The 112,915-nt window shown below is 50.6% G+C and carries 116 protein-coding genes and 7 pseudogenes (1 of these 123 cut by a window edge); 17 read left to right on the top strand and 106 right to left on the bottom strand.

Annotation, left to right across the window (positions count from 1 at the left end; translation table 11 throughout):
- From M1E93_RS19590 to M1E93_RS19540, 11 genes are all read right to left on the bottom strand, one after another.
- Positions 1 to 2,875 carry the 5' portion of a conjugal transfer protein TraG N-terminal domain-containing protein gene (locus M1E93_RS19590; protein ID WP_000534551.1) on the bottom strand. The gene continues 740 nt to the left of window position 1, outside the view, so only the first 2,875 of its 3,615 coding nucleotides appear in the window; its start codon is at positions 2,873 to 2,875; its stop codon lies beyond the left edge, outside the window.
- Between the two features lie 12 nt (positions 2,876 to 2,887).
- Complete coding sequence (locus M1E93_RS19585) at positions 2,888 to 4,321, bottom strand: conjugal transfer protein TraH (RefSeq protein WP_000256129.1); 1,434 nt, start codon at positions 4,319 to 4,321, stop codon at positions 2,888 to 2,890.
- Position 4,322: 1 nt separating this feature from the next.
- Positions 4,323 to 5,363 carry a conjugal transfer protein TraF gene (gene traF, locus M1E93_RS19580; RefSeq protein ID WP_128345929.1) on the bottom strand — a complete coding sequence of 347 codons (1,041 nt, stop codon included), beginning with the start codon at positions 5,361 to 5,363 and terminating at the stop codon, positions 4,323 to 4,325.
- A gap of 110 nt (positions 5,364 to 5,473) precedes the next feature.
- Positions 5,474 to 6,985, bottom strand: coding sequence for a UvrD-helicase domain-containing protein (locus tag M1E93_RS19575; RefSeq protein ID WP_000811656.1), 1,512 nt, complete (start codon positions 6,983 to 6,985; stop codon positions 5,474 to 5,476).
- Positions 6,986 to 7,271: 286 nt separating this feature from the next.
- Positions 7,272 to 8,312 (bottom strand): DNA-binding protein, encoded by a 1,041-nt coding sequence (locus tag M1E93_RS19570; RefSeq protein WP_000101568.1) that lies wholly within the window; start codon positions 8,310 to 8,312, stop codon positions 7,272 to 7,274.
- Positions 8,313 to 8,465: 153 nt separating this feature from the next.
- Positions 8,466 to 9,341 (bottom strand): DNA replication terminus site-binding protein, encoded by an 876-nt coding sequence (locus M1E93_RS19565; RefSeq protein WP_001097010.1) that lies wholly within the window; start codon positions 9,339 to 9,341, stop codon positions 8,466 to 8,468.
- Between the two features lie 316 nt (positions 9,342 to 9,657).
- A complete protein-coding gene (locus tag M1E93_RS19560; protein ID WP_000139717.1) occupies positions 9,658 to 10,149 on the bottom strand; it encodes a hypothetical protein in 492 nt (163 codons plus the stop codon).
- Positions 10,146 to 11,015, bottom strand: a complete 870-nt coding sequence (locus tag M1E93_RS19555; RefSeq protein WP_000997323.1) for a 3'-5' exonuclease — start codon at positions 11,013 to 11,015, stop codon at positions 10,146 to 10,148. Before M1E93_RS19555 ends, M1E93_RS19560 begins: the two co-directional genes overlap by 4 nt.
- Before the next feature lie 4 nt (positions 11,016 to 11,019).
- Complete coding sequence (locus M1E93_RS19550) at positions 11,020 to 12,030, bottom strand: tyrosine-type recombinase/integrase (protein ID WP_000543934.1); 1,011 nt, start codon at positions 12,028 to 12,030, stop codon at positions 11,020 to 11,022.
- 2 nt (positions 12,031 to 12,032) lie between these two features.
- Positions 12,033 to 12,569, bottom strand: a complete 537-nt coding sequence (locus tag M1E93_RS19545) for a hypothetical protein (protein WP_000949433.1) — start codon at positions 12,567 to 12,569, stop codon at positions 12,033 to 12,035.
- Between the two features lie 298 nt (positions 12,570 to 12,867).
- The gene (locus M1E93_RS19540; RefSeq protein ID WP_000575657.1) at positions 12,868 to 13,149 is read right to left on the bottom strand and encodes a hypothetical protein; all 282 of its coding nucleotides are present in this window, start codon (positions 13,147 to 13,149) and stop codon (positions 12,868 to 12,870) included.
- A 261-nt stretch (positions 13,150 to 13,410) separates the two neighbouring features.
- Here M1E93_RS19540 and M1E93_RS19535 point away from each other — a divergent pair, with 261 nt between their 5' ends.
- Positions 13,411 to 14,013, top strand: a complete 603-nt coding sequence (locus tag M1E93_RS19535; protein WP_000278322.1) for a hypothetical protein — start codon at positions 13,411 to 13,413, stop codon at positions 14,011 to 14,013.
- Between the two features lie 15 nt (positions 14,014 to 14,028).
- Here M1E93_RS19535 and M1E93_RS19530 read toward each other — a convergent pair whose 3' ends face one another.
- The 10 genes and pseudogenes from M1E93_RS19530 to aadB form a co-directional block, all read right to left on the bottom strand.
- Entirely contained in the window at positions 14,029 to 14,481 is a 453-nt protein-coding gene (locus M1E93_RS19530) for a hypothetical protein (RefSeq protein WP_000791469.1), read from the bottom strand.
- Between the two features lie 170 nt (positions 14,482 to 14,651).
- Positions 14,652 to 15,074, bottom strand: a complete 423-nt coding sequence (locus M1E93_RS19525; protein ID WP_001165345.1) for a hypothetical protein — start codon at positions 15,072 to 15,074, stop codon at positions 14,652 to 14,654.
- Complete coding sequence (locus M1E93_RS19520) at positions 15,064 to 19,098, bottom strand: RHS repeat-associated core domain-containing protein (protein ID WP_426207301.1); 4,035 nt, start codon at positions 19,096 to 19,098, stop codon at positions 15,064 to 15,066. Before M1E93_RS19520 ends, M1E93_RS19525 begins: the two co-directional genes overlap by 11 nt.
- A 240-nt stretch (positions 19,099 to 19,338) precedes the next feature.
- A pseudogene (locus tag M1E93_RS19515) lies at positions 19,339 to 20,879 on the bottom strand (IS91-like element ISCR1 family transposase).
- Between the two features lie 404 nt (positions 20,880 to 21,283).
- Positions 21,284 to 22,123 (bottom strand): sulfonamide-resistant dihydropteroate synthase Sul1, encoded by an 840-nt coding sequence (gene sul1, locus M1E93_RS19510; RefSeq protein ID WP_000259031.1) that lies wholly within the window; start codon positions 22,121 to 22,123, stop codon positions 21,284 to 21,286.
- Complete coding sequence (locus M1E93_RS19505) at positions 22,117 to 22,464, bottom strand: quaternary ammonium compound efflux SMR transporter QacE delta 1 (protein WP_000679427.1); 348 nt, start codon at positions 22,462 to 22,464, stop codon at positions 22,117 to 22,119. The genes sul1 and M1E93_RS19505 overlap by 7 nt, the downstream gene beginning before the upstream one ends.
- A 116-nt stretch (positions 22,465 to 22,580) precedes the next feature.
- Positions 22,581 to 23,419, bottom strand: a pseudogene (gene aadA1 / locus M1E93_RS19500) (ANT(3'')-Ia family aminoglycoside nucleotidyltransferase AadA1).
- Between the two features lie 16 nt (positions 23,420 to 23,435).
- Positions 23,436 to 24,236, bottom strand: coding sequence for an oxacillin-hydrolyzing class D beta-lactamase OXA-10 (locus M1E93_RS19495; protein ID WP_000846390.1), 801 nt, complete (start codon positions 24,234 to 24,236; stop codon positions 23,436 to 23,438).
- Positions 24,237 to 24,304: 68 nt separating this feature from the next.
- Positions 24,305 to 24,937, bottom strand: coding sequence for a type B-3 chloramphenicol O-acetyltransferase CatB8 (locus M1E93_RS19490; RefSeq protein ID WP_048608591.1), 633 nt, complete (start codon positions 24,935 to 24,937; stop codon positions 24,305 to 24,307).
- An 80-nt stretch (positions 24,938 to 25,017) separates the two neighbouring features.
- Positions 25,018 to 25,551, bottom strand: a complete 534-nt coding sequence (gene aadB, locus M1E93_RS19485; protein WP_000381802.1) for an aminoglycoside nucleotidyltransferase ANT(2'')-Ia — start codon at positions 25,549 to 25,551, stop codon at positions 25,018 to 25,020.
- Positions 25,552 to 25,696: 145 nt separating this feature from the next.
- Between aadB and intI1 the strand changes: the two genes are divergently transcribed.
- The 3 genes and pseudogenes from intI1 to M1E93_RS19470 form a co-directional block, all read left to right on the top strand.
- Positions 25,697 to 26,710 (top strand): class 1 integron integrase IntI1, encoded by a 1,014-nt coding sequence (gene intI1, locus M1E93_RS19480; protein WP_000845054.1) that lies wholly within the window; start codon positions 25,697 to 25,699, stop codon positions 26,708 to 26,710.
- A gap of 305 nt (positions 26,711 to 27,015) precedes the next feature.
- Entirely contained in the window at positions 27,016 to 27,573 is a 558-nt protein-coding gene (locus M1E93_RS19475) for a recombinase family protein (protein ID WP_001162012.1), read from the top strand.
- Positions 27,574 to 27,575: 2 nt separating this feature from the next.
- Positions 27,576 to 28,790: pseudogene (locus tag M1E93_RS19470) on the top strand (DUF4158 domain-containing protein); the annotation flags it as partial.
- A 126-nt stretch (positions 28,791 to 28,916) separates the two neighbouring features.
- Here M1E93_RS19470 and lnu(G) read toward each other — a convergent pair.
- From lnu(G) to M1E93_RS19455, 3 genes and pseudogenes are all read right to left on the bottom strand, one after another.
- On the bottom strand, positions 28,917 to 29,720 hold the full coding sequence (lnu(G), locus tag M1E93_RS19465) for a lincosamide nucleotidyltransferase Lnu(G) (RefSeq protein WP_002333496.1): 804 nt from the start codon (positions 29,718 to 29,720) through the stop codon (positions 28,917 to 28,919).
- 318 nt (positions 29,721 to 30,038) lie between these two features.
- Complete coding sequence (locus M1E93_RS19460) at positions 30,039 to 30,416, bottom strand: DUF6262 family protein (RefSeq protein ID WP_002333497.1); 378 nt, start codon at positions 30,414 to 30,416, stop codon at positions 30,039 to 30,041.
- Positions 30,417 to 31,364, bottom strand: a pseudogene (locus tag M1E93_RS19455) (site-specific integrase); the annotation flags it as partial.
- Between the two features lie 62 nt (positions 31,365 to 31,426).
- On the opposite strand from M1E93_RS19455, the gene M1E93_RS19450 reads away from it, so the two are divergent.
- Positions 31,427 to 32,124 (top strand): IS1 family transposase gene (locus M1E93_RS19450; RefSeq protein ID WP_181377631.1). Its coding sequence is split into 2 segments (ribosomal slippage): positions 31,427 to 31,676 and positions 31,676 to 32,124, totalling 699 coding nucleotides; the frame shifts between segments, so codons are not numbered across the junction.
- A gap of 25 nt (positions 32,125 to 32,149) precedes the next feature.
- Here the strand turns inward: M1E93_RS19450 and M1E93_RS19445 are convergent.
- Both M1E93_RS19445 and M1E93_RS19440 read right to left on the bottom strand, forming a co-directional pair.
- Positions 32,150 to 33,106: pseudogene (locus M1E93_RS19445) on the bottom strand (site-specific integrase); the annotation flags it as partial.
- The gene (locus M1E93_RS19440; RefSeq protein WP_031911637.1) at positions 33,103 to 34,188 is read right to left on the bottom strand and encodes a tyrosine-type recombinase/integrase; all 1,086 of its coding nucleotides are present in this window, start codon (positions 34,186 to 34,188) and stop codon (positions 33,103 to 33,105) included. The gene M1E93_RS19440 and the pseudogene M1E93_RS19445, both read right to left, overlap by 4 nt.
- 135 nt (positions 34,189 to 34,323) lie before the next feature.
- Between M1E93_RS19440 and M1E93_RS19435 the strand changes: the two are divergent.
- Together M1E93_RS19435 and M1E93_RS19430 are read left to right on the top strand one after the other, a co-directional pair.
- Positions 34,324 to 36,084 (top strand): annotated as a pseudogene (locus M1E93_RS19435) (Tn3 family transposase); the annotation flags it as partial.
- A 78-nt stretch (positions 36,085 to 36,162) separates the two neighbouring features.
- A complete protein-coding gene (locus M1E93_RS19430) occupies positions 36,163 to 37,167 on the top strand; it encodes an IS110-like element IS4321 family transposase (protein ID WP_426207300.1) in 1,005 nt (334 codons plus the stop codon).
- 181 nt (positions 37,168 to 37,348) lie between these two features.
- On the opposite strand, the gene M1E93_RS19425 is transcribed toward M1E93_RS19430, so the two are convergent.
- The 18 genes from M1E93_RS19425 to M1E93_RS19340 form a co-directional block, all read right to left on the bottom strand.
- On the bottom strand, positions 37,349 to 37,570 hold the full coding sequence (locus M1E93_RS19425) for a hypothetical protein (RefSeq protein ID WP_000714163.1): 222 nt from the start codon (positions 37,568 to 37,570) through the stop codon (positions 37,349 to 37,351).
- Between the two features lie 72 nt (positions 37,571 to 37,642).
- Complete coding sequence (locus tag M1E93_RS19420) at positions 37,643 to 37,921, bottom strand: hypothetical protein (RefSeq protein ID WP_000268337.1); 279 nt, start codon at positions 37,919 to 37,921, stop codon at positions 37,643 to 37,645.
- The gene (locus M1E93_RS19415) at positions 37,908 to 39,635 is read right to left on the bottom strand and encodes a DUF7146 domain-containing protein (protein WP_000122922.1); all 1,728 of its coding nucleotides are present in this window, start codon (positions 39,633 to 39,635) and stop codon (positions 37,908 to 37,910) included. Before M1E93_RS19415 ends, M1E93_RS19420 begins: the two co-directional genes overlap by 14 nt.
- 177 nt (positions 39,636 to 39,812) lie before the next feature.
- Positions 39,813 to 40,199, bottom strand: coding sequence for a hypothetical protein (locus M1E93_RS19410; RefSeq protein WP_001077336.1), 387 nt, complete (start codon positions 40,197 to 40,199; stop codon positions 39,813 to 39,815).
- Between the two features lie 106 nt (positions 40,200 to 40,305).
- The gene (locus M1E93_RS19405; protein ID WP_001032043.1) at positions 40,306 to 40,452 is read right to left on the bottom strand and encodes a hypothetical protein; all 147 of its coding nucleotides are present in this window, start codon (positions 40,450 to 40,452) and stop codon (positions 40,306 to 40,308) included.
- 205 nt (positions 40,453 to 40,657) lie between these two features.
- Entirely contained in the window at positions 40,658 to 41,509 is an 852-nt protein-coding gene (locus tag M1E93_RS19400) for a hypothetical protein (protein WP_000595210.1), read from the bottom strand.
- A 74-nt stretch (positions 41,510 to 41,583) separates the two neighbouring features.
- Entirely contained in the window at positions 41,584 to 42,141 is a 558-nt protein-coding gene (locus tag M1E93_RS19395) for a hypothetical protein (RefSeq protein ID WP_000064432.1), read from the bottom strand.
- Positions 42,142 to 42,214: 73 nt separating this feature from the next.
- Positions 42,215 to 42,433, bottom strand: coding sequence for a hypothetical protein (locus tag M1E93_RS19390; protein ID WP_000260293.1), 219 nt, complete (start codon positions 42,431 to 42,433; stop codon positions 42,215 to 42,217).
- A gap of 13 nt (positions 42,434 to 42,446) precedes the next feature.
- Positions 42,447 to 42,716 carry a hypothetical protein gene (locus tag M1E93_RS19385; RefSeq protein ID WP_000184110.1) on the bottom strand — a complete coding sequence of 90 codons (270 nt, stop codon included), beginning with the start codon at positions 42,714 to 42,716 and terminating at the stop codon, positions 42,447 to 42,449.
- Positions 42,709 to 43,314, bottom strand: a complete 606-nt coding sequence (gene yfbR, locus M1E93_RS19380) for a 5'-deoxynucleotidase (RefSeq protein ID WP_000071870.1) — start codon at positions 43,312 to 43,314, stop codon at positions 42,709 to 42,711. The genes M1E93_RS19385 and yfbR overlap by 8 nt, the downstream gene beginning before the upstream one ends.
- A gap of 71 nt (positions 43,315 to 43,385) precedes the next feature.
- On the bottom strand, positions 43,386 to 43,589 hold the full coding sequence (locus M1E93_RS19375) for a hypothetical protein (RefSeq protein WP_000050847.1): 204 nt from the start codon (positions 43,587 to 43,589) through the stop codon (positions 43,386 to 43,388).
- Between the two features lie 201 nt (positions 43,590 to 43,790).
- Positions 43,791 to 46,244, bottom strand: a complete 2,454-nt coding sequence (locus M1E93_RS19370; RefSeq protein ID WP_001187969.1) for a phosphoadenosine phosphosulfate reductase — start codon at positions 46,242 to 46,244, stop codon at positions 43,791 to 43,793.
- Between the two features lie 87 nt (positions 46,245 to 46,331).
- A complete protein-coding gene (locus M1E93_RS19365) occupies positions 46,332 to 46,718 on the bottom strand; it encodes a hypothetical protein (RefSeq protein ID WP_000042274.1) in 387 nt (128 codons plus the stop codon).
- Between the two features lie 232 nt (positions 46,719 to 46,950).
- Positions 46,951 to 47,505, bottom strand: coding sequence for a hypothetical protein (locus tag M1E93_RS19360; RefSeq protein WP_001093867.1), 555 nt, complete (start codon positions 47,503 to 47,505; stop codon positions 46,951 to 46,953).
- Positions 47,506 to 47,578: 73 nt separating this feature from the next.
- Positions 47,579 to 48,010, bottom strand: coding sequence for a hypothetical protein (locus M1E93_RS19355; protein WP_000687894.1), 432 nt, complete (start codon positions 48,008 to 48,010; stop codon positions 47,579 to 47,581).
- 60 nt (positions 48,011 to 48,070) lie between these two features.
- Complete coding sequence (locus M1E93_RS19350; RefSeq protein WP_000201432.1) at positions 48,071 to 49,696, bottom strand: DNA cytosine methyltransferase; 1,626 nt, start codon at positions 49,694 to 49,696, stop codon at positions 48,071 to 48,073.
- A gap of 77 nt (positions 49,697 to 49,773) precedes the next feature.
- On the bottom strand, positions 49,774 to 50,076 hold the full coding sequence (locus M1E93_RS19345; RefSeq protein ID WP_000410925.1) for a hypothetical protein: 303 nt from the start codon (positions 50,074 to 50,076) through the stop codon (positions 49,774 to 49,776).
- Between the two features lie 77 nt (positions 50,077 to 50,153).
- Positions 50,154 to 50,498, bottom strand: a complete 345-nt coding sequence (locus tag M1E93_RS19340; RefSeq protein ID WP_000209093.1) for a hypothetical protein — start codon at positions 50,496 to 50,498, stop codon at positions 50,154 to 50,156.
- Between the two features lie 12 nt (positions 50,499 to 50,510).
- Between M1E93_RS19340 and M1E93_RS19335 the strand changes: the two genes are divergently transcribed.
- Positions 50,511 to 50,693: a hypothetical protein gene (locus M1E93_RS19335; protein WP_000498033.1), complete on the top strand. Its 183-nt coding sequence runs from the start codon at positions 50,511 to 50,513 to the stop codon at positions 50,691 to 50,693.
- Here the strand turns inward: M1E93_RS19335 and M1E93_RS19330 are convergent.
- The 19 genes from M1E93_RS19330 to M1E93_RS19240 all read right to left on the bottom strand — a co-directional run bounded on the left by M1E93_RS19330 (position 50,690) and on the right by M1E93_RS19240 (position 64,596).
- Positions 50,690 to 51,109 carry a hypothetical protein gene (locus M1E93_RS19330; RefSeq protein ID WP_001909295.1) on the bottom strand — a complete coding sequence of 140 codons (420 nt, stop codon included), beginning with the start codon at positions 51,107 to 51,109 and terminating at the stop codon, positions 50,690 to 50,692. The genes M1E93_RS19335 and M1E93_RS19330 overlap by 4 nt on opposite strands.
- A gap of 2 nt (positions 51,110 to 51,111) precedes the next feature.
- Positions 51,112 to 51,303 carry a hypothetical protein gene (locus tag M1E93_RS19325; protein ID WP_000651508.1) on the bottom strand — a complete coding sequence of 64 codons (192 nt, stop codon included), beginning with the start codon at positions 51,301 to 51,303 and terminating at the stop codon, positions 51,112 to 51,114.
- Between the two features lie 57 nt (positions 51,304 to 51,360).
- Positions 51,361 to 51,636, bottom strand: coding sequence for a hypothetical protein (locus M1E93_RS19320; RefSeq protein ID WP_000340223.1), 276 nt, complete (start codon positions 51,634 to 51,636; stop codon positions 51,361 to 51,363).
- 4 nt (positions 51,637 to 51,640) lie between these two features.
- Entirely contained in the window at positions 51,641 to 52,093 is a 453-nt protein-coding gene (locus tag M1E93_RS19315) for a hypothetical protein (RefSeq protein ID WP_001176699.1), read from the bottom strand.
- Positions 52,083 to 52,472, bottom strand: a complete 390-nt coding sequence (locus tag M1E93_RS19310) for a hypothetical protein (RefSeq protein ID WP_000026577.1) — start codon at positions 52,470 to 52,472, stop codon at positions 52,083 to 52,085. Before M1E93_RS19310 ends, M1E93_RS19315 begins: the two co-directional genes overlap by 11 nt.
- A 61-nt stretch (positions 52,473 to 52,533) precedes the next feature.
- A complete protein-coding gene (gene yfaE / locus M1E93_RS19305) occupies positions 52,534 to 52,758 on the bottom strand; it encodes a class I ribonucleotide reductase maintenance protein YfaE (RefSeq protein WP_001102700.1) in 225 nt (74 codons plus the stop codon).
- Positions 52,759 to 52,823: 65 nt separating this feature from the next.
- On the bottom strand, positions 52,824 to 53,708 hold the full coding sequence (locus tag M1E93_RS19300; RefSeq protein WP_000477209.1) for a hypothetical protein: 885 nt from the start codon (positions 53,706 to 53,708) through the stop codon (positions 52,824 to 52,826).
- 73 nt (positions 53,709 to 53,781) lie between these two features.
- Positions 53,782 to 54,282, bottom strand: coding sequence for a hypothetical protein (locus tag M1E93_RS19295; RefSeq protein ID WP_000793769.1), 501 nt, complete (start codon positions 54,280 to 54,282; stop codon positions 53,782 to 53,784).
- 90 nt (positions 54,283 to 54,372) lie between these two features.
- On the bottom strand, positions 54,373 to 54,912 hold the full coding sequence (locus M1E93_RS19290; RefSeq protein WP_000018872.1) for a hypothetical protein: 540 nt from the start codon (positions 54,910 to 54,912) through the stop codon (positions 54,373 to 54,375).
- A 264-nt stretch (positions 54,913 to 55,176) separates the two neighbouring features.
- A complete protein-coding gene (locus M1E93_RS19285) occupies positions 55,177 to 55,512 on the bottom strand; it encodes a hypothetical protein (RefSeq protein WP_001447572.1) in 336 nt (111 codons plus the stop codon).
- Between the two features lie 61 nt (positions 55,513 to 55,573).
- A complete protein-coding gene (locus M1E93_RS19280) occupies positions 55,574 to 57,370 on the bottom strand; it encodes a VWA domain-containing protein (protein ID WP_000039319.1) in 1,797 nt (598 codons plus the stop codon).
- Between the two features lie 84 nt (positions 57,371 to 57,454).
- Positions 57,455 to 58,732 (bottom strand): DUF3150 domain-containing protein, encoded by a 1,278-nt coding sequence (locus tag M1E93_RS19275; protein ID WP_000170087.1) that lies wholly within the window; start codon positions 58,730 to 58,732, stop codon positions 57,455 to 57,457.
- Positions 58,733 to 58,931: 199 nt separating this feature from the next.
- Positions 58,932 to 59,942, bottom strand: a complete 1,011-nt coding sequence (locus tag M1E93_RS19270; RefSeq protein ID WP_000706865.1) for a YqaJ viral recombinase family protein — start codon at positions 59,940 to 59,942, stop codon at positions 58,932 to 58,934.
- A 62-nt stretch (positions 59,943 to 60,004) separates the two neighbouring features.
- Complete coding sequence (bet, locus tag M1E93_RS19265; RefSeq protein ID WP_001282585.1) at positions 60,005 to 60,994, bottom strand: phage recombination protein Bet; 990 nt, start codon at positions 60,992 to 60,994, stop codon at positions 60,005 to 60,007.
- Between the two features lie 94 nt (positions 60,995 to 61,088).
- Complete coding sequence (ssb, locus tag M1E93_RS19260) at positions 61,089 to 61,619, bottom strand: single-stranded DNA-binding protein (protein WP_000987165.1); 531 nt, start codon at positions 61,617 to 61,619, stop codon at positions 61,089 to 61,091.
- A gap of 60 nt (positions 61,620 to 61,679) precedes the next feature.
- Positions 61,680 to 62,588, bottom strand: a complete 909-nt coding sequence (locus M1E93_RS19255) for a hypothetical protein (RefSeq protein ID WP_000739139.1) — start codon at positions 62,586 to 62,588, stop codon at positions 61,680 to 61,682.
- Positions 62,589 to 62,598: 10 nt separating this feature from the next.
- Positions 62,599 to 63,567 (bottom strand): AAA family ATPase, encoded by a 969-nt coding sequence (locus M1E93_RS19250; RefSeq protein ID WP_000085160.1) that lies wholly within the window; start codon positions 63,565 to 63,567, stop codon positions 62,599 to 62,601.
- Between the two features lie 219 nt (positions 63,568 to 63,786).
- Positions 63,787 to 63,972, bottom strand: a complete 186-nt coding sequence (locus M1E93_RS19245; RefSeq protein WP_001186917.1) for a hypothetical protein — start codon at positions 63,970 to 63,972, stop codon at positions 63,787 to 63,789.
- Positions 63,973 to 64,275: 303 nt separating this feature from the next.
- Complete coding sequence (locus M1E93_RS19240; protein ID WP_000547566.1) at positions 64,276 to 64,596, bottom strand: hypothetical protein; 321 nt, start codon at positions 64,594 to 64,596, stop codon at positions 64,276 to 64,278.
- Positions 64,597 to 64,890: 294 nt separating this feature from the next.
- Here M1E93_RS19240 and M1E93_RS19235 point away from each other — a divergent pair, with 294 nt between their 5' ends.
- Together M1E93_RS19235 and M1E93_RS19230 are read left to right on the top strand one after the other, a co-directional pair.
- Positions 64,891 to 65,532, top strand: coding sequence for a hypothetical protein (locus M1E93_RS19235; RefSeq protein WP_000796664.1), 642 nt, complete (start codon positions 64,891 to 64,893; stop codon positions 65,530 to 65,532).
- Between the two features lie 356 nt (positions 65,533 to 65,888).
- Positions 65,889 to 66,515, top strand: a complete 627-nt coding sequence (locus M1E93_RS19230) for a hypothetical protein (RefSeq protein ID WP_228130981.1) — start codon at positions 65,889 to 65,891, stop codon at positions 66,513 to 66,515.
- Between the two features lie 38 nt (positions 66,516 to 66,553).
- On the opposite strand, the gene traN is transcribed toward M1E93_RS19230, so the two are convergent.
- The 10 genes and pseudogenes from traN to M1E93_RS19180 form a co-directional block, all read right to left on the bottom strand.
- Positions 66,554 to 69,349 (bottom strand): conjugal transfer mating pair stabilization protein TraN, encoded by a 2,796-nt coding sequence (traN, locus tag M1E93_RS19225; RefSeq protein ID WP_001256484.1) that lies wholly within the window; start codon positions 69,347 to 69,349, stop codon positions 66,554 to 66,556.
- A gap of 115 nt (positions 69,350 to 69,464) precedes the next feature.
- On the bottom strand, positions 69,465 to 70,472 hold the full coding sequence (locus tag M1E93_RS19220) for a TraU family protein (protein WP_000983282.1): 1,008 nt from the start codon (positions 70,470 to 70,472) through the stop codon (positions 69,465 to 69,467).
- Positions 70,469 to 71,140, bottom strand: a complete 672-nt coding sequence (locus tag M1E93_RS19215) for an EAL domain-containing protein (RefSeq protein ID WP_000575345.1) — start codon at positions 71,138 to 71,140, stop codon at positions 70,469 to 70,471. Before M1E93_RS19215 ends, M1E93_RS19220 begins: the two co-directional genes overlap by 4 nt.
- A complete protein-coding gene (locus M1E93_RS19210; RefSeq protein ID WP_001447719.1) occupies positions 71,137 to 72,402 on the bottom strand; it encodes a TrbC family F-type conjugative pilus assembly protein in 1,266 nt (421 codons plus the stop codon). The genes M1E93_RS19215 and M1E93_RS19210 overlap by 4 nt, the downstream gene beginning before the upstream one ends.
- Entirely contained in the window at positions 72,365 to 72,895 is a 531-nt protein-coding gene (locus tag M1E93_RS19205) for a S26 family signal peptidase (protein WP_001010740.1), read from the bottom strand. Before M1E93_RS19205 ends, M1E93_RS19210 begins: the two co-directional genes overlap by 38 nt.
- Positions 72,892 to 73,209 carry a hypothetical protein gene (locus tag M1E93_RS19200; protein WP_000351984.1) on the bottom strand — a complete coding sequence of 106 codons (318 nt, stop codon included), beginning with the start codon at positions 73,207 to 73,209 and terminating at the stop codon, positions 72,892 to 72,894. Before M1E93_RS19200 ends, M1E93_RS19205 begins: the two co-directional genes overlap by 4 nt.
- 14 nt (positions 73,210 to 73,223) lie before the next feature.
- On the bottom strand, positions 73,224 to 75,671 hold the full coding sequence (gene traC / locus M1E93_RS19195; RefSeq protein WP_000637384.1) for a type IV secretion system protein TraC: 2,448 nt from the start codon (positions 75,669 to 75,671) through the stop codon (positions 73,224 to 73,226).
- Positions 75,668 to 76,375 (bottom strand): DsbC family protein, encoded by a 708-nt coding sequence (locus M1E93_RS19190; protein WP_001259346.1) that lies wholly within the window; start codon positions 76,373 to 76,375, stop codon positions 75,668 to 75,670. Before M1E93_RS19190 ends, traC begins: the two co-directional genes overlap by 4 nt.
- A 148-nt stretch (positions 76,376 to 76,523) precedes the next feature.
- Entirely contained in the window at positions 76,524 to 82,010 is a 5,487-nt protein-coding gene (locus M1E93_RS19185) for an Ig-like domain-containing protein (protein ID WP_000606835.1), read from the bottom strand.
- Between the two features lie 99 nt (positions 82,011 to 82,109).
- Positions 82,110 to 82,481 (bottom strand): annotated as a pseudogene (locus M1E93_RS19180) (LuxR family transcriptional regulator); the annotation flags it as partial.
- A 256-nt stretch (positions 82,482 to 82,737) separates the two neighbouring features.
- Here M1E93_RS19180 and sugE point away from each other — a divergent pair.
- The gene (sugE, locus tag M1E93_RS19175) at positions 82,738 to 83,055 is read left to right on the top strand and encodes a quaternary ammonium compound efflux SMR transporter SugE (RefSeq protein ID WP_000118520.1); all 318 of its coding nucleotides are present in this window, start codon (positions 82,738 to 82,740) and stop codon (positions 83,053 to 83,055) included.
- Here the strand turns inward: sugE and M1E93_RS19170 are convergent.
- The 18 genes from M1E93_RS19170 to mobH all read right to left on the bottom strand — a co-directional run bounded on the left by M1E93_RS19170 (position 83,052) and on the right by mobH (position 99,150).
- Positions 83,052 to 83,585 carry a lipocalin family protein gene (locus M1E93_RS19170; protein WP_001221666.1) on the bottom strand — a complete coding sequence of 178 codons (534 nt, stop codon included), beginning with the start codon at positions 83,583 to 83,585 and terminating at the stop codon, positions 83,052 to 83,054. The genes sugE and M1E93_RS19170 overlap by 4 nt on opposite strands.
- A 93-nt stretch (positions 83,586 to 83,678) precedes the next feature.
- Positions 83,679 to 84,824: an extended-spectrum class C beta-lactamase CMY-2 gene (locus M1E93_RS19165; protein ID WP_000976514.1), complete on the bottom strand. Its 1,146-nt coding sequence runs from the start codon at positions 84,822 to 84,824 to the stop codon at positions 83,679 to 83,681.
- A gap of 323 nt (positions 84,825 to 85,147) precedes the next feature.
- Entirely contained in the window at positions 85,148 to 86,410 is a 1,263-nt protein-coding gene (locus tag M1E93_RS19160) for an IS1380-like element ISEcp1 family transposase (protein WP_000608644.1), read from the bottom strand.
- Positions 86,411 to 86,694: 284 nt separating this feature from the next.
- Positions 86,695 to 87,012 (bottom strand): TraA family conjugative transfer protein, encoded by a 318-nt coding sequence (gene traA, locus M1E93_RS19155; RefSeq protein WP_064754699.1) that lies wholly within the window; start codon positions 87,010 to 87,012, stop codon positions 86,695 to 86,697.
- Positions 87,013 to 87,090: 78 nt separating this feature from the next.
- Positions 87,091 to 87,669 (bottom strand): type IV conjugative transfer system lipoprotein TraV, encoded by a 579-nt coding sequence (gene traV / locus M1E93_RS19150; RefSeq protein WP_000793435.1) that lies wholly within the window; start codon positions 87,667 to 87,669, stop codon positions 87,091 to 87,093.
- On the bottom strand, positions 87,666 to 88,979 hold the full coding sequence (locus M1E93_RS19145) for a TraB/VirB10 family protein (RefSeq protein WP_024131605.1): 1,314 nt from the start codon (positions 88,977 to 88,979) through the stop codon (positions 87,666 to 87,668). The genes traV and M1E93_RS19145 overlap by 4 nt, the downstream gene beginning before the upstream one ends.
- Positions 88,979 to 89,896, bottom strand: a complete 918-nt coding sequence (locus M1E93_RS19140; RefSeq protein WP_000794249.1) for a TraK domain-containing protein — start codon at positions 89,894 to 89,896, stop codon at positions 88,979 to 88,981. The genes M1E93_RS19145 and M1E93_RS19140 overlap by 1 nt, the downstream gene beginning before the upstream one ends.
- Positions 89,880 to 90,506, bottom strand: coding sequence for a TraE/TraK family type IV conjugative transfer system protein (locus M1E93_RS19135; RefSeq protein WP_001049717.1), 627 nt, complete (start codon positions 90,504 to 90,506; stop codon positions 89,880 to 89,882). Before M1E93_RS19135 ends, M1E93_RS19140 begins: the two co-directional genes overlap by 17 nt.
- On the bottom strand, positions 90,503 to 90,784 hold the full coding sequence (traL, locus tag M1E93_RS19130) for a type IV conjugative transfer system protein TraL (protein WP_000805625.1): 282 nt from the start codon (positions 90,782 to 90,784) through the stop codon (positions 90,503 to 90,505). Before traL ends, M1E93_RS19135 begins: the two co-directional genes overlap by 4 nt.
- Positions 90,785 to 90,928: 144 nt before the next feature.
- Positions 90,929 to 91,294, bottom strand: a complete 366-nt coding sequence (locus M1E93_RS19125; protein WP_001052530.1) for a hypothetical protein — start codon at positions 91,292 to 91,294, stop codon at positions 90,929 to 90,931.
- Positions 91,295 to 91,305: 11 nt separating this feature from the next.
- Positions 91,306 to 91,449 (bottom strand): hypothetical protein, encoded by a 144-nt coding sequence (locus tag M1E93_RS19120; RefSeq protein ID WP_001275801.1) that lies wholly within the window; start codon positions 91,447 to 91,449, stop codon positions 91,306 to 91,308.
- Between the two features lie 180 nt (positions 91,450 to 91,629).
- Positions 91,630 to 92,292, bottom strand: a complete 663-nt coding sequence (locus tag M1E93_RS19115) for a hypothetical protein (protein WP_001231464.1) — start codon at positions 92,290 to 92,292, stop codon at positions 91,630 to 91,632.
- Positions 92,292 to 92,669 carry a hypothetical protein gene (locus M1E93_RS19110; protein ID WP_000869297.1) on the bottom strand — a complete coding sequence of 126 codons (378 nt, stop codon included), beginning with the start codon at positions 92,667 to 92,669 and terminating at the stop codon, positions 92,292 to 92,294. Before M1E93_RS19110 ends, M1E93_RS19115 begins: the two co-directional genes overlap by 1 nt.
- A gap of 241 nt (positions 92,670 to 92,910) precedes the next feature.
- On the bottom strand, positions 92,911 to 93,087 hold the full coding sequence (locus M1E93_RS19105) for a hypothetical protein (protein WP_169342285.1): 177 nt from the start codon (positions 93,085 to 93,087) through the stop codon (positions 92,911 to 92,913).
- 47 nt (positions 93,088 to 93,134) lie between these two features.
- The gene (locus M1E93_RS19100; RefSeq protein ID WP_000743449.1) at positions 93,135 to 93,764 is read right to left on the bottom strand and encodes a DUF4400 domain-containing protein; all 630 of its coding nucleotides are present in this window, start codon (positions 93,762 to 93,764) and stop codon (positions 93,135 to 93,137) included.
- Positions 93,721 to 94,266: a hypothetical protein gene (locus M1E93_RS19095; RefSeq protein ID WP_000228720.1), complete on the bottom strand. Its 546-nt coding sequence runs from the start codon at positions 94,264 to 94,266 to the stop codon at positions 93,721 to 93,723. The genes M1E93_RS19100 and M1E93_RS19095 overlap by 44 nt, the downstream gene beginning before the upstream one ends.
- Before the next feature lie 49 nt (positions 94,267 to 94,315).
- A complete protein-coding gene (traD, locus tag M1E93_RS19090) occupies positions 94,316 to 96,181 on the bottom strand; it encodes a conjugative transfer system coupling protein TraD (protein WP_426207299.1) in 1,866 nt (621 codons plus the stop codon).
- Positions 96,178 to 99,150: a MobH family relaxase gene (mobH, locus tag M1E93_RS19085; RefSeq protein ID WP_064986968.1), complete on the bottom strand. Its 2,973-nt coding sequence runs from the start codon at positions 99,148 to 99,150 to the stop codon at positions 96,178 to 96,180. Before mobH ends, traD begins: the two co-directional genes overlap by 4 nt.
- 167 nt (positions 99,151 to 99,317) lie before the next feature.
- Here mobH and M1E93_RS19080 point away from each other — a divergent pair, with 167 nt between their 5' ends.
- Genes M1E93_RS19080 through M1E93_RS19065 form a run of 4 tightly spaced genes read left to right on the top strand, consistent with a single transcriptional unit; the run spans position 99,318 to position 102,845 of the window.
- On the top strand, positions 99,318 to 99,935 hold the full coding sequence (locus tag M1E93_RS19080) for a hypothetical protein (RefSeq protein ID WP_001249396.1): 618 nt from the start codon (positions 99,318 to 99,320) through the stop codon (positions 99,933 to 99,935).
- Entirely contained in the window at positions 99,917 to 100,150 is a 234-nt protein-coding gene (locus tag M1E93_RS19075; RefSeq protein ID WP_001191892.1) for a hypothetical protein, read from the top strand. The genes M1E93_RS19080 and M1E93_RS19075 overlap by 19 nt, the downstream gene beginning before the upstream one ends.
- Positions 100,150 to 102,342: a DNA topoisomerase III gene (locus M1E93_RS19070; protein WP_000366822.1), complete on the top strand. Its 2,193-nt coding sequence runs from the start codon at positions 100,150 to 100,152 to the stop codon at positions 102,340 to 102,342. Before M1E93_RS19075 ends, M1E93_RS19070 begins: the two co-directional genes overlap by 1 nt.
- Before the next feature lie 14 nt (positions 102,343 to 102,356).
- On the top strand, positions 102,357 to 102,845 hold the full coding sequence (locus M1E93_RS19065) for a hypothetical protein (protein ID WP_000468105.1): 489 nt from the start codon (positions 102,357 to 102,359) through the stop codon (positions 102,843 to 102,845).
- Positions 102,846 to 102,936: 91 nt separating this feature from the next.
- Here M1E93_RS19065 and M1E93_RS19060 read toward each other — a convergent pair whose 3' ends face one another.
- The 12 genes from M1E93_RS19060 to M1E93_RS19005 form a co-directional block, all read right to left on the bottom strand.
- The gene (locus tag M1E93_RS19060; RefSeq protein WP_014386427.1) at positions 102,937 to 103,215 is read right to left on the bottom strand and encodes a hypothetical protein; all 279 of its coding nucleotides are present in this window, start codon (positions 103,213 to 103,215) and stop codon (positions 102,937 to 102,939) included.
- Between the two features lie 25 nt (positions 103,216 to 103,240).
- Complete coding sequence (locus M1E93_RS19055; protein WP_213291358.1) at positions 103,241 to 103,435, bottom strand: hypothetical protein; 195 nt, start codon at positions 103,433 to 103,435, stop codon at positions 103,241 to 103,243.
- Positions 103,436 to 103,447: 12 nt separating this feature from the next.
- Entirely contained in the window at positions 103,448 to 104,065 is a 618-nt protein-coding gene (locus M1E93_RS19050; protein ID WP_000464631.1) for a hypothetical protein, read from the bottom strand.
- Positions 104,066 to 104,158: 93 nt separating this feature from the next.
- The gene (locus tag M1E93_RS19045) at positions 104,159 to 104,377 is read right to left on the bottom strand and encodes a hypothetical protein (protein ID WP_000362482.1); all 219 of its coding nucleotides are present in this window, start codon (positions 104,375 to 104,377) and stop codon (positions 104,159 to 104,161) included.
- Between the two features lie 205 nt (positions 104,378 to 104,582).
- The gene (locus M1E93_RS19040) at positions 104,583 to 105,239 is read right to left on the bottom strand and encodes a hypothetical protein (RefSeq protein WP_000268551.1); all 657 of its coding nucleotides are present in this window, start codon (positions 105,237 to 105,239) and stop codon (positions 104,583 to 104,585) included.
- Positions 105,239 to 106,666, bottom strand: a complete 1,428-nt coding sequence (locus tag M1E93_RS19035) for a DNA cytosine methyltransferase (protein ID WP_000936896.1) — start codon at positions 106,664 to 106,666, stop codon at positions 105,239 to 105,241. Before M1E93_RS19035 ends, M1E93_RS19040 begins: the two co-directional genes overlap by 1 nt.
- A 3-nt stretch (positions 106,667 to 106,669) precedes the next feature.
- Complete coding sequence (locus M1E93_RS19030) at positions 106,670 to 107,170, bottom strand: hypothetical protein (protein WP_000647189.1); 501 nt, start codon at positions 107,168 to 107,170, stop codon at positions 106,670 to 106,672.
- Positions 107,171 to 107,178: 8 nt separating this feature from the next.
- A complete protein-coding gene (locus M1E93_RS19025; protein ID WP_002210541.1) occupies positions 107,179 to 107,490 on the bottom strand; it encodes a hypothetical protein in 312 nt (103 codons plus the stop codon).
- A gap of 5 nt (positions 107,491 to 107,495) precedes the next feature.
- On the bottom strand, positions 107,496 to 108,002 hold the full coding sequence (locus M1E93_RS19020) for a hypothetical protein (protein ID WP_000566600.1): 507 nt from the start codon (positions 108,000 to 108,002) through the stop codon (positions 107,496 to 107,498).
- A complete protein-coding gene (locus M1E93_RS19015) occupies positions 107,995 to 108,669 on the bottom strand; it encodes a thymidylate kinase (protein WP_000344151.1) in 675 nt (224 codons plus the stop codon). The genes M1E93_RS19020 and M1E93_RS19015 overlap by 8 nt, the downstream gene beginning before the upstream one ends.
- Positions 108,644 to 108,925 (bottom strand): hypothetical protein, encoded by a 282-nt coding sequence (locus M1E93_RS19010; protein WP_000044824.1) that lies wholly within the window; start codon positions 108,923 to 108,925, stop codon positions 108,644 to 108,646. The genes M1E93_RS19015 and M1E93_RS19010 overlap by 26 nt, the downstream gene beginning before the upstream one ends.
- The gene (locus M1E93_RS19005; RefSeq protein ID WP_001125905.1) at positions 108,918 to 109,295 is read right to left on the bottom strand and encodes a hypothetical protein; all 378 of its coding nucleotides are present in this window, start codon (positions 109,293 to 109,295) and stop codon (positions 108,918 to 108,920) included. The genes M1E93_RS19010 and M1E93_RS19005 overlap by 8 nt, the downstream gene beginning before the upstream one ends.
- 318 nt (positions 109,296 to 109,613) lie before the next feature.
- Here M1E93_RS19005 and M1E93_RS19000 point away from each other — a divergent pair, with 318 nt between their 5' ends.
- Positions 109,614 to 109,757, top strand: coding sequence for a hypothetical protein (locus M1E93_RS19000; protein WP_000939033.1), 144 nt, complete (start codon positions 109,614 to 109,616; stop codon positions 109,755 to 109,757).
- Between the two features lie 91 nt (positions 109,758 to 109,848).
- Positions 109,849 to 110,484, top strand: a complete 636-nt coding sequence (locus tag M1E93_RS18995; RefSeq protein ID WP_000074431.1) for an N-6 DNA methylase — start codon at positions 109,849 to 109,851, stop codon at positions 110,482 to 110,484.
- A gap of 52 nt (positions 110,485 to 110,536) precedes the next feature.
- On the opposite strand, the gene M1E93_RS18990 is transcribed toward M1E93_RS18995, so the two are convergent.
- Genes M1E93_RS18990 through M1E93_RS18980 form a run of 3 tightly spaced genes read right to left on the bottom strand, consistent with a single transcriptional unit; the run spans position 110,537 to position 112,828 of the window.
- Positions 110,537 to 110,809 (bottom strand): helix-turn-helix domain-containing protein, encoded by a 273-nt coding sequence (locus M1E93_RS18990; protein WP_000703827.1) that lies wholly within the window; start codon positions 110,807 to 110,809, stop codon positions 110,537 to 110,539.
- Positions 110,810 to 110,857: 48 nt separating this feature from the next.
- Positions 110,858 to 112,039, bottom strand: a complete 1,182-nt coding sequence (locus M1E93_RS18985; protein ID WP_001207227.1) for a ParB/RepB/Spo0J family partition protein — start codon at positions 112,037 to 112,039, stop codon at positions 110,858 to 110,860.
- A gap of 3 nt (positions 112,040 to 112,042) precedes the next feature.
- A complete protein-coding gene (locus tag M1E93_RS18980) occupies positions 112,043 to 112,828 on the bottom strand; it encodes a ParA family protein (protein ID WP_001151304.1) in 786 nt (261 codons plus the stop codon).
- Between the last annotated feature and the right edge of the window lie 87 nt (positions 112,829 to 112,915).

Below are 112,915 nucleotides of genomic sequence, written 5' to 3'. Positions count from 1 at the left end.
CCCACGCTCCCCACGCCGAAGCGCTCCAAGACATTTCCGGAAGCGAGTTCATAAGGTTATCTTGGGCTTTTTTCAGTTCAGGAGCAGATACATTTCGCTCTGTTTGCTGTGCTTGGTTATGAAGAGCTGACGTACCGGCTGCATGTTCATTTTGAACAAGGGGGCTATTCGTTGGTAACTGCCCAGCTTCTGATGCCGGATTAGTTCCAGCCATCCCAGCCACATTCTCCCGGAATCCGGTTGGGATGTTAGGTCCACTGCCTACAGCCCCTTGAACCTGACCTGGTAGGCCTTGAACATTCGGGCCTTCAATGCCGTTATTTCCGTAAGCATCACCACTAAATGCTCCGTTGCGACCGGACGCGGTATTGATCGCCTGTAGTGCGGCTTGATACCCGCCAAGCTCCTTACCCTGTTCGTAATTTTTGGAGTTGGTCATTGCTGTCATTCGCGCTGCTGCCTGGGCCACTTGAGGAGACATTCCGTAGGCTTGGTATCTTTGCTGTAGTGAAGCCGCCTCGTCTTTAACCGATTGCGGCGCGGCATTTCGGAAATAGTCATTCAGTTGGTTCATGGCCGCAGGGGTTTGTGCTACTGCACCACCGAGAGTTTTAAAGTCGGTATTAGTCATGGAGCCCATTTGGTTTTGGAGCTGACTCATTGTTGTGAAGGTGTCCGATGCAGACACCAGTTCAGAAGCGGACTTGGATAGGTTCTGGGATAAGCTATCGCCCCAGGTTTGCTTGAATGACTCGCTTCCAGAACGGCTGAAACCCTGCGCTAATTGATTTGTCAACGCCTGGCTATCGGTTTGCGAATAGCTCACACCCTTCATGAACTGGGACACATCACTCGCTGACCAGCTTGAAGAGTCTTGAGTTGATGACTCTGTTGCTCCCTTCGCTTGCGCTTTGATGTCCAGGACATCACTGCCGCCGCCTGATTCGCCATTACCACCAGCAGGAACTAGGGCTGTACTGTTTGATTTCACACCAGCAGCGGCCTTCATTGCTGCCCTGGCCTTGCCAACCATAGGCATAAGCATGGACGCAGCTTCGTCAACATCGAGTGTGCCCATAGCCTGCATGGCAAAAGCACCTTTGACAGCATCAGAGTGGCTATCATCCACCTGGAACTTATCCATGAAGTTCTTGGCTTGCTGGTTGATCAATTGGCTTTGAGCTGTGTTTTGCGACGAAACGTTGCGCCCGACATTGGAGAGTCTTGAATAGGCTTGATCCTGACTTACTCCATCAGAAAAACCTCGACCAAGAGTGCTTTGGAAAGCCTCCGATTTCTGACTTTGTAATGCCTGTGCGGAGCTCACGCCTGATGCCAAGGTGGAGCCAAGCGAGAAGGTACTGATCATGCTTTCTGCGCCGTTTGCAATCGCACCACTGAACTGGTTGTGATTGTACGCTGGCTGACTTTGCATAACCGGACCTTGCTTGAGTAGATCTGGCGTTTGCATCTTTTCGTCAACGTGGTCAGAACCACTTATTCTCGATGCCAAGCTGGTGAAGGCGTAGGTGCTACCTGTGACGATAAACAGGGAAATCACCGGAGTGGCCGCAGCCAACATGCCGCCGGTTGCAATCCAGTGTTGCAGAACATCTCCAGTTGAGGAAAGAGCGTACATGGAGTTGAGACCACCAGCACTGAGGCTAGACATCTCATTTGACGCGGCGGTATGAACAAACAGGTTTATAATTGAGAGGACTGGCATCCATAGCTGAATCCAGAGGATGGTTTGTACATATTTCCCGGCTAACTGGAGGCCGAAGCTGCCCATCACGATAATAAAAGCAATGATCGGGGTTATAGCATAAATAAAGCCTTCAAAGAACGTCAGCATTGGTCGGACGACGGTCATGAACATCGACTGCTCTGCGGCCCACTGTGTGTTCCGTTGCTGAATAGCCTGGTTGACCATCAATGCAGAGCCATAATCCTGGAGGTCCTGATAACGTCCTGCTGCGGCTTCATAATAGAGGGGCTCCAGAACGGCGGCTTTCAGATAGTCGATTGATGACGTAGTTGTGGCACCCATCGCTTGAAGCGAATCGGTCAGCTTCGTTAGAGCGTTGTCTCCAGTTGACGTGTCAATACCCAGTAGGCTGTTAAGAGCATCAACAACAACCGGGCTGCTTAGGTTGGCGGTTGCAGTGCTAATAGCCACCCATCCGTCAGTACATGTGTAGTCAGCGCCGTCAGGGTTTGCTGTAGACAAATACAACCTAGTTCCGTAGAGCTGTGAGTTGAATCGCAAAGCTGAGTCAGTTGAACGGTTCATCAACTCATCAAGGGACATTAGGTTGAGATCGACTTTGGTTAACGTGCATTCCCGAATGTAATTGTTCCAGGAACGCCTCACGTCAACATAGCCGCCTCCATTTGCTGAGTTAAGCGCAGTAAAAACTCCTGTGTCATAGGCTCGCCGTCTGACGTCATTCAACAGTTTCAGTGTTTCGGAAAAGTGGCTTTCCGTGACATTGGGTACGATTACCCCATATCCAGTTTCAAACAAATTGGTGATGGTGTATCCCACGTTGGATATGACACCTCCAGCAAAGCCTACCCCAATAGGGACATTGGCGACGACTCGAACCTGCCCTGTATAAGCGTCCTCGATAGTCACAGTTGTGGTTGGGCCGAAGAAACAGGCATATAGAATCCAACCTACCAGCACTTGCTGGAGGTTGATTTGCTTTGCGCCCTGAAAGACGGACTGAATACAGATCATCAAGACCCCAAGAAGCAGGCCAATACTGACCATCTTCTCGAAATCCCCGGTGCCGGTGATCATTGATACTGCAATCAGGATTTGCTCCAGAAAAGCAGAGTCACCGATAGAGTGGATTGAAAAAGATCCCATTCCAATAGCTCCTTAGTTCGTGCTAGGAGGATTGGACAAAGTTGCCAGCATGTATTTTTGCTTGCGGATGTTGTCCAGTAGGTTGTTGTATTTCTCAATTTGGCTTGCCAGATCGCCGTATTGAGAGGACAGGATTGTGTATTCAGCACGGATTTGCTGTTGCGATTGCGCGAGAAGCTCTAGTGCCTCTTTCTTGTAGGGTGATTTGCTGTTAGCCATCGCAATGCGAGCTGCGCGGAAGAACTCTTCCGAGAAGCTATACATCATGGTCAGGGCTATCGCTCCTGATGACTCTGTTGCGAACAGGTTAGCGCCGTCCTGTGAAAGGACAGACAAGTTACGAACAATGGTGCCAATCCCTCCGGGGAGGTTAGAAACAAAGGCCTTTTCTGGGTCGGTTAAGGTTCCAGAGTTCGTTGCGTATTTGTAGATCACACCAGGTGTAGAGCTTGTTCCTAACAGCATATCGGTGATCTGGTTCTTGATACCTTTGAGCACGACAGTTTTATTGCTGGAGCCAGCACTCAGGCAGTTGGTCGTATCAGAATCACAGGAATAGATCTCAACAGAACCGCCTGAAATCAGGTCTGACAAGGTGATCTTGTTACCTGGTAGGGTCGTCAGAGGGGTTGTTTTCGCACCAGTGCCGGTTGAGTTCGGGTCGTTTACCAGATCACCAATGATGACTGTGCCGGTTAAAGACATGATCGCTTCAAGAAGGGTGTTATCCCCGTACTGGAACCAGGTGTTGGCGTTGTTGCTCTTGAGTTGCTTCCAGACGATGTTGCCAATCATCTTGTTGTATTCGTCAGGTTTGTTGGCTTTCAGTTCTTCCAGAGGACTCTTGCCGCTGGTTTCCTGCTTGGACCCGAAGAAGTCTTCATACAGGCCGGAAGTTGTCGCGGTTATAGAAGCATCAGTTTTGTGTTTAAGGTCCATGCCGCTGGTTAGGTCGTTCACGAAACCTTGAGCGAGCTGGCAGGAGTTGCCCAGATGTTGGTTGAGCGCTTGCACTTTCTTCTGGAAGTTCTCTATCCACTTCGCTCCGTCCGGGAAAACGTTATCGAGCGCAAGCTGGAAGGCATAGCCCTTGGCGTTGGCTGCTACAGCCCGAAGGAGTTGGACAATTTGATCCGCGTTAATGAAGGAAAGCGAACCGCCGAACAGATCTACACCACCGCAACCAGCTTTCCATGATGGAGGGGCAAAGCTCACCAGGTTCTCGTCGAAGATTCGTGTCTTTGCAGTGAACCGGCCACCAGCTAAAACGCCACGTCGTTGGCTTTCATAAACCCCAGGTGGTGTTGTGTTGCTCATTTCATTGAAGAGTTTGTCCATCTGTGATTGGAGGCCGTTAGCGGCTATCGCCCCTGTCGGTGCCATGACGAGACTGGCCGCCACACTCAGGGCAAGCAGGCTCCTTTTTAATGTCTTGTGCGTGACCATCTTAGTTCTCCTGTAATTTGTCCCGGATGTACTTCATGAGTTGTTCCGGTGGCACAAAGTTGTCTTTATCACCGCTCGCTTGAGATAGCTGTTTGAGGTCAGAGCCCAGCTCTGGTGAGGCCAAGCGTTCGGCTATGTTGTTTTCCAGGTTGAGTACCGGACGTGTACGGTTAAACTCTTCGTCTGTGACCCAACCATTGCGTTTTGCTGCGACCAAAATCCTGTGATTCAGCTCAGGAAGAGACATTGGCCCTTGTCCTATAGGAGCGAACTGACCGTCTGGAGATGCGAGGTAAACAGCAGGGAAAGTTACGATACCAAGTTGTTTGGCATGGCCTTCATCGGTTTTGTAATGGGGGAAAAGCCCACTGGGGAGTGGTTTGCCGTCCATAGATACAGGAATGATCGAGAATCCTTCTCCTTGTTCCAACATCTTGATGAGCGGTGCTTGCAAGTCACTGTAGTCATCGTCGGACTTGTAGAAGAAGAATATCCCTACGCGTTCGGCTACGCTTTTGAGTAGCATGTTTTTGGCGTTACCAGCGTCACGATCAACTTGTTGTGAGGCAAACGTGGCAGCAGGACGTCGAGTAATTTCATCCAAGAAAGGATCACCTACGACCGCCAGCTCTGTAGCATCGGAAAATTGTTCAGAGCGATCTATCGCAAATCGTTGCAAGTAGAGAAACGTCCTGACGTTTTCAACGGTAGGATTGTTCCAAGCAAGGTCTTTGTACTTGGGTAAGTTTTCCCGGAACCATTCCGCTGAGAACATTTCTGGGCCGCTCGGAAGCGGAGCAGCAGGCTTAGGCTGTGTAGGCTTCGCTTCTGCCACAGACTTTGGTTTGGGCTTTTCGGGTTTTTTCTCTGGTTCTTTGGGCTCTTCCTTGTACCAGAACCAACCCTCTTCCTTTCGCTCATAAAAACCAGGTCTTGTGCCATCTTGAGCCCAAGCCTGGTGTGATGCCCCCAGCGTGAGCGCTGCAAGGAGCAGTAAATTCAAAGGTGATTTTTTCATAGTCTCACGCACGTATTTTCCCATGCTCGATATGGTAGAGGTGGGAGGCGTGAAATTAGGCAGGTGTAAGCGCCCATTTAGGGCGCTTAGAGCGTTTTATTTGTCAACTTTCACATGTGAAAGAATTGACCAAACTATTTGGTCGTGTCCTCTTCAACTTCTGTCGCTTCTGCGGCCATCTTCATCTGCTTCTCGACCATGCGTTTTTGGGTGATGTAGCGGATAACCATCTCGACAGCGCTGTTCAACGCAAGGATTCGCATCGCTCTGGTGGATGCAACGTAGAGCAGGTTTATTTCATCGTCACGGGCCATTGGGTCGAGCTCTGGGTCCAGGACATCCGGAAAGTCGTCATAGAGCTGAACAAAGTCCCACTCCAACCCTTTGCACCGATGAGCTGTTGAGACCGTAATGTCAGCCCCAAACTCTTCTTTGACTGTATTGCGTCGTAGAGTGGTGAGTCGTTCAGGGATTTCATCGTAGCTGTTGATGATCTTGACAGCCCTCATCATCTCAGGGTCTTTGGTCGCCTTCGCTACTTCTTGATACTCGAAGTAGTCTTCATACTCATCAAGCAGTTTCTTATTCTTTACCCGGTCTGGCTCTGCCATCGAAAACCAGTACAAATCCTGGAGCTCATTGATCTGGTAAGCGTCGATTCCACCGACCCAGAATACCTGCGCTCCGGATTCGGTCGCAGAGAGCGCCGTCTCTATAACCCCCATGACGGTTCGGTGAAGTATTGCGCGGTGGCCCACGTCACCTGGTAAAAACATGAGTACCTGATCTGCTGGTCCCCGGCCAACAACAGGTCGTGTTTCACCTTTGAGTTCAAGAAGGGCGTTTGCCACCAGCGAAACGTTGGGGCCAAAGCGGAAGCTATGAGTGAGATAGAGTTGGTCGGCGTTCATGAGCTCTTTGCTATCAAGGGCGTTGTTTGCGCCTCTGAACCTATAGATCTGCTGGTGGCGATCTCCAACCAGGATTACCTTGCAGTTCTGCTGTAGGACGATGCTACTTGTTACGGGGTTAGCGTCTTGTGCTTCATCAAAAAGAATGGTGGTGTACCGGCGAGACAGATTCGGCATCCCGAGCTGATACTGTTTGAGGTAGCAATCGTGTACGGTCGGGAACGGATCTTGAACGTTTGTCATCCGTTTCCATATGAGCTCAGCACCTTCGACCACCTGGATTTGGTATCTCTCCTGTTTGGACGTAAGCACTTTACCCGTATCGGCGCGAGCAAAATGCGTATAAAGAATCCGCATGTCTGCACTACACATAAAGGCGTTGAGCGTATCGAGAATATCTTTGGCAAACGTCCAGTTCTTGGTATTCACCGCTTGGGCAATATCGGTGAGCCTTAGGTTGCCGGAGAGTTTGTGCTGGTAGCCCCTTCCTATAGTGGCGTAGGCAAGCTGGTGGGACGTTTTGCAGTCTACGTTTGCAGGAAACTTTTCTCTTGCCTCGTCGCGGATAGCCCTGTTGTATGCCAAGTAGAGGATACGTGAATCGAGGTTGTTGTGGGCGTACTTCACCAGTGTCGTGGTTTTACCCGTTCCAGCGTAGGCCTTAACGACAAGGCGAGGCCCTTTGTACTGAGTGATCAGTGATTGTTCTGGTGTGTCAGGAGGAAGTTGTTTCATGAGGCCCCCTACGACAAACACATCTGGAGAGTGATGCGCTTCTTTTGTGTCGAGAGGAACGTACTGATCCGCTTTTCTTCTCGGGGGAGGGATACTTCACAATCCAGATCTGTCCACCAGTCTGGGGCTTTACCTTGAGCCACCTCCGTAACCCAACTATGGAGACGGTGTAACCAGCGATAGTCGCCAATAGATGAGGTGGCTAGTGTCATAGCCTCCTCAATCTTGGTTTGAAGAGCCGCAGCTCTGTGTCGCCACTCTTCTGAATATTTAGCCTTTCGCGCCATCAGTTTTCCTCTTTCTTTTTCCCTCCCTTACCAGCTTTAGCGAGCTCTTGCTCCAACCCAGAAATTTTGGTCAGTGCATCATTGAGTCTTTGTTCGAGGCTCTTGGCCTGCTGGTCTTTTTCCTGCAACTGACCAGCCATCATGCCTTTGTCTTGAACAAGAGCGCGAGCTTCTGCTTCGGCGCTGGATAATTTGGCGTCCAGCTTTTCTACCTCTCCAGATAGGCGCTGGCACTCTCGTTCAGCGGATTCGCCATGAGCTTTGGCTGTGGCAAGGGAGTCCTGTGATTGGGCCAGTTTGGCCTGTACATTTTCGAGCTGCTCTTTCAACGATGTTTTTTGTTCCTGAGCGGCCCGGAGCTTTTCTGTCTGCTCTATACTCTTGCCTTTTTGCTCCTCCAACTCACCCTCTGTAGTTGCCAATTTTTGGCTCAAAGAGCGATTTTCGCTTTTAGCTTGCTCCAGGTGATCCTGTGCTCGGGTCAGATCTGCGGCTTTCGCCTCCAGCTTGCCCTCCAACTCAACGATCCGCTTTTCCAGCTTATCAATGTCAGCCAGTGAGCGTTCTAGCTCCGCAGACTTGAGGGATAGCGAGTTTTCTGCCTTACCAAGGGCCGCATCGAGCTCTGATTTTTTGTTGGTGAGAGCTTCAAGTTGTTCCTCCAGTAGCTCAGCCCGTTCGGTGGCATCATTTGCCATGTCCACGGCTTGCTGCATATCTTCCTGGTACTCAATTTCTTTCTGTCGTAGCAGTTCACGCTCGCGCTCAAGCTGTTCATCGGCGCTTGCTTTGGCTACCGTATAGATCTTCTGTAGGAAGAGCTCAGCATCGCTCATAACCGATTCTGGAAGGACTACCTCTACCAGCTCTTCATCGAGGGAGTGTTCCTCTGACCACTGTTTGAGATACGTTGAAATGGTGGTAAAGCTCCCCTTGCCAATGATGTCTCTGATAGCGATGACCGTTGGGCGTTTACCGGCGTCCTTGAGCTTTTGGGCCGCAGCCGCTACATCGTCAAACTCAACCAATTTTCTTGCCATGAGAACGTTCCTTTTAATTTGTAATGTTTACGATAATTACGATAATTACGATAATTATCATAATTATATATCATGCTGCTGTCGATTGGAATTGTTTGTGTGGGACAAAGCCCTTCCGGCTGCGGAAAAGCCTTGTTACGCGGTCACGCTGATTCATCCAGGGAAGGATTCGATAGTGACTCCACCGAAGGTGCCAAGGATTTCCGATGCCGCTTTATCAGATCGAGTTTTGCGTTGTTCTGAGGCGTCAAAGTTACGAAGCAATTTGAGCTGAACATCCTTATCCTGGAGCACGATCAGGGGCATTGGCGCGGTAACGGTTTTGAGTACCCCTGCGGCCATGACGTTTGCCACCGGTTGAACCTTTACTTCCCTTCGCTCCCGGAGATAAGGCTCCGGGGTGCTGGCGATCTTCTGGATAAGCTGCTCCAGGGGAAGTTGATAGTCTGGCCCAGATCGCTCCAGCTCCTCTCTGATGCGTTGCAAAAGCTCCTCTTTTACGGGCTTCTTCAAGGAGTCCTTCCGTTGCCAGGTGAAGCGGATAGAGTCGATGTCGCCATTGGTATAGCACCGAATTTGTCTGTAAAGGTGGAGAGTCATGACACCAGGGCAGTCCGCTCGAAGTGCTTCAAACCTCTCTTGCCTGGTGGGGTACGTCGAGATAATGAACTCCTCGATACCAGCTTTGGCCGCGTTGATGCGTTCAACCGTCGCCGCAATTTCGTCAGCTACACCAATCCTGGAAGGGGAGAACCAGAGTACCCCCACGGTGCGCCTGGCAGACTTCTGCGAATAGTCTGGGTTGATGTGAAGATCTCTGTAGCTGTGCGCTGCCAGCTCAAGAGCTTCGCGCCCAGTTTGTTCAGTTACGACAATCTTGTTGACGGGCTCGTTCTCCATTCCTTTTCCGGTAGGAGGGATGGCCGCAACTTTTGCGTACCGTGGCGGTAGTCGTTTGATAAGAGAGGACAGGTTCGTTAAGTCGCGGCACATGGCCGAGAATTGTTCTGATATGAAGTTTTTAGCCATGCTGCCGCCTATGTGTGGGTTTGTTCTAACAGTTCATTGGTTACATAGTAGACAGATTTAGACCATCATGCAACAAGGGGGAGGGGCAAGAATACGCCTCCGCTTCGCGTCGGCGGGTGCCCTGTTTGACCTTCGTGTGTGAGATTAGATTGAGAAAGAGAGAGAAAAAGAGAGAAAGAAGAAAAGCGCGGGGCAAGCCAGAAATGTGGCTGAGGGGGACTGCTGGGGTGGGGCTGGCACCCTCTATACCCCACTTTGCATGATGGTCTAACTTTGTGGTTATAGGACGACTTTTAGAGTGCCTAGATTTGCTCGATTAGGACAAATTTCGGTCCATCCACGCTGATTGGCGTAGCAGCGCGATGGCATCAGAAGGGGTAACTTTCCATGCGTTGGAAAGCTGGCGAACTGCGAAGACTGCGAGCTCCATTCGGTCGTCATCATTGATGAAATTCTGGAGCTGGTTTCCTCGCTCACTAAGGATGATCGCAACACCGGCCTTGCCGTTGTTGTAAACCGCAAAGCTCTTATTCTTCGCGTCGCCGTGATAGGAACCCTCAGCCTTGCTACGCAAACCAAAGAGAACGCTGCAAAACGCCGTCAGTTCGCCGCGAGTGAGCTGCACCGTGATCTTGCTTTTCCAGTCTGGGCTGGACCCCGATGCCCTGATCGGCGCAATCTCGATGCTGACCGTAGGATATTCACCTCTGGTTAGCGTGTGTTGCACATTCAGGCCGGTGCGTTTCGCGGGGTCCTTCTGCCAGTCTGAGAAAAATTTGAGACTTTCGCCGTAGGATTGTTCTGTCATTCCAAATTACCTTTGCTTTGAAGCTCCTGGAGCTGGACCACGAGGTCACGTTGGACTTTGGCTATCTCTGTCACCAAGTCGGCGGTGGCAATAGCGTCGGTCGCTGCTGAATGGGCTCGACCTTTCCAGCTCACACCTGCCTCGCAGGTGGCATCCGCAAGTGAGATTGTGCCGTGCCGGTTGGTTGAGCCAAAGGCATCAGCCGCCAGCTTCATCGCGCACAGACAGTTCTGCTCTTGCCACCAAGAGAGTTGGTCTCCAAATGCACTGGCTGTTTGCCTCAACATCCTACTGTCGAAACTGGAGTTAAATATCACCAGATGACGGCCCGACAAAAGCCGGGCGAGAGCTGGCGCAACTTGAGTCCACGTAGGCTCATTCGACAGCTCAGTCTCGGTGATGCCATGAACACCCATTGCCTGAGGGTCTATTTCCACGGTTGGCCGTAATCTGGTGCAGAGGAGAACCGCGCCTCTGATGTCAGTAACAGCCAGCTCGATCACCTGGTCTCTTTCACCAAGTCCGGTCGTCTCGGTATCGAGAACCAGAGGTTCCAGAGCGACCCACCTTTGTGCCATGACAGAGGCCTTTGCCAGGTTGCTACGCATTCTTGCCTTGACCGAAAGGATGGATTGCGCCCTTATTTGCTTTTGTGATGCCGGTGAACAACCCCTTCTCCGCATTGGTTGGCAATCTGCTATCCGGTACACTCCAAATTGGCCACCATACCCGTTTTTGTAGAACGAAACTGGCTCTACTCCTGGCTTAGGCTTCATCCGAAATTCGTCCCTGAGCCGTCCTTTTGAAAAGCACCTATCGGCTTTCATGGCTTCGGCTCTGGCAAGTTCGAGTTCTTCATCATTCATGCTGTTAATCCGCTATATCGAGGCGTTGGCTCGCTCTCTTCAAACGCTCATCGCCGCGTCTGTCATATTTCTGGGTAGTTGCAATGCTTGAGTGGCCCATTGCGTCCTTCACGGTCACAATATCCTCACCGTTATCCAGCATCGAGGAGGCAAAGGTGCGTCGCAGGTCATGGGGCGCAAACATCTCCAGACCGGCTTCAACTCTTCTGGTCTCCAAGATGTGGTAGATGGCCTGATCCGACATCCGCTCTCCAGTCACATCATCAAACCGCCTGATCCTCGGGAATAAAGGCCCTTCATGCGTTCCTCGAACCTCTTCAACCCACTTATCCAGTCTTTTCCATGCGCCACCAGGCACATACGCCATTCTCTCTTTGTTGCCCTTGCCAAGAACCTTGAGAGCGCGGTCCTTGTAGATCATGCTTCCCATGTCCAGCGCAACGATTTCCGAGCGGCGCAAGCCACACCCGAGGAGCACCCCGAGAATGGCCGCATCCCGAAGCCCTTTGGCGCTTGAATCACTTTCACATGTGAAAAAGAGGCTGCGAATCTCATGGCGTTCAAGTGCCCGCCCTTTAGGAAGTCGAGATCCACGTACTGAACGGACTTGCTTAATGTGCTGGAAGCTATCCGTATCAATTTGCTTCATCGTCCAGGCTTCAAGAGCCACCCCTTTGAGCGCTGACAGGTAGGTGTTGATCGTTGCCGGAGCCTTCCCTGCATCCCCCAGCATTTCCAGCACCGCCAATATGTGGTGCCGCCTCATTGAGCTCCATGCACAGTCACGAAGGTTCTGAAACCCGATCATCTTGGCGACAATGTTGAGGAATGAGCTCATGGTCTGCCTGCTTCGCTTTGACCCGAGGCTCACCAGATAGGCGACGGCGGGGTTGTCCTGGATGTTCCGGAGCGAGCTCGATGACGGCAACAGTTCACCGCGAATGCTTTGTTCTGCCGGAACATTTACTTTCGCATGTGAAACTAGCTCTTCCTTGTCATTGTTTGTGTCGTGCAAAGTTACCTCCTAAGCCCGACCGCAACGAGAAGAAAATCCCATATTTTGAGGTGAAGAGGTAGTTCCTCCTCCATATGTTGCGTTTCGTAGCTTTGCATCAGTGGTTCAAACTTGGTTGGATTGCACAGCAATTCGTAAACTGTTCGGTTGGGCTTGGTGATCGGCTTATTCGGAGTGAATCCATGTTTGTTCTGGAGGTACAGCGCTACCGCGCCACTTCTGGATTCTCCGTAATAGCAATGAACGAAGATCTGATCGATACCGCTACCAACCAATCCATCCAGGAAGGTGGACAGCTTTTCAGCCTGGGATGAGTCAATGTAAGAGGCGTAATTCATCCGGAACGCTGCCTTCATCGTGTGGATGGTGTTCTCAGAATAGCCGCCGTCATAGAAGCTATCGCGGTACAACTGCCCCCACTGTCCGAGAGCGGCAGGGGACTTGTCTGGGTCAGTTATGGAGATCATGGCCGCACCGGGAACCGGCTCCAGTCTTTCGGCCTCCGCTTGACTAATGAAAAAGACTTTTTTGCTAAGCATGTCCCATCATCCCCTTACAAGGATGTGTTGCGAGTAGCTCACGCGCCTGACTTTGCCCCTCTTGAGTATCTACAGGAGCGGTCGTATACACACCTCCATGCCGCAAGTCCACAATACTGGTCCGACAGCAAGAACCTACGTTCTGAACTTTATTGTCCGAATCCAAACCAGCAAAAGTATGGCACGGTCCAGGGAATGGTTTCCTGCAAATAGAGCAGCGCTCAAAGTTCTTATCGAGGATTCTCTTTAAAACTTTCTCAAATTTGTTTTTGTTTAACATCGAGTTCTCCACACAAAGTTACTGGCCGAGCATCCCAGCCAAGGTGGTCTGCTGGCCTTCGCTACAAGGTGCAAATCCGGCAAAAGCACCGGCATTAACCTTGAGCTCATCAAAGCGTCCATCGGTGTCCCGGTAGTACACCTTACGTTTTCCAATTCCACCTTCGAGGTTTGCGGCCAACCAGGCGATCACTGCATCAGCATCGTTCGTAACTGATGCTCCCTGATCCAGATCGATAAGTACCAGGTGGGTGTCCGTCTGGAGTGCCACTTCAAAGGTCGCTCTTACATCAAAAATCACTGGTCGCGCTCCTTGTAAAAAGTGGGCATTCAGCACCACCTATCCTATTCCAAAAACTCTACTTTTTCAAAGATACATTTTAATAAGTAGAACAACAGCAAGAAGAACTTAAATTTATTTACCGTAATTATCATAATTACGGTAATACGGTAATTTTACAGATTTAGATGGAATGGTATAAGATGTCTCGCTGGAACATACTTGCTGAAAAAACGCTTAACAACGATAGTGAAAACATCATGTACAGGTGCGAGAGATAATATGTATAAGAGCCTTGAAGATCTGATGGCGGGTATTTACGAGATGGCAGCGCCAGATGGCATCATCTGTAACGAGGTTTCCAAATTCCTTGCGGCCAACCAGGTCAAGCCGGAAGACATAAGCTCTGGGATCTGGTTTTTCCTGTGGCTGAAATCAGCTCCCAAGGATGCGAAGCCAATCCAAAAAGAAATCCCCGGATTTGGAGTTGTTCTCAACATGCCGACTTATGGCGGAACGCTCAACGAAGCAATCACAGGGTTGATCGAGAACGAGTGCCGTCAAATAGAGCTCGCTGAGGGACATCCGAGCCTTGAGGCTTGGGTTGAATCAGTATTAGCCGGTCGAGATGACGGAGAGGAAAATGAAGCTGCGGCCAATATCGTGGATCTGCTTAATGGGTGTCACGACCTACTGGATACAGCAATAATCAATTACCTTTTTAAGGTGGGAAAAATCAACGAGCAAGAGATTTTGTCGCTCATCTATTATGGAGAGCTATGTGACCACTCTCTTGTCGGTACGCCTTTTTCAACGTTACATATCCCGAGTGAAAATAACGTCCACGAACGTAACATCATCCCCATTAAAAAAGGAGCCAGTTAGGCTCCTTTTTGTTACTCAGGGTTTGCTTTGAGAAACAACTTCATTCCAAGTATGCAGCACCTTCGATAGGTGCTGATGCTTTCTGGTGAAGTCCTTATCATCCAAGAGTGCTTTAAATGGCGCGTTCAGGTCACTGCATGTGACGTTCTTGCCGATCACAGACAGGGTATCCTGGAGTGATCCACCAGCAGCATCAAGCCCCATTCTATCGACGGTCTCACTACTCACCATTGCCTGGACAACATTGGTGAATGCCTTTGAGTTGAGCTGCTCAACGCTCAGGGCTGTATTGCATTTCTGCTCAACCGCTTGCTTGTACTGGATGGTGTACTTTGCAGTGATAGGTGACATGGTGTTCATCGCAAGTATGTATGCGTCTACCTCACTGGTCGGTAATGTCGCGGCGTAGACTGACGAGCATGATGCGGCTGCGGCCATTATCAAAGTTATTACCTTCTTATTCTTCATTTCTCTGAAATCCCCCTTTAAAATATGGAGCTACAACTCATTTGTACCAATCATAATACTATTGATTTCCAAAAGTATCTCTCTCTACTGACTCTATGATGGCTCGCCTTCCAAACACTTGGCCGCTGGCGTCGGTTAGCTAGACTAACACCAGCGTATTCAATGAATAACTAGCCAAAAACCTTTATCAATTCTTTAATTGTTCTGGCAGACTCCATTTCCTCCATAATCTTTTCAATTCCGACGCCGGAATCCAAATTACTTCTGTACTTTTTAGCCAAATCACAAAGTTCAGATTTTAACTCCTTGCAATCCAGATTAGAGATAAGAACAGCATTGAAATTAGCCTTAAACAGTCGAGAACCATACATCACAATTTCTACAGGCCAGTACCAGAATGGACTTAGCGGCTTGTAGCTCGCAACCTCGTCTATTTTGTAGTGACGACCTTCCGAATCATAAATGTCCATCAGCTCAAAATAACCGTTCCTCAAAGACTGAATAGTACATTTCCCGAACTCGGATTCTGATGCCACTACGAAGAGCGACCTTTTCTTGCTGCTCACAAGCAGCGCTGGAAATTCAATTTGCACAACCGCATCCCTCATCATTTATTGAATCAGCTAAACCACCACTAACAGGAGAGGCTTGAGCTACTTTTGCCCATTCAGGCGTCCCGTGCCACCAACGACCAAATGCGCTATATGGGGTAGGTCCATTGCCGTGAATGTTTTGGTGAATATCTCTTGGAATGGACTTCAAGTTCCAAGGATGGTTTTTTATTGAGTCAGGAACATATTTGCCAAACTTGCCATTTCTCTGAATAGCCCAATGGTGAAGCTCATTACCTCGTGGAACCCCTTGAACTTTCCTTACTCTGGGTGAGACATTGCTCCATTTTTGGCTTAATTTGAACCACGATTTACCGGAGCTGGCATGTCTGAAAACTCCTGACGCCCAGCCGCCACCTATAGCCCCAATCGCTCCGGCGATTCCAACTTTTGACCAACTAACACATTTCCAACTCCCATTATTTTCGATTAGTTGGCTAAGTAGCTCCAACCCAGCTCCAATACCTGCACCAACAAACGCAAATTCACCCGTCGGGTCGGTATTGGACATAGGGTTTCCATGCACATACCCGTAGGTGTTTACTCCATCGATCAGGCCAAGAGGGTCGCTGGTAATGTACCGCCCGGTCGCTGGGTCGTAGTAACGCCGCCAGTTGTAGTGGAACCCGGTCTCCGCGTCGTAATACTGTCCTGGGAATCGCAGGTTGAAGGTTGGCCCCTGGATGATGATGCTGGCCTTACCGAACGGGCTGTAGCTCGCCTTCCAAACGACTTGGCCGCTGACGTCGGTCAGTGCCTTCGGGGTGCCCAGGTGATCGACGTGGACTTGGTAGGTCTGTCCTGACTGAACAAAGCCCAAGGGTGTCCCATCGAGCCAGATGTACTCCGCCAGCACGTCTCCAGTGGCCGCGTCCAGCTCCTCGATGAGGTTTCCTGCCAGGTCGTAAACCAGCAGCCGGGTATGCCCGTTTAGGGTCTTGGTTACACGCTGATCCAGATGGTTGTATGTGTAGCTTACAGTCACTCCCGCGACCGTTGCGGCCACCAGCCGGTTCTGGCTGTCATAGGTGAAGGTATCCGCCCCCTGCTTCGTCAGGTTGCCATTGGCGTCATAGCCATAGCCCAAAACGCCATAGATCCCCTCAGCAGAGGTGATGCGGCCAACCGCGTCATAACCGAGTGACTGATTGACTGATGAGCTGAGATTGTCGTCTATGGCTGAAATCAACGAGTCTGGCGTGTACCGATAGACCAGCGAATGCACCCTAGCAGCGTCGATGCCGGTGACACGGTAATCGAGATCCAGAGTGCGGCTTTCTGAAATGCCGTTCCCTCTGACCATACTGGTGACGGGGCCAAAGGGCGCTCGCTCAATCTGGCTTGCCAGGTTTGTTGTGGTGCCTGCTTGTGTCGTTGTCACCTCGATGACGTCACCGGCTGAGTCACGGGTGTAGGAGACCTCACGGCCACTGGGATACGTGATCTTCGTGACGAGGCCTGCACCATCGTATTGGTACTGGGTAGTCAGGCTCTGCCCGTGGGTTTCCCAGGTTTCGTAAGCCAGCCATCCTTCGGGGGTGTAGCCAAATCTCCGGACACCGTTGCCATCATCGACTGAGGTCAAGCGGCCTATGCCGTATGGTGAGGTTGCTTCGTCGTACCCGTACAGAATTGGCGATTCGCCAGCGACATCGCTGGAGGTTTCGATGATCCGGTTCAGCGCGTCATAGCTGTAGCTTGTGGTTTGCCCCTTGGCCGTTTTGCGCGTTGCCACGTTACCGGCTTCGTCATAGGTAATGTCGGTGGTGCCGGTGTCCGGGCTCCGGACCTGGGTCACTTCGCCAAAGCCGTTGTAGCTGTAGTAGGTCAGGCGCGAACGAGGGTCGGAGACACGGTAAACATCGCCGGTATCCTTGTAGAGCACCTGCGTGACCTTCCCGAGGGGATCGGTCGTTTGTGTCCGGTGATGGAAGCCGTCGTACTTGTAGGAGTGTGTGTTACCAGAGGGACTGGTCTCCTGTATCAGGTTTGCCACCACATCGTAGGAAAACGATGACTGATTGCTATAGGCGTCGGAGACACTGGAGAGCCAGCCGATTTCGTTGAAGATCCGGCGCTCTATCCAACGGGTCTGGCCCAGCGCATCGAGCAGTCGCTCTTCTACTGGGTTCCCGAGGTCATTGAGCTCAAGCTCGCGCCGGTTGCCCTGTGCATCTGTTTCCGCCACCAGCCGATGTGCAGCGTCGTACTCATAGCTGACGGTTGCACCATTTGGCTTGGTCAGCGAACTCAGGAGGCCCACAGCATCATAGTTGTAGACCGTGGTTCCTTCTGGCCCAGTGGAGCTGACAAGTCTTCCTCTGGCGTCATAGGTGAGGGTTTGGGTTACACCATTGACACCCTGAATGGTCCCGGCGCGACCGTTCGCGTCGTAGTCACCAAACTGCGTCACCTGCCCCAGCGCGTTCGTTGTCCGGATCAGGTTGCCCTGGTCATCGTAGTCAAATGTCGTAACATCGCTGACGTCGGTGCGCGGACCATCAACCGAGGCCAACAGGCTCGGCTTTCCTGTACCAACAGGGGCATAGGTGTAGGTCCATGTCCGGGAAGCGCCCGAGCTGCGATCAGTGACCTTGCGGCTTATCACCCGGAGATGAGTGTCGTAGGTGAGCTCAGTGATCCTGGTTGGTTCTGTGATTTTTGCCGGGAGCGACTTGGAAGGAAGCCAGTCGGTCGTAACCTTACCCCCGTCCTGGTCTATCTGGGTGGTTTCCAATCCCCGGTCGTTATGGGTGAACGTGCGCTTCTGCCCAGCGCGGTCAGTAATGCTGGAGACGAGGCCTTTGCTGTCGTAGACGTAGGTTTCCTTGCCGCCCACAAAGCCGGTACACGGCGCACCCTCAACCACATCAGGCTTGAGCATCCCATTGTGGCGACTGTAGGTGTATCGCTGAACGTGGCCGAGGGCATTGGTGACAGAGACGCTTCCGTCAGCGTTGTAGCTTACCTGAGTTTTCTCTGCGCCCCCGGCGTGTTCGCTTAGAACCGCTCTCCCCTGAGTATCATATCCCCATGTGGCGAAACGGTTGCCGTTCTCGTCCACCAGCCCAGAGAGCAAACCCGGTGCATTCGGGTCATCGTAGAGATAGCTGCGGCTCGTATTGTCCTGGTAGATCACTTCCGCCAGCTTGCCAGCGCTGTTGTACTGGTACTGAATACTGCCACCAGCAGGATCGGTGACACTGACCATGCGGCCATCTTGATACTGGAACTGGATGGTGCGGCCAAAGCCGTCAGTGATCGAGGATAGCTCTCCGTTCAGATAGCTCAGGGTGATGTGATTGCCGTTGGGCTTCTCGATGCCGGTCAGTCGTCCGGTTTCATCATAGGCCTCGACTACCCCGTCAGATTGAGTGTAGCGCCAGCCGGTAGCATCCTTCGTCAAGGTATCATCGGTTTTCCATGTTGGCACCCAGACAGAGGACGAGTTGTAGAACGCGAGTTGTTGCCCTTCTGGCCGGTGCAGGACAACCATGTTCTCACCGTACTTCGAGGCGTTGACCTCGACGCTCCGCGAGTAGGTATGCCGCCAGCCGCCGAGCTCTTCATCAGGAAGGTGGCTATTGTAGTATCTGGTGAATGTGAAAGGGTCGGAGCCTCCGCTTTGATAATCCAGTTCAGCCTGGAACTTGTTGCCGGTGCCAAGATGGATAGGGTTCCCTACACACATGGTCGTTGTTGGTAAGCCGAGATCCCTGTCCAGGAACGGTGTTTTATCCATCTCACCCGGCAGAACATAGGTTGAGCGCCAGTAGACCGTAGCTGGGTCGCCAGTGCAGGTAGTGGGGTCATAATCGCCAGTAGCACCTAGATACTTAAAACAGATCCTGGAGACATAACGGCCATCACCATAACTGGCAACCGGATAAAGCGCATCCCCAACTGGCGTTCCCTTCCCTTGCTCCTCACCAGAGCGATAATTCTTCATGAAGGAATGCGCGTCTATGATGGTGTTGAAGCGCATTTTGTCTACTTCGGTGCTCACGGCTACAAGGGTATAGGAAGTATAAACCACCTTTTTGCTCCTCATCCGAAGTATCTTACCTGAAATTCCCTCACTCGTTTACCGCTCAAGCCCCAATTTTAACTGCCGGTCCAGCCTAAACCGCTCTAATAAGGTTCGATTTGGCGGTAAAATCTCTAGCCTGATAGCTCGAGAGATACAAACTGCCCCACCGCCCCGTTTAAAAGTTGGCAGTGTTGAGCAGTGTTGGATTTGGGGTCGTCAGTCAAAGAGACGACTCTGTGATGGATCGAACAGGCTGGGAGTCAGTGGCGGCGCTCGTTCTGGTGGCAGCTCACGCTGCTTGGCGGCATTCGCCTTGGCTGTTTTCTGTTTCAGATGCTTGAGAATCTGCTCAATGACCTTCGGATCTTCGATGCTGGCAATCACTTTGACGTGACCGCCGCAGTGTTCGCAGACTTCAATATCAATATTGAAGACTCGCTTGAGGCGTTGCATCCAGGTCATGGCGCGGTGGCGCTCTGCAGGACTCTTGTCACGCCAGTTAGTATCGAGACCTTCCGATTTGTCGGGCTTCTTGCCCCGCTTGGCGGGTGTTACTTGAACTCGGTGTTTGCTGTTCGGTGCAAAGACGCCGTGGAAGCGTGTGAGGTTGACTCGCGGCTTAGGTACCAACGCAGCGAGTTTGGCGATGAAGTCCAGCGGCTCGAAGATCACATGGGTGGTGCCATTGCGGTACGGAGTTTTGAGCTCGTAACGCACCTGCCCATTGGCGGTTAATGCCAGACGTTTTTCTGAAACCGCTGGCCGACTAATGTAGCGACACAAGCGCTCAAGCTTATCCCGCTGATGCGCTTCGGCCATCACACCGGCGTGTAGCGAGAAACCAGCATGGTTGGCTACTCGACTGCTTGAGTCGGCTTTATCCTCACGCCCTGGCAAGGTTTGCAGGGTGAAGACTTTGCGCCCTTGCTGGGGGCCGACGGCAATGCGATACGTAACCGAAGCACCATGTAATTGAGTCAGCGTATCGTCTTCGCCCTCTTCCAGTGTCAACCACGTATTCTCGGCATCACGCTCCAAAATCCCACGCTTTTCCATGCAGCGAGCGATGCGATGGCTGAGGGTGTGAGCGAGCGTATTCAGCTCATCGTAAGTGGGTGCCTTGACACGATGGAAGCGTTGCTTGCCATAGTCATCTTCGGCATAGACACCATCGAGAAACAGCATGTGGTAGTGGACATTGAGATTTAGCGCGGACCAAAGCGTTGGATAAGAGTCACTGAGCCAGTTTGTGCAGAGGCTTTGGTGTAACCGGCTTTTTTGATCAGATGAGTTGAGAGTGTACGATAGACGATACTCAAGACCTGGCCCATCAGCTGGGGATGGCGAGCCAGCAAAAAGCGTAGCTGGAAAGGAAAGCTGAGCACCCACTGGCGAATGGGCTCCTTGGGGAAGACTTCGTCTATCAGCAGCGCCGCACTCTCGGCCATCCGGCGGGCACCGCAGCTAGGGCAAAAGCCGCGTCGTTTACAGCTGAAGGCGACCAGACGCTCGTGATGACAATCCTCGCAGCGAACCCGCATGAAACCATACTCCAGACGGCCACATTGGAGGAGGTCGTTGAATTCTTGTTGGATGTAGCGAGGCAGGTGTTGACCTTGGGCTTCGAGTGAGGCTTTGAAGGCTGGGTAGTGCTGCTCAACCAGCTGGTAGAGCAGCGTCTGGTCGGGTTGGTGGCGTTCGTAACCGTTTGTTTGAGTGGGCGATTGACTCGCCGTGGCGTTCCTTGCCAGCGACATGGGTATCCTCCGCTGATACTGTGGTTATGTACAGTATCAGCGGCTTGCGTTCAGACGTCCAGTCTGGCCCTAGACATCGCTAAATGCTTAACCCGCAATAGCCCTCACGAGTTGTTATCAGCCACTACCGGTTGAGCGAGAAGGTTTTGGGTTCAGGGTGCTATTGCTCCACCAATCACAATACTGAAGCCCCAACTGTTATCAGTTGGGGCTTTTTCTTGTCTGTTTGCGGCGGTTGCGTTTTATCGGTAGTCGTCGAGCTCTGCACCATCCCACATAAGAGCTTAACGGTGCGATCTTCAACGCCATCACACAAAACTTTCTTTTTCACGCACAGTCAACTTATTGGATGTTTTATTAACAACCCAAAAGGAGATATTTAGCGGGCGGCCGGAAGGTGAATGCTAGGCATGATCTAACCCTCGGTCTCTGGCGTCGCGACTGCGAAATTTCGCGAGGGTTTCCGAGAAGGTGATTGCGCTTCGCAGATCTCCAGGCGCGTGGGTGCGGACGTAGTCAGCGCCATTGCCGATCGCGTGAAGTTCCGCCGCAAGGCTCGCTGGACCCAGATCCTTTACAGGAAGGCCAACGGTGGCGCCCAAGAAGGATTTCCGCGACACCGAGACCAATAGCGGAAGCCCCAACGCCGACTTCAGCTTTTGAAGGTTCGACAGCACGTGCAGCGATGTTTCCGGTGCGGGGCTCAAGAAAAATCCCATCCCCGGATCGAGGATGAGCCGGTCGGCAGCGACCCCGCTCCGTCGCAAGGCGGAAACCCGCGCCTCGAAGAACCGCACAATCTCGTCGAGCGCGTCTTCGGGTCGAAGGTGACCGGTGCGGGTGGCGATGCCATCCCGCTGCGCTGAGTGCATAACCACCAGCCTGCAGTCCGCCTCAGCAATATCGGGATAGAGCGCAGGGTCAGGAAATCCTTGGATATCGTTCAGGTAGCCCACGCCGCGCTTGAGCGCATAGCGCTGGGTTTCCGGTTGGAAGCTGTCGATTGAAACACGGTGCATCTGATCGGACAGGGCGTCTAAGAGCGGCGCAATACGTCTGATCTCATCGGCCGGCGATACAGGCCTCGCGTCCGGATGGCTGGCGGCCGGTCCGACATCCACGACGTCTGATCCGACTCGCAGCATTTCGATCGCCGCGGTGACAGCGCCGGCGGGGTCTAGCCGCCGGCTCTCATCGAAGAAGGAGTCCTCGGTGAGATTCAGAATGCCGAACACCGTCACCATGGCGTCGGCCTCCGCAGCGACTTCCACGATGGGGATCGGGCGAGCAAAAAGGCAGCAATTATGAGCCCCATACCTACAAAGCCCCACGCATCAAGCTTTTGCCCATGAAGCAACCAGGCAATGGCTGTAATTATGACGACGCCGAGTCCCGACCAGACTGCATAAGCAACACCGACAGGGATGGATTTCAGAACCAGAGAAAGAAAATAAAATGCGATGCCATAACCGATTATGACAACGGCGGAAGGGGCAAGCTTAGTAAAGCCCTCGCTAGATTTTAATGCGGATGTTGCGATTACTTCGCCAACTATTGCGATAACAAGAAAAAGCCAGCCTTTCATGATATATCTCCCAATTTGTGTAGGGCTTATTATGCACGCTTAAAAATAATAAAAGCAGACTTGACCTGATAGTTTGGCTGTGAGCAATTATGTGCTTAGTGCATCTAACGCTTGAGTTAAGCCGCGCCGCGAAGCGGCGTCGGCTTGAACGAATTGTTAGACATTATTTGCCGACTACCTTGGTGATCTCGTCTTTCACGTAGTGAACAAATTCTTCCAACTGATCTGCGCGCGAGGCCAAGCGATCTTCTTCTTGTCCAAGATAAGCCTGTCTAGCTTCAAGTATGACGGGCTGATACTGGGCCGGCAGGCGCTCCATTGCCCAGTCGGCAGCGACATCCTTCGGCGCGATTTTGCCGGTTACTGCGCTGTACCAAATGCGGGACAACGTAAGCACTACATTTCGCTCATCGCCAGCCCAGTCGGGCGGCGAGTTCCATAGCGTTAAGGTTTCATTTAGCGCCTCAAATAGATCCTGTTCAGGAACCGGATCAAAGAGTTCCTCCGCCGCTGGACCTACCAAGGCAACGCTATGTTCTCTTGCTTTTGTCAGCAAGATAGCCAGATCAATGTCGATCGTGGCTGGCTCGAAGATACCTGCAAGAATGTCATTGCGCTGCCATTCTCCAAATTGCAGTTCGCGCTTAGCTGGATAACGCCACGGAATGATGTCGTCGTGCACAACAATGGTGACTTCTACAGCGCGGAGAATCTCGCTCTCTCCAGGGGAAGCCGAAGTTTCCAAAAGGTCGTTGATCAAAGCTCGCCGCGTTGTTTCATCAAGCCTTACGGTCACCGTAACCAGCAAATCAATATCACTGTGTGGCTTCAGGCCGCCATCCACTGCGGAGCCGTACAAATGTACGGCCAGCAACGTCGGTTCGAGATGGCGCTCGATGACGCCAACTACCTCTGATAGTTGAGTCGATACTTCGGCGATCACCGCTTCCCTCATGATGTTTAACTTTGTTTTAGCCACCAATGATGCCCTCACTTTCCATGATTTTGGTGGGAATGGATTTTCTTAGCGGCAACTTACTTTCGTTGTCTATATCCATGTTAAAGGCGAAAAAGTAAACCTCTGTCTCCTTCTCAACCCACCCAACCCACCATGCGACACCAGGATTTGACTCAGTTCCCACACCAGAAAAACCAGTTTTTGAATGCACTAGATATTCAGGTGCCGCCTCCGTTACCAAAGCCTCTTTTACTATTAGCTGGTTTTCTTTAGATGCTGACAATTTATTTAAATATAGAGACTCTAGAAACTCCACTTGATTAACTGCGGAAATTCTAAGCTGGCCTTCCAACCAGAATTTGTCAATGCCACCACTGATATTCTGGTTGCCATAGGAAAATTTTTTAAGGTATTTCTGCATTCTTACTTCGCCAACTTCTCTGGCGATTTGTTGAAATACGGGAACAGCTGAAACTTGTATTGCCCCTCTTAAGGTCAAGTCTCTTTCCCATTGCTTCATGGCTCTTGGCTTTCCGTCCCATTTGAAAACCTGATGCTCATTCTTTATGACACCAGTTTCTAGGCCGATAATTGCGTTGGGGATCTTAAATGTTGATGCTGGAAGATATTCCTTTGATGCACGAGCTAAGTCATTGGTAGCGCAGGATTTACTGCTACTTTTACAAAGCACGAAGACACCATTGACGGCTTCGGCAGAGAACTCTTTGTTCCAAGACGTATTTTCTGTAATTGAACCAGCTAATGCCGTACTCGAAAGACACGCGATAATTACATATGCGGCAAATGTTTTCATGGCACCTTCTTGGTGGCTAACGCCAGAATTAAGCCGTGCCGCGAAGCGGCGTCGGCTTGAATGAATTGTTAGACGACAAACTCGCGCCAATACTTATGCAGACCAAAAATATTTGACGAGCACAGCAGAGGCATTGCTGTCTTAATTTTATCCAGTGGCCAGTTCCACCACTCCATCTCCATGAGCAATGAGATTTCCTCATCGGAGAAGCGCTTCTTAATTTGCTTTGCGGGACTTCCTCCGATGATGGCATAAGGCACTACATCTTTTGTCACCAACGAGCGACTACCTATCACGGCACCGTCTCCAATTTTGATTCCGGGCATAATCATTGCCTCCGAGCCTATCCAGACATCATTGCCAATGGCGGTATCACCTGCTCTTTGGAAGGCATCGAGTGCGCTTGAGAAAGCAGGTTCCTCTTGCATATAGAAGAAGGGGAAGGATGATGCCCAGTCATGCCGATGCCCCTGATTGCCAGCCATGATGAAGGAAGCCCCGCTTCCTATAGAACAAAAGCTGCCAATGATCAATTTATCAACGTCATCACGATCTGGATGCAAGTATCGCGCGCATTCATCAAATGAGTGGCCGTGATAGTAGCCAGAGTAATAGCTATAACGGCCTACTTTGATGTTTGGATTTTTCACTTGCTCAGAAAGAAGCTCCCCTTTGAAAGGGCTGTCAAAGTAGTTTTTCATCAGAGTTCGTGGAACCTTTTCTTGCCGTCTAACACCTGAGTTAAGCCGCGCCGCGAAGCGGCGTCGGCTTGGACGAATTGTTAGGCCGCATATCGCGACCTGAAAGCGGCACGCAAGACCTCAACCTTTTCCGCCCCGAGTGAGGTGCATGCGAGCCTGTAGGACTCTATGTGCTTTGTAGGCCAGTCCACTGGTGGTACTTCATCGGCATAGTAAAAGTAATCCCAGATGATCGCCTCCCAGCTGTTACAACGGACTGGCCGCCCGGCGATGACGCCCTCAGCCGCCTCTGGGCACGAGCCCTGCGGAGCCTCCGCGATTTCATACGCTTCGTCTGCCCACCAAGCAGGTTCGCAGTCAAGTAACTCATCCCCGATCTCCGCTAAGAATCCATAGTCCAACTCCTCCATGACGCGCCCGCCGAGCATTTCAACTATTGCCTCGAGCTCGCCGCGCCTCTCGCCGGGAAACGTCAGATCAATATCATCGTGCTTGCGTGTTACACGCCCTAGCCGTGCATCGATCGCCCAGCCCCCACCGATCCAGAGCGGCAGATTTCGCTCATCTGCCGCAGCTAGAATTTTGTGTATCAATGTGACCTGCGTTGTGTCCATGCGGCCTAACTTTGTTTTAGGGCGACTGCCCTGCTGCGTAACATCGTTGCTGCTCCATAACATCAAACATCGACCCACGGCGTAACGCGCTTGCTGCTTGGATGCCCGAGGCATAGACTGTACAAAAAAACAGTCATAACAAGCCATGAAAACCGCCACTGCGCCGTTACCACCGCTGCGTTCGGTCAAGGTTCTGGACCAGTTGCGTGAGCGCATACGCTACTTGCATTACAGTTTACGAACCGAACAGGCTTATGTCAACTGGGTTCGTGCCTTCATCCGTTTCCACGGTGTGCGTCACCCGGCAACCTTGGGCAGCAGCGAAGTCGAGGCATTTCTGTCCTGGCTGGCGAACGAGCGCAAGGTTTCGGTCTCCACGCATCGTCAGGCATTGGCGGCCTTGCTGTTCTTCTACGGCAAGGTGCTGTGCACGGATCTGCCCTGGCTTCAGGAGATCGGAAGACCTCGGCCGTCGCGGCGCTTGCCGGTGGTGCTGACCCCGGATGAAGTGGTTCGCATCCTCGGTTTTCTGGAAGGCGAGCATCGTTTGTTCGCCCAGCTTCTGTATGGAACGGGCATGCGGATCAGTGAGGGTTTGCAACTGCGGGTCAAGGATCTGGATTTCGATCACGGCACGATCATCGTGCGGGAGGGCAAGGGCTCCAAGGATCGGGCCTTGATGTTACCCGAGAGCTTGGCACCCAGCCTGCGCGAGCAGCTGTCGCGTGCACGGGCATGGTGGCTGAAGGACCAGGCCGAGGGCCGCAGCGGCGTTGCGCTTCCCGACGCCCTTGAGCGGAAGTATCCGCGCGCCGGGCATTCCTGGCCGTGGTTCTGGGTTTTTGCGCAGCACACGCATTCGACCGATCCACGGAGCGGTGTCGTGCGTCGCCATCACATGTATGACCAGACCTTTCAGCGCGCCTTCAAACGTGCCGTAGAACAAGCAGGCATCACGAAGCCCGCCACACCGCACACCCTCCGCCACTCGTTCGCGACGGCCTTGCTCCGCAGCGGTTACGACATTCGAACCGTGCAGGATCTGCTCGGCCATTCCGACGTCTCTACGACGATGATTTACACGCATGTGCTGAAAGTTGGCGGTGCCGGAGTGCGCTCACCGCTTGATGCGCTGCCGCCCCTCACTAGTGAGAGGTAGGGCAGCGCAAGTCAATCCTGGCGGATTCACTACCCCTGCGCGAAGGCCATCGGTGCCGCATCGAACGGCCGGTTGCGGAAAGTCCTCCCTGCGTCCGCTGATGGCCGGCAGCAGCCCGTCGTTGCCTGATGGATCCAACCCCTCCGCTGCTATAGTGCAGTCGGCTTCTGACGTTCAGTGCAGCCGTCTTCTGAAAACGACACCATGTGCAAACGATGTCAGAATAGAGTTAAATTTCCTATTGATTGACATATTCCGTCAAAGGTAATAGATTTCATCCTGACACTTTTGCCTTTGGAGGCATCTTGCAAGGTCAACGCATCGGCTATGTCCGCGTCAGCAGCTTCGACCAGAACCCGGAACGGCAATTGGAGGGTGTTCAGGTGGCGCGGGTGTTCACCGACAAGGCTTCTGGCAAGGACACCCAGCGTCCCGAGCTGGAAAGGCTGCTGGCCTTCGTCCGCGAGGGCGACACCGTGGTGGTGCATAGCATGGACAGGCTGGCACGCAACCTTGATGACCTGCGCCGCATCGTCCAAGGGCTGACACAACGGGGCGTGCGCATGGAGTTCGTCAAAGAAGGGCTGAAGTTCACCGGCGAGGACTCACCGATGGCCAATCTGATGCTGTCGGTCATGGGAGCCTTCGCTGAGTTCGAGCGCGCCCTGATCCGCGAACGTCAGCGCGAGGGAATCGTGCTGGCCAAGCAGCGCGGTGCCTACCGGGGACGAAAGAAATCGCTGAACAGCGAACAAATTGCCGAGTTGAAACGGCGAGTTGCGGCAGGCGACCAAAAAACCTTGGTGGCCCGTGACTTCGGCATCAGCCGCGAAACCTTGTACCAGTACCTGCGGGAAGACTGACCATGCCACGCCGCTCAATCCTGTCCGCCACCGAGCGCGAAAGCCTGCTGGCACTGCCAGATGCCAAAGACGAACTGATACGGCACTACACGTTCAACGAAACCGACCTGTCGGTGATCCGTCAGCGTCGCGGCGCCGCGAATCGATTGGGCTTCGCTGTGCAGCTTTGCTACTTGCGATTCCCTGGCACCTTTTTGGGCGTCGATGAGCCTCCGTTTCCGCCCCTGTTGCGCATGGTGGCCGCGCAACTCAAGATGCCAGTGGAAAGTTGGAGCGAGTACGGCCAGCGCGAACAGACACGGCGGGAGCACTTGGTCGAGCTGCAAACGGTTTTTGGGTTCAAGCCCTTCACCATGAGCCACTATCGGCAAGCCGTGCATACATTGACCGAGCTGGCCTTGCAGACCGACAAAGGCATCGTGCTGGCGAGCGCACTTGTCGAGAATCTGCGGCGGCAGAGCATTATCCTGCCCGCCATGAATGCCATCGAGCGCGCAAGCGCCGAGGCCATCACCCGTGCCAACCGACGCATTTACGCGGCGCTGACCGATTCTTTGTTATCACCCCACCGTCAGCGCCTGGACGAACTTCTCAAGCGCAAGGACGGCAGTAAAGTGACGTGGCTGGCATGGCTGCGCCAGTCGCCTGCCAAACCGAACTCTCGCCACATGCTCGAACATATTGAGCGCCTGAAATCCTGGCAAGCACTTGATCTGCCCGCAGGCATCGAGCGGCAGGTTCACCAGAACCGCCTGCTCAAAATCGCTCGTGAAGGTGGCCAGATGACGCCTGCTGATCTGGCAAAGTTCGAGGTGCAACGACGCTATGCCACGCTGGTAGCGCTGGCCATCGAAGGCATGGCCACCGTCACCGATGAAATCATCGACCTTCACGATCGCATCATCGGCAAGCTGTTCAACGCGGCCAAGAACAAGCATCAGCAGCAGTTCCAGGCTTCCGGCAAGGCGATCAACGACAAGGTGCGGATGTATGGGCGCATCGGTCAAGCGTTGATTGAGGCCAAGCAAAGCGGCAGCGATCCGTTCGCCGCCATCGAGGCCGTTATGCCCTGGGACACCTTCGCCGCCAGCGTCACCGAAGCGCAAACATTGGCGCGGCCTGCCGACTTTGATTTCCTGCACCACATCGGTGAAAGCTATGCCACGCTACGCCGCTACGCGCCGCAGTTCCTGGGCGTGCTCAAATTGCGGGCTGCAAATTTATCAAGAGTAAACTATTAAAAATCCATTAAAATCAATACTTTCACTTTGAGAACATGTATTTAAAGTAAATAACAATTAAAGCCTGTATCTTAGTTATCACTTGAGATACAGGCTTTTTATTTATTCGTTCATATAATTAAACAGTTTGCCTAAAAAATCATCGCTAATGGTTAATTGATACTGTTTTTCAACGAGATTTCGAAGTTCCATAACGAGAAGCAAAGAGTTCTTATAGGCTTCATATAGTTCTAATTCATTTAATCGGGCAGTAGTCTTTTTAAACTTTTCATAGTTTTCAGGACTAATTTCTTTTTCAAGATTCTTTGTCATATTAAACCAATTATCGGCATTTTCTTCCGCAATTCGAATGAGTTGTAGTATATTTTTTTGTAATTGAGATAAAAGTTCCAGTGAACGTGCATTTTCCCCTCTTTTAAGAACATTAATCCCCATTAACCATAGGTTGGAAAAATTATTCAATAAAAAATTTACGTTTTCTTCTGTAAGTCTATTTGGTCCCGGACCTTCCAACTCTGATAAATACAATTCTAGTTGTCCTGTTTCATCATAAATAAACATTGCTTTTGTGTCAGGAATGTAGCCTGATTCTTTGAATGAAGGAATAATATTCATTTCGTTTTCGGAAAGGAAATGAAATTCACCACGTATTAGATTTTCAAAAATTACTACTTCCGTACCGTACTCATTTTGATAGAGTAAAGTGTAGGAAGCGACTTCATTTAGCCATTTTGCTGAATCAAAGGTGGAAATTGTATCATCTTTTAGAAAAACGTAATATTCTATATCAGAGTATTGATCTCCCTCTCCTTTTGTAAAAGAGCCATACATCATACAAGCAGATATTCGTTCATCTGACTGGACAAGTTCCTTAACCCTTGCCATTAGTTCCTTTTGTTTTAACAATTCGATTCCTTCTTTCTTTATTTTGATTCAGGGAGAAATAAAAAATCCTCCCAAATAATGTTGGAAGGATTAGTCATGTCACTTTTTAAGACACTCAAATAAAACTATTTAGCCTTTTTAGCTATTCAGTCTTACATTTATTTAGTATATGGAAAAATGGGCAGACTAATCCTAAGTTTTTAAACTGAAATATACTATTTCATTTGTTAAAAATTAGATTAGTTCTTCATTGTCCACCCATCTCTCCTTTCGATTAATAGTATATTAATTTTAACACTTCAAAGTTCAAAGCACAAGTTGGTGAAACTCATAGATTAACTATTCTCTAATGTACAAATCTCCGTATAATTTTTGGATCTGGTTCCTTAATCTTATATTTTCCTCTTCTAATTCCTTTACTCTTGTTTTTAAGGTTTTAATAAGGACTTCTTCAGAACGGGAGCTTTTCTTGGGTTTTGATATTACATTTTCTGTTTTTTGCTGTTTTCGGAGAGATTCAATCCTTTGCCTAATATCATGTTCCTTATAAAGCCATGATTTAGAAACATTAGCTTCCTTTGCAACTGTGTTAAAATTAATAGTCTTACCTTCAAGCGATAGTTTAGAGATAACCTTGTCTACATTTTCTCTAGTCCGCCTGGACTTTTGCTTTGCCAAACGCACAATTTCCTCTGTATTTCGTACCTGTTTAACCATCTAACTAATCCCCTTCAGGCTGCCAATTATTTGCTCTAGTCGCTCTTTAACACGGTTATTAGTCTCTATTTGCCTTTGCCATTGCTTTTCCTTAGCGACTGCCAATAACTCCTCAGTACGATTTAACTGTTCCTCATGCTGCGATAAAAACTGCTTACTTGTACAAAAATGAGTACAATCTAAACAAGCATTGGCGTGTGGACAAGAACCTGCTATTACTGGTAATCGGCAATAACCATTTGGAAGAACTTGTGCATTAATATTTTTCTTGAACCATTGAAGATCAACATCATCGACTTCATTGTCATTATCTAACTCAATTATATCTCCATTATTAGTTACCAGTTTTTCTTTGAATTTTGTAAATTCAGCTTTAAGGGTTTCATCAAAAATATGAGCATATCTGCTTGTCATTTCAGGACTTTCATGACCCAAAAACTTTTGTACAATATGCTGCGGTACTCCGTTATTAATCATTCTTGTTCCTACTGTATGGCGAAAGGCATGGGCATGGAATCTATAAATCTCGCCTGATTTATCGACTATTTTTTGCTCATAAGCTAATTTGTTTAACTCGTCTCTAAATGTTTCTTGTTTTAATGGCGATCCATCTTTTCTTGGAAAGAGGTATTCACTATCTGGAAACTCCCATGAAACTTTATCTTCCCGAACTTTAATCAATAAAGCTACCTCTTTTGATATTGGAACTATATGCTCCTTTTTCATTTTCCATTGATAATACTTTAAAAAGTAATCTCCATCTTTGTCCTCTAATAGACAACCTTTTTTCAAGGTGCACAATTCGCTTATCCTCATCCCACATTCTTGGACTATCATAGTCATCGTAGCTATATATTCGGGTAATTTATCAAGATGACTGTTCAATTGCTCCAGAACGTATTCATCTATAAAACGAGGTTTTGCTCTCGGTATTTTGGGATAGTCTTCTGGGTTATGTATCCAATCCGGTGATTAACCTGTAATATAGGGTAATTTACCGGAGAATAGTCATGGCTAAAGTCGATGTAAGGTGCCCATTTTGTCAACAAACTCCCTCAGTAAAAAAACATGGATTAGGAAGCACTGGCCATCAACGCTATCGTTGTCAAGATTGCTGTCGAAGCTTTCAACTCGATTATGAATATCGCGCCTGCCAACCTGGGACTAAAGATAAAATTATCGATCTTACGATGAATAATGCCGGTATTCGTGATACCGCTAGAGCCCTTCATATCAGCATTAATGCGGTTGTTCGTACTTTAAAAAACTCTCGCCGAGGCAGGTAACCTCTTTACCTCTTGATAATCTGCATATTGAACTTCTTTGTGAAGTGGATGAACAGTGGTCTTTTGTTGCTAGCAAGAAGCAACAACGCTGGCTCTGGTATGCTTGGGAACCTCGCCTAAAACGAATTATTGCTCATACATTTGGTCGTCGAAATAAGAAAACGCTTCACCAGTTATTGGTATTACTCTCTAGATTTAATGTGGCTTTTTGGTGTACCGATAAGTTTAATGCTTATGAGATATTGCCGAAGGAAAAACACGTAGCCAATAAGTTTTATACACAACGAATTGAACGTGAGAACTTAAACCTAAGAAACCGTTTAAAGCGACTTAACCGTAAAACGTTAAGCTACTCAAAGTCAGCAGAAATGCACGACAAGATCATCGGCACGTTTATTGAACGCGAACACTACCTATTATGATGATCTACATATTGAATACATGGCCGTCTTCTGGATAGATTAACACCTTGGAAGGAATATCATTCCATTCTAGCCTTAGAAGGGTACTAAATAGTCCTTCCAATATAGAGATCCTCCCAGTTATTGTGCTAGGCTTTATCCCCATCATATTTAATTCGCTTAAATATGCTTCAATTTCCATTCTCGTTAATTGGTTTATTCTCTGAACGTGTTTAAAATTCATGTCCAAGAAATTAAAGAACTCTTTAAGTTTTTGGGCGATATCACATACATAGGAAAAGCTATCCGTATTTAATCTCAATTTACAATATCTTTTTACGAGTTGTTTAAAATACGTATTGCGAACCCCTTTAAAGTTAATTACATATTCATATTGTGTCGGATTAACCTTATCATCTGGCAAAGGTAACTTACGTCTATCCCAAATGTCTTTATCCCACTCCTCCCCATCAAAATAAAAGTCCTCATAAAACTCCATAAATTGTTTTAAATTAGTAACATAGTAAGAATTAGCTTCTACAGCTATTTTTTCTTGATTAGCAGTAATCTTATAATTAGTAGTGGTAATTCTAACACCCTGTTCTGTCAAATATGTCCTATATTCCGTCATTGCTTTTTTAATAGGAACTTCAGTAATTGAAGTAATGTTAGGATACTTTAAATCTAAAAAATCTAACATTCTATTAATTACAGTTCCTTTTCTAATCCATACAGTTTTTGCATTCCATATTCCATTATTTAAATGGTAAAAATAAAAATATTTCAATTCTGTTCTTAACCACAGATTTTTAACACGTTCAAAACGAACCCACCGATTTCTTAAAGTAGGGTTCTTACTTAATTCTATGGCAGAAGGATGCGGACATTTCCTTATATCCCAACTATTATTAGCCCAAAATCCCTGCAATTCTTCATTCATTGCAGCTATTTTCTTACTGATCTCACTCTGACTGATAATTTTCCTTTTACTAGAATCATTCATTTCTTATGTTCCTTTCTCTCAAGATATTTATTAAACTCATTTTTCATATCTTGATCTGAAAGATGAACATAGGTATTTAACGTTGTTTGAACATGTGCATGGCCCAACCTCTTTTGAACGTGTGCAACATCCCATCCATCCCTAATTAGCTGCGTTGCATGAGTGTGGCGTAGCATATGCGGCGTAAACTCTATTCTAGTTCTTTTAACTATTCTTCTAACTAGATCAAGAACACTTTGGTACTTTAGTGGTTTTCCAAAATAGCCTTCTTTTAAAGAAATAAAAACATAATCATGCTCCAAGTCCTCACCATACTCATATACCAAATAATCTGTATAAAGTGCCATAAGTTCTTTACTCACATGTATTGTTCTTTCCTTCCTTAATTTAATATAGGCCTCATTAACATTAACGTCTCTGGGTGTTAAATGGATTTGATTGTCCCAAGTGGCAATATCCTCAAGCCTTAGCGATAACACTTCACCGATTCTTAAACCACCCTCATACATAAGCATTAAAATTAATTTATCCCTCTTCGTATGACAAGCATCAATAATTTGCTTAACTTCCTCTGATGTTAGTGTTCTTATCTGCTTCTTTTTAACCCTTAACTTTAAGATATTCTTTTGATATTTACCCTTATTAATATGATGTAAAAACCCCTTAAAATTTCTCCCCTTTGCTTGTTTAAATACATCAATTGACTTAAATTCTCCTAATCTACTTAAATATTCCAGATAACTCATAACAGCATTTAAAATTGTATTCACTGTCGTTTCTTCTCTTATGGCTTCTTTTGACTGGAGATCAATTACATTTGCTGCTGTTGGGTATCTCAACCAACCTACAAAATCTGCTAATTTCTCAAAGTTAATATCATTAAGGGTAATCCCCCTCTGTTCCATAAACTCATATAGCAACTTTAAATGATAGCAGTATGCTTTAATGGTATTTGGTGACTTACCAGTATTATCTAGATATTTTATAAACCTCATTACTGGTTCTATTACCTGATATTCTTCATCTAGCAATAAATACAATGGATATGGCTTATTCTCCACTTTTATCCTTTGAACCTTCACATCCTCCCACCTCTCTTTAACCACTTTAACTACTATAAATTATAGACCTTGTTAATTTTTATTTAAAGTAAAAACCTCCCTAATATCCCCCTCCTAAACTACTTTAACTACTATTATTCATTATACTATGGATAAGCGCCCGCCGCCAAGGGTGTGCTCGATGCCATCGACATGCTGCGCGGCATGAACAGCGACAGCGCGCGCAAGGTGCCCGCCGATGCGCCAACCGCATTCATCAAGCCGCGCTGGGCAAAGCTGGTTCTGACCGACGACGGCATCGACCGGCGTTACTACGAGTTATGCGCCCTGTCGGAGCTGAAGAACGCGCTGCGCTCCGGTGATGTCTGGGTGCAGGGTTCTCGCCAGTTCAAGGACTTCGACGAATACCTGGTGCCGGTCGAGAAGTTCGCCACTTTGAAGCTGGCCAGCGAATTGCCGCTGGCAGTGGCCACCGACTGCGACCAATACCTGCATGACCGGTTGGAATTGTTGGAGGCGCAACTCGCCACAATCAACCGCATGGCTGCGGCCAACGACTTACCGGATGCCATCATCACCACCGCGTCAGGCCTGAAGATCACGCCGCTGGACGCGGCAGTACCAGACGCCGCGCAAGCCATGATCGACCAGACAGCTATGCTGCTGCCGCACCTCAAAATCACCGAGTTGCTGATGGAGGTCGATGAATGGACGGGCTTCACCCGCCACTTCACACACCTGAAGACCAGCGACACGGCCAAGGACAAAACCTTGCTGTTGACGACGATCCTGGCCGACGCGATCAACCTGGGTCTGACCAAAATGGCCGAGTCCTGCCCTGGCACCACCTACGCCAAGCTGTCTTGGCTGCAAGCCTGGCACATCCGCGATGAAACCTATTCGACGGCGCTGGCCGAGCTGGTGAATGCGCAGTTTCGGCAACCCTTCGCCGGCAACTGGGGTGACGGCACCACGTCATCGTCGGACGGCCAGAACTTCAGAACCGGCAGCAAAGCAGAAAGCACTGGTCATATCAACCCGAAGTATGGAAGCAGTCCAGGACGGACTTTCTACACCCATATCTCCGACCAGTACGCGCCCTTCAGTGCCAAGGTGGTCAACGTGGGCATTCGTGATTCAACTTACGTGCTTGATGGCCTGCTGTACCACGAGTCGGACTTGCGCATCGAGGAACACTACACCGACACGGCAGGCTTCACCGATCACGTGTTTGGCTTGATGCATTTGCTGGGATTTCGCTTCGCGCCGCGTATCCGTGACTTGGGCGAAACCAAGCTATTCATCCCCAAGGGCGATGCCGCCTATGACGCGCTCAAGCCGATGATTAGCAGCGACAGGCTGAACATCAAGCAAATACGCGCCCATTGGGATGAAATTCTGCGGCTGGCCACCTCCATCAAGCAAGGCACGGTAACGGCTTCGCTGATGCTGCGCAAACTCGGCAGCTACCCGCGCCAGAACGGCTTGGCCGTGGCGTTGCGCGAGCTGGGGCGCATCGAGCGCACGCTGTTCATTTTGGATTGGCTGCAAAGCGTGGAGCTGCGCCGCCGCGTCCATGCGGGGCTGAATAAGGGCGAGGCGCGCAACGCGCTGGCCAGGGCGGTCTTCTTCTACCGATTGGGTGAAATCCGCGACCGCAGTTTTGAGCAGCAGCGCTACCGGGCCAGCGGCCTCAATCTGGTGACGGCGGCCATCGTGTTGTGGAACACGGTATATCTGGAGCGTGCCACCAGTGCTTTGCGTGGCAACGGCACGGCGCTGGACGACACATTGTTGCAATATCTGTCGCCGCTGGGGTGGGAGCACATCAACCTGACCGGCGATTACCTATGGCGCAGCAGCGCCAAGGTCGGTGCGGGGAAGTTTAGGCCATTGCGACCGCTGCCACCGGCTTAGCGTGCTTTATTTAATGAGATGGTCACTCCCTCCTTCCCGGTACTATGCTGAGGACAGGCTTTCATTCGGAGAACTATCATGGAAAACATTGCGCTCATTGGTATCGATCTGGGTAAAAACTCTTTCCATATTCATTGCCAGGATCGTCGCGGGAAGGCTGTTTACCGTAAAAAATTTACCCGGCCAAAGTTGATCGAATTTTTGGCGACATGCCCCGCTACAACCATCGCAATGGAAGCCTGTGGCGGTTCTCACTTTATGGCACGCAAGTTGGAAGAGTTGGGGCATTCCCCAAAGCTGATATCACCACAATTTGTCCGCCCGTTCGTTAAAAGCAATAAAAACGACTTTGTCGACGCCGAAGCTATTTGTGAAGCTGCATCGCGTCCGTCTATGCGTTTTGTGCAGCCCAGAACGGAATCTCAGCAGGCAATGCGGGCTCTGCATCGTGTCCGTGAATCCCTGGTTCAGGATAAGGTAAAAACAACCAATCAAATGCATGCTTTTCTGCTGGAATTTGGCATTAGCGTTCCCCGAGGAGCTGCCGTTATTAGCCGACTGAGTACCATTCTTGAGGATAATAGTTTGCCTCTTTACCTCAGCCAGTTATTGCTGAAATTACAACAGCATTATCACTATCTTGTTGAGCAGATTAAAGATTTGGAATCCCAGTTGAAACGAAAGTTGGACGAAGATGAGGTTGGACAGCACTTGCTGAGCATTCCCTGCGTCGGAACACTGACAGCGAGTACTATTTCAACTGAGATTGGCGACGGGAAGCAGTACGCCAGCAGCCGTGACTTTGCGGCGGCAACAGGGCTTGTACCTCGACAGTACAGCACGGGAGGTAGGACGACATTGCTGGGAATTAGTAAGCGAGGTAATAAAAAGATCCGAACTTTGTTGGTTCAATGTGCCAGGGTATTCATACAAAAACTGGAACACCAGTCTGGCAAATTGGCCGATTGGGTCAGGGATTTACTGTGCCGGAAAAGCAACTTTGTCGTCACTTGTGCTCTGGCAAACAAGCTGGCCAGAATAGCCTGGGCCCTAACGGCACGACAGCAAACTTATGTAGCATAACGGCAGAAATACACCGGTTTAAAGAATTACTGATCTGGTTTTGCGAATACTGATATTGATGATACTAACGGCCCACCGGCCTGTTGAGGAACCTGTAAAACGGAAAGGCTCATTGAAGCCGTATATTTTCTGGAGGTTCATCAGGCGCGGAACTCATCAAGGCGCGGGAATAAAATCCCATTCAGACGCCGGATAGATTCAAGCAAGCCAACTTGTCGTCAAAATCGGTGTTGCAAAAACGGGAGTGACCATAGATTCCGTTTTCTGAGACGACCCCTACAATACCGACACCGATGGCTGTTACGGCGACCTTACGCAGGTCTTCACCGATAGCTCCCAGAGTCTTCTTGTCAGGAGAGAAAAGACGCACAAACCACGTCTTAATACGCAAAAACTTTTTCATGATTACCTCCATAGTTGAAGAGGAGGCGAATCATGCCTGAGAGGGCATGAACACCCCCTCAGGGTTAAAGTTTTAGGCAGACAAAGCTGTTGGCTTCGCCTTGTTCATCTTCATTGAGTTAATGATCTTCGTCGCTTCATCAGCAAACGGGCCAGTAACTTGGATAGGCTCCCTTCTTGCGAAGGAGGCTGTCACCATCATTCTCTGGCCGTGCATCAGATGACGATACCGAGACCGCATAAGCTCAACGTAGGCCGCAGAGTCCCCCTCCCACCCCTCAGGGGGAGAGAAGGGGCACACCGCGTCGTTACCAGGCGTTGTATCAACCTTCGAGACATCAATGACGGCCATACTCAGCTCTCCTTCTCGCAATGAAATCGCGCAGGTAGCGAGCATTCGGGAAACCGAGGCTTCCCTGACTCATCAGGACATCGTTCCAGTCAATCCCTTTCGCTCTGGGCGGGATCGGGAGCTTAGGCAGCAGGACGTACACACGAATGCCGCGCTTCTCCAGCTTGGCTTTCAGCACGTTCGCTGACTTCTCCCCAGTCACAGACTTATCTTTGTCAGCCCAGATCAGTACGGTGTGAACACCTTCTGGAACCTCGAAGGACTCCATTAGGGTGGCATTGACCGTTGACCAAACCGGGATTTGAGTGACTCGATAAGCTGACAGAGCTGTTTCCAGCCCTTCTGCAACACCCAGGATACCCTCAGTCGGTTCACCGAGGCGGATGGCCGCGCCATTGACATCCAAACCGTCAGGAATGGGCATCATCTTTTTGGCGTTGCCGACCTTGGCTTTTTTACCGTTTTGGGTGAGATAGGTGCGGTGGAGCGTTACCAGGTTGCCTTCCACATCTCGGATAGCGCAGACGATAGCCGGGAATTTCCCAACTTCATTGCCATCTTCGTCGTAGTAGGCCATAGCCGGATTGAACCGCAGACAGTCTGTTTTTTCTACTTCATCAACTTTGAACAGCAGCTCGCGGTTTTTGAAGTACAGACGCATTGGCTCAGTCACATGACTGGAGAACGGCAAACACTCGTTCCATACCTTCTCGATTTTCTCACGGAGACGAGCACTGTAAGCGCGTTCGCGCTCCATTCTCTTCTCCATTTCTTCTTGGAGCTCAAGCAACCAAGGCTTAGGTTGTTCACGAAACATCGGAACAACTTTCGGCTTATTTTCGCTGCTTTGCTCTTCCGGTTGTGTGGCCGCAGGTTGTACTTGCGGTGCCGGAGTTTCTACCTTGCGGTTGACCACAGGGGCCGACTCAACATGGTGACTCACCGGCTCAACACCACCGTTCGAGCGAGCGCGGAACTGCGTTACCGTAGCGCCGCGACGTTCCACCAGCCAGGTGTTGCGATGCGTTTGCATAGGTTGTTCTCTCACAACATTCCCCTGCTCGTCCTTAACTTCAACGACGACAGTTACAGGCTCGCGCCCGAGGTTTGTCATGACGATCTCATCCCCATACTTGGCTTCACTTTCACCAATGGCTCTTTCAAGATCCACGCCCCAGATGGTGCGTTCCAAACCGCTCTTGTCACGGATGAAGGCAAAGTAGCTGAGCTCGTTGTCTTCGTTATGCTCATAAGGAGCTTTACCGTGGGCAATCAGAGTACCGGCAATGGATTTTTTACGATTCTTGGAATCGAGAACCTTGTTATTCACCTTCATAGGCTCTTGCTGAACAGGCGCTTTGGCCTGGACAGGAGCTCGTGTCGGTGCAGCGGCTTGTTGATACTGGGGTTGCTCTTTCTCAACGCCCAGATAATCACCAACCTCGCTCAGGCACTGTTTAAAGTCCCAGTTATTGAGCCACATCAGCAGCTCAAAACCATCATGATTGGCACCGCATGTATTGCATACGCCGCCACCAGTCAGGTGGGCATCCTTGAACAGTCGGAAGCCATCTTTCCCGCCGTGGATAGGACAAGAAACATGACGACCAGGTTTACGGAGAGCTGGTTCAAGATGGGGCGCTAGGGCCGCCAGGATGAATAGCCAGTTTCCGTTTGCAGCTTCACGAACGGTGTCAGCTTTGTAGTAAGACATAGGTTTTCTCCTTAGCGTGAACCCCAGCATCGAGGCTTCCTTAAACCCCCGTCGCCAGGGTTTTAAGGAAACCCCGACACCGGGAGAATGTGCCAAGGAGGCTCCCCAGCCGGGGAGTTCTCCCCGGCGAGGGGTTTAAAAAGGTCGCCCCCGAAACGGAGGCGAATTTTGTGAATATCACAAGCACAAATGAGCGCCCTCTTCCGAGGCCATCATGATTGTGACATCTGCGGTTACAGGATCTGACTTAATCACAACCTCAGTGGGTTTGAAAAAGCCATCTACAGTGGGCATGGGGTAATAAAGACGAATCTTTCCCCAATTCTTGTTGTCGGTAAAAGCGACCTTTGTTTGAGCAACACAAAGCTGCAAAAACATGAAAAGGAAGTCTTCTACCGAGTGCTTACCATCTGCACCAAATACTCCATCGACAATTGCCGGGGTCACTGCCACATTGGTCAGGAAACCAGCTTGTTTACCGATGGAAGATTGGTCCACCAGCAGACCATCATTGATGGCTTGTTGACGGATTTGGGCGAGGTCCAATTTAGCTACTTGGTTCATAAGGTGTACTCCAAAGTTAATGGGTACACCTACCCCGTGCGGGGAAGTGTACCCGCATGGGTTATTGAAAGGTCACGGCCAAAGCCGAGCTTTAAGGTTCCGAGTTTTACGCTGGCTGAATGCGCCAAAGAACGGTCGGAGGAAACGAGTCAGCGACACGCTTCACATTCGCGTAAAGAGTGTCCGTAAAGACACGCTCTAAGCGACGACCACCTTGACGATAAACCAACTTAAAGTCTTGGAATTTGTTCATGGATACCTCCAGAAATAACGGGAGGTATCTCCAGCAGGAGATAGACTCCCGCAGGGATTAATAAATTAACGTTAATTTGCTGTTTGTTTTTGGCGACCAGCTATCGCACTTTTCGCTCTCCGAAGAGAACAAAATCTGCTTACTGATGGTATTCACCATGAGTAAGAAGACTTGGGAAGTAAAGCAGGGGTTTCCCCCTGCCTTGTTATGCCGCTTTGAGGTGGCGAGAGAAAAAGTCCCTGGTTTGCTGGATAGCTCCCCGGAGAAGTTCTCGTCTGTAGCCAGCGTAGCTCTTGTCATCACTGGCAACGGTCAAGCCGTGCAGACTCTCTTCACCCAGGACAATCTCGTTTTCACGAGAGAGTACCTCAACACGTAGGCCAAGCACTCGCTCTTTCCCTTCCAGGATAGAACAAATTGTTTGGTCTCTTACTTCGTCATCCCAGTGGCCCATATCGAAATCCCGCTCAGGGAGTTCAGTAACACGCACCAGGTAGTTTTCAGTGGCCCGTTCCCAAACCACTTCATCTTCGCATGGAGAGGCCTCGATCAGCGAGTACCCGTCCGCTTCGAGCTTCTTGGAAAGACTTTTTACATCATCCGCCAGCTCCAGCACAAAGCGTTCCCAGAGGTCTTGCCAGCGCTCGACCATATCCTGGTTAATCCCTTCAATGCCGGTGCCAATCATGGAATCATCATCAGGGAAGATCCCTGTGAAGTCCACGTTGTCGTCGATGTTCATGCAGTTCCAATGGCTGTAGTGATGCCCGTGACTATTCCGAGTAATGGACAGGTCACAGGAACCATATTCGCGGAGGACAGAAAGCATATTCTCAATGTCTTTCTGTGCCATCAGGTTCTTCACGCGGCTGACAGCATCCACTTGGCCGGGCTCAGTGCTGAATAGGCGATTCATGAGAGCTTTGACGTCATCAACGCTCAAATCCCCGTAGAAGGCTACGCCATCCCCCTGGCAGTATCCGAGACTGTACTCAATCGTCAGATCATCCGGGTATCCACACTTAACCAGTTCGTTTTGAAAATGCTGTTTAATCATTGGTATCTCCTTAATTTCAGAGGGAGACACCATCCCCTCAGGGACCGATGTCCCCCGTGGGGTTAATGTTTGGGTTAAGAAGCCTTGCGGCTTAATTCAGTATCAAATCGAGGACCTTTGAGAACCGCAGTTTTCATAACCTCGAAGTTTCTTGGGTAACGCAGCTTTGAAACTGCGCCAGCTCGGATGTCGGCAGCCTCACTTGGAGAGACTAGCCTTAACCCTTCGCTGGTTTCAGCGTAGAACCAACCGGCATAACGCTCATAGGCATTCTGCTGGTACTGTTCAGTCGCCATATTCTTCCGGATCGCCTCTGTTAAGGCCTCAACAACACCGTCATCTTTCGTGATGATGTTGAAAACATGAGAGACAGTCAGGAAGTTCCCAAAGAAGCAGGCTGCCCCAAGCCAAGGCTGGAACATTTCGCCATTTCGCCCCGTCCTCACCATTGGTTCAAACGGGTATGGGCGATAACAGTGATACTGCTCAAACATCGGGTCAAGAACGTTGTCACCCAGGACATCCAGTAAAGTCTGAATACTGTCCGGGTCTTGGCCTGCCCACTTACTCCCATTGCTGAGAATCAGTGTTTTACCGTCAGTACGCTCCAGAGCTTGTTCAAAGTTAGACATAGTGCATTCCTTTTGGTTAGGACGCACCACACCCTCTCGGGATGATGCGCCCGAGTGGGTTAGTTGAGAAGGCTTAGCCGTCAAGTCCGTAAATTACGGCGGAGCCGGGCTCCATCTCGACAACTTGTGCGCTTCCTTCTTCTATCAGCTCCTGCATGTAACCAGACTCAGCATCCGGATTACGTTCGCAGTGTTCGTCCCAGCGTTTCAAAAGCCCTTCTGTGGCTTGTCCGTGGGTCTCACCAAGGCCGATAAACTCATAGTGTCCTGTGTTTACGATGATCACCACCATAGCTAGTGCTCTCCTACAGGTCACTTGGTACATACAGGTCATCTTTGATGGCAGAAAAATCGACAGGAGACTGGTCCCCATAGGTTCGATTCACGCCACCAGCATCATCGACACTGACAAAAACCGTGCGGAGTAAACCGCTGGGCTTTGCAGGGTAAACGATGCTGACATGCTGACCTTTGTACTGTTCTGACAAAGTGCTTTGAAGCTCATCAACCGAACGGAATTTCCGGTCGCGGCCAAAGTCCTTAATCTTGATGTCGCCAGGGATTGGATTAGTCATCGTTACCCCCTGCCAGCAGTTTATCTACTGAATGGCCGAGTCCGTTACCAAACCATTTGTCCAGAGCGTCGATTTCCGGGAAGTCCGATTTCACCTGAGCAACAACACGTTCCATTTTGCTGAGAGCATCCTGGAACTCAAGGCCATTACCTGCGGCCACCTCAAGTTTGCACTTGATGTAAGCGGAGTAGGTATCACAGGCCTTAACCAGTGATTGTTCATAGCCACCGGGAGCGAAGGCTATGGCGACTGCATCCTGGAGTTCTTCGGGAAGAGTCTGGATGAGTTTGTCCTCTGCGGCCTTTTCCAGTCGTTCAAACTCACGCTGCAAAACAGCGTTTGCTTTCTTGACCGGTGTTACAACATCCGAACAGAGAACCTCGGCTGCATCATGCAACGAAGCATGAGCAAGCATGACTGCCAGATCCACCGACTTCCCTTGCTGAATGGCAATATTGCCAGCCAGGTAGGAAAGCAGGGTAACAACAGCGCTGTGTTCCAACACAGACTCCGGTTGAACAGAGTGCATCAGTGACCAGCGTTTGATCAGGCGTTGGCGCAAGGCCAGAGCTAGAAAGCCGAAATTTGAATTAGACATAGTGCCTCCAAAATTGGTTGGAGGTACACCAAAGCCGACCGGGCCTTGGTGTACCCGGTTGGGTTACTTAGTTATCTCGGGTCAAGCTGCTTAGCTATAGCGAGTAAAAACGGATGGAATGGATGATCTTGCGGGACACCCCCAACAAGCTCACGGGCTAAACCGACTGAGTTTGTAGCCAACACCTCTTTGACGGCCAGAATGATTTCATTGTCGATTTCATCCTGGATCTTTCGTTGTTGGTCCACCAGCCGACTTAACTTGTCTAGGCTCATGCTTCTCTCCTTTGTTTGTGGGAGAGAACCCAGGAGGGGTTTCCTCCCGAGGGGTTAGGTTATTGCTGTTTTGGGCCAGCTACCGTTATAGCCAGCAAGCGCTGACAATGAACAAAGAGTATGACAGCCACCTAAAAGGGTAAAACGCTGTAATTGCCCTTTTGGGGTGCAAAAGAAAAAGCCCTCCCGAAGGAGGGCTTTTTATGCGGCCAAGGACAAGCCTTGCTGTCCTCTTTGCAACTCTGTGTCGTCGCGGCGATGTAAGCGTTGAACCGCCTTGATCATCGTTCTGACATGTCGCTCCAAAGAGGCTGGATGGCGTTTTGACAGTAGGTTGATCCAGTCGAGATAGATAGCAAGCGCGGAACCTTCGGTTAGGGCTGCCTGTATCGCCTCATACTGCCCTACGGCACTCTGGACCACATCATTCATCCACTGGGCGTCAGTATTGTCCAAGAGCTCGCAGAGGGCCGTATAAGCCTTCCTTCTGGTCGCGGCCATGTAACGACGAATGTTGGCGTTTCCGCTCCCCTCTCGCCCTTCCATGACGCTCATACAGAATGCGCTGGAGTAACAAAGCATCGCGTCAGTCACGTAGTTAAACCATCGCTCCTGATGCCGTTTCTGTTCTTCCATTGCTTCCTGGTCAAGTTGCTTCTCGATGAACAACCCCGTCGGAGTACGGTGGTGCAGATGGTACTTGAACGTTAAGTGCAAGTTGACCCACCAGCGTACCGTTGCCAGTCTTCCCTTGATTTTTCGCTTCACCAGATCTTTGTACTTAGCATCGCTAAGCACTTTGACATCCTTGCGCTGTTGGATTCCTTCCATCGTCTGTAGCCCTGTAAGGCCCATCTGGTGGTAGGTTTGACCTCTTTGCATCATACGGTGATACAAAGCGCCTTTTCCTTTCGCAAGCTGGATTGCTCCGAACCGAAGGTAGAACTGCGCTGCACTACCGGGCGTATAATGTCCCTTTAGTACAGACTCCCTTAGTCGCGGGTATTCGTTCCAGATGATGAACGCAGCGGAGTCGGGATCGACTTTCACTTCATCATCTTCTGCGAAGCAAACCACCCTTCTCTTTCCGTCTGCGGTATTGATCACTTGCGCTGCCAACGGGTCATCCCCGCCGTCAAAGTAAGCCATTTCCGCTAACGGATCGGCCAAGCCATCAGAAAGCGAACCATCGCCCCAGCGACCAACCTTCAACCACAATGGCTTCGGAATTGGTGACTGAGGAACGGTTTCACACTGCGGCTCGTCTTCCAGCAAGTCCAGATCACCCATCGACCAAACCCTGTGGTAAATCTCCAGGGCATGGAAAGGCTTATCATTGAAATGATGGAAGGCCCACATGAAGTCGATATGGACTAAAGCCTCTTCCGATATGATCCGGAATTGTGGCTCTGCCATTCGACGGTTCCAGTCGTTATCCTCTGCTTGACCAGTAGCCAGCTTGTATGCCAGCTCATCAGCTCTCTTTTGCTCCATGTAGTCCATGCTGCAACAGACATGAAGCAATCGTTCTAGGAAAACAGGACTGTAAACGTCCGGCTGTATTTTGATGTATCCGCCCTCGTAAATCGTTCGACCTACGGGATGGCGGTCTTCCCATGCGTACCGGCGTTTTGCCAAGTAGCGCTGGATGCGGTTCAGCCCCGACATATAGCCATGCCTTTCAGGGTCCGTGGCAAGCAACGTCTCCATTGACTTATCCAACCCAACAGCCTGGCAAGCCCAGCAACCGAAGCGAGCGCCACAGGCGTCACTGGCCTTCTTCTCTGTTGCCGACCACACGCACTCCCCTGTTGCCGCCTTGTAAAGCTCTGCCGTAGTGACATTGCTCTCCAAGTAACTTGGCAGAGGATATGCTGAGCCCATGCCAGCGGATAGTAAGAACTCCCAGACATCACTCGCCAACCAGTTTTTCACCACATACAGCTCACCCCCATCTTTCGTCTTAATGACGCGATCTGAGCTTCCTCGCTGTTTTGCAATGTTGGCCGCACGAATAGTGCTTTCAGCATCACGACTGCCCAGCAAAAGGCAGACTTTCTGTCGAACCTCTTTGGGAAGCTCTCGCATATAAGCTGCCTTCGCTCTTTTGGCAGAGGTGATTTTTAAATCCTGGCTACACTGGCGGGCCGTGGAGTTGGAAAACGTAGGCAACCCCCTCCCAGTAAGGATTCGGCCCGTCCAACTCTGCGAGATCCCAGGCTTTGCTAGAACGATGGTCAGAGGAAGGTTTTCCTTCGCAATGAAACGCTCCAGCTCGGCCAGTTTCTGATCCGCCAGCCACCTTACCTCTGGGCTTTCGATCAGTGTGTCAGTGTGCAAGATGAAGTGGTGCTGGCTGATGGTCGCCCCACTCCTTACAGCCCGGATCAGGGCCATCAGGAACAGGTGCAAGACCGTTTCAGAATCTTTACCACTGGAATAGCCGATCATCATGGTCCACCCATCAATTAAGGCCGTGTGAATGGACTCAACCGATGACGTGATCAACGATGACAGACTGGTTCCTCTACTGGCATCAACGAAGTTCAAATCCTCGTTATCAGTCAGTTCTGACCAAACAGAATCCCACTTATCCCCACGCAAAAGCACTGGGATGGGTTGTTCTGATAGATCAAAGTTTAATGTTTGTTGCATAGGGCCTCCTGGATTAGCAGGGTGCCCATCCCTTCCGGGAAAGCACCCCGGTAGGGTTAAAATTGAATCCTGGCTATCAGACCTGAACTAGCTGCTACTCGACATCTGGTTGTCTTCGTATTGCTGCTTGGCCTGTTTCACCAGATCAATGTCACCGTCTTGCAGCTTTTGAATATCAAGCTGTAGACGAGCCTTGTGTTTCAACAGTTCAGCGACCGCATTATCAATGTGATCAATGAGCGATTGGTTTTTTTGGATGGTGTAACTGTTGAGTTCATCGAGCAGGGGCCATGCAACACTCGAATGAGTGTTGAGCAATGGGTACTCTGCTTCGATCTCACAAACCACACCGTTTGCTCCTTCTCTGTAATGAGGGAACCCGACACGCAGACCGATACGACGATCCAGCGCTGCATTCACAGTACATTCCAAAGAAGTTCGGTTTGAAAAAACATCGTTGACGTTTTTAGACATGCTATATCTCCGTTCAGTTTATGACGGAGCCCCCCTAACAGGAGGTGCTCCCGTCAGGGTTGATAATTTGCTGTTTGTTTTTGGCAGCCAGCTACCGCACTTGAGCGCCTAAGGCACTTTCCGAAGCACCCTGGGAAACCGAGATGCTTGGGAAAGCGCGGGGTTTCCCCCTGCGCTGATTACCCTTTTTAAGGGGCCGGTACGCCGATTTCTCGGCGCACTCAGGTTGAAGCTACACAGTCAAGAACCAACGTTTCATAGGGACGGTGATGTCTATCATCCCGTTTCCACATGGATTCTGGCCCCAGAATCTGTAGGTCGTCTCATAGAAGTCAAACTCAGACAAGGACTGAATCTGCGCTTCTGAGATCGGCTCAAATGGTCCACCGCAACCGATGTGCATATTGAGCCCATAATCTCGAAGCTCTAGCTCTCCGAGATTTATCGTCTTCCCGCCCACACAAGCAACCAAGTTCTGGTTTCTGACGTCGCCTTCTTTGAACAGCAAAGCTGACTCATCGTAGCTCCCATATTGGTTGGTAAACTTCACAATATGCCCGTGCTTAGGTGAGGTTTGTTCCGACAACTCTTTCAGTAATCGCTTTACGCTTTGAAATCTCGCGTACAGAGCTGGCGTAAACTGCCCAGAGTAGTTCAAGTTTGGGCAGATCATTTCAAGCATCTCATCAGGTACAGATTCAAGCCCCATTTGCGCGGCCAATGGCTTCGCCTTTTTCAGACCTTCCTCAAGCACTCTCTGATTTACAAGTTGTTCTAATGTGTTCATTTGACTCTCCACTTTCGAGAGAGCAATGCAAGCCGTCTCCGGACTTACATTGCCCGTTAACGGCTTTATTGGTTTATCCCAAGAGGTACGGAGCTACGCCAGTCAGGAAGCCCATGACTCCCAACACAGCGCCAACCACGCCCAATTTGATTGACAGTTGGACACTTTGATCCGGATGGTTCCAGAACCACTGCCAGACTTCCCAGCGCCTGGCTCTGCGAACCTCAAGATTTACAGTGTCTTTAAAACGAACACCCAGAGCATCTACCGCATCGTAATCCAGCGCGACCGCCAGCTTTGTGATGGATAAATTCCCAGGGTTGCCCATCGCATACCGGAGAACCTTTGCTTTGGTCTCTGGGTTTACGATCATAACCGGCTCCCTCCTGAAAAAACGGGTCTTGTCTTTTCGCTTGGAATCCATGTTGCGGTTATGGAACCTGGCAATGCAGTGTTGAAGGCCTGAATCCTCGGGAGGTAAAGGCACAACAGTTTCGATTTTCATGATTACTCTCCTTTCGGATAGGCCGGAGCAAAGGCCTTTCGGCATTGCCCCGGTGAGTTACTAATGAACCAAAGATGAAGTGACCATGATTGCGTCTCCGGACATCATTACCGGGAGATATTCGCAAGGCTCATGGCCGCAGCTCTTTTTAGTTCCGTTAGGTGAATAGACAGCCAATTGACCATCCATAATGTTGAAGGGCATCCCCTGTTTTTTCGCTGCCGGTGACAGCTTGAGAGTGCCCTTTGCGTCAACCAATGCCGTTGCCCAATGGAAGTCTTCACCACCGATCACCGGCTGTGATTCATCCACGACTTCGACCATGATTGGCATCATTCCAACCCAGCTCCACAGGCTGTTCCCTAATGCGAGGGCTAAAGCCTCGAACGCGGGAAAGACTACCGATTGCCCGAGAATCTGGTGGGCAATAGTGTCCGACAGACCTTGGATGAGTTCCTCTGGTATCCCTTTCACTCGACAATGTTCTGTCGGTGTAAAGATGCGAGACAACTCCGGCTGTTCTGGATGAACAATGAAAGGTTCGGTACTTCTGCATTTTGCATAGTCCTTACCTATGGTGCCGCAAAACTCATCGTCGCCAGTCAGAAGCTGGCGAGAGAACCCCTTGCCAGCAGCTTTGTCTCTCAACTCCTTCTCAGCCAGATAGTCAAATGACTTCCAACGTTCAGAATCGAGCGGAACTGGCTCCAGGATGTCCTGTATGCGACTTTCCTTGGTGCGAACAGGCTGAACCTTCTCAAGTTCAAACCCGTCGATCCCGTGGGAAAGCGCAACAACACAAAGACGCTTGCGGCGCTCAATAACCCCAAACTCATTGCCGTCGAGAATGCGCTCTTGTAGGGAGTAACCCAACGAAGAGAGCACCGAACGAATCACTTCCATCGAAGCGGTGTTCTGGTACTCAGGCACGTTCTCAATCAGCACAACGGCTGGGTTTAGCGCTTCTACGAATTGCAGGAAGTTGAAGAACATGGCACCTGCCGCCTCATGCGATTCGGCAAACTCCAACTTGTTCTTACTGCGACCTGACTTTGACGCGCCGGTACACGGTATGCCCCCCATCAAAACATCCACCTGTGGTGGGCGTTTGCTGAGATTCACAGCCTGGATTGGCGATTCGATAACAATAGAATCTTCGTTCCAAAGCTCCGGGTTATTTGCCAAAGACGAATCGAGATATTTCCCTTCCATCTCCACGGCCACAGATATGGCACTGGCAATTCCCGCCTTGTGAAAACCGGCGTGAATCGCTTTATCAAGCACACCACCCCCATGAAAGAGGCTGCATACCGAAAGCGATTCTCCATTCTCCAGCTTACTGATAAGCCGGTTGACGCGCTCGATCACTCGCTCTTGTTGATGGTGAGCAGAGATCACAATTGCGCCGTTACGGATGAACACGCGGAGCATCTCTACACCGTCAAAAACGGTAGCAAGCTCCTGCACGGTCAGATCGATGATTGGAGACACCCGGCCATTGCGCTCACGCTTACTGATGGTGAACTTACCCTCCTCTTTGACGCGAAGCACAACCTGGGAATCTTTCAGCTCCAGATCATACTTCATGCCAGGATAGTAACCTTCACGCAGTAGCTTTTGGCCTTCCAGCCAGACGCGCTTCTTGCCTCGATGTTCTCCTAACTTGGTGTTTACGATAGTAGCCATGAGCTCTCTCCTTTCGGTTGAGAGGCCACTACCGTCCCAATCGGGAAGTAATGGCCCCGATGGGTTTAAAGTGGTTCTCAGTTCACAGCGATGCCGTGAGACTGAATGGCATTAGCAAAGCCAGCCATTTGTTCAGGGAAGGTGTAGCGGTTGATGTCCTGGCTGCGAGCCAGATTGACATGCACCTTCTTCACCTTCGTTTCGTCAGAGTCGTACTTTTCAAGCGCCAGCTTCTCAGCTTCTTCCGGATCTCGGCCCAGCGAGTAGGCGTAAATCACAGAGGTGAAGCCAAGTCCTGAGCCGAATGCGTAGACTTGTTTCTCGAAATGGACGTCAGCGAAATAGATGCTGAATCCGGATTTGAGGTTATGTTTTTCCATGATGCACTCCAAATAGTTTGGGGGCGCACCACGTCCCGAACCGGGCGGATGCACCCGGTTTAGGGTTAGTAGATTGCTCAAGCTGTTACGCCAGCCTGAGCCTTTATTGCTTCAAGCACGATCTCTGCTTCCTTGATAGAACCAGTGCTGTACAGCTTATGCAGCACCCGGCCAAGGTTCACAGAGATCTTTTCTTTCACTTGGAGATACTTGACATAGAAGTCATACAGTTTCTCCGCCTGCTCAAGGTGGGACATGCTCTCAACGGGAATGGTATTCCCTGGATTGCAGTACCACTTTCCGAGCACCTTTTGTACAAATCCCTCTTTGTCTCCTACGAACTGATTTGTGCCAAACACCCCACTGGTTGGTGAGCGTTGAATAACAGAAATCGGATTCGCAAAGCTGGCAAGAGTAGTCATAGTTGTGGCTCCATGTTTGTCAGGGAACCACCAGCCCGAGGGGCAGTGATCCCCCAAGGGTTATGTAGAATGCTGTTTGTTTGGGGAGGCCAGCTACCTCACTATTCACTCTCGACAGAGAGCAAAATCTTGCTTTCCGAGGGGCACAAACTTTCACATGTGAAAGTCGATGCCACTGGGAAAGCAGGGGGTTAACCCCCCGCTTTAACCCGCGCTAAGCGGTTTAGGATAGACTTCACGCCTTCCCTTACTCCAGATGGATCGTAACCTGCTTCATCGCAGCAGACCACAAATGAGAATGGATGTACCTCATCGGACATCACCCAAGCCATCGTTTCCTGCTTGATTTCACTTCCAGCTCGACCATCAGCAAGGACTCTAAGGCTATGCCATAAAAGCCCATCACGTAACTGCCTTACCTCATCATCAGTCCATTCAGGCTTTGGCTCAAATGGAATGACTTCTGCGGTCTTCGGCTCTTCATCCAGGAAGAAAAGCGGCAGCTCAAGCTGGTTTTCCTTCTGGATCATCTTCACTGCATTCATGGTGACTCCTTTTACGGGCACCATGCCCCCACAGGGGCATGAAGCCCCCAGTGGGGTTACAGTCATAGTTACTTCACGCCTGCCAGTTGAGAATTGATGTTCTCTTCCAGCCAGCCTTGAAGCGATTCAAGGTCACGTTTGTCTTCCGTATTGCTGGCTTTACGTGCATCTTCCGACACAGCGCTCAACATGGCGTTAGCCTCAGCAAGTGATTCAACATTGTTCCCAGGGAACACAATCGTTTGACTGTGATCTTTCATGGTCTTCTCCTTTGAGAATGGAGGACCGTCTCCCATCAGGAAGAGCGGCCCCGTGGGTTAAAAGTAAAAATCCTCCAGCTCTTCATGGTCAGGCTTTCGCTCAACTGGTCGAAGCAACTCAGCTTCATCAGCGAACTCAAGCTCAGGATGAAAAGCAGGATGAAATCCTCGATGCCAGACTGGACGGTCATTATCGAGGTCTAAGTAGCAGTGCCTCCCACTGGCTGGGTGATAGCAGTAAAGCCACTGTCTACCACTAACGGTAAACGGCTTCTCTGCACCTCCACATGCCGGTACAAGGTTATCTGCTGCTATATGCGCTACAGCATCCATAGGATCAGTCCTCATCTTCGTCATCACGAACACAAAGATCACGAGCAACTATTTCCGCAGCTATCAACGCATAATCGTTGCCCTGCCAGAACCACCGCTCCGCCAGCTCATAGGCTTCGCTGGAAGGTTCGCCATAACCATGAGCCACCACGTAATCGTGGAACACTTCATGATCAAATGCCTTGCCATCAGCTTCCATGAACCAACCGACAGGGCACTCCAGAATGCGATGCCTTACGACATCTCGCTCTGAATACCCCTCTCTGACGGCTTGCTCCAACATTTCCCGCGACATACCAGGAGGAGTGATGATCTCTATGCTGATCCCATCACTTCCTGCAAGATTGTCCTCGTATGGAAGACCGGCAAGTGTAAGGTGGTTGCGCTTGCACCAGCCTATGGTCCGAAGTATCCGACTTTTGTCAGACTCCCTGGCCGTGTATCGGTTAAGCTGCATAGCCACCTCCAGCACACTCCCCATCTTCGATTTCACTTCCGAGCTCGACCATTCCAATCAGGTCAAGCTGGGTCATGTCCGAATCCAGAGAGCAGTCAATTGCTGACTGAATGATGCCTTTGTGGGCCAAGCCTAAAACCGACTTAATAGTCGAAAGCAGAGACTCGGCTTCGCTCTCGATCTGCTCCAGAATGTCTTTCCATTCCCAGTGCTCAAACGGTTGCCAAACGACCAGATCCTCAGGTTCGTCTCCCCGTTCTACACACTCAGACAAATACTCATAAGCCTTGCACCAATTCTCTTGTTGGCCCAGTTCACTGAGCACTAGAGCGGTAGCATGACCGTATGCGATTTGTTCAACTTTGGTATTGATAGACATAGTGTTTCTCCTCGTAATGGATAGAGGAGCCCCACCCGCAGGAAAGGCTCCTCCGGATGGGTTAAATTTCCAAGGTCACATCGGTTTTTGCTTTAGCGCAGCAAACCAACACTTCCCCTTCTTTGACAAATGCGATGGGCGTCTCGTCATAAGCCACTTGACCTTCGAGTAGACGAACCCGGCACATGCCACAAAAGCCACTGCGACAATGCGTTTCAACAGTGAGGCCTTTGCTTTCGATTTGCGCCAACAGCACATTGTTGCTGGCTTGAAGTTGTACGTTCATGGTCACGCTCCTTTGTTGTTGATGAGCGCGACCAATCCCCTCCGGGATGTCACGCCCCGGTTGGGCTACTCAGCAAGTGCATAGACACCTACCTCGATGCGAATAAAGAACCTGGCATCTTGAAGAACTTGCCTGACCTTTGCTTGCCAGTGGTTGTTCTCTCGATGCTTTGCGTAGGGTTCAATCTCTTTGTAAATCTGCTCCAGCTTCAACGTTTTCCCCTGTAGGGTTCGGCGTATTGCAGCTTTCCACGTAGTCGAAACCATATTGGTTGCTCGACGGTGTACGGCAGCAAGAAGACAGAGCGATGAGGCAACGTCGTTACGACGAAACACCAACAGCTTTTCATGGGCGATACGCACCAGCTTCCCGGAATACTGAGTTCGGTCACTCACACAGTTGTGCTGTGTTTTGATGATCTCATCCACCAGCTTCCCAGGTGCGATACGTTCCACAAGGCTGGACAGGTTGAAATAATCCCCATCGCGCCTCAGGTTTCCCATGAGGATTCCGTAATGCCCTCCTCGCTCACAGGCGTCATGAATATTCATAACGGCCAGCTCAAGGGCTTCAACGAACTCAGGCAAATTCATGCGGCTCATATCCCATTTGTTGGGCTCGCCCCACTGCTTACCTGAATACTGGATCATGTCCCAGTAAGGAGGGTGCCACCAGATCAGGTGTGCAGGCTCTCCGAGGAACGAAAGGAAGTCATCCCGCAACAGGTTGAACCCCTGATGCAAGTCTGTCCCTTTGAAACGGACACCAAGTTCATTGGCAACGTCGATGCTAGAGCCACCCCCAACACTTGGGTCTGCCACCAGCCCGTTCGGCTTTCTCATGTAAGACTCAATGAAGTCTTTAACGATAAAGCCCGAGCAGTTGCCTCGGTACTTGTTGTTTCCGTAAGGCCCCCTGTTTTCGTAGGAGCATACTGATGATTTGAACATGGCGTCCTCCATCATAGATGGGGCGCACCATGCTCCCATCAGGGGCCGGTTCGCCCCTGGTTAGGGATTAAGATCAAGCGTTATCTGCATACCACCAGCTAAGGCGATTGCAATCACGAAAGAAGGTTGCTTCATCAGGAGCCTTCATCATGACCACATCACCTTCGCAGTAGGTGCATAGCTCAAGCGTTGCTTCATTTTTCCAAAAGGCACTGCACCCCGATTCTTGATACACAACCTCCCATTTGGGATGTCGCAAGTACCGATGGAAGAAATCGAGAGTGTCACCATAAGGGAAGTTGAAGCGCTCCATCACTGAACCATTTTCTGTCAGTTCAGGTTTAACCTTGCCGGTTTTCAAGCGCTTCTTGATGATGCGCTGAACCCAACGAAGTCGTGCAAACAGCCGATTGGTGTCTTTCTCGTACCACTGGGGATTACGCTTGCTCCAGTAGAGCTTGGCGAAGATTTCCCCGGACAAATCCTTCATCTGGTTTTCGTTGAGCTCATCAAGAAAACGTCGAGAAGGTTTGTCGTAGTCAAGAACTGCTTCCAAAGCTGATAGGTTTTTCATAGGGACTCCTTATTGCGATTGCGGAGCCCCGTCCCCTCAGGGCTATCGGAGCCCCATAGGGTTAATTAGGGTTAATGGTTGAACGGCGATTTATCGAGGGTTGGTGAATCGAATGGCTTTACCAACGAAATCGGCCATCAGTCGATTCCCAGTAGAGCTGAAATAGCTCTGCCACTCTTTCCAACCACCAACGGATTCCACCGAGCTTGGAGACTCGAAGATACCCCAGATACGCATTTCACAACCTCGTTGCAATACTCGGTTTACCTGGTCAACCAAGTATTCCTTGTTCTGCAATGAAGAGAGGTTGCAAGGCATCTGCATGATCAGCTTTTCAGCTTGCTCGAAGTCGATTTTTTCAATCAACCCCGTGCGGGTATCCACAGAGAATGGAACCACCTGTTGACCGTGGTTAGACCACAACCAATGGGTGATATAGATCGGATTAACGCCAACTTCCGCTGGCACCAATACGCTGCCGCAAGACCGCAACAGCCAGACCAGACGTAAACCATCGAATCGATCCAGAGACTCCACATCGGTAGTGATGTCATCCTGGTAGATTTCAGGCAGCTTATGTTCGGCGGCGAGAGAGATCATTACGGATTTGAGATTGTTCAGATGAGACATGTGTGCTCCTTAAAGTAACTTGGGCACACAGAGCCTGTCAGGCGCAGTGCGCCCTTAGGCTGAGGTTGAATGCTGTTTGTTTTTGGCGACCAGCTATCGCACGTTTCGCCCTCAGAGAGGACAAAATTCACTTTCTCAGCAACCCTCAATGAAGGCCTCTGAGAAAGTGGGAGGGTATTCCCTCCTCACTTTGATTGTTCCACGAGAGCTGTGTGAACAGGAACGCTCAAACTGCCCTTTTCGGGTGCAAAGCTCAAAGACGCATCAACTGCCCCGTCTTTTCAGTTCTTCGACCAGATGTTCAGGCACCTTACTCGCAGTACAGGCCAGCAATACATCGAGGCCTACCGGCTTGTGAAAGCGCTTATTTGACCAGGAATCGCCAACTGATGACTTTGCCCAGTCGATTGCTTGCCCAAGACGGTGGAACTGCCGCCTGCCTGTGTATCCCATACGACTATCCAAAGTAACACCCTGGAACAGTCTCCAGTACATCGGAGGAATGCGCTTAGCAAGCAGTAAAAAAGGCGTCTCCGGCACTGTAGCCCTTCTACCTTTGTTCCGATGATACAAATCCAAAGATGAATGGAATTGGTTCATAGACTCTCCAAATAAAAACGGCCACCCCCGAAGGGATAGCCGTTTGTCGTTTCACTTCCTGTTAAGCTGCAAAAGCAGTCAATGACCGCTCCATCAACTTAAACAGTGTGCGTTGCAGAGCTGCCGCATCATCAATGACAATGTTCTTTTGGAACAGTCCTGACACTGCGGTAGTCTCTACCCCTATGCCGATCACCTCAACATCGCTTCGTTCACAGAGGTCAATCACTGAGCGACATGCCGGGGCGCTTTGAGGCTGCCCGTCAGTCACTACGATCAACATTTTTCGCTCTTCACGGGTCTTGGTGAGTTCAAAAGCTGCATACCACATAGCTTCCGCCATAGGCGTACCGCCAGTTGCTTTGAACCCAAACCGACCGGCCCGATTCTGAACCGTATCTCCATGCTTCACGACACTGAACACTGGCTGGTTCCGGTTGCCACCAAAAAAGGTGACTGCCGGGTTTACGCCGGGTATTGCTTCCAGAGCCATCGAAATAGCCAAGGACGCTTCCCGCGCAATGTCTTGACGCTCCTTTCCATTGGCGGCCTTGTAGGCCATCGAGGAGCTCATATCAACCAGGATGTGAACCGCCGTATTAGGGCGTTTCTTGGCTTCTGGCTTGAGGAATACGCGGGTATCACCCGTCACTACACGATGTAGTTTCCGAGCATCCACACGCTTCCCTGATCGTTGGTTACGGTGAGCAACTCGCTGGCTGGCCTGGACCAATCCGTAGAGCTGCGTTCTTATCTTTGAAGTGGTGCTCTTCACATCCCCTACCAGGCTTTTGCCAACAGCAGGGTTGTCCTGGGTGTTCACAGCAGAGCGAACAGTCATATAGCTACTGTCCCCCTTATCTTGAGCCACCCGGTTGAGCTCGGCTTTAAGTGCATCATGCGCGTCACCACGCAAATCACCGGCACCGGCATTCAGAACCTGCTGGAGCATTTTGGCCGCGTCTTGTTTCGCCGCGTCAGAATTGCCACCAGCCTGGCTTTGTCCTGCCTTGCTGCCACCATCAGTATCCGACTTGCCTTGGTCGCCCTGTCCTTTCGGATCAGATTTCCCGTTAGCATCGTCTTGCTTCTGGTCTTTACCTTGCTGATCACCACCATTGGCATCAGGCCCTTGGTTTTGATCGTTACCACTTCCGCCCTGACTGTTCTGAGGTTGGTTGCCACCAGCATTCTGCTGGTTGTTACCATCCTGACCATTCTGGGGCTTTTGCTCTTCTTTCTCCTTTTCCTCCTCGATCATCTTGATGATTTGGTCGGCCAAGGATGTCACCTCTGCGGTTGACTTAGTGTTCACAGCCTTACGCAGTAAAGCGTTCAGCCGAACAACAACACCCTGAGGGAACACGCGCTCGAATACGGGGGTAGCCGAATCGAGATAGGGTTGAAGGACGGATTGCCCTACAGCCTTGGTTTGCAACCAGTACAAACAAAACCCTGTCAGAATGGAGGCAGGGGCCTCTTTGTCTGTGACGTGCTCGTAATGACCAGCTTGAGCCATATAGCGAGCAACCTCATTCAGGGTCTGCGACGTACCGGGGAAGAGTTCCATCATGGCCCGTTCTATGCGGCAGTCCTCCAAAACGTTGGACAACTCAGCATGAAGACCTCTGCGGCGCTCAACACCAAAGTCCGTAAACCGGACATGGGCTGCTTCATGGGCCAAATACCCCCAGACAGCATCCATGTGAGGATAGTCGTCGGGGATATTCGGAACCACGATGGTCTTACCATCGGTGTATGCGTCATCGTTACCGATGGCGACTTTGACACCGAGTTTTTCACCATAGGCTGCGGCCACGATTGGTAGAGCGCTGTAAATGGTGCGTTTTTTGGACATATCTTTTCTCCTGGTAGGGAAGGAGATAGTCCACCCCTGGAGGGAATGGCTATCCCCTCCGGGTCGGTTTAGTTGAAGTGACTATTAGAAGAAATAGTCGCCATCGTCGTCAGTTTTAGGCAGCTCCTGGTTGAGAGGCTCCTCTGTCGTCTCCTCTTGGACAGGCTCTTGCTCTACCGGAGTTTCCTCAGGCAAAACCAGCTCATCCTCAACATCAACACGCTCTTCTCGAACCACATCACCGGCATTGGATTCATCTTCCGATTCACCCTCGCCTCGTTCTGCAAAACTCTTGAAGAAGTTGTCGATGTCTTCATCCAGGTCAACAGAGTTACCACCGCTGTTAGTCTGTTCTGATTGAACAGATTCAGTACCACCTACCTGTTGCTGCTTGGTTTCGCCACCCTCTGTTGCAGGGATAAGCTCACCGGCTTTATCGCTTTTCTGTTCGGCCTTTTCATCTTTAGAACGGTCCCCCATCTGGGCTCCCGAACCGCCAATGTCATTAGCCATGCCCTCTACAGTAATCGAGCCATTGGCATACTGCTCGATGCGGTCCCTCTCGCTCATGATCAGCACTGCGGCCACGACCTGATAAAAGAAAGGCGCAACGATGTTTCGGCCATCGGCATGTTGCTCGTATCCCCGGAGGGTTTGGTCGAGCAGCTTGACCAGAGGGTTAAAAGCGCTGTTCAGGAAGCTAAGCCCATCCACCTTGTCGCGGATGTTACGGAGTGTCTGCCGAGTAGTGACCGCACATTGGTCTCGACCGGCCAAACGTTCCATATAGAACTTATTCGCTTCCTGAACCACTTCGGAGATGAGATCGTCACCCAGGCGCTCAACCTTGCGGTTAAGGCGTTTGGCGTTGGCCTCATCTTCGTTCACAGGCTGGATCATGAACACCTGGTACTCAAAGCCAATCCGCTCCTCGACCGTTTCCTTTGGAAGGGCTCCGGCACGGATAGCTCGTTCATACTCAGGGTTCTCCTGACACCATTCATCCACGGCTTTGTTGTAACCTTTGATGAAATCCTGTTTCAGTTGGTTAAACTGAAAGTTGATGTCATTCAGCTTGTTACAGATTTCATCGGTCTTGCTGACGGGTACGGCAAATCCGTTCATGAACGGCATACCGAATTTCAGCAGGAGGCGACGAGTTTCTGTTTTCAGGCGATGAAAGCCTTTCAGCTTAGCCGGATCACAGATCTTCTTACTTCCCAGTTGAGCTACTTTCTCAGGTGGAATTTCACCACCCTCGCCCAGCTTGAGATCAGATGCAGACAAACGGGTTTGTCCACTCCAGATGTCAAAGTCTACGTGGATAACACAGAGGCTTTGTAGATGGTTCACTTTAGTCATGATGCACTCCAAAAAGTTGGGGGCGCACCACGTCCCGAACCGGGCGGATGCGCCCGGTTGGGCTAGTAAATTAACGTTAATTTGCTGTTTGTTTTTGGCGACCAGCTATCGCACTTTTCGCTCTCCGAAGAGAACAAAATCTTGCTTTCCGTTGGAGACTCCCAGAATCCCCAAGGGAAAGCGGGGGAAAATCCCCCACTCACCAGTAGAACGTCTCTACTTCTTCCGGCAAATCATCAAGAGGAGCAAGCACGTCCTCATCAACAATGTACCGTGGCTTCACAGAGCCAGTAACCGTTACACGGCACCGCTCTGATGACTTCTCTCTGTACTGGTCAACATCCTCAGGCTTCACGCCTGACGCCTTATCAGCCAACAGCTTTTTGTAGTCTACCCGGCCAGCCGCTTTGTATCTCGTTACCATCACACCGCAGTAGTCGGCATGGAAGTATTCCCCCATGAGGGACTTCATGGTGTCGAGATGAGGCTTTTGCCTTTCTTGAAGCTCAGACAGTCGCTGTTTCAGCTCCTGAATCTCTGCATCATAGAGGCGGTATTCCTCAGCAGCAGCAATCCAACGGTTGACCTCTTCACCTTGCGGTATGTACAGGTCTCTCTCTGGATCTTTGTCGGGCTCCTTCTTGTCTACTACCTGTTGCCAGAACTTTTTAGCCTCGGCCAAGATTTCTTGAATCATGGCTTCGTCTCGGAGTATTGGAAACTCCTGAATCTGACCTTCAAAGTAGAAGACTAACCAGCCTTGCTTGGCCCCCGTTACCAGGAGCTGGTGTTGCACCTGCGGGTAATAAAGCTGGTATGCCTTGCTGTTTGCTTTCTCAGCACAAACATCTTCCCAGACAGTCGCACTCGGGCTTTTCAGCTCGACGGGCTCCCCGTTATCTCTCAGGCCATCCAGGGAGGCCCTCATGAGCGGGTATTGAACCGATTCGACACAGGCGGGGAGCAGCATGTCATCATACTTCTCCTCGAAAGCGCGTCTTGCAGCATCTTCGTTTTCTATCCCCCGGCGAACCAGCGGATTAAGACTCAGATCGACTTCACGCGCATACCCAGTCTTCTCGGCCCACAGTCTCCATCGTGTTTTGTACGGAGACCGATTGAGCAGGATAGCGGCGTCAGTGGCTGTTACACCTTGACGCCGCCAATCAAGCCAATCTTCCTCGCGTTGCGATAGGTTGACTATTTTCATGGACCTCTCTCCAATGGTTAGGAGGGAGATCTCCCCCAGCGGGGGAGTCCCCCCCGTTGGGGTTAGTAGTAACTGCCTTCCGCGCCCTCCTCTTCTGTAACAGGGATCATGTCCTCGTCACTCAAAGGCGGCATTTCTTCGGCACCAGGTTCAGCATTTGCAGAACCACCAGCGGCGGACTCTTGCTCGTGCGCTTCCTGGTAGTCAGGTTTCGGAGGCTCCATTTGATCCATCTCCTTGTCACGAAGGAATTGAGTCGCATATTGCAGTTCCGAACCTTCATACCGTCCCTTCACATACTCATGCGCCGCAGACCATGCGTTTTCAGCAATGGCGCGATTTGCGAGTTTGGTTAGGATCGGGTCAAGCTCTTTGTGCTCAATAGCCAAAGGCTCTTGGCTTTGAACTTGAGATGGTGAAGGGAGATTGGCAATAGCCGGGTTAATGGCCGATGCCTGCTCCATTTCACGGATGCGTTCAGCTTCATCCTGGTCATAAATACCAGAGAAACCAAATGCGACACGAGAACACTGGATCAGCGACTTGTGCCGGAGTTGACGCTTGGTGTGCGTTTGCCAGGGGCCATCAACAGTGTAAGCACCATTGCGACCTTGACCCTGAAACGGTTCACGGTACACCTCATCAATGAACTCCTTGATGCGGATAGGGCGAGATCTGTCCTTACGGTAAATCACGCATTCAATCCACTCAGGGCAGTCAACTTTCGCCCCCTGCATTCTGACCATCTTGTCCGAATACACGAACTCGACGCCATCATACTGGGGATGCTCGTTGATGATGCGGCTCCAACCATCAACACCTACTACCGGAATGATCCCATTTTGCTTGTCAGGAAACGCATAGATTTCCCGAGTGAAAGGGTTCAAACCGTACTGTTCAGCCACGATCAGGAGCGTCATCATCTGCTCATCGGTCGGGGCACTTCCATCTCGCTGCTTGAATGCGGTCGCCTTCAAAGTTTCATAGAACTTTCGGGTGTCCACGCCAAACCGGCTTGCGATACGGGTTACAAGAGATTTGTTATCAGACATGGTGTTTCTCCAATTCACGAATGAACGGTTTGAGGACACCATGACCCCCTCGGGGCATGAGTGCCCCCGTGGGGTTTAGTAAGAGTTGGCGGTGTTACCCGCCAGCCAAGTGGTGCAGCCGCATGAACGGGATGTCATCATCCCAGCCATCAGGAGCGGGACCATAGCCTCCGCCCATACCACCTTGCGGTGCTGATTGCTGCACAGGAGCAGATTGCGTACCGGCTCCTGTACGTTGCCCTTTTTGGGGCGCTGCACGTTGAGAGTTGTCCTGAGGTGCATTTCCACGACCACCAAGCATCTGCATTTCAACGCAGTGTACTTCGGTGGTGTAGCGCTCGATTTGTTGGCTGTCAGTCCACTTCCGGGTGCGGTTGCTCCCTTCGAGATAGACTTGGGAGCCCTTTTTCAGGTACTCACCAGCGACTTCCGCCAAACGACCTTTAAGCACAATACGGTGCCACTCAGTATGCTCTCTTTGCTCGCCAGACTGCTTATCGCGCCACGTATCCGTTGTTGCAACGTTGAAGTTGGCAACGGCAGTGCCGCTTGGCATGTAGCGAATTTCCGGGTCAGAACCGAGATTACCGACCAGAATTACTTTGTTGACGCCTTTAGACATCATGACCTCCAAGTTATTTGGAGAGGGCCAACGCCCCTTTCGGGGAGCAAGCCCCCGTAAGGGTTAAAAAAAGTGATCCTCTTGTTCGGCGTCGATCTCTGCCAGGCGAATCAGCTCAGATACAAGGCCAAGCCTTTCTGCATCTGCTCTTACTTCGTCGTAGCTGAAACCAAACCGTTCAATGAGGGGTTTTAGTGAATCAAAACGCTCGTAGTCGAAGGTATCACCCTGTTCATCACAGAATGCCACCAGCGGCTTCTCTACGTTTGAAAAGTCATCCGCGAAACGCTGTTGCAGGTAAACCAACATCAGCAGGGGTTTGTGACCATGTTCCGGGCGGAGTTCACCAGCGCCTTCCAGCGTAGCTGGATGGATAGTGTTTTCGCCTAGTCCAGTGCTAACCCCAAGCTCATAACCGCTGTCAGTACGCATCAGCACACTGGGTAGCAAGTCATTTGAGCCTTCGCTCCGAGCAACCTCAAAGCCGATTAAACCGGCTCCTTTGGCAAAAACCCCAGCAACAAAACCTTTGAAGAGGTTTATGTCACCTGGAGGTAACTCAGAGGGCGGAGATAACAGCCAGTTGAGAGATCCCAAGCTGGCTGTTTGTCCGGCTGAAACATTCCCCCCTTCCAGCACCGTCTGTGTCTCTGCGTTTACCAGCACCTCATCCAGAAAGGTGTACCCCTGGCTGAGAAACTGTGACACATACTGGCTTTCTTTGTCCTTGTAGGACATTGGGATCGTGTCTGGGCCGTTAGCTTCAAAAGGTCCTTCGAGCTTTGTCTCAGACCAATTTTCAGCTTTCCCATCAGTGACGGTTCGGCGTAGCTCGACCATCGTGAATTGGCCTGGCTCCGAGGAGCTGGGCTCCCGGAGCAACTTGTAGCCAATGAAGACTTCTATTGTGGTTTCGTCATTGCCCCACTCTTTAGCAGTGTAACGACGGCACAAACAGTCATTTTTCTTCATGCGTCACCTCTTAGCGCCATTGGTCCCCGAACACATCCTTCGCAACACGCAGGATGGCTTCACGCTCCTCTTTGGCCGCACGGATAAGCAGAGCTTGATCCAAGGCGTATTCAAGAGCATTTGGGGCACCACGGAACGCTAGAGACAGTTTCGCCCAACGCACCAACGTCCGAGTGGACATGGTGACGCTGATCTGACCATCTTCACCGTTTTCGCCAAGAAACAGTTTGCGGACCTGATTAGCAATCCGAACCATTCCCTTCCGCACATTTTCCGGAAGTTTCGGAGTAGCACGGCCAAGAATGCTGAGTTCAGCTTCCTCATCCGCATACCCTACTTTGGTGAAACGATAGCGATCCATAGCTGCGAGGTTCTGCATCATCACCCCCTGGTACAAACCAGAAGCATCACCGGACCCCGTAGAGTTACCAGTAACGACCACACGAAACATCGGGTGCGGCTTGATGATTTCCCCGCCATTCTGAGCGATCACAAGGGGACGCCCTTCAAGGACATCGTTGAGACCAGCCAGCTCGGCAGGGTCGGCCAAATCCACCTCGTTGATGAGGAGCAGATGACCTTCACGCATAGCGACTGCCAGAGGTCCATACATGAACTTCATGACAGGTGGTTGACCAGGCTTTTCCGCGACCAGAGCGTGATGTCCAATCAGATCTGTCAGCTCCATCCGCCCGTGGGCAGTGATTTGCTGAACAGGCCAGTTGAGACGACCAGCGATCTCGGTGATACCTGAGGTTTTGCCAGACCCGGTAGGGCCGGTTACGAACAATGCGTCACCGCCAGGCTCTTTGAGATAGGCCAAGACCTCTCGCAGAAACTCTTTGCGGAAAACGTAGTTGGTATCAGTGGCAGGGATGAAAGGGTTTGAACCGTCAGCGTAGCCGATGGCCGTTACCTTCTCCGGAATGCTGGGCATACCGAAAACCTTGCTTACTGAGAATTGAGAGTATTGAGACATAGGTGCGCTCCTATTGTGACAGGCGCACCACGTCCCGAACCGGGCGGATGCGCCCGGTTGGGCTAGTAAATTAACGTTAATTTGCTGTTTGTTTTTGGCGACCAGCTATCGCACTTTTCGCTCTCCGAAGAGAACAAAATCTGCTTACTGATGGTATTCACCATGAGTAAGAAGACTTTTAAGGAGCGAGGAGAGTAGCCTCTCCTGGAGGCTACTCCCTCAATGGACGAACATCACCACATCGTCGTTTTGACCAATGACCCCGGTTTCTTTGGCCCACTTCACTGCTTCACTGTGCGCCTGGTAGGAGCTGGAATACAGTTTCGGATCAAATTTCACCTCGCGTCCATCAGCCAGATAGATGATGCCTGCGTGATCGTCGTAAACATGAAGATTCTGTTGCATTCGACATTCCCCCTGTAGCTTGTCGTCAAAGCCAACTGACACCAGAAGACTTTGAGGACAAGCCACAGAGGCTTGACCAGAAAGAGAGGGGTTGCCCCCTCCCTTTGCGTTGACTATCAGCAGTAACCGAACGATTCAGCGATTCTCACGAAAGGACGAGAGATTGCCCAACCAGCAGGGATACACAAAGCGATGATAGCGATTTCCATGATGTTGCTCCTAAGCAAAAAGGGGCAACATCCCCGTCGGGGTATGGTTGCCCCGATGGGTTTGAAAGTGTCGAAGATTACTCAGCGACAGTTATTACCAAACAAGTTCCTTGCCCTTACGAAGGTAAGTCGGGATTTCGAGATAATCCCAGTCAGGTTCTTGTTTAGCGACTTCTTGAACTTGAGTTACCTCAGGTTCAACGACTGCTTTGGCTTGTTCAGCCTTGGCAGCACGTTCTTTGATGACGGCCTGTACAGACCGCATTGCAGGAACTGCGAATTTGTTCCAAAGGAACAAACCGATACGCTGGAACACTTTAGCGAGAACGATGAAGGAAAAAGCAAATGCCTTCGCGCCTACGTACAGTGCGCCCAGAGATGCAAGCAGAACTACAATGAAAGTGATGATGTGCATGGTGTTGCTCCTATGTAAAAAAAACAGGGGCAACACCCGAAAACCGGGAGAAGCCCCCGGCTTGGGGTTAAGTAATGCCATACGGCATAAGACTAGATGCTGTTTGTTTTCGGAGACCAGCTATCTCACCTATAGCCGCAGAGCGACTAAGATGATTCAAATATAGCTCACCTTTGCTAAACAGAAAACGCTGTAACTGTCCATTTTGGGCACTTCGAGAGGTCAGGTTACAGATTGACCGCATTTATCCTTTCCAGTGCGTTTATCTGTACCTCAAATTTAGGAGTATCTCTAATGGCAGAAGCACAAGTAGCACTGGACACAAACAACGACCGCAGCAACCACTACTCTCGCCCTGTTTTCAAGCAAGTTCTGAAAGTAAACAGCCTCCAAGCTCAGCGCGTCATGGAACGCAGCTTTGAGCGAGTTTCCAACTCCCTGTTCTCCATCGACGTGATCCTTCGCATCATCGGTGAGCAGGACGAAATCGACCAGGTTGAAACCGTCATCCTGGAACACATTTCCAAGGTCTCCGAAGACCTGGACAAAGCTACCGCCCAGCTCAACAAGCTGATGGAAGACAACGGCATCGACATGATGCCCGGCTACACCAACCCGAATGAATACACCATCGAGATCAACTCTCCTCAGGTTGCTCAGTTTGCACACCTGATCCGCAAACTGGATACCCTGATGGGGATCGTTGACACTCTCTGGCTGAACACCGTACTGACCAGCAAGCAGCGCACCGACGCCACTTACCAATGGCAGCAACGCCTCATCAAGCTGGCCGGTCGAATCATCGGCATCGAGAAACGGGCTCGCATTTCCGCCCACAGCAAAGGCAAAGAAGGTGAAGTGGCCGAAGCCGCTCCGGAATCTGCAACCGGCGACAAGGAAATCGCAGACGAAGCCGAGAAAACAAAAGCAGCATAACCCAGCCCAAACCTTTGCCCCTCGCCCGAGGGGCTTTTTTTTGTCTTTTATGGTTGCATTTTTTGATGCTGTGATATTATCGAAGTAAATCAGATTCAACTCAGGTAAGAACGGAGAACAACATGAAAAAGGCTTTAATCACCACCGTGGCTCTGGCTGTAGCAGCTCTATCTGGCTGTGCATCCACCAGCAGTTACGAACCCACAGCGTACAAAACCAATCACAGTCGCGCTTACAACATCGCGGAGGCCGGTGGCCTGGTAACAGGCATCCAAGACGCTTCTGTTCCGCGTGACAAGCTGGAGCGTCTGACCGACACCAAAACGTTTGGGGCAGCCTACGTGCTGTCTGGCTACATGTCCCCTCAGCTCGGAATGACCGACTGGCAAGGTGGCTTGGTCAACCTTGCGAACTGGGCTATCGGCCCCAAACAGCATGGCGCTCGCAATAGCTTGATCGCTTGGATGCCTGCTAACGAAGCAGTTTCACCGGCAGACGCTCAGGCCAAATTTCTTTCACATGTGAAAGTTTCCATTGAGTCAGCGCTGACTGATTTGGGTGCCAATTTCACGCTTCTGTATGACAAAGACGGTCGCCTAACCTATCAGTTCTACAAGAATGAATGGGGTTGCCCGACGTGGGTGAACGGACAAAGTAAGGTAGCTGACATGTGTTCCGTTAAGGTGAAAATCGTGGAGCCTCGCCTAGGGTCAGCTCCTAATTTTGTCTCTGGCGTTCAAGGTACAGCGTATGCCTTCACATCAGGCCATGAGACCGCATACAACTTTGTGAATGTCGGTAATGGGGCAGCAAGCCATGCTCCTCAGCAAGCGATCTACGCAGCTATTAGCAAACAGCTACCAGCTTGGGCCTACCTCTACCTTGCTCCAAAATCGGTTGAGCTGGATAATGGCGAAAAAGTTGCTTTCCCTTACCTTCTTGATCAGGGAAAAGCAGAGTTATTTGTTTACCCAGAAGCGTAATCAATCTACATGAGAAAGGGGCCGAAAGGCCCCTTTTTTTATCCACCACCAGTTGGCGCGCCTGTTTGAGGGTCTATGCTGTTTGTCGCCTCTTTTCGCTTCGCGTCAATATCAATCCCTTCCAACCGCTCCAACGCCCTTTCCTGAGCATTCTTCCGCGTCCCGTCAATATTGAAGTCATTCCCTGCTCCAGTCAGCGAGTCGAGATTTATTGAGGCCGGATCAGGGAATTTACCGTTCTGCTGTAATATCCCAAGCCACTCATCCAAATTAATTTTGCTCCAATCAATTTCGGCAATTTTATCTAGTGGAATCCCTTCACACTGAGGATTTTTGGGGTCTCCAAAGTTCTGCCCCAATTGAGGGCGAACCTGTTCTTGTATAATACGAGAGAGCGGAGAATTGAAGCAGCAATACGCTTCTCTTTTTTCAATACAAGCGCCCAACACCTTAGATTTACAATAAGAGCCTACATAGGTGCAATTCTTGAGCGCTCTTTTTGCGTTCATAGTGAACTCTTCTTCCTCGCACTTATAAATCATCTGGATCATCACCATCGCAACGACATAGACGGTATATATCGTCATGGCAGTGCTAAGCCATGTTGTCGCAGTCTCCATCATTGCTTCGGCAGCTTGTTCAGATGCTGCGGCAGCCGCCTGCTCTGTTGCTGCATCTTGGCCTGCTGATTTCATGACATCCATCATCACTTCTTTGACTTGCTCTTTGAGCTGGTCAATGAGTTGATCAACAAACTGCTCTACAGGCTGGAAGAACGAATCAACAGCACCTGAAACGTTCTCTATATAACTTGTGAACGGTTTTGTGACTTCTGTCCACCCTTGAAGGGCAGGTTCCCTAAGTACCTGATAAGCACCTTTAAGCGCATTACCATCAGTCAGCCCCATCACTGCGCCATCGAGCTTTGGAACGGCCATTATTAGGTTCAGATAATCGGCAAGAGATATATTGGTTGGCTTTTCACAGCAATCAGAAACTCCCCCAACAGCTATCTTGCATTCGCCAGCTTCCCCTGCAAAAGCAGAGCAAATAACGTTTTCATCCCCGGTAGGATTGTCATCCCCATCTTGGCCTGTGCAGCTCATATCCTGCGTCATGAATTGGGCTGCATTGAGCAACGCAGTAGCGCGAGCAAAATCAGTGCTTTGTGTTTTGGTCAAATCAAGGCAGTCATCTCCCATGCAGCGTATAGGCCCACCGCACTGGTACTCAGTTTCCTTTTCCAAGGTCGGAACAGAAACATCTGTACCACAGTCATAAGTATCCTCGTGGACGTAGCACGTACCAGAACTTCCCTGAGCACCATCAACACATTTGGAACTGATGAAGCCGCACTGAGGGTTTTCTTCATATTTCTGACAGCTATCGAGATTCCCGCCCGTGTTTACCGGACAGTGCGTTTCACCTTGAGGGTCTGTCCAGCAGTCCATTTGCCCCTTATAGAAGTCATAGTCAGCTTTAACTCGAACCTTTTTGCATAGTTTTGGAATACCAGGCAAAGGTGACGGCTTGAGTTGAGATTCGCAAACTTTGATCCCATTGATGACTGTGCAGCCAGTAGCATCAGTCGGGTCATCTATACATGTGATCTCGCCTTCCGCAAAACCATCTACCACCCCTTTGGCTGAATCCATGCAGCTCTGTGGAGCCCACTCATCCTTGGTAATGGCTTTCGATGGGTCATAGCGGAGTTTTATGCGGCCAAAACCCTCACCTTCGCCACTTACTGAAACGCGGATCTTAAACGTAACAACATCACCATCTTTCACGTTCTTAAAATAGGGAGTGACATCAACATTAGGGTTTCGCTCCCAACTCGTGGAGAGCTCACATCTACCGGCTGTTTCTGGAGGGAAGTTGCCATCTGGGCCAGACCACACTTTAGTCTCTTGGCCGGACTTACCGACCCACACTTGCATGTAGTCATCCCACTTGGCGTATTCAAGCGTTGCAGACACTATGGCATCTGGATTGCTGACTTGGACCCGCGTGTACTCCTCATAAATCTTGCAGTTACCACTCCAGTAGTTGTCCCCCACTCGACCAATCCACAACTCAGTACAGCCTTCTCCACAAGATTTGAGGTTATATGGACCATCATAGTGCTTCACCACAGAGGCGTCGTAGTCATGGACAACCTCACAGTCCGCGCTTTGATCTACAACACGCTGACACCGTTCATACTCTGGAATGTGGGCGTTGATAGTATTCTGATTGATGGTTGTTTCGGCAGAACAATCCCCAAAGCCACCTGCGATGAGGTCCATATCCTCATAGGTCTTTTTGCTTAGATTTAGTACCGGGTCATTACTGAAATCAGGGCGTGATCGATTAGAGGCATCGAGAAGAACCTTGTATGCCGCACCAGAGATTGATGGATTAGCACTATTGGCATCACTCCACAGCGACCCTTTTGCATTATTCCCCACGCTGTCCATGTCATCGCCAGAGTCGTAAATGCCTTGCAGACCGCCCACATCAGGTTTATTGGCATCAGGGAAGTAATAACTATCAGGTTTATTGTTGGTCCCGCTCGTTCCGGGGAATAGATCATTGACATTAATCTGACTCCCCCCGTTCATTTGGAATTGACCGTCTTTCAACGTCGGCATAGAGATTGTGCCATCTTGCACAGTCCCCGAGCTCGACTTGAATGAGTTTGAGAGGTTTTGTCCGAAAGCCTGGGCCTCTTTACCCACCGCTGTGATGTCCTGGTCTTGGCTACCGTTAGCGTAGGAATGTATCGGCAGCGCAGACATGGTTACTGTCAACAGCGAGGCCACAGCTTTCATAAAGTAATTATGACTTCGCATTGTGTTCTCCATTTCAACCTTCCCATGCTATCTGAGAAGACAAGGGCCACCTGTACGTGTAGTGGCCCTTTTGGGGCATAATCTAAAATGCCCGTGCAAATTCGTTAGGGTCTGCTCAATTGTTACAGCAATCATTCCATCGCCAGATGGTGTAAATAGGGTCTTGCCCAATTGCCGGTATAGTTCGCGCCAGACCCCACGTAAGAGTGGATTCGCCAATTACGTGAGATGAGTTTGTCTCTGGAACCGGATGCAATAGCGTGAATTTGTACTGCGTTTTGGGTAGTGTTGGGCTAATAACGCCTCTACACATAGCCTCAGAACCCATTGTCTTCCACGCTAACCCCCGGCGATGCAAAGCAGCCAGAACCCTTGTGCTAAGAAGACTGCTATCGCGGATAACACCTTTTCCACCATTCTGGTTGCCACTAAATGGATACAGGGTGCCCCATGAACCAGCACACCAGAAAAGCTGTTTTAAAGGTTTTCCAGCGGTTGATGAGACAGCATCAGCAGTACACGCAGCCGCCGCAATTGGGTTTGCTACTGCCGCCGCCTCTGGATTGGTAAAAAAAGCGAGCTCATCATTGTTCCAGGTCGGGTCGAGCTCCGACATGTACATGATGTCGAGATCCATATACCCATCAGCATTACAGGTCTGCTTAATAAATAAATCGAGCATCACCAACAGAGGAAACGCATAGTAGTGATAGTGCATAAAAGAACCATCACCACCATCCATGTCTCCCATGCCATGATGCCCTTGGTTAGTCCTATCAAACGGGAACCTGACACCATTCAAGACTGATGAGCAGCCAGGCACTCTCTGAAATTCAACGAGCCGTGCTGGCTCCCACATAGAAGTGGTGACTCCAGGCCGAGGGACCCCTAGATTATCCTCGCACATACACAGAGGGTTGCTTACGGCTTCACTCGGGAATGATCCGCCTCCACCACTTATAGGAACCCCTGCTACTTTGATAGGGAAAATACAGCTCCAGCAGATGTCAGTAATCAGTTTTCCGCCGATCACTTCCGCATTCTGGCACCCAGGGTCAGCCGATACCGAACCAACCCAAAAGACCGCGCTAACGGCCATGATCCGTAGAATTTTTTGCATCATGGTAAGGCCTTTACGTAATTCAAATTTTTCTCCATGACAGCAGGCTTCCCGTGATAGAAACCTTGTTGCCATGACAGTCCAAGTAATTTGGCGCTCTCCCCCAATGGGAAGCTCTCCACCTGCTCAGCAATGAGCTGTATGCCTTTTCGGCGGCAGTGGAGGATGGCCGGGTAGTCTTCAAGCGACCGCAGTCTTCTCGCGTCAAACTTGCAATAGTGCCAGTCATAACGGCTCAGGCGATCCAGAGAAGAGTTTTTGTCTCCATAGTCATCCAGCGCCAGCTCAACCCCTATTTCGGTCAGAGCCTCCCATCTCGATGCGAGAGAGGCGTCCTGAATGCCCTCTGTAATCTCGATGACAAGCCGTGATGAGTGATTTTTAGCAATGTCGCGGACAACCCTACACCACGCCTTGAAGATGACGTCTGATTGCAAAGTTTGTTCGGAGACATTCAGAAAGAGAGCCGGGTACAGATCCAAGCAATAATGAAGGTTGTCCTGAATGAACCGTGCCATCTCCATATCCACCAGTCCCCAATAAGGAGGAGATGACAGAGAGGATGGTGTAAGAACCCGGCCTTCGTCGTACCAACGAGCCAGTACCTCAGCAGCGACAAACGAACCTGTGCCGACGTCTTTAATTGGTTGGAAAGCCGGGGCAAAAATCATTCACCGCCCTCCTCAGCAAGTTCGCGGACAACAAACTTCTTGCCTCTGGCAGTAATGACGCTCGGTGTGTGCTCCAGCTCGAACCGGGTAATCAGATCTGGCGTCAGCAGATATACCGGCGCGTCAAAGTTGTCGGTGACACTCTTGTAGGAATCCCAGCCTTTGTCTTTGTCGAACTCTGTGGCGATATAGGTGATCCGTTGTACGCCAGGCTCCAGCTTGATTTCAGGCAGCTTCTTGGCGAGTAGTTCCATTTGCTTTTTGTCCAGCGGGTCGAAAACTACGACCGCTTGGGTAAATGGCCGCGTTCCAGGCTTGCAAACTTCCTTCGGATCGCACAATGGGTTGATCACGTCACCCGCGTGAGCGAACACAGTGCCATCCGGAGTGCTGATGTCACTGGTGATCATGACGCTAGGGTCAATTTCTCGTGTTCGAGATTTTGGCGCTCTTGGCAGCTCATTGAAATTCTGCTTGGTCCAGAAGCGCTCTATAGCCTGTTTCTTCTTCTCTTCCCAGTCGATATTGGCAAGGCGTTTCTTGGCAACATCAATAAGGTCTGGCTCACTGATTTTCTCCACCGGCCCCTTAACGCCGAGATCGCCTTTTTCTCCGTTATCCACTTCCCGAGCCAACCATACCGGGTCGGACAACCCGGAGACCTGGGCGACGACGTTTGGTTGTTCGCCAGGCAGCGGCTCATCCTCCAGCATCACAATCGTGGGAACGGCTGTGATGTTGTACGTTTTGAACAACGTAGGGTTGATGATGATGTTCGGCACTGGGTCTTTTTTGGCCGCGAGCGCCTGAATAGCTTTAACTCCCTGCCCCAAGTTCATTCCTTCCGGGATGCCACGGAACACAATTACAGAATCAGGCTGGCCTGACACCGCCGTTAGGACGTCATCTAACCCCTGTTCGCCAAGAGACAACGAGGCGAAAACCAGTATCCGATGGTCAGAGTAGATACCCTTTTCAGCCTGTTTCCGGTGCATCTCCTTGAGCGTTGGGTTAGTAGTTTGGAGCTGCTTGAAAAATGCCTTGGCTTCGGCCTGAGCCTCGTCCATGTGTTGGTTTTGCAACAGAGATGGCATTTCCATCTTCTGGGCCTTTTGGGCAATTTGCTTTCCTTGCTCAATAAGCGCCTTATCCTGCTCTGTGAGCGGAGACTCTTGAGCGTATGCCCCGCCAGCCACAGAGAACATCAACGCCACCAGAACGCTCTTAGAACAGGGGATATGCGCGGCCAATGATCTGATCATTTTTCACAGTCCCCCAGTAACGTGAGTCGAAGCTGAATGGGCTTTTGCCCATAAACCAGTAGTTGTTCTCTTTCAGCGTGGTCTTGCCGTAAAAGTGGCTCTCTGGCAGATGTAGTTTCCCTGCGAGCTGGAGCCCCTCTCCGACGACATCACCATTGACGGTGATCTTCCACTTATCGTTGATCTCGACTTTATCCCCCGGCATACCGGTGAGGATTTTGACCATGCGAGTCCCGTCCTTGTAGAAAGGCTGCATGTTCTTGGCTTGGAAGGCGTAAACCGCTCCCCTCTCCAGAGTTTGGTCGTTCAGATCAATGAGGAAGAAGGTGTAACCCGGCAGGCACTTCTCCTGTTGTGGATCAATGCCAATACGGTAGCGGCTGGCAAAGGCCGCACCAGCAGCCCAAAGAACCACTAGTGTCACACCTGCCTTAACCCCGAAGCGCTTCCAGGATTCCTTTTTGACGAAATACTTCTTGAGTGGAAAATTCATTTCAGCACCTCATCAGGGAGGTACACGTCACTTGGAGCCCCGACGACAGCACTTGCGTCAAGGACCAAATAACCTGCGTCTTTCAACTTCAAAATTGCGTCATTGGTCTTGACCATCAGCCTTTCAACTTCCTCCTGAGAGGCACCAGCGGGATACGCCGACGCCACTTTAGCGAAGTCAACCACGACCACTGGCGGGGTTTGATTCAAACGCTGATGGATGCTTGCCGTTTGTTCGCTCATCACGTAGTAGCTACCGCCGAAGCCACCAGCGGCACCGAGAATGGCGGCGATTGCGATTGATTTAATGTCCATTACTGTCTCCCTGGTTATGCAGCCTGCCGACGGCTTCGCATTACGGCCTTGATTGCCTCAGGTATGCTCATGCCTTGTTTCACAAACTGGTCGATGGCGTTAACGTCCACCGGATCGGTCGAATAAAGTAGCTTCTGGAAGTCGCCCACTATCAAGCGACCGACGCCCATACCGCTCTTCGATTTGATAAAGATTTCTGAGTACACGCCTTGGATGGTGTGTACCGTTTTGAGGGTGTGGAACCCGCCCTCTGAAAGGGTCAGACGACCGCTACGTTTAACAGATTCCACGGTTTCTTCGGTTTGGCCGAGCAAGTACATGCTGGCCGAGTTCTCCGCGATGGCGCGGCCCACTGCGTTCTCATAGAGGTCGTTGATGGACTGCGTTGCAATGACAACGGAGCCACCGTACTTACGGAATTTGCGGTAGGCATGTTCCATGAAGACCGAGACCTCGCCCTCTTTGAGCAGGTCCCAGGCCTCATCCACGATGACGACTTTCTTGCGGTTACGTTCACCCAGGAATACTTCTTGCTGGATCTGGTAAATAAGCTGGAGTAGTACAACCTGACGCAAGTGCTTACGCCCTTGCAGTTCATCGAGCTCCAGTACAGTGAACTGGTTCTGGAAGCTGACGTTGTTCTTGCGAGAGAAGTATTTCCCGTAGCTGCCCTGCGACGTAAAGGCGTAGAGCTGCTGACCAATATCCTTGAGGCGCTGGTCATTTTCTTCTTCCAGGCAGCGCTCAGCGATGTCGTCAACCTTCATCTCTTTACCTTTCTCTTCCCACAGGCGAGAAAGGACCTGTTTCAACGCAGAGATTTGCCATTCATCCAGCAAGCCCTTAGCCGAAGCCATCGCACAAACGAGGCTGACTATCGCGTCTTCTTCGTCCTCGTAGTTCTGTATGAGCTCAAACGGGTTGAGGCAGACGTGCGTTCCTTCTTCAAAGTGAACGAAGTCGCCATTGAGCATTTCCGACAACTTCTGGTAGGACTTACCGGCATCAATAACCCAGACCTGAGCCCCCTCGGACAAGTAGGAAAAAATCAGTTCGTTGGTAAGGAACGATTTACCCGAGCCGGATTCGGCTGCGATCACCAGGTTCTTGTTGGTATTACTGTCGTGAAGAGACAGACTCATGAGCTGGCCGTTGCGGGAAATCAGCGCTGCATGATAGGTCCCGGTCCCCTTCCATTCCCCAAACACCGGCAGGACCACAGCAGCCTGCTCGGTTGTCATGGTCTTGTAGCGGAATAGGTCTCGCACTGCATCCCGGTCGGTACAGAATGGCAGGCAGTTGAGGAACATCGGCAGAGCAACGAACTTGTCCTCCATCAGCTCGAACCGAGATTCACGCCAGATGTTTCGTGCGGCCATCGCCGCCGCTTCAACACGTTCTTTGGTTGGAGCAAATAAAACCACCGAGTAGGTGATCTTGACTGGCTTAGCCCCCTCTTTCATGGACTCATAGAGAGTGTCGAAGCTCTCCTTCTTGTCCGCCAGCACCGGCACGAATTTGAGCATCGGCCCGTAGGCTTGGTTTACAGTGAACTGGCGTTTGCGCTCCAGAGTGTTTTTCGTGCTTTCTGCCTCAGGGAAAAAAACATTGGTCACGACCATGTAGTTTTCTTTGATGCTGGAATTGCCGCCGCTGAGATCCCCGGCATAGGTCAACGCATCACCAAAGTAGAAAACGTCAGGCAGCTTTTTCGCTGACATGACTTTCGCGTGGTAGTCACCCAGCCTGATGCCATTCTTGCTGACTTCCACGTCGGTGCCGTAATCGAAGATTTGCTCGCAGATGGGCTTATCCATCTCCCAATCCACAGAGTCATGTCGCCATGAAGCATCTGGCCCCCAATTCAGGATGGTGCTCATGATCCGGATGTAGTTCACCGCCGTCATTGTGCGAGGACGCAGACCAACGGTTTGAAGCGATGATTCGACCTTCGTGCGAAGCTGTGCGAGCTGCTGGAGTTCGCTTTCAGTCGGGTTATTGTTCTTGATGGGGACTTTGCACGTAACGAACAGCTTGAGGTCTTGGATCAAGCCATTGTCGTAGATACCTTTGTTGGTCTTGGCAAATATGCGATCTGTCGTGTGGTGCTGGAGGAAGTTAATCCGTTCCTTGATAACAGATGTCAGCAGCTCGTGACGGAAGCCATCACGCAAACCCATCATCCGGTACATCTCCTGATTGATGTCCGGGGAGCGGAACAGGACAAACTGGAGCGTAGTCTTCGACGGGAACTCCTGATTCAGGAAACCGTTCATTCGCTCCTGAACTTTTTCATCGGCACCACACAGGGGCTCACACATGAAACCAAAGCCTGCACTGTGATCATCCATAAGGAAGACATGATCGTCTTCGTCATAGGCCAGGACAGGAATAATCCCGGCAGCTCGCAAGTGCTCCGGGATCAACGTTTCTTCGAGTTTCTTTTTGATGGTTACGATCATTCAGCACTCTCCAACCATGATTTCAGGTTCTTCGGACGTCCTTTGCTGACACGACCATCCGGAGCAACAACGAACGGAACGCCCTCAATCCCAATGAAATGAGCTGTCAGCAGCGTTTGGTCGTATTGGCCGGGGTCGCAGGTTTCTTTTGAAGGAAGGGAACCCAGGGTGTTATTCATCAGCGCATCAAGCGCGTGGGTTTTGTCTTTCGCGCAGTACAAGTTTTTTGCCAGGCGGTTGGACTCAGCACCCAGAGCTGGAATCACGATAAATTTAAAGGTGTAATCATCCACCAGCGATTTGGCATCACCCATGAGCTGATGGCAAACCGCGCACCTAGGATCAACAAAGACCACCACCTCTTTGTCACCACGCCCCATCGACACAGTGTTCAGCGTGTCCACATCCATGCCCATGCTCTTGAAGTGGATACGCTCCGCTACATCCCTCATTTGGGACATCGTGTTGAGGGGCTTCTTGCTCCACAGGTCGTAGATTTGTCCTGAAATAACAAATCGTCCGTTTTCAGAGAGGAACATGATCTGCCCATCACTTTGGACGGCTCGAACCCCTTTGATGGGTAGCTCTACAATGTCCTCTATCTTCGCCGCTCTGGGATCGGTGATTTCCAATTTCGATGACGCATGAGCCGTGCCGGTAATAATCCCGAACACCATCAGCGCCCCAAGTAATTTTGTCCGCATGTCTATCCCCTAAGATTGGATTACTGGATGCTGGGCAGTGTATCCGGGGGATGGAAATAGACTCGCCTCTGTAATAGCCCAATTTGGACAATTCCAGCGCGATACAAAAAAAAGCCCGGTCTGAACCGGGCTTTGAGAGGAATGAACCTTAGTTCATGGTAACAGCTTCGGATTTGCCCCCAGAGTCATCGACCCCAACCAGAGAGATGGTCGGCATCGTTTCATAGGTGCCCTTGCTGATAGTCACTCGATCAGAGCTGATGCTCTGCAACTCACCGGCAATGGTCCATTCGTAGGACTTCATGCGGCCATCGGTATCTTCGCAGTTCGCATAGACGATCCACGACCCAACGGTCTCTCGTGAGCTCAGGCTACATGCAGGCAACTTGTTCTCTGCAACATTGATGTTCACCTCGCCCTCAGCTTCATGCCCCATTTCTGAGGTTATTTTCAGCTTGATGCTGTGCTCACCAGCGCCCAGAGTTGCTCTGCCGTAGTAACCACTGCTTTCCAACGGTGTACCATCTACCGAATAAACACGAGTCGAAATACGGTCGCGTGGGTGGCCGCCAGAAATGTACGGTCGCAACAGCACATCCAGAGGCTCACGCTCGTATTTGTTCGAGCCAGAGTATTGCAGGTCAATGGCATAGGGCGCTGCCTGGCCGATCTTGAGCGGTTGCTCGATCACGGTCTCATGGCCGCGAGCATCACGGACAGTGACCTTGATGTTGTAATCACCCGGCTCATTGATCACAAAGGACCGGACAATATCCTGCCGCTGATCCTGAATCACAGCGCCTTCCGGCAACTCCCACTCGTAGGTCGGCTCTTCCAGCTTGCCGTTGAAGGCAATTGGCCGCACTGACGCGGTGATCGTCGCAGGAGCCACGTCTGCGTTCTTCCTAACCTGCATTCCGAAGCTCGGCCATACATACTGCCAAACGCGGGAGCGTAGGCTATGCGAAGCCTCTGCACCCTGATCTCGGTATCCTTCGATCCAGGTGGTGTACTTCGTTTCTACAGTAGCCTGATTGAGGTCAGTGTCAGAGGGTTCGTACTCAGCAGTATCACCCTGCACAATCGAGCCATCAGGCAGCGTGAAGAACCCGTTCAGCTTCACGTCCATCCCACGGTAAGGCAGGCTGGTTTCGGCTTTGAACACATACTTCTTACCGGTCTCAATAACTCGCGGCCCTGTCACGTAAGGACGAGGTGCCTTCACTGCTCGGAAGTCAACCGCCGTTTTCGCAACTTCATAGGCATAGCCGTCATCAGCCGGTGCCGTGGCAGAGCGCACACGAGCCCACAGGCGGTATCGGGTTTCTTCATCGCTCGAAAGCGTGATGCTATCCCCTGTCTGCGCGTAGGTTTTGCCACCGTCAGTAGACCACTCAACAATGGCATTGCCACCGGAGATTGGCTCATCGTTCAACGTCAGGTTCGCTGTGTACTTGCCTTCACTTCCGACAAACAACGTGGTCGGGCCGATAACAGCAATATCAGGTTTGTCGTAAGCGACAACACTGACCGCTTCGGTGTACTTTTCCGCACCTGAGTTGACGTTCACCACCTTGGCCCGAACCTGGTACTCCCCCTTGTCGAAGGTCTTCACAAGCTGATACTTGTATCGATCTTCTGGGATGAACTGCTCCCAGGTTTTACCGTCGTCCTTACTGGTTTCCCACACAACCTGGCCGGTAGCCCGGAGATCCTGACGGTCGTCCAAAGATAGCTTGAACACAGCAGTGAACGGAGCTTCACCAGACAACTTGCGAGCCTCCACGCCAGCACCGATGGCACCACCGCGAAGCACTGTCAAGAAGGCAGGTCTGATAGACAACTCTGTGCGGTTGTAACCCTCAACAGGGCTTTCCAGAACAGCCTCAGCAGCGATACGGACGGAGGAAGTATCCACACCAGACAGGTCTACTGAGAACTGAGCTTCACCGTTCGATGCTTCCGCATAATCAGTGAGCGCAACCGTCTCGTTGTAGGCCTTTTGCTGGATCAGGCGTACTTTCCACACCCCCATCGTGTTAGCGTCATAGTCACCATCAGGTTTGTACTGATCACGGATGAGAACCCTAACCGGCAATGCCTGGGTGTCAATCGCGGTATCACCTTTAACTTCAACGATAGGACGGATACTGTCAGAAGGTGCAGAGATAGCCCGGTAGACAACCTCAGTCTTCACATCAGGCACCTTGTTGTAGGCCGCGTTCACCTTGTAGGTGGTCTCCTCCCACAACGCTCGCTCATCGGTATTGATGCGGCGATACACCTTATTGGTGGCACCCCATCCCGGAGTGAAGGTCTCAGACTCAAGAACATCCGAGTTGCGCGATATGGCAATATCCAGATCAGCTCGTTCAGAGTTGATAATGGCATCACCCAGGTAGTTACCTGTCATCGGCACCAAGTAGATGTTGTCTTTGAAGTTGTAGTCGGAGGCTAGTTCAACGGTCGGAGCTGGTGGGTCAACCGCTTCGACATTGAAAGTCTCGTCGTTCAACGTCACCCTAGTGCCGTTACGGGTGAAAATACTTACCCGCCACCCCAGTGGATGAACGCCGTTGGAGGCCAATGAACCAGAGAGCGAAGGTGATTCCGATAACGGGTCTTGGACCAATCCATCGGGGATCTGCTGCCACTCGAACAGACAGGCACGGCTTGCACTACCAACAGCCTTGTTCGCGGCCTCTTTTTTCGCACGGTCTGCGCTGAGGGTTATAGAACAGTCTGGCCCCTTGCTCTGCTTGAAGTTCACATCAAAATCTTCAATGACGCGATTCACCTGAGCAATGTCATCAATCGGGGTGTAGCCAACAGAGCCATAGGCAGTAGTTACCGTCAGGTTCTGAGAGCCAGACCCAACTTTTACCTTGGAACCGTCACCACTGAACAGGTACAGGCTGTATTCGACAGGTTGTTCACCAATGCTCACAGCCTGCCCCACCAGCCCAGCAACTTTCATCCCGTTGTTGTCCTGCGTAGTTTGTTCAGCCTCATCTGGAGTTCTGTCCCACTGGAGCAAACACACCGGGTCACGAATTGGGTCTGCGGCCATAGCCACATCCTCTTTCGTGGTGAACCGGCAAGGCACACCCGACTCTGGCAGGGCATAGATTTTCACTGGGTCAATGACCTGGCGAATTGTCCATGATTCAGCAGAGAGCTTAGCCGTCCCTTTCCAGGTATTGATGTCCACAACCAAGATGGGTGAGTTCGGCGCGGAGGTCATGACAAGAAGGCTGGAAGAGCCGACCACATCAGGAACAGCAGGTTTAACCGGAATGCTCAAACGACCACCTGACGCACCGAAATCATGTTGGCTCATGATCCCCATTGTCTGGCCTGGCTCGATACGCACCCCATTAACCACCAGCGGTACTTTCGCATCAGAACGTAGGGTCGCAAACACGTCGTATGAACCTGTCACGACAGCACCATCACTGAGCGTCAGCGGCTTGGTTTCGATGATCCGTTTGCCATCTGCATGAACAAATTCATGAGTGACAGCGGGGACCATGACCTTGCCATCCATCCCATCCGCCAGCATTACCTGACGAGGTTTGTACTCGAAGCCAACAGCCTTTTGAACCGCATTGCCTTGTGCATCCTCACCGGAAACAGTCAGCGTGTAAGATTCCCCTTCCTTCAAAGAAGGGAACATTACCGGGTACTCAAGGCGGAATCGACCTTTCGACTCCTCACGCCAAGACAACTGCACCTTGTCATTGGCAGGCCCCCCTACAAGGGCAATAGAGGTCAATTTAGGTGAAGGGTCGATAGCATCAGCCAAGGTAATAACAACATCATCTAGAGTCTGGATAGCTGCTCCATCTGCCACACTGAGTGTCATGGTTGGTGGCGTTCTATCAGACGTTATCTGGAACATTGGTTGTCGCGTTAAAGGCCCGTGCATCTCCTCTGCTGCGGCAACAAGACTGTATTGCCCCTCAGGGAGAGTTTTAAGATCCCACTGGTAAGTGTAGTTCTCCCAGTTGTTGGCTATTAACCCACCAGTTGGAGACAGCTTGTTGCCTTTGCTATCTTCAATCCATGCACTTCGCAGACGCAGCCTATCAAAGTAAGCGCCTCGTCCTGGCTGGTTAACGAATAAGGTAAATACCTTGCTATTTTGATCGAACTGCTGACTTAGCTGAGGGTAGTGCTGATCGTTCCAGTTAACCTCTGCCCAAAGAGGATTCGAGCGAAGAGATTTATCCGGATTGAAAACTGTCGCATTATCGTGGACGTACCCTGTTGTGCCTTTAGCCATTGTGAAGCTATTTGCAATCACGCAGCTATCTTGACCAACAGGAATTTCACAGCTTCCCCTGTGAACGGCAGTTTGAACGTAAGGCCTTGGTTCAACTTTGACACGGATACTACTAACAGTGACAGGAAGAACAGAATTGTTCACCCAGTAGCGGTAAAAACTAGACCATCCTATATCACTGTAATTGTAGTCCACACCCAAAAGTCTGGGACTTTTAGGCGCTGATGGAGAGAGTGTGAGGTTATAAGCAATACCGCCTCCCCCCCACTGGCCGAAGTTCACCCAACGCCAATAATTGCCGTCGGTATTGCCATAAGGTGCGGTTGTGACGAGATAAACATAGCTGGCATCTTCTCCTACCTTGGACATCTCTCCCAAGGCATTGGTCATATTTATCCCACCTTCTCTATACTCATGCCAGTTATCACGCGGAACACGCCAAGCTAACTTGATTGGGTTAGTTTTAACTGTCATGCCCTCAGTGTAAGCAACAAATCCGGTTAATCCAGGGCCTAAGTTGTTTGTACTTGAAGGGTCATAAACACCAAAAGGTGCAGACGGAGCATTGGTTATGCTATCAAACATCACTTTTTGACGAGGTGAAAGATAGCTATTTCCAGCGCTATCGCTTATCTCAAACTGAAGTGTAAACACTTCATCCAAGTCAGAGGCTGGGAAAAAGCCAGATTGGAAAGACTGTCTAGCTTGTCCGTTAGCGTCATCGTAGTTCACGGATACATCTTTGTAGAGTGAACCGTCTTGACGATACAGCTTTGCTTTGACGCCTTTGATGGGTGACTCATCAGAGATTCCTGACAGCAAAAAGGCATTATCCTCAGAGCCACCTAGACCCAGTTTCCAAACATCACCGCTAGTAACCTGCCCATAGTTACTATAAACCGGGGCAAGCGAAGAGTAGGTTGGCGGCGTCACATCGACAGTAAGAGGGTATTCATCCGTCTGTACTGTAGAACCATCAGAGGCAAGAATTTCCGCCCTGATAGTGTATGCCCCACCAACTGGAGCTGGTAGTTGAAGTTCCGCACCATAGTAGGATTTTCCACCCACTGTGATGCGATCAGTAGCCCCAAGAAGGTGGCTGGTCGCTGTCGAAACCACTGTTCCATCCGACCGAAGCACCGAAATCTTTACCTTTCGGTCGATACCGGCACTCAAGGCAAACGAGATATTGCCCGTTGGGTTGGCATAGTTGGCATTCGGAGTCAGAGACCGTTGCGTACCATCTGGAGCCTTAAAGGTGTATTCCAGCAGCTCTGCATGAGCAGCACCAGCGGTAAGAACCGCCAGAGCCCCAAGCATCGCCGGAATTTTAGGCTTGAAATTGATCATCGCATTCTCCATTCGTTTTGAGTTACAAGAACCCAATGCTGGAGGTTACGGGAGGGAGTGCATAAACATGGGCTGTGGAAGTGCCCTTTTTGAGCAAATAAGGAAATCCTGAATTGTGTGGGAGAGTGTGTTCAGCGTGGTGTGCTTGGTCAAGACCGAATGGGCTACGGATTGAGAGGGCACGATGGGTGCATGCTGTCTGTCTGCTGATTGCAGTAAAATTAGTGGGATGACGCCACAACTCATAAAAAAAGGTTTAATTGGCGGACTGGAGTGCGTCTCGCTAATAAAACTGTATAAATCCGCGATCACCAGATGCGGTTTCCATTGCAAAATATGCTCTTTTGCTAACAGGAGATTATTGATTCCTGATACCAGAAATGAGGAGCTGAACCTGCCAGAATGATTAAGCAAGGCCTCTATCCCTGTGCGGGTAAAGTGGCACCGGTCAATCACTAAAATTTTAAGCATAAACGTTTCGCATTCAGAAGAGGGGCAATCGACTTTCTGGTTTCAGAAAGCCCTTCATCATAGAGAACTCCGATGAGTGCCAAATGCGGGAACTACGCCGCTAATTATGCTTAATTCTTGCTTTTAGCAGGCGGTGAATAAAAAGGTTGAAATTCATTTTCTTCCGGGCAAAAATGCCATTTCACACATTAGCTTTGCAGGACGACCTGCAAACGCTTCTTTCACCGGGGACGGCCCCATTGTTCTGGAGCCTGATATGTCCTGGATCGTTTTATTAATTGCAGGTTTGCTCGAAGTTGTCTGGGCGATTGGCCTGAAATACACCCACGGTTTTACGCGTCTTACGCCAAGCATTATCACTATTGCGGCGATGATCGTCAGTATCGCCATGCTCTCTTGGGCAATGCGCACGTTGCCTGTAGGAACCGCTTATGCGGTCTGGACCGGTATTGGCGCTGTTGGGGCGGCCATTACAGGGATTTTGCTGCTGGGTGAGTCTGCCAGCCCGGCACGTTTGCTGAGCCTTGGGCTGATCGTTGCTGGCATTATTGGTCTGAAGCTGAGCACTCACTAAGCGCCAGGCTGTTTCACCCAAATCAGTTTATTCACTTCAAACCCTTCCCGGGTCGCGATGGCTAACATTTGCTGTTTCATTTCATCTGAAATAGTAGGGGTCCGTGAAAGGATCCACAGGTAGTCGCGATCCGGACCACAAACCAGCGCGTGACGATATTCCCGGTCGAGTGCAATTACGTTATACCCGCCATAGAAGGGGCCGAAAAAAGAAACCTTAAGCGCGGCTCTGCTTGGGTCGCCGGTGAAATAGGCTTTCCCTTCCGTTTTCTGCCACATCTCCCTGTCAGGGTTATAGCCCTTGTTAATAACGTTGATGCCGCCGTCGTCGCGCAAGCTGTATGTTGCGGTCACTTTATCCAATCCGCGCTCGAAACGATGGTCGAAGCGCGCAATTTCATACCAGGTTCCCAGATAGCGTTTGGCATCAAAGTTATTTACCACGGTAACGCCTTTCGGCGGTGTCGGGGAGCTACACGCGACAACCAGGAATGCAGCCGTAACTGCAGCAACGACGGGCAAAATGCGCATGGGATTTTCCTTGCTGTATTTTTGTTAAGTGTAGATGACAACAGGAAAAAAAGAGAAAGAAAGGAGGCCCAATATCCTGGGCCTCATCGTCAGTTATTGCAGCTTTTCAAGAATGCGCCAGGCCGCCTCGACACGGACAGGGTTAGGATAGCTTTTGTTTGCCAGCATCACGATGCCAAGGTTTTTTTCTGGAACGAAGGCTACGTAGCTGCCAAATCCACCAGTGGAGCCCGTTTTATGCACCCATGAGGCTTTCACTGCGGGGGCGGGCGGGTTTACCTCAACGGCGGGAAGCGCTGCCAATGCCACTTTGCTGTCGCTGCCGTTGATGATCGAATCAGCTTTCAGCGGCCAGTTCAGCATCTCCCAGCCTAATCCCTGGTACATATCGCCAATACGCCAGTAGCGAGACTGCGCAAGCGCAATGCCCTGCTGGAGCGTTTTCTCCTGAACGTGGCTGGCATCCATGTTGGCCTGAACCCAGCGGGCCATATCAATAACGCTGGATTTCACGCCATAGGCTTCGGCGTCAAGTTGTCCCGGAGAAACGTGTACGGGCTTCCCTTCGCGATAGCCCCAGGCATAATCTTTTTGTTCGTTCTGCGGAACCGTAATCCAGGTATGCGCCAGTTTTAATGGTTGCAGGACGCGTCTGGTCATTGCCTCTTCGTAACTCATTCCTGAGGGTTTCACCGCCAGCGCGCCAAACAGACCAATGCTGGAGTTAGCGTAAAGTCGCTTAGCGCCCGGAGTCCATTGCGGCTGCCAGTTTTGATAAAAATGCAGTAATGCGGCTTTATCCCTAACGTCATCGGGGATCTGCAGCGGTAGGCCGCCTGCCGTATAGGTGGCTAAGTGCAGCAGGCGGATACCCTGCCACTGTTTGCCTGTCAGTTCTGGCCAGTATTTCGTGACCGGATCGCTGAGCTTAATTTCGCCGCGGGCGATAGCATCGCCGCCCAACACGCCGTTAAACGTCTTACTAACCGATCCTAGCTCAAACAGCGTTTGCTGCGTGACTGGGTGGTTATTGGCGATATCGGCTTTACCCCAGGTGAAATAATAGGGTTTTCCCTGGTAGATAACGGCAACGGCCATACCCGGAATAGCCTGCTCCTGCATCAACGGGGTGATGGTGCGATTAACGATATCGGCAATCTGTTGTTCTGTTTTTGCGGCAGCAAATGTGGAGAAAGAGGCTGTCAGCAGCAGAGCGCAGCATAACGATTTTTTCATCATGAAATCAGTTCCGTAATTAAAAGCAAAAAGGTGTCCGGGCCCGTCAGACGCAATCAGTGTGTTTGATTTGCACCGTGTTGACAAACGGTTAAATTTAGCAGCAGATATAAGTTTTTCCTAAATTCCACGTGTGTTTTTTATTAGCTTCAAAAATCACTATTTCACGAAGAATTTAGACTGCTTCTCACACATTGTAACATTATTTACAACCACCTTTCAATCATTTTTGATAAATCATTGATTTCATCTTTGCTGCAATGATACTTAATAAACTCTGCAAGTTATCCACAGAGCAACACTCAATTTTATTGATGATATTCTTATTATACCAGACATTTTTCATACACTCCCTTGTACGGATAGTTTTCCGACAACTTCATGATTACATATCTTGCGGTTTTGATTATTTTTGCTGCAAGAAATACATACTTCAAACGAAAGGTCTTTATTTGCTGTCTGTATTCTGAAGAGTCCAAGGAATCAAACTTGAACAACAAAAATAGGTTATATGAAAGCATCATCATTTGAAACACGGCTTCATTCGCCCAAAATGACTTTAGCAAGAGATGACCCACCGCCATGTCGTATTTGGCTTCTTTGATATAGTTTTCAGCATTACCACGCTTTTCATAGTATATAACTACTTTTTCAGAAAGCAAGGTAGTATTTGTTACAAAGAAAAAGTAGTCGTATTCGGAACCTTCTAAAAGTGATAATTGTGCTCTTTCTTTTTCTGGTTTCAGTACGCGAGATACGACAAATCTTCTGTCTTTTTCCCATTTAACTAATTTTGTATACAGTTCTGTAGTTTCTCTACCTTCTTCTCCTTTAACGAATACAATTGATGAATTCGTTGCTTGTGAGGTGAGTGTAGAATAACTTTTGGCTTTAATTAAATATTTGCATCCAAGAGATTCTATCGTTTCGATAATTTTTTCATCAAAGTAGCCACTATCCATTCGAAATAAAATTTCTAAATCGTCTGATTTGATGTTAGCAACAATTTCTTTGATCATTTCCGCAGCACCGTTTGCAGTGTAAGTATTGCCACTTCTTACAAATCCGGTAACATATGCTTTTAATTCGTCGCAAAATGCAAATTGGATATTGTAGCATCGGTTTCCCAGTTTCTTAGGATTATATCCTTTTGACGCACCTTCTTGATGACCTTCTACGTTAATTACACTACTATCAATATCAATCGTAATGGATGTCAATTTACTTTTAGTGAGCAGTTTTTTAAAGACTTTAAAATTAATGTCTCTAAACATTTGGGTTGTCTTGAAGTTGAAGTTTCCTAGAAACCGTGACACTGTTTCAGGTTCTTTTACGGAAATATCAAACTCGTTGACGAGGGGATCATTTTGAAGTAGCTTTAGACGTTCTAACTTATCAATGCCAATGAAGTGACCGCAGAGCATGGTCTTTATATGATTCATCTTGATTTTATTTGTTGAGTCATTATCAAATACGAGGTCATTTTCAATAAAATCAAAAATCCCATTGCTTTTTGCATTCTCAAGGAGCAGAAAAAGACCTGCATTTGATGTTAGATTCTTAGCTTTGAAATCAATTTTATTAATCATAATTAGAACCCCTTTTTACTACTTTTCTTACTATTATTTTACCATATATCGAGTCATAAAAGCTGATAATTTAACATATTTTTGAGCACTTTTCTTTCACCCAATGGGTGAAAGCTGAATTTCGAAGGAATGCATATTTATCAAGGCTTTGATTATGCTTTTTGAAGTACTGACGTAGAATCTAGGGAAATAGTTGGAATTTGTTATGACTGGACTTTTTGCCAAAAAATAAGGGCAGCTTTTAGGCTGCCCCTATCACCCGTTGATTAACGGCAAGGTGTCTTTTACACCCCCAGGCCATTGCTGAGTTGCACAACAGCCGGGATGACCTTCTCTGCATGTTCCAGAGTAGCAGACATGATGGATTCCACTACGGTCGGGGAGTTGTACAGGCCCATACCGCCACCGATACCCATAGCGAAAGCCATGAGGCTCTGGCGAGCGATACCACCAACAACACCGACCAGGATCATCGCACCCGCAACGATTCGACCCAAAGTACCTTGGGTCCAATCCTTGAGAGTTACCCATACGTCGTCAAACGCTGTACCACCAGTACCAGCGTGGGCCTGATCCGGCACGAGCAGGAAGGCTACCACCATCAACCCCAGGAAGAGGAAGAGTGCGTTGTTTTTACTTGAGGCATTCGCCAACTGATTTGCGTTCATCAAGAACATCTCCTATTTGGTTGTTTCAGACTTCGGTTCGTGTTGTACCGTTTGCAGCGGTCTCAAAACTGGCTCACTTTGCGGTGTGCCATCCCCAATCACCCACCTGCGCGGTTCGATTTCGGTATAGACATACCCTGTCACGATGAGATCACCATTGGTGTCCTCCCAGGGAGCTACCCAAATCCGCATAACCTGTGCTGGTGTACGAATTGGAATCGGGCGATCCGGAAGACGCGGTGCGACATAGTTGTCAATCACCGGGTCTCCGGAGCTAGATGAGTTCGCTGAAACGTTTGAGGAACCTTCGCCATCCGCTTCCGCTTTGGCCTCGACTTCCTCTGGTTTCATTGGACGCGGGACATTTCCGTCATTGGTTGCGGCGTAAACGTCTCGCGCTGACATACACTGAACACCATTCGGCATTCCCGGACAGCTATACTCATCCTTGCCGATGTTGAACGTCGAACAGCCCGACAAAATAAGTAGCGCTGCACCCACCCCCAACATCTTTGCGGATCTTACTGCCTGTTCCTTTTGAGCCTCGCCTCTGGAACTGCCCTTTCTGGTCAAAATGTTCAAATTTTTCATTTCTTGGTTCCCCCGGTGGAACGAATTTGTAGCTTGGTTCCTTTGGTCACGATGATGTCTACCTGACGGCCAGCATCGACCTCGATAACAGGGAAGATGCCTTCGGCCATGTCGATATAGAACTGAGCGATGCGATCTAGCGCCTTACTGGCCCCCTTCACTGCTGCTCCCTGCAACATCTGGTCGGAGAACACAGACTGGTACTGGGTATTTGAGCCAGGGTTAGTGCTAACGACCGGCACAGGATTGACGTCAAAGGCTTCGGAAACGCCACCAAGGAAGCCTGCCATCAAGCTCTTGGCGATGATTTGCCCCTGCTTCGATACGACGCGACCACGGACACCGGCCTTACCGTCTTCACCCACTGCATAGGAATCCAGCTTCGCTTCTATGACACCCCCATCATCCCGAACGCACGAGAAGGTCTCGCCACGCAGGTACGCTCGCTCTGAACTGAGATCTCCATAGCCTGAAACAATCAGGAAGCACTCACGAACATCCGCACGGAAGCGGTTAGGCAAAATAGCCTCTTTCTGAATCCTGAGGGTCGAAGGGAACGGATCTCGACGAGCACCTTGAGATGTTGGTGCGTCCATACCGTTGATGAGCACCCCTGTCAGGATGGAGCCAGAAGGTAGGTAGATAGACTCATCATCCTTGTTGTCCTTCTCTTCAACTTCTGGCGCTTTCTGCGAGTAGCTCACTATTTGGATGCCTGGTTTAGTTGCATCACGACCGTCTCCCTTGCCAGTTGCAGGAGCCCCACCCTTCGAGTCAGGAAGCGGTGCGTCCCGAAAAAAGGATGCAGGATCTTTGTAGTCGAGCTTTTTCTCCATGAACTGACCATCACCACCAGATGCACCATTAACATCGGCTCTGGCATCCTCTGATGAAGAGGATGTTTTTCCACCAGCAGCGCCGGTTTCGACTTTCTTAGCCAATTCCATGTTCTTCTGGGTCAGGCGGTCCAAATCTTGACGAAGGCGGGTCATCTCACGGCCAACATCACTGGATTTCCCGGCAGTGGTTTTGGTTTCCTCCAGCTCTTTCTTGACTCGTTCCAGCTCCTTTTTCAGGTCGGAGTTTTCACGAGACACCATCTTCACATCGGCAGACAACGAATCTATCCCGATCTCACGGGTGTTTTTGTCTGTGAGAACGTGCTTGATGGTTTCTTGGCGACCGCGCTTCTCTTCTTTCTTGGGTTCACCAGAGAACATTGTCACGACCGCAAAAAGAACGAAGACGCCGCCAGCGATAGACACCCAACGCTTCTTGTTGGGGTCTAACTGTGTCCAAAATCGCTTAATCATTGGGCACCTCCCAGCAGCGATGGACGCTTAGACGTTGGTGCGAGACCACGCTTCTGCTTCTTCGCCACATAGATCTCCGTCTTCTGGCCGGGCTCAAGCACGTTAAGCGGCCACGTAGTCACCGCAGCCACATCCCAGCTCCCACACAACGCCTCTTTGAACTCAATAGGCTGATCAGAGACGTTCAGGGCGACACCGATGAACACGTTAAGGTGGTGGCCCATCATGTATTGCCCCTTGCTGAAATCCACCTTTACCCCAGGATGAGCGCAGCTCGGCACCGCAGCACCAGCAGGGATGCGGTTCAACGTGTAACCTTGAGGGACTTCACCAAGAGCAATCTTGCGGAATACCGACCGGATGGTTTCGACATAAGGCTGGCTCTGTTCCCAGGTCTCAGCCTTGGTATTGGCAAAAGCACCAGTGATACCTACACCACCATCGAGCTTGAGAAAGACTTCTCTGGGCGGAATACGACGGGGAACCATCGTCAGGCTGAGAGCTTGGGCTTCCGAGCCTTTTTCAGTAATGAACATAGTCACCGGATACTGCTTATCCGTGGCGACATAGACCACATTCTCTTTGATGCAGACCTCACCACACTGGCCGTTATCCGTCGCCCCGGTCAGAGATGTTGAAACGATCTCAGGATTGCTGAAAGGCGTGACGATTCGGTTCGGATGACCAACGGCTATCGGGATGATCTGGTTAACCCCCGGCTTCATCGTCAGTAAGGGGTTTTCATTCATGCTGCCCACAACCTCATGGGAGCTTTGTCCTGACGTCACAGGGGCAGGAACATCCTTTTTCATAACACTGGCCGGGACAACAGGAATGTCATCCGAGGCATAGGCCATTGAAGTTCCAAGCGCCAAGGACAGCGCCAGGAGCGAAAGTTTAGCGTTGTTCTTCATGCTTTCTCCGGTTTTCTTCTTTGCGCTGGAGTTGCTCCAAAACAGTTTTGGTGCGTGGCTTTCCTACATAGGTGTCGATGTAGTCCAGCACGGGCGCGTAGTTTGAAATCTTGATGGCGAACTCGTAGGAGCGTTCGCTACGCTCTTCGTTAGAAGAAGCCCCTTTGACGTAGGAATATCCGTAGACAAACACCTTGTCGCTCTTGGGCTCGTACTCAACAAAACGCGGCTCAAACCGCATGGTTACGCGGTCGTTCTTGATCTGTTGAGCTTGAATTTCGATGGCATCAATCACGTCCTGATAGATGCTCGGGGAGAGAAGCGGGGTGATCCGTTCTTTCACAAAGTCAACGGTTCCTGGCGTCACATTGCCAAGGAGCTGAGCAAAAGCGAAACCCCAAGCCTCTTTATAGGACTGAGAGGCGTTACTTTTCGTCACCCAGGCTTCTTCCGTGAGCGTGAAAGGCTGGATAGTGACGATGGTTTCCTTGCTGAATACTTGGACCACCAGCAGGAAAACGATAGCAATAAGACCACCCTGGAAGATTCGCCCCCACTTATTTTCTGTTTGGGTCCCTTCCCAGGTCTTGAGATACTTTTTCAGGTTCAAGGCAAATACCTCCGGACAAACGGGTTCTTGAGAGATTTGGCCTTGGTCATGATGAACCCGGCCCAGTAGATCATGTGGAGCAGGTATCCATCCGGATGGTTATCCCTGAATCGGCGATAAAGGTTGGTTACAAGTAACCCCCCCAGAAAGCAGATCAGAGCCTTACCGATGATGACCCCTATCGTTAGCCCCAAAAGCATCGGGGCCAACTCATCTGCGCTCCACAACAGCAGATGCGGGGGCTCATCGACCCGGCGCGGTATCTTTACAGGCTTCATAGCAACCCTCTTCTTTTCCTAGTGGCCTGTATTCTCATTCAGGGTCACTGATTTTCTGCCACGGCTTCGCGCCCTTTTCGGGCACTTCCAGCGACAAATAAAAAAAGGCGGCCTAAGCCGCCTTTTTTGCGTTTACTGGATCGGTTATTGATTTTGAGGAACCGCTTCCGAATGTTTTTCCGAAGCCGCAACGCTAACTTCATTGGCTGGTCGGGCCACCTCCAGAGTTTTCACTTCCTTGTTAGCATTGGCTTTAAACTTGAACATCAGACTGTACGCCGCCAGCAGGAAGAAGCTGAGAATGCCCCAGTAGGTCTGAACCGTGCCCAGAGCCTTGGCCGGGTCACTTGCAGCTCTGTTGGCCGTATCAGCAGCCAACTTAACCCACTGACTCCAGTCAAAACCTGCCGCAAAAGCAGACAGCCAAAACGCGACGGCCACTGGAACGATGAAGATGCACATCAGCACCGCGTTCATCAAAAACCAGAAAAATTGTTTATTAAGGTTCACACTTCCTCCCATTAACCTAGAAAATTGAATGCGTGTTCCAGGTTCATCCCTGCAACAACACCTATAACGAACATCACCTGCCAGACAAGGAACTGCCAGGAGATGAATGAACCAGATGAGCTTTCGCTTTCTCTGACGTGAGCTTGTGCGGACATAGACCCTCCAAATAACTTGTCGTCATCACGGAGTAATCGTCTCTTAATTGATCAATCTAGGAACAGTGCTGTTACGGCCCATTTTGGGCACTTTATGGAGGTTTATTCGAGGAGATGATAAGAGCGGGAGGCGAAAAACTTTCACATGTGAAAGTTCAAAGCGGCCGATGGCCGCTTGTTTCACACTGTTCTATTGTAACGGAGTTCTCGATAAGCATCCCATGCTTGCTCTGATGAGACACCTCGACGACCAACATCTGTGGCGCACTCAAGGTCCATCTTGTACTGCTTAACCTTCTGGTCTGCTGTATCGCCCCAGCTCATGGCTGATGGGTACTTGGAAACACTAAACACATTTTCAAGTTCAGCCTGATAGTCGTCGTTTTGTAACAGAGGTTCGGTTTCACCATCATCCCAGCGAATGTAAGCCTTACCCTGGAGAGCCTTCAAATGCAAAGGCACCAGTAAGGTGGAAATCACTTCGTCAGCCCTGATGTCTTTGTAAGCACACCAGTGAGGTTTAACGGTGATCACACCATTTACCAAAACGATGTCACACGCCAGTGTCGCTTCAACATTATCGTTAACATCCTGCCGAGCGTAGATCTCCACGAAACCAACCTGCTCTGGATCAACCTTGTCGATGAAGCTCCAAAAGCTGGGGTACGACGTTCCATCGCTGAGCGTCAACTGACCGTCATGCTCTTTCAGTATACGGTTCAGTTGTGCAGTGAAGAACTCTGCCGACACTTTTCTTGCCAATGGTTCCATATCACTCAGTCGTAGAGTGGCTCCTCCACTCCCCTCATACACCTCTCCAAAAAAGAAATCTCTCTTACGCATTAGACTTTGCCACCTTTAATCGCTTGCTGGGTCAGCTTGATCCAGTTCAACGGGTTTTCACAGTCAACATGGTTGCCAGCGGCACCAACTACCGTTTTGTATGCCTCCGAGCCTGCCGCTGTGTGTACAGCCAGCATAAACGAAAACATAGGGTCATTTTGCATGGTGCCAATCATCATTGCACTGGAAGTGTCTTTGAGCTGGCAGTTTTCAACCCGCAGATTGAGTACATCTTTTGCCACCATCTGACAGTCGGGACACACCTTCTCAAGGTTCTTGAGCTTTGCGTCGTCATTGAGCACATCAGGAGCCGCGATGGCAGTACCGGCTATACACAGCCCCAGTGCCAGCAGTTGGAGTCTATTAGTTACTTTCATGGTTCCTCTCTATATCGTTCCAATTTCGTTTCGGTAAAAGAACAGTGGCCCAGTGACTGTTCTGAGTTCCGGCGTTACTTGCTTTACTCTTGAGCAAATATGCTGCTTGAAAAAGTTGTGGTATCCGTACAACGCTGGGCGTGTAAATACGGAAAAGATAATGAGGGTGATGGCCGCACCAGCGGCCCACCCGATCACGTCCGGAGAGATAAGTCCTGACACGTCTGAGATACGTTCTGGTTCAACCAAGCGGCACACCACCAGCACCCAGAACCACATTACCGGCATCACAAAGATCATCTTTCCGACGCAAGCAATGAGCACCTTCACCAAATTCAAGCTCTGCGCCCAGTAAAGCCACAACGCAGACAAGGATTGGCGACGTATCACCTGGTAGACGTTCAATGGGATGTCGCACAGATGCACCCCATCTTGATTTATAACGGAGTAGCTCATCCTCCCTCCCTATACCCGTTTCTGGAGGTTGCCGAACGTCAGGCCAACCAGGACACAGCACGTCATCATTGTCATCGGGATGACAACCGGATCGAGCGCTATGGGGATGAAGAACGCGATGAACAATCCGGCCATCAGGTACATCGTTCCGCGAACGCTGTAACGATGGAGAACCGGACTCGCATAATCGAAGTTGGTCCGCTTAATTCGCCATGTCATCATCCCGTCATATACCGCAGGTACGAACAGGATCAGCATATAGGGAGCCCACGCGGCTAACAGTGCCAACCTTGTGTAGAACTGGTAAATGACGTTGACAAAGGCTTCCATGCGGCCTTTGACCCACACAAACCAGCCCTTGCCCATGTCCTGCATCCCCTTGGACTTCTGGCGCTCCTCTTCTGATGGGATCAGCGTTTGGTACATCCCCTCATAGAATCCTGAATCAATAACGCTCGACCTGAACCAGGTAGATGCTTTGTTCTGTATCCAGTCTCTTGCTTCGACACCAAGACTCTGTTCCACCAGCTCGGATTCCCTTTTGATGGCTCTGTCTGTCCAGTCGCCAGGGATCAGCAGCAATATTGCCAGCAACTCAATAACCAGCAGCCATGCGACCAGCAACCACGGCTTCTTCATAGTCGGTTCTCCTTAAAACAGTTTTCACGCTCTCACAGGTGATGAGCTCATACAGCAAGCCACGCAAAGAGGTCTCATCCTCATGGGGCTGCGGGTTAATGGATAGTTCTCCTGGATGGGAAGAAAGCCACAGTGAGAACGACTCTCCTGAATCGACAGACCATGAATCACCGCCACTATCGACAATTTGCACTTCCAACGCCCGGCAGGTTTCGGTGATCAGGGTTTCCAGAAATGCCCCAATTCTGGCCGGGTCTTCATATTTCTCTCTCTGCTCATGAAACACGAGCTGGCTGTAGCGATGCAGAGCTTCTTCAATGATCGGGTAAATCACAGGCTCCTGATTAGCCTTAATCCCGTCTGTGATGTAGCAGCTCAGCTTCTCGATGATGGCCTCCGATGCAGGCCAGTCGAATTGGAGGATGCTCAGGATGTGAGCGTTCTTGCGGCCACGACTTTTCAATTCATTCATAACCCTGTCGAAAGGGTTCACATCGACCATGATGGCTACCTCGTAATTTCTATACTTCTTGTCACACATAGCTCTGCTCTTACTGGGTCAATATGGGCAGACGGCCTTTTACGATTGTTCCGCCTGAAATTTTGGCTATGTATTCCAGGTTCGGAAGCATTCCCAATAACTGGGCTGGGAACAGATCAGCTTCCTCCTCCATCAAACGCTCGCCTTGGTTGCCTCCGTGCATAATGGGCTCCTTGCCATCCGAGTTCTGGCCTTGAGTCCGCATGACGTACTTGAGCCGGGTCTTCGGCAAGTTATCTGCGATATACTCCTGTGTTTCACCATCGACGATACGCAGAGCAAACGTGTTGTTGATGTTCCCCAACACTTGGAGCGCTTTGTCTTTGCTACCCAGTCGAGCTGCGAAGTCAGCAAAAGTCTGAGTTGCAACGAAAAGACGAAGTTTCGCACCGCGACCTTTGTTCAGGAGCTGGATGAACGGGTCGTTGATCACCTCAGCAGCCTCATCAACAAAGATATTTACGGGTCTGTTGTTGACGCCGTAGTTGTATCTGTCACCGGCAACCGCTGTCAGGTCTGACAGGAAGATGGACCCCATAGCACTACCAACCATGTTGTCGGTCAGGGAGTCGAGCCCCAGATAAGCAACTTGAGCGTTGTTGATGATTTTTGCGGAATCAGTGATCTGGCGTTCGTCGCTCAGATCAGATGAGTCTGGAGACAGCAGAGGGCCTAGCTCCCCGGACGTCAGCATATTCATGATCGGCAGGAGGTTCGCCACCATCTTGGAGAAGTGGGTTTGGTCGTGCTGGAACATCGACAGCAAGCCTTCCAGATCAGAGTTTGGGTGCTCAGGTTGGATGATGTCGTAGTAGAACTTCATCAACGCGAAAGCGATCTTCTCACGCGAACCGTTTTTGACTTTCTCCAAATAAGCCGCTGCTTCTGCCTCCCAGTCGGGCATAACTCGCTCTGAGTAAGCCTGAACGGCCTTGATGACCAAGCCAGCAGCGCCACCTTCAAGGAATCGGCGGAGCTTTGTCAGGTTGGGACGATCATGAGTGATGACCAAGCCCTGAGCGATGTTGTTCAGTGCCTGCCATCCAAATGATTTGAACGGGTCGGCCCCTGCTTCGGACGGGATCAACGCTGCCAAACGACTTGCAATTTCAGTCACGCGGGTGAAGTTACGCAGAGGGTCGATACGCACCGACTCTTCCGGGAATGCTGGATGAAATGAGACGAATCTTTCCGGCTGCCCCATAGCTTCACAGGCACGTCGTGCATTGTCCCGCATCTCCTTATCCCCTTTCGGGTCTATGATGATCACGGCTTCCCCACGCAGAATGGCCTGTGAAATCAGGATGTCGAACATACGGGTCTTGCCCGAGCCGGTGGTCCCAACGATCAGCGAATTCCCCTCAGTGTGCTTGAGTGGCTGCATCAGCTTCTCTTCTTTGGGTTCTACCCCGTGAATCCAGGGCTGGCCGATTGGCAGCTCCTTTTTCTTACCCTGTATCTTCCGGACAACCTTTTTGACCGTGGACTCTCTCCCTACGATGGAAGTCCAGTCGCGTTTCAGGATCTCAAACACGCGCTGGGCATGGCGGTTTTCCCACAGGAACCCACTACCAAGCCACATATCGTCCGGCGTGTCCTTGATGTACTTTTGGAGCTCCGCAATAGAAATAAACTCCAGATCACGCCCCTTCAAATGCTTTTGGAGCAGGTGAAGTTTGATAGCCTTTGGCAAACGAGCCATCGCCATCACGCCACAGATCCCCGTCATCCAATAGAAGGGCTCCGGAGGCATCGTGCTGACTTGCTCTACGGCCAAAGCCGCGCCGGAGGCGGCAAGCCAGCCTGCTACAGCATTTTTTTCATAGTTGGGCCGCCACGGCATCTCGTAGGCGAGCGGGTCATAACTCATTGTCATGTTTCATTTACCTCTAAATACAGTTTTCCCTGACGTTTCTTGAGCAAAGGCCGTCTCTGTGCCCGGCTCAGCATCCCGCAGAGGATGTGTTTGCTGATGCCGATGTTTTCACCGGCAATCATGTCGAAGGCTTTGTCACTGGTTACTAAGCAGCCATCCTCTTCCAGGACAGGTGTCACGAGCCATCTGCCCGAGCGTTTTTGGATCATGTCCTTGAGCATCTGGAGTGCTTTCTGAGGCGTAACACCAGACGGCAAGAAATCTTCCGCGTTGATGTCTTTCGGGTTTGTTTTCGCCTTAGGCGGCTCAAACTCCCTAACCTCTGGCTCTTCCCTTTCTCGCACCTCGACGTGTCCCAATTCCTTCTCACGCTCAACTTTGGGCTCAGGAGCCACTGGTTGAACCTCCCGCTTAGGAAGGCGAGCCACGTTCTGTTTTTCTTGGACCGGCTGGCGCTGCGGCTCTTCAACCGGAGAAGTAACATCGACCTTCTTCTCCTTCTGCTGTGGCTGGGAGTCCTTACCTTTCGCCTTTTGTTCAGGCGAGGGTTTACCGGCGTTAACCTCAGGCTTCTGCTGCTGCGCCTTTTTTCGGCTTTGTTGTTTCGGTGCAGACTTATTCTTGCTTGCATCCAAGCCAGGGGGAGAGACGAGCTCAAAGGCATCCTGGTATCCCCCCATTGACGCCTCGGCATCCTTAATGGCCGCTACGACTGCATCTGAAAGCTGCTCCGCCAGTACAATTGCCTTCACTCCGCTGAAATCACGAACTTTGCGACCTGGCATAATCGGGTCTGGAACAATCGCGTTGGCGTGGGACAGCTTCGAGAGAACCTCTGACGGCGCACCCAGCGACCGAGCGCCATCCGGGTACAAAATGACGGCTTGACCCTTCATCAGGCATAGGACTTCGCCCAGCGTCGTTTTACCTTCCAAAACAGGCATGATCGCTTGTTCAAGCAACGCCGATGCTTCTCCGTACCCGGCTAACATCTCAACGAGTAAGGTCTTTGCGTCTTTCTCATGCAGATTAGGTTTGTCCGTAGGTGGCATTGCTGGCGCTGGTGTTGTTTGTTCTGGTGCGTCAGTCAGCATAGGGAGCGGCTCAATCGCCCATGATGGCGGTTCATCAGAACTACCGAACATTGGAAAGTCATCGCCCTGCAGGGAGTTTTGTTCTTGTGGAACGAAGTCCTGTTTTGGCTGCTTCTCTTGCTTTCCGGGCATTGCCACATCTGGGATTTCTGAGTTTGTTGCGTCAGTGCTGGCTGTCTCTGCCGATGCGCTGAATGCGTCAAACGGAAAGTCGATGTCCCCCAGTCCACCCCCAACATCCTTGAGTGCTTGTAACGGATTGTCGTTTGCCAAAGGTGGTGCGTTTTTGGCAATGTCCTGAGGGGACAAATCCTCTTTTGCCTCTGGTTTGTGGGGTTGTTTCTCTGTATCACTCTTCGGTTTTGCTTTGCCCGGTTTGCTCTGCGGCTTACCCTTCTTGCCAGCGTCAGGCTTAGATGATTCCGTTGATCCAGCATCTTTTTGCTCTGGTTTCTCCTCGACAGCATCTGAGGTGCTTTTCAGCATCTCCATCGCATCACCAAAGCCAAGACCAGCTAGAGCTTTCTCTGCTTCCTGCTCTGCGGCCAACATGTCATCGTTCAGAGCTGACACATCTTCCTCTTGGTCGTCATCGACTTCCTCAGGATCAACGAACTCAATCTCAGCGTCCTCAACATCACCAACAACTTCCGCAGCAACAGCCGCAGGAGGCTCAGTCGTAAACACCAGGTCGTTTGATTCGAGTCGGAGCATCAAGATCTTCACCGATCCCGCCGCCTCCTGGAGCATCTCAGGCAAAACTTCCCAGTAGCGGTAGTACGCACGTTCACCCTTCTCCTGCACCGTGTTTGGTACAGCAAAACCACGTTCGATGAGAATGTCGGCCAGTGTGTCAGGGTCTCGTGGAATACCGGGGATCTTGTCGTGGCTGATCAAGTCATAAAGGTCCCCAAGCTGTTTCCAGGCAATGAATACACCTTGGTTGAGGTGCCAGACTTTCGCGCCTGGCTCATTGACCTTCCATTTTCCGGTTTTAACCAGGCGGCGGATGGCATCGAACACGTACCGCTCGACAGGCACACCATAGGAGAACTCGTCCACATCGAGACGACTCTGGCGAAGGTCCCGTGAGACGCTCTCTTGGTCAGCGCGAAGCATCAGCTTGGTCACAGGCTGATTGACGCTGGTTCCTGAGATAGCTTCCAGCATCGCTTCCATGATGGACGGGCCAGACTTGGACAGAAACTCCCGAGTCTCAGCCGGAATAATTCGATCCACCGCCAGCAGCGAGAATTGCTCATGTCTTTTGTGTCGCTTGTCGCGCCACCGGATAAAGTAACGGTCGATTTCGTGACGGTGTGCCCAGTCATGAAGTGACTCCGAATACGGGTTCCATGTGATTGACCCGTCTTTGTCCGTAATGGACACATCCGAGAGCGGTTTACCCACATCATGCAGCAGCCCAGAGAAACAGCTCGCCAGTCTCCAACGCGGCTCATTGTCACGGCGTTCCCGAGGCGTCCCCTCGATGGAAAAGATAACTGACTCAGATGCCTGAGCTGCCCAGAAGGCCACTTCAAGCCCATGTCGGAACAGACCACCAGCGCCACGGTGGTGGTGTGATTCGGAAGCTGGCAACAGGTGAACAAACGCGGCATACCGCTGGATCACCGGCAAAACAAGCCGGTTGAAGTCGTCCACAGTGAAACCGAGAGAGTTCCGCACTTTCTCAATCAGTTCAGCTTGGGTTGCCAGTATCTTGTCTAGTGGGGCCACTGGCAGGCCCTTGGCAAAAGGTGGGTATCGAGGGATTTCTTCATCTTCCACGTCTTTAAGCGGCAACACTCTGGCGCTCGGCGCGGTCTCGATCACTCCACTTCGCCCACCAAATAACTTGTTAAGGGCTTTCAGCATGTAGGTTGACCATATTCCTATCGTATTTCTCGTCGCTACATGCTCTCAAAACACCTTTAGATCGCACACACGCCTATCTGTCCAATTTGGGCAGTTTGAGAAACCAGCTTTCCATCCCCCCCCTTTTAGAATGGGCTCATCGACAATTTTTGATGAGGAACGACACGATGAGACAACTGATAGCAATTCTGGGAGTGGCAATTCTGGCCGGGTGTGCCTCTAACGCCCCCGAGCAAAAGCCTCAGCCCCAGACTGCCCCTGCCGAAAATGACAAACCTGCCCGAGTTAGCCGGGAACTGTCGATGGCATGGGACAACATGGGGCGCGGTGGTGCTGCATTACGTCAACCTGGTTATATCCATGTGCTGGGCGACGGTAATGTCAGCGCAACGATGAACAAGGTCAAAGATGACTCCGCTGGTTCAGATAAAACTCCAGCAGGGATCAAGCAGCACGGGGATGTGAACGAAGCCATCAATACCTTCAAGTCCATGAATAAAGGCAAAGGCTACTCGCTGTACGAGTTGTCACGCTGGGAACGCTATTGCGATGGCGGCAAAGGTATGGACGAGCACGATTGGCGCTTTGTGGAAGCCGAGGGGACTACAAACATCCCCAAGGATGTTGTAACCGGCTGCATACCACCTACCCACACCTATCAAGATTATCTGAATGCCTGGACGCACTTTTGCACCAGCCAGGCTGTAACTGACGCAGATCGCCGCATTGTGCGCGAGTCCGTGCGTCCCTATTCAGTGGTGAACCCATGCAAAGCTCTGAAATAAGAAACCAGACAGAGCCAAGCCGTAAGGCTGAGCTCTTCGACGCTTTATCAATCATGCTCCAGGAGGCCGGTTCGAGGGGTAATTCCCGCGAAGCGGCCTATGTCATTTCTGGAGTCCTCGAAAACCTCTCCAGAGACTACCCCGAAGTCAAAGGTCTGGCCCAAAGCTGGGCTGAGCTGGCGAATCTGGAATCAAAGATGAGAGGAGCTGCTTAATGGACCTTTATATCTGCGAGAAGCCTTCTCAGGCCAAAGATTTGGCTGGCGTAATGAAGGCCTCCCAACGAGGTGATGGATTTCTCCATGATGGAGGAAACCGCGTTATTACGTGGGCGTTCGGCCACCTGCTGGAATTGTATATGCCAGACGATTATGACGAACGCTACAAGTCATGGTCACTGGAGACCCTCCCTATTGCACCAGAGTCATGGCGGTACAACGTTCGCAAGAGTGCGTTCAAACAGTACAAAATTGTTGAGGGACTGGTCAAAAAGGCGAGCACCATCTACATCTCAACGGACTACGACCGAGAAGGTGAGGCTATCGCCCGTTCGCTTCTGGATCGATTCCGCTACTCTGGCCCTATTCGCCGGGTTTGTTTGACGGCTCTCGATGAGTCAAGCATCAAGAAAGCGCTGAACAACGTAAAGGATGGCAAGGATACGGTCTCACTCTACTACGCCGCATTGGCACGGCAACGCGCTGACTGGTTGGTAGGCATGAACGTGAGCCGCCTCTACACAGTGCTGGCCCGAGATGTCGGCTTCAACCACACTCTTCACGTTGGCAGGGTTATCACCCCAACCGTCGCTCTTGTTTGTCAACGGGACCGAGAGATCGCCGGTTTCACCCCCTCACCATACTGGACTCTGGGTGTGAACGTGTCCGTACAGAATGGACAGTTTGCCGCCCAATGGATACCACCAGAAGAGTGCAGTGACGAGCAAGGCCGGTGCGTCAATAAGGCCTATGCCGAGCAGGTAGCCTCCCAGGTCAATGGTGCCAATGCTGTTATCAGCAAAGCAGAAACCAAACCAGGTAAAGAGTCAGCCCCCCTCCCCTTCGATCTAACGTCGCTGCAACAATACGCAAGCAAACGATGGGGATACACCGCTCAGCAGGTACTGGATGCAGCTCAAGCTCTGTACGAGACGCACAAAGCGACCACCTACCCTCGTACTGATAGTCGTTATCTACCCGAGAGCCAAAAGGAAGACATTCCGGACATTCTCCAGGCGCTCATTTTGTCCGATCAGAACGTCTCTGGGCTGGTGGCTGGCGCAGATCCTCATCGCAAGGCCAGGGTATTCAATGACGCCAAAGTGACCGCGCACCACGCGATCATTCCAACACCGGCCAGAACAGACATCAGTGCCATGTCTGAGATCGAGTTCAATCTTTACGACGCCATCCGTCGTTTCTACATCGCGCAGTTCTACAGCGAGTTCGAGTTCACCAAAACCTCCATCGAGGTGCAGTGTGGGCGTCACCTCTTTGCGGCCTCTGGTAAGACACCTGCCAAACAAGGCTGGAAGGTTTTGTTTGCTTCTGATAGTGAAAGCAGTCCCAAGGACGAGGGGGAAGACACCGACGCGCCGGTTGAACAAGAGAAGCTCCCCAGGGTTAGCCAGGGCGAACCCGCTTTGCTTAATGGTGCCGAGCTGGCAAACAAAATGACGCGGCCAGCACCGCACTTCACCGAAGCCACATTGCTTGCCGCGATGGAGAACATTGCCCGGTTCGTGACTGAGGAGAAGTTCAAGCAAATTCTCAAAGACACAGCCGGTTTAGGCACTCCAGCAACACGCGCAAGCATCATCCAGGGCGCTGTTGATAAAGGCTACTTCAAACGTCAGAAAAAGGTACTGCTTGCAACTGATAAGGCTCATGCGCTTATCGCAGTGCTTCCACCAGCCATCAAATCACCCGGCATGACTGCGGCTTGGGAGCAGGAGCTTGAGAAAGTCGCCTCCGGCTCCGGGAATATGTCTGTCTTCATGAAGCAGATTTCCACCTGGATCTGCCAAATGGTTGAGCAGCTCAAAGTGCCCGCACCGGTTCTGACCAAAGAAGGTGGCGCGATGGCTAAAGCCTTCGAGGGCGCTAAGCCGCCTTCACACGAATGCTTCAACTGCGGTGGAGAGATGCACCGGATCAAAGGGAAGAACGGATTTTTCTGGGGCTGCCAGAACGAGGCTTGCAAGAAGACGTTCCCAGACAACCGAGGGAAACCCGAGAAGCGTATCGCGGCTGAGGATTGTCCAGACTGCCCAGATTGCGGTAGCCCGATGCGTCTCAGGAAAGGAAAAGCGCCCGGCAAGAAGCGAGCTTCTAAGTTCTGGGGCTGCACCGCCTATCCCGATTGCAAAGGCACTATGCCCTTCAAAAAGTCGGACTTTATGGATTGATAGAGGAATTAAGTATGTTTGGAACAATCATTTTAACTGCGATGCTCACCACCAGCTCAGCCACTGCCGAAGATGCAGGGAAGAACATCGCCTCAGGCTTGGCGGCGGCATCCGCCAGCCAAATGGGGCAGGCCGTAATGCCAACTTTAGCTACCAGCTCGGCCATTGCAAAAAGCGCAGGTAAAGGCATGGTGTCAGGTTTGGCTGCGGCGACTGCCAGCTACATTCCCCAAGACGAGCTGAGCTTTACTCGAAGCTATAAGAACTCTGAGGCTGTGGATATGGCAAAGGGCCTGGGGACATTGAAAGAAGCGCCTGAGTTTCTCTACGTTGTTACAGACGTAAATGCCAACATGGCGGTCAAATGCAAGCGCGTCTGGGAGCCTCAATCTCTGGCTTTAAGTCCAGTGATTGTTGAGCTGGTGGAACTACGTAAGACGAACAACAAAGACAGCTACGAACAAGCACTATCCCACCTCGATTGTTCAATGTTCACAGACTAAAACAATTAAGGGGCCGATGGCCCCTAATTTTTAATAACCCAATTTCTTTTGATACCTGATTTTCCTACCAAGCACAGTTGTCATACACCATTCAATTCACATGGATAGCGAATACTTCAACCGGACAATCTCCAAAGTGCGGGTGCGTTATAACACTCCTTGAGAAGCCACGCCAAGGGCGAATCTCTATCCTGGACATATCTCCAGCCTTTGGGTAGCCACACTTAACATGGACTTCATCATACTCGCGCCCCTCTAGTCTTTTTATCCAGTAGTCTGTAACGAGGCGATATTCATCTGGTTTTTCTCCAGATTTGATCTGATCGAAGTAAATCTTTTTTACGGGCAGATGAAGTATTCTCTTTTTCATAATCACCACCTGATAGCCCATCAGACTATCTAACTATTCGACAAAACATCCCTTTTTCAATTTCTGTCTCTCTCGCCTCATGGGCCAATACAATATCCGCGATAACACGAATATTCCCTTCATAGTTGCGAATGGCCGCATCCCTCATCGTGTCTAAAGTGTCCTGACACTTCGCTCGCCTGAATTTAACGAGCCAACTTTGCCGATCTATCTTGTCCACACCAAATCCCATTTAGCGAACCATGTATCCAGCTTTTTTGGCCGCAGCATCAAGCTCGGAGGAGAAGTTAACGTCGGACTTTTCTGCCGCGTTATAGAGGGCTCCACACTTGGGCCATGAGCGTCCTACCAGTTTCATCGCCAACGCATCCGCCAGCATTTCTCGGATCTGTGTTTCAGCCTCACCAAAATCGGCCAGAGTTTCGTCTATGCCCGACTCTTCCATCAGCTCGATGAGCTGTGGTTGTTTGAGCCAGACGCCTGTTTGCATTTCCAACTGATCTCTTGCATCGGCCACCAATTGGCGTTCAAGGGTTACGCCATTCACGGTCTTAACAAATTGCTTTGGCTGACGCTTTACCTTTTTTGGCCTGGACACATCAGAGATAACCGTCACCGGCTTCCCACGCAGTTCACGCGGCAACGGTCCACTTAGCCCCAGAACTAAGCGACGAGCGTACTCATGCTCGTATGGTTTCAACCCTCGACCTTCACGGTACATTTCAGTATCCACCAGCAGATCACCGCGCAGCCTCGCATTTTTCCGCACTTGTTCGGACAAGACCGATTTACCCTTCCCGCTGGCTCCCATTACGAGCGAGTGAGATTCTACTTTGTTATCAAAAAACATAATTCCGCCCCCAAGGAGGTGTTGCTATAAAACATGGTTTGAACATCCGTATTTTCACGGCAATAACCGCCGGATAATGCAAGACTCCCAAACCTAAATAGGTCTCCAGGTGATGACATCGAAGTCATAGCTGACTTCCGAGTTGTCGTCCGCCGTTCGCCACGAACAATCATCTTCCTGAACATGGATCAAGTCGTACTCAACAATTTTGCCCGACCAACATCCTTTAAGCTGGCAATGAACAGGCACACCGACGACCGGCATCTTGTCGTTGACGCTGATCCACGGTTCTTGCTTTTGATCCAGATCCACCGGTTAGTCCTCTATGAACGATTTAATGGATCGCCCATCAAAAAACAGTTTCCCAGTTCCTGATACCGAATGTACTTCTGGAGCTGCCTTCCCTTTCAGGAGTTTCTGATAGCGCACCGCGTCTTTGAGCTCAGAGATCCTGACGCCAATGAGTGTGGCCGTCTCCTCAACTGTTAAAATACGGTCCCAAAAGCTGGTGGCGCTGTTATTGCGCCCACCGATACTCTGGGCAACGCACTCTGTTCTGGCCGCTTTTCCCTTTGCCATTGGCAATGTCCTCTTCATTCTTCTCAGCCCCCAGCTTACTCAGTATTTCAGCTTTTGTAGCGCGATGGCCGCGCATTAAAAGAGCATTCAGCAGGTATCCAGTGAACACCTCTGTACTCGGCATACGGTCAAGCAACTCAACATACTGCTCATCCGTCAAATCATGGATCTCACAATATTTTTCCACCGCCTTTTCGTAGGCTTCTGCGTAGCCATGAGTGGAAATCCTGAAAGCAATATCCCCATTGCCGTAGCCTGGCTTTGTGACGAGAAAACAAGGCGCGAAGTAGGTTCTCTTCACCCCCATCCGGCTCCGGTTCTCAATGCTGATATAAGCCCTCAGCCCCTCAGCAATGATGTTTGGCCCGGAGTTGCGTCGCCGCTTACAAGTCTTATTCTGACGCTTCACCTCTTCTGCCTCAGCTTCCCACTTTCGGTCCAAGCTGTAGGCCAGCCGGTGAGCTGTTGCGTAGGAATACTCTCTCAAGGAGAAGTATTCCTGCCGGTAATCATCCGCCACCCCAACTGTTCGTGCGACACGGAACCCGACGAAACCGGCGTCATGGGTTCCCTCGCCGTAGTAAATGACTGCCATTATCTACCTTCCTTACTTCTGATACCGTGCTGCACCACGGTATGGCGACCGCAATTCACATTCAGGTGATCCCGAACTGCGGCCATGACCGCTGAATGCAATCTGTAATCCACACTCTGCCCAAGCGTTTCTGTCGCTTGTTCTTTTGCCATCCACGAAACATCAAAGCTATCAGGTATCGACATCAACTCCTGAACCAGATCGACCGATGGCTTGTAAATGCGGCCACCGTCTTGGATGTACACTGCATCCTTTACCCCACGATCCTGAGACTTGAGGATGGTCGGGCAACTGGTGCTTTCTCTCGTCAAGAACGCAGGCATCCTGCGAGAAGTTGACTCTCTGGCCTGAATTGACTTCAACACTGTGACGTCAGCACAATCCCCGAGGTGCTTCTCGATCACCGGCCACAATCGTCCACCAGCTCTCTGCTCAGGTTTCGGTGGAACGAACCCAGGGAAGACCGACGCCACCATGTAATAGCGTTCTCGCCCCTGGTAAGCGCCGAAATCCAGACCGTTCAAGACCATCTCAGTGAGGAAGTACCCCATCCGCCGCAGTGTCGTTCCCATCATCGCCCCGGCTCCGGATGCTTTGAAGTTCGGGACGTTTTCCACCAGCACGACGGCAGGGTTCACGACCTCGATCTGTTTTAGTGCCGGGTAAACCATGTCGAGCATGGTGGAGAGATCCTCAAGAGAACGCTCTTTGTCCCTTGGACTTTTGGCGTTTGAGTGGTCATCACACCCCAACGAGTAATGGGCCAAACCAATTGGTGGGCACTCCGCCAGCAAGGCTCCAAGGCGATCCAGCTCCAGGTGATGAATGTCTTCATTCAGCAGGATACGCGGGGAGCTGTTCACCAGCGTATTGAGCGCATGTACTTCACTCAGGTTCCGCCCGGATGCTCTGTCTCTGGCTTCAACTGGACGATGCTCCAAAACAATCTCAGCCTTCCAGCCAAGCGCTTCCATAACATGAATGTCTACCCCGCCAGTCAATGCCACAAAGGCACGGAAAGGGCTGGTTTTTCTGAACCGATCCGCAATGGCAAAGGCTCTGTTTGCGACAGGAGTGAAGACTACTCGGCCTTTTCGCATTTCGACGTGGAAACGCTCTGTATAGCGAGGGAAGCACTTATCTATGAGCCCTTGTCCAGAAAACTCAATAACGGTTTCCAGCGGGTTGTTGGAGCGACTCTTTGGTTGATACCGGCGCTGATAAACCTGGTGTGTCTGTAGTTCATCGGTCGCTGGGATCACCGAAAAACCGCCCATCCCCTCCCCTGGCTCAACGGCGATGCCCATACCTGGCTTGAACCCCATAACATCCAAAAAGTTGGACGAAACCCTAACCTTGCGTTTATCGCCTACTCGATTGAACGCAAGTTGTTTGGTTACTACGGAGGGGGAGACGATCGGTAACATTGGTCAACCTCTTTTCTTCTTGTTTTGCTCGCGCTTCACCATTGCTCCAGCAGCTTTCAGAAGTCTCTGGTTCTCCGCCAGCTCCTCTTGGAGTTCCTGAGTATCCTCTTCTGTCTGAGGCTTTTTCAGCTCGGCCTCGCAATATTGGACCTCTTCCTGCAAGCTGACTTTCGCAAACTTGAGAGCGGCCAGTCGCGTCGTATAAACGCCAAAAGGCAATTCGCCACCTTCCCGGAACTGCTTCAAACACCAGCTCGGTATAGATGGCAACCAACCAAAGTCCCCATTCTTCCGTGACCTTTTCCCCCACGTAATCCCATCTAACTTTTGGGCAAGATTGACATAGCGTTGATCGCTGGTTGAGTTGCGTCGTTTCTGAATAGAGCGAACTATCCACTCTGTAACCTCGACCTTTGCTTTATCATCATCAGAGATGTAATAAAGGGCTGCGTACAACACAGCGCCTTTACGAATGACTGATGGTGGGTATGCCTGGGCTTTCATCTATCCCCCTATCGCTTTTTCTGTCCGACAAGACGGAGATGATCGGCGGCCAAGTCATACTGCTCGTTTTTGTCGCGGCGGCGGAATCTGTCAAAAAACTTCCCTCGTGGCAGGGTTTCTTCCATAGCGATCAGGCGGTTCAGCCACACTTCTTGAGGTAGCATCCCTGCTGGAGTCGGCCCGAGCTTACGTCCTTCCTTGACGTGCTCCATTGTTTGCGTGGCAGTAAAAATCGCACCACCAAACTTTCTCCACTTGAATTGCAGGGGCATATCTGGAGACTCATCCAGCATCAATTTCTTATTGGTTTGTTCTGTCACGACAATTACTCCACCATCCATTCTTCACTAAGCAGGAACGCCCAGCGCTCTTCTGCTTTTTCTGGGTTGTCTTTGGCCTGTTTGATCATGATCTCGGCGGCGTTAAAGCCTACCTCTCCACTGAACCGGCCCCATGAATGGCTATGCCACTCGCGCATCACACTTCGGCCAAGCGATGCAAGTTCTGGACTTACACCCTCATGGAGGGCATAGAGCTCCCAAGCATCCCACCCGTATCGTAATAGGTTGTGCCCTGGGGCGTTAAAGGCCTGAGCAGCCTTGAACCGCTCTCCAGGCTCCTTCCCTCTAACATCCACACCCTGGAGCACCAACCCCATTACCACTTCAATGACCGGCTCGCGTTGCTTCTTTGCCAGCTCGATGGCAGCCACCAGCATTGCTTTGGCGTCAGCAAATTTCCCATGCCCTTGGCACATACCGCAGGTTTCTTTGGAAGGGGAAAAGTCATAAACACCGGAACCAGCACAGAGGCGGCATGTCATGTCAATCATGGGCTCTTCTCTCCTCATACTCTTCGATGCGCTCTTTCAGACGCTGAACCACTGGTGCGAGCTCAGGGATAGCTTCCGCTTCCTCAAGCGTGTATCGCTTGTCTTCCTGGTAATCGACTATTTGAGGAGGCCTTGGCTGTTTAGGGAACTCAGCAAAGTCATTCAGCGACATCGAGGTAGGAAGTCCTCCTTCAATCTCACCTTTTTCGTTGAGTGACTGGGTGACGATAAGCTGTGTTCCGCCCACCTCGGTATCAAAGCGGTCATCAAAGCGCTCACCGATAGTCCAGCCGCCACGGCCAAGAACACAGGTCGTACTCATACGTAGGCGATTGAATGCTTTAGCGTCATCCCAGTTCAAAGGATTTTCATCCATGAGGAAAAAAGGCGCTTCGTCCCGAACGAACACCTTGGACTTGGCGTTATCGAAGATCGGCCCAAACACCCCCTGCTGGAGGTATGGTTCGACCTTCTCTGCAAGATCCTGGTGCCCTTGAGAACGCAGCGCCTCATAGAGCTGGGTGATTGTTTGTTTGCCGGTGCCCGGAAGGCAGGACAATACTGTCTGCTTTTCCTCGTCACTCAGGCTTACCATTCTGGACAAAAAGCTGACTACCAGCTCGTTGTGCCCATCGACCGTTTCAATGTTGAGCTTGTTCTCGTCCATCTTCTTCCTCAGTAATCGGTTCGATAAATTCAATGGAGTCCATGCTTACATGACTGATAATGGCTTTCAGGCCGCAGCAGTCGCATGGTTCAAAGGTCAGTTCTGATCCCTTGGGAGACTGATGCGTGACCGTTGCCACAGCCCCTAGAGGGATCACCCCCCAGCCGTTTTTTAGTACCCGAGTAGTTCTGACCAGCCGACCTTTGTACTCTCGTTTCAGTTTCGGATGCGGCACTACCGCATATCGCTTACTCATTTCGGTCCCCTTGTACCAAAGGCTCGACAACCAGCTCTTGAGCTTCGTCCCAGTCGGACACCTTTGCATCACCAAACGCAAAGGCAATTCGCATAGCCACTGTCGGCCTGCCTATTTTCATCAAGTAAGCCGCAGCACCGGCACACATCGACTCTTGTCCCGAAGGTGCATAGTTACCCTCTTCATCCCATTCACCACCTGACTTTGAATGCACGGTCTTGTGGCAATGAAACGTCGTCATGTCGTTTTCAACGATGTCGTTGATGATGCCTTCTAATCGCCCAGGGACCAGCTCGATAGCGCCCTCCTTCCGGAATGGACAGTTGGCGCAAGGTTTCTTCAAACGGAGATGATTTGCTTGCTTTGGCATACATATCACTTTTACAGTATCATTTTATGATTCTATGATATAGCCATATTCCGTGTAGTCAATATCTCACTAACAATTACTTTCTATCGGACGCTTACGCGCCCATTTTGGGCAGATAGACAAGTTATTTGGGCGTTTGGAGTGTGCGAGGTGGACAGCGGGGAGACTTTCACATGTGAAAGTTTTGTTTCTTGGTATCGTTTTATTGTCCCTTGATATTATTTTATGATGCTGTAATAATCATAAATAAGGGCCGCATCGCTCTTCGACCTTCGTTGCAGCCCTTACAACACAATCAAGCAATTAAGGAGCTTTGTTATGCTGCAAGGCAATACTAACACGAATAAGCGCATCCCGCTCGCGGCGTTCATGAAATGGCCGCTGGCGAAACGTCAGGACTTCATCGACCGGGAAATGTCCGGTTGCCCCGACTTTATCAAGACGTCTTTGCTTCGGCATTAAGGCGATCAGGCAGGAAAGCAAAGAACCTCGCTTCGGCGGGGTTCTTCGTTTCTACCTCTTGAATGTTTCGTCAGAACAAACTGGAGCGCTTATGTCACCAGAAACACAGCAACTTACATCCAAGGCTTTATCTCTCATCGAGCAGTCCCGATACAGAATGGGCACATCTCGGTTTGTTGAGGCCTTTATTGACCAGTGGGCATACTTGCAGACTGGCCTATACCCAGCCAAGGAGGAGATCCCGGAAGAACTTCAGCCGGTCGCCTTCGAGCTCTCTCACGTCCTGTCTGCCGCCATTAAGCGCGACCCCACCAGCGATGTTTTGGGTTACGTCCTAAGCATGTCTGGCTTCCACAAGAAGGGCACCAATTACTTCCCCACTCCTCCAGAGATTGGCCGCTTGATGTCACTCATTGTTGGCTCACAGTCTTCGGCAGACTTTTATGAGCCCTGCTGTGGTTCTGGCATCAACGCCATTCACTGGATGGAAAACCTGATCGAGAACCACGGTCCCGAAGCATTGAGAGAAGCCTCAATCTACCTGGAAGACATCGATCCGTTGATGGTGAAGTGCTGCATGATCCAGCTATTCCATTATTTCGAGTCCCGCAATACCACTCCCAAAACGCTGAGTATCGTCGGCATAGACACCCTTAGCAGACGAACCAAGAACATCGCCTACTACGCCGAAAAACCTCCAGCAACCGCCGCTACCGTGGCAGCATAAAAAAACCCGCCGATTGGCGGGTTTTGCATTCAATGCGCTGCTCTATGGCACCTTACAGTTTTCCGTACCGGTTCAAGAACGAAGACCTGTCTAAGATCCCCCAGTCTGTCAGCATGTAGTAGCCGGTGGCACCTCGTTCGCCGGTAGACTCCCTGACGAACAAGATATTCATTCCGAACTCATCACGCAGGGCAGACAACTGTCTCTTGATCGTTGATTCAGGAATATTTGTTGCCTTGTGAAGGTCTTGGAGACTTGGCTTCTCCGTTTTAGACAGGGCATTCACCAAAGCAAATTTTCTTTTCATGTCCTGTGAGATCTTCATATTCACCTGTTCTTGACAGGCCCAACCTCTCTGGCTGGGCCTCCTTTATTAGCCTTCGACACTCAGGAGTTCAATGTCTGACACAGGCACATGAACATGCTTTTCCTTGCCTTCGCCATCGAGCGTTTTAACCCAGACAGTAGACGGAACCAGAGCAACACGGTCGGTCATGATGACTCCACGTTTGGTCTCGCCATCCAGGTTAACGTTGACAGCAAAAATCAAACTGTCAGCCCGGACGTTCTTCCATTCCTTGTCCTTCGGCAGAGGAGGAAGAGCATCACCGCCTTCTTCATCTTTGTCCTTGCCGCTGTTATCTGGCTGCTTGACAGGATCTTTGTGCTCACCCTCTTCATCACGCAAAGGGTCTTCGTCATCATCGTCCTGACCATTGGAATTTTTACCCCCTTCCAGTTCCTCCTGGGCAAGGTTCAGGTCGTCATTCCCGGTTTGTTCCGACGTACCATCCCCACCCGAGTTGAGGGATTGCTCGTCGGTGTTGCCAGCGCCAAGCTCATCATTCTGGTGGGAGCCAGTCAGTGGGCCTTTTTCCATTTCGTCTTTGATACGTTTGGCATCATTCAGCAGCTCACGGCTTTGTTTACGAGTAATCCCGTCAGACATAGCCACCGCGCAGACGGCGCGACATCTTTCTTCATTCAGATCGAACAAGAGACGAAGGTTATTCAAGGTCTCTGTATCAGAACATACTTCATTATCGTATAACTCACGCACACAGTCAGGTAGCTTGAGCAACGACAGATGCGTAGATACGAAAGTGATATTCTTACCGAGCCGATCAGCAATATCCTTTTGCTTCCAACCTTCTTCAATAAACAGGTTTAACGCCTCGGCAATCTCTACCGGAGTCAAGTCATCCCGCTGGATGTTTTCGATCAGCTCACCAGCAGTCTCGTCCAAGTTGTTCTGGACCTTATCATTCACCACCAAGTCAATGGTCTCGATACCAGCGTGTTTACACGCTCTCCAACGCCGCTCCCCTTTTTGGATGACGAACTTGCCTTCTTCGTTCTTCGGGAACACGATGATCGGAGACTGCTGCCCTTCGGTCAGCAAGGTTGCCGCCAGCTCTTCAATGTTACGGAAGCGCTTACGAACCTGGACCTTGGATACAACGTCGTCAACAGGTACGGTAAGAACCTCTTTGCCTTTCTTGCCTTTGGCGGCTTTAGCAAGTTCGGACAGGCCTTTTAAATTGTTCAATGCCATCGCTTAGCCCACCTTCTCTAATAGTTCTTCCAACACCGCCTCAACTTCTTTGGCCGCGACATGTCCATAGCGAAGCTCCCAGACAGGGATGCCATCAGTCGTCGCCGTATCGAGCGGAGGCCGGTGCATAATTTTGTTCTCAAACAACAGATCCGGAACTGTGTTCTCCAGCGACTTGAGGGCTTTGTCGTGATTGACAGAGCGGTCCATGTCGTTGATCACGATGCCCAGGATCTCCAAATCTTGGTTGTACGCCTCGCGCACACCAATAATCGTGTTCAGGAGACCTTCTACGCCGTCCACAGCGAAGCCAGAGAGCTTTACTGGACATGCCACATGGGTAGACATCACCAACGCTGCCACCAGCTTTCTGCCGAGGCTAGGCGGACAATCAATCAGCACGTAGTCGTAGTTCTCAAACAGCTCAGCCAAATGGCGAGCCGGATTCATGGCCTGGTCAAGAGGCACAGCCTCCATCTCAAACAGATCCGGGTCGTTTTTCGGCGTATGAATGAGGTCTGCACCGCAAGGGCAGTGCATGACCTCAATGCCGTCCAGCTCGTAAGCGAACAGCTCTGCGGTTTTGGTTCCTGTGAGGATGGGCTCGTAGTCACCATCCTCAAGCTCTCGTCTGGGGGCCAGTCGAGAGGACGTGTTCCCCTGACCATCCATATCCAAGACCAGCACTTTCTTTTTCTTCTGTAACGCCAGATAAAAGGCCTGCTGGATACAGAGGGTACTCTTACCCACTCCGCCTTTCTGGTTGGCGAAGCTGATTACTTTTGCCATACCCACCTCTATTTTGGTTTCTCGCAGGTGATCAAGACCACCCCCAAACTTTCACATGTGAAAGATTGTAGCGATCATAAAATGATA

It is taken from the genome of Providencia sp. PROV272, assembly GCF_049901975.1.
GTDB lineage: Bacteria > Pseudomonadota > Gammaproteobacteria > Enterobacterales > Enterobacteriaceae > Providencia > Providencia stuartii.
Note: the sequence above shows the minus strand (reverse complement) of the source record. Positions and strands in the feature narration are given on the sequence as shown.

What these genes read in the sequence shown, in the direction of transcription:
- traV (WP_000793435.1), bottom strand. Translation starts at nt 87,669, where the DNA reads ATGAAAAATTTGAACATTTTGACCAGAAAGGGCAGTTCCAGAGGCGAG.
- M1E93_RS18980 (WP_001151304.1), bottom strand. Translation starts at nt 112,828, where the DNA reads ATGGCAAAAGTAATCAGCTTCGCCAACCAGAAAGGCGGAGTGGGTAAG.
- mobH (WP_064986968.1), bottom strand. Translation starts at nt 99,150, where the DNA reads ATGCTGAAAGCCCTTAACAAGTTATTTGGTGGGCGAAGTGGAGTGATC.
- M1E93_RS19295 (WP_000793769.1), bottom strand. Translation starts at nt 54,282, where the DNA reads ATGAAAAACCTATCAGCTTTGGAAGCAGTTCTTGACTACGACAAACCT.
- aadB (WP_000381802.1), bottom strand. Translation starts at nt 25,551, where the DNA reads ATGGACACAACGCAGGTCACATTGATACACAAAATTCTAGCTGCGGCA.
- M1E93_RS19095 (WP_000228720.1), bottom strand. Translation starts at nt 94,266, where the DNA reads ATGGTCGATGTGAACCCTTTCGACAGGGTTATGAATGAATTGAAAAGT.
- intI1 (WP_000845054.1), top strand. Translation starts at nt 25,697, where the DNA reads ATGAAAACCGCCACTGCGCCGTTACCACCGCTGCGTTCGGTCAAGGTT.
- M1E93_RS19365 (WP_000042274.1), bottom strand. Translation starts at nt 46,718, where the DNA reads ATGTCTAAAAACGTCAACGATGTTTTTTCAAACCGAACTTCTTTGGAA.
- M1E93_RS19220 (WP_000983282.1), bottom strand. Translation starts at nt 70,472, where the DNA reads ATGATGCAAAAAATTCTACGGATCATGGCCGTTAGCGCGGTCTTTTGG.
- M1E93_RS19215 (WP_000575345.1), bottom strand. Translation starts at nt 71,140, where the DNA reads ATGATTTTTGCCCCGGCTTTCCAACCAATTAAAGACGTCGGCACAGGT.
- M1E93_RS19575 (WP_000811656.1), bottom strand. Translation starts at nt 6,985, where the DNA reads ATGAAACAACTTCCTCCTGACACACCAGAACAATCACTGATCACTCAG.
- M1E93_RS19385 (WP_000184110.1), bottom strand. Translation starts at nt 42,716, where the DNA reads ATGACTAATCCAATCCCTGGCGACATCAAGATTAAGGACTTTGGCCGC.
- M1E93_RS19300 (WP_000477209.1), bottom strand. Translation starts at nt 53,708, where the DNA reads ATGTTCAAATCATCAGTATGCTCCTACGAAAACAGGGGGCCTTACGGA.
- M1E93_RS19490 (WP_048608591.1), bottom strand. Translation starts at nt 24,937, where the DNA reads ATGAAAAACTACTTTGACAGCCCTTTCAAAGGGGAGCTTCTTTCTGAG.
- yfaE (WP_001102700.1), bottom strand. Translation starts at nt 52,758, where the DNA reads ATGAACGTACAACTTCAAGCCAGCAACAATGTGCTGTTGGCGCAAATC.
- M1E93_RS19395 (WP_000064432.1), bottom strand. Translation starts at nt 42,141, where the DNA reads ATGTCTAACTTTGAACAAGCTCTGGAGCGTACTGACGGTAAAACACTG.
- M1E93_RS19370 (WP_001187969.1), bottom strand. Translation starts at nt 46,244, where the DNA reads ATGCAACAAACATTAAACTTTGATCTATCAGAACAACCCATCCCAGTG.
- yfbR (WP_000071870.1), bottom strand. Translation starts at nt 43,314, where the DNA reads ATGTCTAATTCAAATTTCGGCTTTCTAGCTCTGGCCTTGCGCCAACGC.
- M1E93_RS19375 (WP_000050847.1), bottom strand. Translation starts at nt 43,589, where the DNA reads ATGAGCCTAGACAAGTTAAGTCGGCTGGTGGACCAACAACGAAAGATC.
- M1E93_RS19115 (WP_001231464.1), bottom strand. Translation starts at nt 92,292, where the DNA reads ATGCGTAAGAGAGATTTCTTTTTTGGAGAGGTGTATGAGGGGAGTGGA.
- traL (WP_000805625.1), bottom strand. Translation starts at nt 90,784, where the DNA reads ATGAAGCCTGTAAAGATACCGCGCCGGGTCGATGAGCCCCCGCATCTG.
- traA (WP_064754699.1), bottom strand. Translation starts at nt 87,012, where the DNA reads ATGGTGGTAGCCTTCCTGCTCGTGCCGGATCAGGCCCACGCTGGTACT.
- M1E93_RS19390 (WP_000260293.1), bottom strand. Translation starts at nt 42,433, where the DNA reads ATGGTGGTGATCATCGTAAACACAGGACACTATGAGTTTATCGGCCTT.
- M1E93_RS19400 (WP_000595210.1), bottom strand. Translation starts at nt 41,509, where the DNA reads ATGATTAAACAGCATTTTCAAAACGAACTGGTTAAGTGTGGATACCCG.
- sul1 (WP_000259031.1), bottom strand. Translation starts at nt 22,123, where the DNA reads ATGGTGACGGTGTTCGGCATTCTGAATCTCACCGAGGACTCCTTCTTC.
- M1E93_RS19410 (WP_001077336.1), bottom strand. Translation starts at nt 40,199, where the DNA reads ATGAACCAAGTAGCTAAATTGGACCTCGCCCAAATCCGTCAACAAGCC.
- M1E93_RS19565 (WP_001097010.1), bottom strand. Translation starts at nt 9,341, where the DNA reads ATGGCTAAAAACTTCATATCAGAACAATTCTCGGCCATGTGCCGCGAC.
- M1E93_RS19060 (WP_014386427.1), bottom strand. Translation starts at nt 103,215, where the DNA reads ATGAAAAAGAGAATACTTCATCTGCCCGTAAAAAAGATTTACTTCGAT.
- M1E93_RS19040 (WP_000268551.1), bottom strand. Translation starts at nt 105,239, where the DNA reads ATGGCAGTCATTTACTACGGCGAGGGAACCCATGACGCCGGTTTCGTC.
- M1E93_RS19315 (WP_001176699.1), bottom strand. Translation starts at nt 52,093, where the DNA reads ATGCAGCTTAACCGATACACGGCCAGGGAGTCTGACAAAAGTCGGATA.
- M1E93_RS19545 (WP_000949433.1), bottom strand. Translation starts at nt 12,569, where the DNA reads ATGCTTAGCAAAAAAGTCTTTTTCATTAGTCAAGCGGAGGCCGAAAGA.
- traF (WP_128345929.1), bottom strand. Translation starts at nt 5,363, where the DNA reads ATGGGAAAATACGTGCGTGAGACTATGAAAAAATCACCTTTGAATTTA.
- M1E93_RS19330 (WP_001909295.1), bottom strand. Translation starts at nt 51,109, where the DNA reads ATGACTGTAACCCCACTGGGGGCTTCATGCCCCTGTGGGGGCATGGTG.
- M1E93_RS19190 (WP_001259346.1), bottom strand. Translation starts at nt 76,375, where the DNA reads ATGCGGACAAAATTACTTGGGGCGCTGATGGTGTTCGGGATTATTACC.
- M1E93_RS19570 (WP_000101568.1), bottom strand. Translation starts at nt 8,312, where the DNA reads ATGGCAAGAAAATTGGTTGAGTTTGACGATGTAGCGGCTGCGGCCCAA.
- M1E93_RS19335 (WP_000498033.1), top strand. Translation starts at nt 50,511, where the DNA reads ATGTTTGTCAGGGAACCACCAGCCCGAGGGGCAGTGATCCCCCAAGGG.
- M1E93_RS19360 (WP_001093867.1), bottom strand. Translation starts at nt 47,505, where the DNA reads ATGAACACATTAGAACAACTTGTAAATCAGAGAGTGCTTGAGGAAGGT.
- M1E93_RS19460 (WP_002333497.1), bottom strand. Translation starts at nt 30,416, where the DNA reads ATGGTTAAACAGGTACGAAATACAGAGGAAATTGTGCGTTTGGCAAAG.
- M1E93_RS19275 (WP_000170087.1), bottom strand. Translation starts at nt 58,732, where the DNA reads ATGACTAAAGTGAACCATCTACAAAGCCTCTGTGTTATCCACGTAGAC.
- M1E93_RS19430 (WP_426207300.1), top strand. Translation starts at nt 36,163, where the DNA reads ATGGAAAACATTGCGCTCATTGGTATCGATCTGGGTAAAAACTCTTTC.
- M1E93_RS19560 (WP_000139717.1), bottom strand. Translation starts at nt 10,149, where the DNA reads ATGACAGAACAATCCTACGGCGAAAGTCTCAAATTTTTCTCAGACTGG.
- M1E93_RS19310 (WP_000026577.1), bottom strand. Translation starts at nt 52,472, where the DNA reads ATGTCTATCAATACCAAAGTTGAACAAATCGCATACGGTCATGCTACC.
- M1E93_RS19280 (WP_000039319.1), bottom strand. Translation starts at nt 57,370, where the DNA reads ATGTCCAAAAAACGCACCATTTACAGCGCTCTACCAATCGTGGCCGCA.
- M1E93_RS19030 (WP_000647189.1), bottom strand. Translation starts at nt 107,170, where the DNA reads ATGAAAGCCCAGGCATACCCACCATCAGTCATTCGTAAAGGCGCTGTG.
- M1E93_RS19585 (WP_000256129.1), bottom strand. Translation starts at nt 4,321, where the DNA reads ATGGTCACGCACAAGACATTAAAAAGGAGCCTGCTTGCCCTGAGTGTG.
- M1E93_RS19250 (WP_000085160.1), bottom strand. Translation starts at nt 63,567, where the DNA reads ATGTCTCAATACTCTCAATTCTCAGTAAGCAAGGTTTTCGGTATGCCC.
- M1E93_RS19325 (WP_000651508.1), bottom strand. Translation starts at nt 51,303, where the DNA reads ATGAAAGATCACAGTCAAACGATTGTGTTCCCTGGGAACAATGTTGAA.
- M1E93_RS18990 (WP_000703827.1), bottom strand. Translation starts at nt 110,809, where the DNA reads ATGAAGATCTCACAGGACATGAAAAGAAAATTTGCTTTGGTGAATGCC.
- M1E93_RS19345 (WP_000410925.1), bottom strand. Translation starts at nt 50,076, where the DNA reads ATGGAAAAACATAACCTCAAATCCGGATTCAGCATCTATTTCGCTGAC.
- M1E93_RS19320 (WP_000340223.1), bottom strand. Translation starts at nt 51,636, where the DNA reads ATGGATGCTGTAGCGCATATAGCAGCAGATAACCTTGTACCGGCATGT.
- M1E93_RS19200 (WP_000351984.1), bottom strand. Translation starts at nt 73,209, where the DNA reads ATGGACATTAAATCAATCGCAATCGCCGCCATTCTCGGTGCCGCTGGT.
- M1E93_RS19270 (WP_000706865.1), bottom strand. Translation starts at nt 59,942, where the DNA reads ATGAAAATAGTCAACCTATCGCAACGCGAGGAAGATTGGCTTGATTGG.
- M1E93_RS19070 (WP_000366822.1), top strand. Translation starts at nt 100,150, where the DNA reads ATGGACCTTTATATCTGCGAGAAGCCTTCTCAGGCCAAAGATTTGGCT.
- M1E93_RS19235 (WP_000796664.1), top strand. Translation starts at nt 64,891, where the DNA reads ATGGCAGAAGCACAAGTAGCACTGGACACAAACAACGACCGCAGCAAC.
- M1E93_RS19005 (WP_001125905.1), bottom strand. Translation starts at nt 109,295, where the DNA reads ATGCCAAAGCAAGCAAATCATCTCCGTTTGAAGAAACCTTGCGCCAAC.
- M1E93_RS18995 (WP_000074431.1), top strand. Translation starts at nt 109,849, where the DNA reads ATGTCACCAGAAACACAGCAACTTACATCCAAGGCTTTATCTCTCATC.
- M1E93_RS19065 (WP_000468105.1), top strand. Translation starts at nt 102,357, where the DNA reads ATGTTTGGAACAATCATTTTAACTGCGATGCTCACCACCAGCTCAGCC.
- M1E93_RS19035 (WP_000936896.1), bottom strand. Translation starts at nt 106,666, where the DNA reads ATGTTACCGATCGTCTCCCCCTCCGTAGTAACCAAACAACTTGCGTTC.
- M1E93_RS19020 (WP_000566600.1), bottom strand. Translation starts at nt 108,002, where the DNA reads ATGATTGACATGACATGCCGCCTCTGTGCTGGTTCCGGTGTTTATGAC.
- M1E93_RS19350 (WP_000201432.1), bottom strand. Translation starts at nt 49,696, where the DNA reads ATGGCTACTATCGTAAACACCAAGTTAGGAGAACATCGAGGCAAGAAG.
- M1E93_RS19255 (WP_000739139.1), bottom strand. Translation starts at nt 62,588, where the DNA reads ATGAAGAAAAATGACTGTTTGTGCCGTCGTTACACTGCTAAAGAGTGG.
- M1E93_RS19080 (WP_001249396.1), top strand. Translation starts at nt 99,318, where the DNA reads ATGAGACAACTGATAGCAATTCTGGGAGTGGCAATTCTGGCCGGGTGT.
- M1E93_RS19505 (WP_000679427.1), bottom strand. Translation starts at nt 22,464, where the DNA reads ATGAAAGGCTGGCTTTTTCTTGTTATCGCAATAGTTGGCGAAGTAATC.
- M1E93_RS19110 (WP_000869297.1), bottom strand. Translation starts at nt 92,669, where the DNA reads ATGAAAGTAACTAATAGACTCCAACTGCTGGCACTGGGGCTGTGTATA.
- M1E93_RS19535 (WP_000278322.1), top strand. Translation starts at nt 13,411, where the DNA reads ATGTATAAGAGCCTTGAAGATCTGATGGCGGGTATTTACGAGATGGCA.
- sugE (WP_000118520.1), top strand. Translation starts at nt 82,738, where the DNA reads ATGTCCTGGATCGTTTTATTAATTGCAGGTTTGCTCGAAGTTGTCTGG.
- M1E93_RS19355 (WP_000687894.1), bottom strand. Translation starts at nt 48,010, where the DNA reads ATGAAAATCGAAACTGTTGTGCCTTTACCTCCCGAGGATTCAGGCCTT.
- M1E93_RS19405 (WP_001032043.1), bottom strand. Translation starts at nt 40,452, where the DNA reads ATGAACAAATTCCAAGACTTTAAGTTGGTTTATCGTCAAGGTGGTCGT.
- traN (WP_001256484.1), bottom strand. Translation starts at nt 69,349, where the DNA reads ATGCGAAGTCATAATTACTTTATGAAAGCTGTGGCCTCGCTGTTGACA.
- traD (WP_426207299.1), bottom strand. Translation starts at nt 96,181, where the DNA reads ATGACAATGAGTTATGACCCGCTCGCCTACGAGATGCCGTGGCGGCCC.
- M1E93_RS19185 (WP_000606835.1), bottom strand. Translation starts at nt 82,010, where the DNA reads ATGATCAATTTCAAGCCTAAAATTCCGGCGATGCTTGGGGCTCTGGCG.
- M1E93_RS19205 (WP_001010740.1), bottom strand. Translation starts at nt 72,895, where the DNA reads ATGAATTTTCCACTCAAGAAGTATTTCGTCAAAAAGGAATCCTGGAAG.
- M1E93_RS19160 (WP_000608644.1), bottom strand. Translation starts at nt 86,410, where the DNA reads ATGATTAATAAAATTGATTTCAAAGCTAAGAATCTAACATCAAATGCA.
- M1E93_RS19420 (WP_000268337.1), bottom strand. Translation starts at nt 37,921, where the DNA reads ATGGCCGTCATTGATGTCTCGAAGGTTGATACAACGCCTGGTAACGAC.
- M1E93_RS19530 (WP_000791469.1), bottom strand. Translation starts at nt 14,481, where the DNA reads ATGAAGAATAAGAAGGTAATAACTTTGATAATGGCCGCAGCCGCATCA.
- bet (WP_001282585.1), bottom strand. Translation starts at nt 60,994, where the DNA reads ATGTCTGATAACAAATCTCTTGTAACCCGTATCGCAAGCCGGTTTGGC.
- M1E93_RS19140 (WP_000794249.1), bottom strand. Translation starts at nt 89,896, where the DNA reads ATGAAGAACAACGCTAAACTTTCGCTCCTGGCGCTGTCCTTGGCGCTT.
- M1E93_RS19165 (WP_000976514.1), bottom strand. Translation starts at nt 84,824, where the DNA reads ATGATGAAAAAATCGTTATGCTGCGCTCTGCTGCTGACAGCCTCTTTC.
- M1E93_RS18985 (WP_001207227.1), bottom strand. Translation starts at nt 112,039, where the DNA reads ATGGCATTGAACAATTTAAAAGGCCTGTCCGAACTTGCTAAAGCCGCC.
- M1E93_RS19495 (WP_000846390.1), bottom strand. Translation starts at nt 24,236, where the DNA reads ATGAAAACATTTGCCGCATATGTAATTATCGCGTGTCTTTCGAGTACG.
- M1E93_RS19050 (WP_000464631.1), bottom strand. Translation starts at nt 104,065, where the DNA reads ATGTTTTTTGATAACAAAGTAGAATCTCACTCGCTCGTAATGGGAGCC.
- M1E93_RS19555 (WP_000997323.1), bottom strand. Translation starts at nt 11,015, where the DNA reads ATGAATGATGAAGAACTCGAACTTGCCAGAGCCGAAGCCATGAAAGCC.
- M1E93_RS19120 (WP_001275801.1), bottom strand. Translation starts at nt 91,449, where the DNA reads ATGTCCGCACAAGCTCACGTCAGAGAAAGCGAAAGCTCATCTGGTTCA.
- ssb (WP_000987165.1), bottom strand. Translation starts at nt 61,619, where the DNA reads ATGATGTCTAAAGGCGTCAACAAAGTAATTCTGGTCGGTAATCTCGGT.
- M1E93_RS19010 (WP_000044824.1), bottom strand. Translation starts at nt 108,925, where the DNA reads ATGAGTAAGCGATATGCGGTAGTGCCGCATCCGAAACTGAAACGAGAG.
- traC (WP_000637384.1), bottom strand. Translation starts at nt 75,671, where the DNA reads ATGATCGTAACCATCAAAAAGAAACTCGAAGAAACGTTGATCCCGGAG.
- M1E93_RS19230 (WP_228130981.1), top strand. Translation starts at nt 65,889, where the DNA reads ATGTCCCCTCAGCTCGGAATGACCGACTGGCAAGGTGGCTTGGTCAAC.
- M1E93_RS19170 (WP_001221666.1), bottom strand. Translation starts at nt 83,585, where the DNA reads ATGCGCATTTTGCCCGTCGTTGCTGCAGTTACGGCTGCATTCCTGGTT.
- M1E93_RS19075 (WP_001191892.1), top strand. Translation starts at nt 99,917, where the DNA reads ATGCAAAGCTCTGAAATAAGAAACCAGACAGAGCCAAGCCGTAAGGCT.
- M1E93_RS19100 (WP_000743449.1), bottom strand. Translation starts at nt 93,764, where the DNA reads ATGAAGAAGCCGTGGTTGCTGGTCGCATGGCTGCTGGTTATTGAGTTG.
- M1E93_RS19240 (WP_000547566.1), bottom strand. Translation starts at nt 64,596, where the DNA reads ATGCACATCATCACTTTCATTGTAGTTCTGCTTGCATCTCTGGGCGCA.
- M1E93_RS19340 (WP_000209093.1), bottom strand. Translation starts at nt 50,498, where the DNA reads ATGACTACTCTTGCCAGCTTTGCGAATCCGATTTCTGTTATTCAACGC.
- M1E93_RS19290 (WP_000018872.1), bottom strand. Translation starts at nt 54,912, where the DNA reads ATGTCTCATCTGAACAATCTCAAATCCGTAATGATCTCTCTCGCCGCC.
- M1E93_RS19285 (WP_001447572.1), bottom strand. Translation starts at nt 55,512, where the DNA reads ATGAACCAATTCCATTCATCTTTGGATTTGTATCATCGGAACAAAGGT.
- M1E93_RS19415 (WP_000122922.1), bottom strand. Translation starts at nt 39,635, where the DNA reads ATGTCTTACTACAAAGCTGACACCGTTCGTGAAGCTGCAAACGGAAAC.
- M1E93_RS19425 (WP_000714163.1), bottom strand. Translation starts at nt 37,570, where the DNA reads ATGAAAAAGTTTTTGCGTATTAAGACGTGGTTTGTGCGTCTTTTCTCT.
- M1E93_RS19000 (WP_000939033.1), top strand. Translation starts at nt 109,614, where the DNA reads ATGCTGCAAGGCAATACTAACACGAATAAGCGCATCCCGCTCGCGGCG.
- M1E93_RS19210 (WP_001447719.1), bottom strand. Translation starts at nt 72,402, where the DNA reads ATGATCAGATCATTGGCCGCGCATATCCCCTGTTCTAAGAGCGTTCTG.
- M1E93_RS19015 (WP_000344151.1), bottom strand. Translation starts at nt 108,669, where the DNA reads ATGGACGAGAACAAGCTCAACATTGAAACGGTCGATGGGCACAACGAG.
- M1E93_RS19245 (WP_001186917.1), bottom strand. Translation starts at nt 63,972, where the DNA reads ATGCAACAGAATCTTCATGTTTACGACGATCACGCAGGCATCATCTAT.